This is a genomic window from Streptomyces sp. NBC_00554, assembly GCF_041431135.1.
Classification (GTDB): domain Bacteria; phylum Actinomycetota; class Actinomycetes; order Streptomycetales; family Streptomycetaceae; genus Streptomyces.
Genome location: NZ_CP107799.1, coordinates 2,699,336 through 2,814,678, shown reverse-complemented (window position 1 = coordinate 2,814,678; position 115,343 = coordinate 2,699,336). Strand labels below are relative to the sequence as shown.

Annotated in this window: 93 protein-coding genes, 4 pseudogenes and 1 riboswitch (1 of these 98 cut by a window edge); of the genes and pseudogenes, 62 read left to right on the top strand and 35 right to left on the bottom strand. The window is 69.7% G+C overall.

Annotation, left to right across the window (positions count from 1 at the left end; all coding sequences use genetic code 11):
• From rlmN to OG266_RS12120, 5 genes are all read left to right on the top strand, one after another.
• Positions 1 to 390, top strand: the final stretch of a protein-coding gene (gene rlmN / locus OG266_RS12140; RefSeq protein ID WP_266474585.1) for a 23S rRNA (adenine(2503)-C(2))-methyltransferase RlmN. 717 nt of this gene lie to the left of the window's left edge; only the last 390 of its 1,107 coding nucleotides appear in the window; its start codon lies off the left edge, out of view; it ends in the stop codon at positions 388 to 390.
• Between the two features lie 34 nt (positions 391 to 424).
• Positions 425 to 543: riboswitch (TPP riboswitch) on the top strand.
• Positions 544 to 622: 79 nt separating this feature from the next.
• A complete protein-coding gene (locus tag OG266_RS12135) occupies positions 623 to 1,702 on the top strand; it encodes a thiamine ABC transporter substrate binding subunit (RefSeq protein ID WP_371545451.1) in 1,080 nt (359 codons plus the stop codon).
• On the top strand, positions 1,678 to 3,354 hold the full coding sequence (locus OG266_RS12130; protein ID WP_371545448.1) for an ABC transporter permease: 1,677 nt from the start codon (positions 1,678 to 1,680) through the stop codon (positions 3,352 to 3,354). The genes OG266_RS12135 and OG266_RS12130 overlap by 25 nt, the downstream gene beginning before the upstream one ends.
• Positions 3,355 to 4,374 carry an ABC transporter ATP-binding protein gene (locus OG266_RS12125; protein WP_371545445.1) on the top strand — a complete coding sequence of 340 codons (1,020 nt, stop codon included), beginning with the start codon at positions 3,355 to 3,357 and terminating at the stop codon, positions 4,372 to 4,374.
• 61 nt (positions 4,375 to 4,435) lie between these two features.
• Entirely contained in the window at positions 4,436 to 5,245 is an 810-nt protein-coding gene (locus OG266_RS12120; protein WP_371545442.1) for a maleylpyruvate isomerase family mycothiol-dependent enzyme, read from the top strand.
• A 76-nt stretch (positions 5,246 to 5,321) separates the two neighbouring features.
• On the opposite strand, the gene OG266_RS12115 is transcribed toward OG266_RS12120, so the two are convergent.
• The 7 genes from OG266_RS12115 to OG266_RS12085 form a co-directional block, all read right to left on the bottom strand.
• On the bottom strand, positions 5,322 to 5,975 hold the full coding sequence (locus OG266_RS12115) for an LAETG motif-containing sortase-dependent surface protein (protein ID WP_266474578.1): 654 nt from the start codon (positions 5,973 to 5,975) through the stop codon (positions 5,322 to 5,324).
• 187 nt (positions 5,976 to 6,162) lie between these two features.
• The gene (locus OG266_RS12110) at positions 6,163 to 7,278 is read right to left on the bottom strand and encodes an LOG family protein (protein WP_371545438.1); all 1,116 of its coding nucleotides are present in this window, start codon (positions 7,276 to 7,278) and stop codon (positions 6,163 to 6,165) included.
• An 81-nt stretch (positions 7,279 to 7,359) separates the two neighbouring features.
• Positions 7,360 to 7,767 (bottom strand): VOC family protein, encoded by a 408-nt coding sequence (locus tag OG266_RS12105; protein WP_266474576.1) that lies wholly within the window; start codon positions 7,765 to 7,767, stop codon positions 7,360 to 7,362.
• A gap of 132 nt (positions 7,768 to 7,899) precedes the next feature.
• Positions 7,900 to 9,453 (bottom strand): hypothetical protein, encoded by a 1,554-nt coding sequence (locus OG266_RS12100; protein ID WP_371545435.1) that lies wholly within the window; start codon positions 9,451 to 9,453, stop codon positions 7,900 to 7,902.
• On the bottom strand, positions 9,435 to 10,172 hold the full coding sequence (locus OG266_RS12095; RefSeq protein ID WP_266474574.1) for an ABC transporter ATP-binding protein: 738 nt from the start codon (positions 10,170 to 10,172) through the stop codon (positions 9,435 to 9,437). The genes OG266_RS12100 and OG266_RS12095 overlap by 19 nt, the downstream gene beginning before the upstream one ends.
• Before the next feature lie 198 nt (positions 10,173 to 10,370).
• On the bottom strand, positions 10,371 to 11,753 hold the full coding sequence (locus OG266_RS12090; protein ID WP_266474573.1) for an aspartate aminotransferase family protein: 1,383 nt from the start codon (positions 11,751 to 11,753) through the stop codon (positions 10,371 to 10,373).
• On the bottom strand, positions 11,738 to 12,253 hold the full coding sequence (locus OG266_RS12085; RefSeq protein ID WP_266474572.1) for an Lrp/AsnC family transcriptional regulator: 516 nt from the start codon (positions 12,251 to 12,253) through the stop codon (positions 11,738 to 11,740). Before OG266_RS12085 ends, OG266_RS12090 begins: the two co-directional genes overlap by 16 nt.
• 182 nt (positions 12,254 to 12,435) lie before the next feature.
• Here OG266_RS12085 and OG266_RS12080 point away from each other — a divergent pair, with 182 nt between their 5' ends.
• On the top strand, positions 12,436 to 13,875 hold the full coding sequence (locus OG266_RS12080; RefSeq protein ID WP_371545431.1) for a gamma-aminobutyraldehyde dehydrogenase: 1,440 nt from the start codon (positions 12,436 to 12,438) through the stop codon (positions 13,873 to 13,875).
• A 113-nt stretch (positions 13,876 to 13,988) separates the two neighbouring features.
• On the opposite strand, the gene OG266_RS12075 is transcribed toward OG266_RS12080, so the two are convergent.
• Positions 13,989 to 14,543: a hypothetical protein gene (locus OG266_RS12075; RefSeq protein WP_371545428.1), complete on the bottom strand. Its 555-nt coding sequence runs from the start codon at positions 14,541 to 14,543 to the stop codon at positions 13,989 to 13,991.
• Between the two features lie 124 nt (positions 14,544 to 14,667).
• On the opposite strand from OG266_RS12075, the gene OG266_RS12070 reads away from it, so the two are divergent.
• The 4 genes and pseudogenes from OG266_RS12070 to OG266_RS12055 all read left to right on the top strand — a co-directional run.
• Positions 14,668 to 15,324 (top strand): response regulator transcription factor, encoded by a 657-nt coding sequence (locus OG266_RS12070; RefSeq protein WP_326720405.1) that lies wholly within the window; start codon positions 14,668 to 14,670, stop codon positions 15,322 to 15,324.
• Positions 15,325 to 15,353: 29 nt separating this feature from the next.
• Complete coding sequence (locus tag OG266_RS12065) at positions 15,354 to 16,631, top strand: sensor histidine kinase (protein WP_371545425.1); 1,278 nt, start codon at positions 15,354 to 15,356, stop codon at positions 16,629 to 16,631.
• 246 nt (positions 16,632 to 16,877) lie between these two features.
• Positions 16,878 to 18,068 (top strand): PotD/PotF family extracellular solute-binding protein, encoded by a 1,191-nt coding sequence (locus OG266_RS12060; protein WP_371545422.1) that lies wholly within the window; start codon positions 16,878 to 16,880, stop codon positions 18,066 to 18,068.
• A 125-nt stretch (positions 18,069 to 18,193) separates the two neighbouring features.
• Positions 18,194 to 18,376, top strand: a pseudogene (locus OG266_RS12055) (VOC family protein); the annotation flags it as partial.
• Here OG266_RS12055 and OG266_RS12050 read toward each other — a convergent pair.
• Positions 18,328 to 19,275, bottom strand: coding sequence for an SDR family NAD(P)-dependent oxidoreductase (locus OG266_RS12050; protein ID WP_371545421.1), 948 nt, complete (start codon positions 19,273 to 19,275; stop codon positions 18,328 to 18,330). The pseudogene OG266_RS12055 and the gene OG266_RS12050 overlap by 49 nt on opposite strands.
• 109 nt (positions 19,276 to 19,384) lie before the next feature.
• Here OG266_RS12050 and OG266_RS12045 point away from each other — a divergent pair, with 109 nt between their 5' ends.
• Together OG266_RS12045 and OG266_RS12040 are read left to right on the top strand one after the other, a co-directional pair.
• A complete protein-coding gene (locus OG266_RS12045) occupies positions 19,385 to 20,050 on the top strand; it encodes a TetR/AcrR family transcriptional regulator (RefSeq protein ID WP_371545419.1) in 666 nt (221 codons plus the stop codon).
• A 236-nt stretch (positions 20,051 to 20,286) separates the two neighbouring features.
• Positions 20,287 to 21,204, top strand: a complete 918-nt coding sequence (locus OG266_RS12040) for an endo-beta-N-acetylglucosaminidase H (protein WP_323178374.1) — start codon at positions 20,287 to 20,289, stop codon at positions 21,202 to 21,204.
• Positions 21,205 to 21,451: 247 nt separating this feature from the next.
• Here the strand turns inward: OG266_RS12040 and OG266_RS12035 are convergent, their stop codons facing one another.
• The 3 genes and pseudogenes from OG266_RS12035 to OG266_RS12025 form a co-directional block, all read right to left on the bottom strand.
• On the bottom strand, positions 21,452 to 22,141 hold the full coding sequence (locus OG266_RS12035) for a hypothetical protein (RefSeq protein WP_266474560.1): 690 nt from the start codon (positions 22,139 to 22,141) through the stop codon (positions 21,452 to 21,454).
• Positions 22,142 to 22,340: 199 nt separating this feature from the next.
• Positions 22,341 to 22,937 (bottom strand): CE1759 family FMN reductase, encoded by a 597-nt coding sequence (locus tag OG266_RS12030; protein WP_371545415.1) that lies wholly within the window; start codon positions 22,935 to 22,937, stop codon positions 22,341 to 22,343.
• Positions 22,934 to 23,470: pseudogene (locus OG266_RS12025) on the bottom strand (LLM class flavin-dependent oxidoreductase); the annotation flags it as partial. The pseudogene OG266_RS12025 and the gene OG266_RS12030, both read right to left, overlap by 4 nt.
• Between OG266_RS12025 and OG266_RS12020 the strand changes: the two are divergent.
• Positions 23,447 to 23,713, top strand: a pseudogene (locus OG266_RS12020) (alkene reductase); the annotation flags it as partial. The pseudogenes OG266_RS12025 and OG266_RS12020 sit on opposite strands and share 24 nt — an antisense overlap.
• A 154-nt stretch (positions 23,714 to 23,867) precedes the next feature.
• Here the strand turns inward: OG266_RS12020 and OG266_RS12015 are convergent.
• Positions 23,868 to 24,317 (bottom strand): MarR family winged helix-turn-helix transcriptional regulator, encoded by a 450-nt coding sequence (locus OG266_RS12015; RefSeq protein WP_371545412.1) that lies wholly within the window; start codon positions 24,315 to 24,317, stop codon positions 23,868 to 23,870.
• A gap of 80 nt (positions 24,318 to 24,397) precedes the next feature.
• Between OG266_RS12015 and OG266_RS12010 the strand changes: the two genes are divergently transcribed.
• The gene (locus tag OG266_RS12010; protein ID WP_371545409.1) at positions 24,398 to 25,465 is read left to right on the top strand and encodes an ABC transporter permease; all 1,068 of its coding nucleotides are present in this window, start codon (positions 24,398 to 24,400) and stop codon (positions 25,463 to 25,465) included.
• 136 nt (positions 25,466 to 25,601) lie between these two features.
• Positions 25,602 to 27,014 carry a dihydrolipoyl dehydrogenase gene (gene lpdA / locus OG266_RS12005; protein WP_371552755.1) on the top strand — a complete coding sequence of 471 codons (1,413 nt, stop codon included), beginning with the start codon at positions 25,602 to 25,604 and terminating at the stop codon, positions 27,012 to 27,014.
• A 77-nt stretch (positions 27,015 to 27,091) separates the two neighbouring features.
• Here the strand turns inward: lpdA and OG266_RS12000 are convergent, their stop codons facing one another.
• The 6 genes from OG266_RS12000 to OG266_RS11975 form a co-directional block, all read right to left on the bottom strand.
• On the bottom strand, positions 27,092 to 29,818 hold the full coding sequence (locus OG266_RS12000) for a hypothetical protein (protein WP_371552753.1): 2,727 nt from the start codon (positions 29,816 to 29,818) through the stop codon (positions 27,092 to 27,094).
• 281 nt (positions 29,819 to 30,099) lie between these two features.
• Positions 30,100 to 30,618 (bottom strand): FMN-binding protein, encoded by a 519-nt coding sequence (locus OG266_RS11995; protein ID WP_266474551.1) that lies wholly within the window; start codon positions 30,616 to 30,618, stop codon positions 30,100 to 30,102.
• Positions 30,619 to 30,662: 44 nt separating this feature from the next.
• Positions 30,663 to 32,102: a ferric reductase-like transmembrane domain-containing protein gene (locus OG266_RS11990; RefSeq protein WP_371545406.1), complete on the bottom strand. Its 1,440-nt coding sequence runs from the start codon at positions 32,100 to 32,102 to the stop codon at positions 30,663 to 30,665.
• The gene (locus OG266_RS11985) at positions 32,099 to 32,917 is read right to left on the bottom strand and encodes an FAD:protein FMN transferase (RefSeq protein ID WP_371545403.1); all 819 of its coding nucleotides are present in this window, start codon (positions 32,915 to 32,917) and stop codon (positions 32,099 to 32,101) included. Before OG266_RS11985 ends, OG266_RS11990 begins: the two co-directional genes overlap by 4 nt.
• A 95-nt stretch (positions 32,918 to 33,012) precedes the next feature.
• Positions 33,013 to 34,533 (bottom strand): sensor histidine kinase, encoded by a 1,521-nt coding sequence (locus OG266_RS11980; protein ID WP_371545400.1) that lies wholly within the window; start codon positions 34,531 to 34,533, stop codon positions 33,013 to 33,015.
• Positions 34,530 to 35,282, bottom strand: coding sequence for a response regulator transcription factor (locus OG266_RS11975; RefSeq protein WP_371545397.1), 753 nt, complete (start codon positions 35,280 to 35,282; stop codon positions 34,530 to 34,532). Before OG266_RS11975 ends, OG266_RS11980 begins: the two co-directional genes overlap by 4 nt.
• Before the next feature lie 248 nt (positions 35,283 to 35,530).
• Between OG266_RS11975 and OG266_RS11970 the strand changes: the two genes are divergently transcribed.
• From OG266_RS11970 to OG266_RS11950, 5 genes are all read left to right on the top strand, one after another.
• Positions 35,531 to 37,555, top strand: coding sequence for an ArnT family glycosyltransferase (locus OG266_RS11970; protein WP_371545394.1), 2,025 nt, complete (start codon positions 35,531 to 35,533; stop codon positions 37,553 to 37,555).
• A gap of 128 nt (positions 37,556 to 37,683) precedes the next feature.
• The gene (locus tag OG266_RS11965) at positions 37,684 to 38,046 is read left to right on the top strand and encodes a sortase-dependent protein (protein WP_371545391.1); all 363 of its coding nucleotides are present in this window, start codon (positions 37,684 to 37,686) and stop codon (positions 38,044 to 38,046) included.
• Positions 38,043 to 38,681 carry a class F sortase gene (locus OG266_RS11960; RefSeq protein ID WP_371545389.1) on the top strand — a complete coding sequence of 213 codons (639 nt, stop codon included), beginning with the start codon at positions 38,043 to 38,045 and terminating at the stop codon, positions 38,679 to 38,681. Before OG266_RS11965 ends, OG266_RS11960 begins: the two co-directional genes overlap by 4 nt.
• Positions 38,682 to 38,799: 118 nt before the next feature.
• The gene (locus OG266_RS11955; protein ID WP_371545386.1) at positions 38,800 to 39,291 is read left to right on the top strand and encodes an RNA polymerase sigma factor; all 492 of its coding nucleotides are present in this window, start codon (positions 38,800 to 38,802) and stop codon (positions 39,289 to 39,291) included.
• On the top strand, positions 39,275 to 39,790 hold the full coding sequence (locus tag OG266_RS11950) for a hypothetical protein (protein WP_371545384.1): 516 nt from the start codon (positions 39,275 to 39,277) through the stop codon (positions 39,788 to 39,790). Before OG266_RS11955 ends, OG266_RS11950 begins: the two co-directional genes overlap by 17 nt.
• On the opposite strand, the gene OG266_RS11945 is transcribed toward OG266_RS11950, so the two are convergent.
• Positions 39,791 to 40,486 (bottom strand): IclR family transcriptional regulator, encoded by a 696-nt coding sequence (locus tag OG266_RS11945; protein WP_371545381.1) that lies wholly within the window; start codon positions 40,484 to 40,486, stop codon positions 39,791 to 39,793.
• 129 nt (positions 40,487 to 40,615) lie between these two features.
• Here OG266_RS11945 and OG266_RS11940 point away from each other — a divergent pair, with 129 nt between their 5' ends.
• Positions 40,616 to 41,266, top strand: coding sequence for a nitroreductase family protein (locus OG266_RS11940; protein WP_266474535.1), 651 nt, complete (start codon positions 40,616 to 40,618; stop codon positions 41,264 to 41,266).
• A 57-nt stretch (positions 41,267 to 41,323) separates the two neighbouring features.
• Positions 41,324 to 41,851 carry a hypothetical protein gene (locus OG266_RS11935; protein WP_371545378.1) on the top strand — a complete coding sequence of 176 codons (528 nt, stop codon included), beginning with the start codon at positions 41,324 to 41,326 and terminating at the stop codon, positions 41,849 to 41,851.
• Here the strand turns inward: OG266_RS11935 and OG266_RS11930 are convergent.
• On the bottom strand, positions 41,841 to 42,992 hold the full coding sequence (locus OG266_RS11930) for a serine hydrolase domain-containing protein (RefSeq protein ID WP_371545374.1): 1,152 nt from the start codon (positions 42,990 to 42,992) through the stop codon (positions 41,841 to 41,843). The two genes, OG266_RS11935 and OG266_RS11930, sit on opposite strands and share 11 nt — an antisense overlap.
• 262 nt (positions 42,993 to 43,254) lie before the next feature.
• On the opposite strand from OG266_RS11930, the gene OG266_RS11925 reads away from it, so the two are divergent.
• Together OG266_RS11925 and OG266_RS11920 are read left to right on the top strand one after the other, a co-directional pair.
• Positions 43,255 to 44,538, top strand: coding sequence for an alginate lyase family protein (locus tag OG266_RS11925; RefSeq protein WP_371545371.1), 1,284 nt, complete (start codon positions 43,255 to 43,257; stop codon positions 44,536 to 44,538).
• Complete coding sequence (locus OG266_RS11920) at positions 44,535 to 46,187, top strand: RNA polymerase sigma factor (protein ID WP_371545368.1); 1,653 nt, start codon at positions 44,535 to 44,537, stop codon at positions 46,185 to 46,187. Before OG266_RS11925 ends, OG266_RS11920 begins: the two co-directional genes overlap by 4 nt.
• Before the next feature lie 255 nt (positions 46,188 to 46,442).
• On the opposite strand, the gene OG266_RS11915 is transcribed toward OG266_RS11920, so the two are convergent.
• Together OG266_RS11915 and OG266_RS11910 are read right to left on the bottom strand one after the other, a co-directional pair.
• A complete protein-coding gene (locus tag OG266_RS11915; RefSeq protein WP_371545365.1) occupies positions 46,443 to 47,126 on the bottom strand; it encodes a glycerophosphodiester phosphodiesterase in 684 nt (227 codons plus the stop codon).
• Between the two features lie 20 nt (positions 47,127 to 47,146).
• Positions 47,147 to 48,238 carry an adenosine deaminase gene (locus OG266_RS11910; protein ID WP_371545362.1) on the bottom strand — a complete coding sequence of 364 codons (1,092 nt, stop codon included), beginning with the start codon at positions 48,236 to 48,238 and terminating at the stop codon, positions 47,147 to 47,149.
• A gap of 125 nt (positions 48,239 to 48,363) precedes the next feature.
• On the opposite strand from OG266_RS11910, the gene OG266_RS11905 reads away from it, so the two are divergent.
• Positions 48,364 to 49,428 carry a DUF4190 domain-containing protein gene (locus tag OG266_RS11905; RefSeq protein ID WP_371545359.1) on the top strand — a complete coding sequence of 355 codons (1,065 nt, stop codon included), beginning with the start codon at positions 48,364 to 48,366 and terminating at the stop codon, positions 49,426 to 49,428.
• Here OG266_RS11905 and OG266_RS11900 read toward each other — a convergent pair.
• On the bottom strand, positions 49,425 to 50,012 hold the full coding sequence (locus OG266_RS11900) for an NADAR family protein (protein WP_371545356.1): 588 nt from the start codon (positions 50,010 to 50,012) through the stop codon (positions 49,425 to 49,427). The two genes, OG266_RS11905 and OG266_RS11900, sit on opposite strands and share 4 nt — an antisense overlap.
• 207 nt (positions 50,013 to 50,219) lie before the next feature.
• On the opposite strand from OG266_RS11900, the gene OG266_RS11895 reads away from it, so the two are divergent.
• The 8 genes from OG266_RS11895 (at position 50,220) to OG266_RS11860 (ending at position 60,133) form a co-directional block, all read left to right on the top strand.
• Positions 50,220 to 51,746, top strand: a complete 1,527-nt coding sequence (locus tag OG266_RS11895; protein WP_371545354.1) for a gamma-aminobutyraldehyde dehydrogenase — start codon at positions 50,220 to 50,222, stop codon at positions 51,744 to 51,746.
• A 240-nt stretch (positions 51,747 to 51,986) separates the two neighbouring features.
• Positions 51,987 to 53,234 carry a PotD/PotF family extracellular solute-binding protein gene (locus OG266_RS11890; RefSeq protein WP_266474525.1) on the top strand — a complete coding sequence of 416 codons (1,248 nt, stop codon included), beginning with the start codon at positions 51,987 to 51,989 and terminating at the stop codon, positions 53,232 to 53,234.
• 5 nt (positions 53,235 to 53,239) lie between these two features.
• Positions 53,240 to 54,391, top strand: a complete 1,152-nt coding sequence (locus OG266_RS11885; RefSeq protein WP_326726013.1) for an ABC transporter ATP-binding protein — start codon at positions 53,240 to 53,242, stop codon at positions 54,389 to 54,391.
• The gene (locus OG266_RS11880; protein ID WP_371545351.1) at positions 54,391 to 55,317 is read left to right on the top strand and encodes an ABC transporter permease; all 927 of its coding nucleotides are present in this window, start codon (positions 54,391 to 54,393) and stop codon (positions 55,315 to 55,317) included. The genes OG266_RS11885 and OG266_RS11880 overlap by 1 nt, the downstream gene beginning before the upstream one ends.
• The gene (locus OG266_RS11875) at positions 55,318 to 56,118 is read left to right on the top strand and encodes an ABC transporter permease (protein ID WP_266474523.1); all 801 of its coding nucleotides are present in this window, start codon (positions 55,318 to 55,320) and stop codon (positions 56,116 to 56,118) included. It abuts the gene before it with no gap.
• 29 nt (positions 56,119 to 56,147) lie between these two features.
• Positions 56,148 to 57,566 (top strand): NAD(P)/FAD-dependent oxidoreductase, encoded by a 1,419-nt coding sequence (locus OG266_RS11870; protein WP_371545348.1) that lies wholly within the window; start codon positions 56,148 to 56,150, stop codon positions 57,564 to 57,566.
• Positions 57,567 to 57,726: 160 nt separating this feature from the next.
• The gene (locus OG266_RS11865) at positions 57,727 to 58,185 is read left to right on the top strand and encodes a hypothetical protein (RefSeq protein WP_266474521.1); all 459 of its coding nucleotides are present in this window, start codon (positions 57,727 to 57,729) and stop codon (positions 58,183 to 58,185) included.
• A 223-nt stretch (positions 58,186 to 58,408) separates the two neighbouring features.
• Entirely contained in the window at positions 58,409 to 60,133 is a 1,725-nt protein-coding gene (locus OG266_RS11860) for a chitinase (RefSeq protein WP_371552751.1), read from the top strand.
• A gap of 54 nt (positions 60,134 to 60,187) precedes the next feature.
• On the opposite strand, the gene OG266_RS11855 is transcribed toward OG266_RS11860, so the two are convergent.
• Both OG266_RS11855 and OG266_RS11850 read right to left on the bottom strand, forming a co-directional pair.
• Positions 60,188 to 61,951: a DUF262 domain-containing protein gene (locus tag OG266_RS11855; protein WP_371545345.1), complete on the bottom strand. Its 1,764-nt coding sequence runs from the start codon at positions 61,949 to 61,951 to the stop codon at positions 60,188 to 60,190.
• A 110-nt stretch (positions 61,952 to 62,061) separates the two neighbouring features.
• Positions 62,062 to 62,787, bottom strand: a complete 726-nt coding sequence (locus OG266_RS11850) for a phosphatase PAP2 family protein (RefSeq protein ID WP_371545343.1) — start codon at positions 62,785 to 62,787, stop codon at positions 62,062 to 62,064.
• Here OG266_RS11850 and OG266_RS11845 point away from each other — a divergent pair.
• A complete protein-coding gene (locus OG266_RS11845) occupies positions 62,786 to 64,243 on the top strand; it encodes a recombinase family protein (protein ID WP_371545340.1) in 1,458 nt (485 codons plus the stop codon). The two genes, OG266_RS11850 and OG266_RS11845, sit on opposite strands and share 2 nt — an antisense overlap.
• A gap of 105 nt (positions 64,244 to 64,348) precedes the next feature.
• On the opposite strand, the pseudogene OG266_RS11840 reads toward OG266_RS11845, so the two are convergent.
• Positions 64,349 to 64,543: pseudogene (locus tag OG266_RS11840) on the bottom strand (phosphoesterase); the annotation flags it as partial.
• A gap of 169 nt (positions 64,544 to 64,712) precedes the next feature.
• On the bottom strand, positions 64,713 to 66,047 hold the full coding sequence (gene gabT, locus OG266_RS11835; protein WP_266474517.1) for a 4-aminobutyrate--2-oxoglutarate transaminase: 1,335 nt from the start codon (positions 66,045 to 66,047) through the stop codon (positions 64,713 to 64,715).
• A gap of 300 nt (positions 66,048 to 66,347) precedes the next feature.
• On the opposite strand from gabT, the gene OG266_RS11830 reads away from it, so the two are divergent.
• From OG266_RS11830 to OG266_RS11820, 3 genes are all read left to right on the top strand, one after another.
• Complete coding sequence (locus OG266_RS11830; RefSeq protein ID WP_371545337.1) at positions 66,348 to 68,474, top strand: ATP-binding protein; 2,127 nt, start codon at positions 66,348 to 66,350, stop codon at positions 68,472 to 68,474.
• Between the two features lie 179 nt (positions 68,475 to 68,653).
• The gene (locus tag OG266_RS11825) at positions 68,654 to 70,312 is read left to right on the top strand and encodes a PucR family transcriptional regulator (RefSeq protein ID WP_371545335.1); all 1,659 of its coding nucleotides are present in this window, start codon (positions 68,654 to 68,656) and stop codon (positions 70,310 to 70,312) included.
• Positions 70,313 to 70,564: 252 nt separating this feature from the next.
• Positions 70,565 to 72,010 carry an aldehyde dehydrogenase family protein gene (locus OG266_RS11820; protein ID WP_371545332.1) on the top strand — a complete coding sequence of 482 codons (1,446 nt, stop codon included), beginning with the start codon at positions 70,565 to 70,567 and terminating at the stop codon, positions 72,008 to 72,010.
• A gap of 220 nt (positions 72,011 to 72,230) precedes the next feature.
• Here OG266_RS11820 and OG266_RS11815 read toward each other — a convergent pair whose 3' ends face one another.
• Positions 72,231 to 75,083 carry a glycoside hydrolase family 3 C-terminal domain-containing protein gene (locus OG266_RS11815; protein ID WP_371545329.1) on the bottom strand — a complete coding sequence of 951 codons (2,853 nt, stop codon included), beginning with the start codon at positions 75,081 to 75,083 and terminating at the stop codon, positions 72,231 to 72,233.
• A gap of 371 nt (positions 75,084 to 75,454) precedes the next feature.
• Here OG266_RS11815 and OG266_RS11810 point away from each other — a divergent pair, with 371 nt between their 5' ends.
• From OG266_RS11810 to OG266_RS11780, 7 genes are all read left to right on the top strand, one after another.
• Entirely contained in the window at positions 75,455 to 77,137 is a 1,683-nt protein-coding gene (locus OG266_RS11810) for an extracellular solute-binding protein (protein WP_371545326.1), read from the top strand.
• A gap of 4 nt (positions 77,138 to 77,141) precedes the next feature.
• Positions 77,142 to 78,251, top strand: coding sequence for an ABC transporter permease (locus OG266_RS11805; RefSeq protein ID WP_371545325.1), 1,110 nt, complete (start codon positions 77,142 to 77,144; stop codon positions 78,249 to 78,251).
• A 5-nt stretch (positions 78,252 to 78,256) separates the two neighbouring features.
• Positions 78,257 to 79,213, top strand: coding sequence for a carbohydrate ABC transporter permease (locus tag OG266_RS11800; protein ID WP_371545321.1), 957 nt, complete (start codon positions 78,257 to 78,259; stop codon positions 79,211 to 79,213).
• A 220-nt stretch (positions 79,214 to 79,433) separates the two neighbouring features.
• Positions 79,434 to 81,644 carry a WD40/YVTN/BNR-like repeat-containing protein gene (locus OG266_RS11795; RefSeq protein ID WP_371545318.1) on the top strand — a complete coding sequence of 737 codons (2,211 nt, stop codon included), beginning with the start codon at positions 79,434 to 79,436 and terminating at the stop codon, positions 81,642 to 81,644.
• Positions 81,644 to 83,611: a beta-galactosidase gene (locus OG266_RS11790; protein WP_371545315.1), complete on the top strand. Its 1,968-nt coding sequence runs from the start codon at positions 81,644 to 81,646 to the stop codon at positions 83,609 to 83,611. The genes OG266_RS11795 and OG266_RS11790 overlap by 1 nt, the downstream gene beginning before the upstream one ends.
• Positions 83,608 to 85,839, top strand: a complete 2,232-nt coding sequence (locus tag OG266_RS11785; RefSeq protein WP_371545313.1) for a glycoside hydrolase N-terminal domain-containing protein — start codon at positions 83,608 to 83,610, stop codon at positions 85,837 to 85,839. The genes OG266_RS11790 and OG266_RS11785 overlap by 4 nt, the downstream gene beginning before the upstream one ends.
• Before the next feature lie 35 nt (positions 85,840 to 85,874).
• Positions 85,875 to 86,588: a hypothetical protein gene (locus OG266_RS11780; protein WP_266474500.1), complete on the top strand. Its 714-nt coding sequence runs from the start codon at positions 85,875 to 85,877 to the stop codon at positions 86,586 to 86,588.
• A 53-nt stretch (positions 86,589 to 86,641) separates the two neighbouring features.
• Here OG266_RS11780 and OG266_RS11775 read toward each other — a convergent pair whose 3' ends face one another.
• Together OG266_RS11775 and OG266_RS11770 are read right to left on the bottom strand one after the other, a co-directional pair.
• Positions 86,642 to 88,693, bottom strand: coding sequence for a TIM-barrel domain-containing protein (locus tag OG266_RS11775; RefSeq protein WP_371545310.1), 2,052 nt, complete (start codon positions 88,691 to 88,693; stop codon positions 86,642 to 86,644).
• 229 nt (positions 88,694 to 88,922) lie between these two features.
• Positions 88,923 to 89,936, bottom strand: coding sequence for a LacI family DNA-binding transcriptional regulator (locus OG266_RS11770; RefSeq protein ID WP_371545308.1), 1,014 nt, complete (start codon positions 89,934 to 89,936; stop codon positions 88,923 to 88,925).
• Positions 89,937 to 90,147: 211 nt separating this feature from the next.
• On the opposite strand from OG266_RS11770, the gene OG266_RS11765 reads away from it, so the two are divergent.
• From OG266_RS11765 to secA, 3 genes are all read left to right on the top strand, one after another.
• Positions 90,148 to 90,954, top strand: a complete 807-nt coding sequence (locus OG266_RS11765; protein ID WP_371545306.1) for an endo-1,4-beta-glucanase — start codon at positions 90,148 to 90,150, stop codon at positions 90,952 to 90,954.
• A 235-nt stretch (positions 90,955 to 91,189) separates the two neighbouring features.
• Positions 91,190 to 93,121, top strand: coding sequence for an acyl-CoA dehydrogenase family protein (locus OG266_RS11760; RefSeq protein WP_266474494.1), 1,932 nt, complete (start codon positions 91,190 to 91,192; stop codon positions 93,119 to 93,121).
• A 173-nt stretch (positions 93,122 to 93,294) separates the two neighbouring features.
• Complete coding sequence (gene secA / locus OG266_RS11755; protein WP_371545303.1) at positions 93,295 to 96,033, top strand: preprotein translocase subunit SecA; 2,739 nt, start codon at positions 93,295 to 93,297, stop codon at positions 96,031 to 96,033.
• A gap of 7 nt (positions 96,034 to 96,040) precedes the next feature.
• Here the strand turns inward: secA and OG266_RS11750 are convergent, their stop codons facing one another.
• Positions 96,041 to 96,490, bottom strand: coding sequence for a lamin tail domain-containing protein (locus OG266_RS11750; protein WP_329545211.1), 450 nt, complete (start codon positions 96,488 to 96,490; stop codon positions 96,041 to 96,043).
• Between the two features lie 186 nt (positions 96,491 to 96,676).
• Here OG266_RS11750 and dxr point away from each other — a divergent pair, with 186 nt between their 5' ends.
• The 11 genes from dxr to OG266_RS11695 all read left to right on the top strand — a co-directional run bounded on the left by dxr (position 96,677) and on the right by OG266_RS11695 (position 107,826).
• Positions 96,677 to 97,951: a 1-deoxy-D-xylulose-5-phosphate reductoisomerase gene (gene dxr, locus OG266_RS11745; RefSeq protein WP_371545301.1), complete on the top strand. Its 1,275-nt coding sequence runs from the start codon at positions 96,677 to 96,679 to the stop codon at positions 97,949 to 97,951.
• Positions 97,948 to 99,252, top strand: a complete 1,305-nt coding sequence (locus OG266_RS11740; RefSeq protein ID WP_371545298.1) for an RIP metalloprotease — start codon at positions 97,948 to 97,950, stop codon at positions 99,250 to 99,252. Before dxr ends, OG266_RS11740 begins: the two co-directional genes overlap by 4 nt.
• A 162-nt stretch (positions 99,253 to 99,414) precedes the next feature.
• A complete protein-coding gene (gene ispG, locus OG266_RS11735) occupies positions 99,415 to 100,572 on the top strand; it encodes a flavodoxin-dependent (E)-4-hydroxy-3-methylbut-2-enyl-diphosphate synthase (RefSeq protein ID WP_266474485.1) in 1,158 nt (385 codons plus the stop codon).
• A gap of 366 nt (positions 100,573 to 100,938) precedes the next feature.
• A complete protein-coding gene (locus OG266_RS11730) occupies positions 100,939 to 101,787 on the top strand; it encodes a GNAT family N-acetyltransferase (RefSeq protein ID WP_329545208.1) in 849 nt (282 codons plus the stop codon).
• Positions 101,788 to 101,856: 69 nt separating this feature from the next.
• Entirely contained in the window at positions 101,857 to 102,426 is a 570-nt protein-coding gene (locus OG266_RS11725; protein ID WP_371545294.1) for a GNAT family N-acetyltransferase, read from the top strand.
• 80 nt (positions 102,427 to 102,506) lie between these two features.
• Entirely contained in the window at positions 102,507 to 104,198 is a 1,692-nt protein-coding gene (locus OG266_RS11720) for a proline--tRNA ligase (protein ID WP_371545291.1), read from the top strand.
• 144 nt (positions 104,199 to 104,342) lie between these two features.
• A complete protein-coding gene (locus OG266_RS11715; RefSeq protein ID WP_371545288.1) occupies positions 104,343 to 104,669 on the top strand; it encodes a hypothetical protein in 327 nt (108 codons plus the stop codon).
• Positions 104,666 to 105,763, top strand: coding sequence for an FAD:protein FMN transferase (locus OG266_RS11710; protein WP_371545285.1), 1,098 nt, complete (start codon positions 104,666 to 104,668; stop codon positions 105,761 to 105,763). The genes OG266_RS11715 and OG266_RS11710 overlap by 4 nt, the downstream gene beginning before the upstream one ends.
• Entirely contained in the window at positions 105,760 to 106,395 is a 636-nt protein-coding gene (locus OG266_RS11705) for a ferric reductase-like transmembrane domain-containing protein (protein ID WP_371545282.1), read from the top strand. The genes OG266_RS11710 and OG266_RS11705 overlap by 4 nt, the downstream gene beginning before the upstream one ends.
• Positions 106,392 to 107,609 carry an NADH-ubiquinone oxidoreductase-F iron-sulfur binding region domain-containing protein gene (locus tag OG266_RS11700; RefSeq protein WP_371545279.1) on the top strand — a complete coding sequence of 406 codons (1,218 nt, stop codon included), beginning with the start codon at positions 106,392 to 106,394 and terminating at the stop codon, positions 107,607 to 107,609. The genes OG266_RS11705 and OG266_RS11700 overlap by 4 nt, the downstream gene beginning before the upstream one ends.
• A gap of 1 nt (position 107,610) precedes the next feature.
• The gene (locus OG266_RS11695; RefSeq protein WP_371545276.1) at positions 107,611 to 107,826 is read left to right on the top strand and encodes a ferredoxin; all 216 of its coding nucleotides are present in this window, start codon (positions 107,611 to 107,613) and stop codon (positions 107,824 to 107,826) included.
• Here OG266_RS11695 and OG266_RS11690 read toward each other — a convergent pair.
• From OG266_RS11690 to OG266_RS11680, 3 genes are all read right to left on the bottom strand, one after another.
• Entirely contained in the window at positions 107,823 to 108,752 is a 930-nt protein-coding gene (locus tag OG266_RS11690; protein WP_371545274.1) for an aminoglycoside phosphotransferase family protein, read from the bottom strand. The two genes, OG266_RS11695 and OG266_RS11690, sit on opposite strands and share 4 nt — an antisense overlap.
• A gap of 26 nt (positions 108,753 to 108,778) precedes the next feature.
• Entirely contained in the window at positions 108,779 to 109,219 is a 441-nt protein-coding gene (locus OG266_RS11685; RefSeq protein WP_371552749.1) for a ferritin-like domain-containing protein, read from the bottom strand.
• 65 nt (positions 109,220 to 109,284) lie between these two features.
• The gene (locus OG266_RS11680) at positions 109,285 to 109,839 is read right to left on the bottom strand and encodes a hypothetical protein (RefSeq protein ID WP_371545272.1); all 555 of its coding nucleotides are present in this window, start codon (positions 109,837 to 109,839) and stop codon (positions 109,285 to 109,287) included.
• A 254-nt stretch (positions 109,840 to 110,093) separates the two neighbouring features.
• Between OG266_RS11680 and rimP the strand changes: the two genes are divergently transcribed.
• The 4 genes from rimP to infB all read left to right on the top strand — a co-directional run bounded on the left by rimP (position 110,094) and on the right by infB (position 115,342).
• Entirely contained in the window at positions 110,094 to 110,636 is a 543-nt protein-coding gene (gene rimP / locus OG266_RS11675) for a ribosome maturation factor RimP (protein WP_371545270.1), read from the top strand.
• A gap of 2 nt (positions 110,637 to 110,638) precedes the next feature.
• Complete coding sequence (gene nusA / locus OG266_RS11670; protein ID WP_266474466.1) at positions 110,639 to 111,637, top strand: transcription termination factor NusA; 999 nt, start codon at positions 110,639 to 110,641, stop codon at positions 111,635 to 111,637.
• Positions 111,638 to 111,739: 102 nt separating this feature from the next.
• Positions 111,740 to 112,018 (top strand): YlxR family protein, encoded by a 279-nt coding sequence (locus OG266_RS11665; protein ID WP_266474465.1) that lies wholly within the window; start codon positions 111,740 to 111,742, stop codon positions 112,016 to 112,018.
• Between the two features lie 147 nt (positions 112,019 to 112,165).
• Positions 112,166 to 115,342, top strand: coding sequence for a translation initiation factor IF-2 (infB, locus tag OG266_RS11660; RefSeq protein ID WP_371545267.1), 3,177 nt, complete (start codon positions 112,166 to 112,168; stop codon positions 115,340 to 115,342).
• Position 115,343: the final 1 nt, after the last annotated feature.

The window sequence follows — 115,343 nt, the reverse complement described above, 5'->3', positions numbered from 1 at the left end:
ATTTCTCTCCACGCGCCGGACGACGAGCTGCGCGACACCCTCGTACCCGTGAACACGCGGTGGCAGGTGCGGGAGGTGCTGGACGCCGGCTGGGAGTACGCGGCCAAGTCGGGGCGCCGGCTCTCCATCGAGTACGCGCTGATCAGGGACATCAACGACCAGGCGTGGCGTGGTGACCGGCTCGGGCGGATGCTCAAGGGCAAGCCCGTGCATGTCAATCTCATCCCGCTGAACCCGACCCCGGGTTCGAAGTGGACCGCCTCGCGGCCCGAGGACGAGAAGGCGTTCGTCGAGGCGATCGCGGCCCACGGGGTGCCGGTCACCGTCCGGGACACCCGTGGTCAGGAGATCGACGGGGCCTGCGGTCAGCTCGCGGCCACCGAGCGGTAACCTGGCTGGGAACAACCGCACAATCCACATCTTCATATTCCGACAGGGGAGCGCCACAGCGCTGAGAGTGCGGTAGCCGGGTCACCGGTGGGCCGCAGACCCTCAGAACCTTGCCCAGGTCATTCTGGGTAGGAAGTTCGGTCAATACTCAAGCTGTTGCGCCCTGCCCGGGAACTCTCAGGGGTTCCCGGGCAGGGCCGCGTCTCTTCCTGGTCATCCCAGGAGGAAATCAGTGAGCAAGAAGAGGACGATCACGGCCGTCGTTGTCGGCCTGGGGCTGGTCACGCTGTCCGCGTGCGGCTCGTCCGGCAGCGGGAGCAGTGACGCTGACTCCAAGACCGTCACCCTCGTCAGTCATGACTCCTTCACCTACTCCAAGGACGTGCTGAGCGCCTTCGAGAAGGAGTCCGGGTACACCGTCAAGGTCCTCAAGGACGGCGACGCCGGGCAGGCCGTCAACAAGGCGATCCTCACCAAGGACAATCCGCAGGGCGACGTCTTCTTCGGCGTCGACAACACCCTGCTGTCCCGCGCGCTCGACAACGGGCTGTTCCAGTCGTACGAGGCCAAGGGCTCGGACCTGATCCTCCCGGAGTACCGGGTCGACGAGGACAAGCACCGGGTCACGCCCATCGACTCGGGTGACATCTGCGTCAACTACGACAAGGCCTACTTCAGCGAGCACAAGCTGACGCCGCCGCAGTCCTTCGACGACCTGATCAAGCCCGAGTACAAGAACCTCCTCGTCACCGAGAACGCCTCCACGTCCTCGCCCGGCCTCGGCTTCCTGCTCGGGACCGCCGCGAAGTACGGCGACGACGGCTGGCAGGACTACTGGACGAAGCTCAAGGCCAACGGCGTCAAGGTCGTCGACGGCTGGGAGCAGGCGTACAACGAGGAGTTCTCCGGCTCGGCCGGGGGCAAGAAGGCCAAGGCGGACCGGCCGCTCGTCGTCTCGTACGCCTCCTCGCCGCCCGCCGAGGTCATCTACGCCGACCCGAAGCCGACGACCGCGCCGACCGGCGTCGCGACCGGCACCTGCTTCCGGCAGGTCGAGTACGCGGGGCTGCTGAGCAACGCGAAGAACACCAAGGGCGGCGAGGCGCTCATCGACTTCCTGATCACGAAGCAGTTCCAGGACGACATGCCGCTGAACATGTTCGTGTACCCGGTGGTGGAGGGCGCGAAGGTGCCGGCCGAGTTCACGGAGTTCGGTCCGCAGGCCAAGGACCCCGAGACCATGGCCCCCGCCAAGATCGCCGACAACCGTGACCAGTGGGTCAAGTCGTGGACCTCGCTCGTACTGAAGTAACGCCCCGGGCGCGTAAGAAGTCCCGTCGGGGAGACGCGGCGCGGTTCGGGCTCATGGCCCTGCCCGTCGCGTTCTTCGGCGTCTTCTTCGCCTACCCGGTCGCGGCGATCGTGGCCCGTGGTCTCAAGGTCGACGGGGTCTGGCAGTTCGGGCGGATCTGGGATGTGCTCGCGCAGTCCGACATCCGGCACGTCCTGTGGTTCACCACTTGGCAGGCGCTCGCGTCGACGGCGCTCACGCTGCTGATCGCGCTCCCCGGCGCGTATGTCTTCGCGCGCTTCGATTTCAGGGGCAAGCAGGTTCTGCGGGCGGTGGTGACCGTGCCGTTCGTGCTGCCGACGGTCGTCGTCGGTACGGCGTTCCTTGCGCTGGTCGGCCGGGGCGGGCTTCTGGACGAGCTGTGGGGCGTACGACTGGACACGACGGTCTGGGCGATCCTGCTCGCGCATGTCTTCTTCAACTACGCGGTCGTCGTCCGCACGGTCGGCGGGCTGTGGTCGCAGCTCGACCCGCGTCAGGAGGAGGCCGCGCGGATGCTCGGCGCCTCCCGACTCGCGGCCTGGCGCAAGGTGACGCTGCCGGCCCTGAGCCCGGCCGTGGCCGCCGCCGCGCTGATGGTCTTCCTCTTCACCTTCACCTCCTTCGGTGTCGTGCAGATCCTCGGCGGTCCCACCTTCTCGACCCTCGAAGTCGAGATCTACCGGCAGACCTCGGAGATCTTCGACCTCTCCACGGCGGCGGTGCTGACGATCATCCAGTTCGTGGCGGTGGGCGCGATCCTCGCCGTGCACGCCCGGACCGTACGGCGTCGGGAGACCGCTCTGCGTCTGGTGTCCCCGGAGGTGACCGCACGCAGGCCGCGCGGGGTCGGGCAGTGGGCGCTGCTCGCCGGTGTGCTCGCGAGCATCGCCGTGCTGCTCGTGCTGCCGCTCGGCGTGCTGGTCCAACGGTCCCTGGACGCGCCCGACTTCGGGTACTACAGGGCACTGACCTCCGACGACAGCGGCATCTTCCTAGTTGCGCCGATCGAGGCGATCGGCAACTCGCTGCAGTACGCGCTCGCCGCCACCGCCATCGCCGTACTCATCGGCGGTCTGGCGGCCGCCGCCCTCACCCTGCGTGCGGGCCGGCTCGTGCGCGGCTTCGACGCGCTGCTGATGCTGCCGCTGGGTGTGTCGGCGGTGACCGTCGGGTTCGGGTTCCTGATCGCGCTCGACGAACCGCCGCTGAATCTCAGGAGCAGTTGGATCCTGGTGCCGCTCGCGCAGGCGCTGGTCGGTGTCCCCTTCGTCGTACGGACGATGCTGCCCGTGCTGCGGGCGGTGGACGGGCGGTTGCGGGAGGCGGCGGCGGTGCTCGGGGCGTCGCCGTGGCGGGTGTGGCGCGAGGTCGATCTGCCGATGGTGCGGCGGGCGCTGCTGGTGGCGGCCGGGTTCGCCTTCGCGGTGTCGCTTGGTGAGTTCGGGGCGACCGTCTTCATCGCGCGGCCCGACAACCCGACGCTGCCGGTCGCCGTGGCCCGGCTGCTCGGGCGTGCGGGTGACCTCAACTACGGCCAGGCGATGGCCCTTTCGACGATCTTGATGGTGGTGTGCGCGGTGTCGCTGCTGCTGTTGGAGCGGGTACGGACCGACCGGACCGGGGAGTTCTAGATGCTGCTGAGCCTTGAGACCGCGACCGTGCGCTTCGGCGGGCGGGCGGTGCTCGACGCCGTCGACCTCGCGGTCGCCGAGCACGAGATCGTGTGTGTGCTGGGGCCGAGCGGCAGCGGCAAGTCGACGCTGCTGAGGGCGGTGGCCGGGCTCCAGGCGCTCGAAGCAGGCCGGGTGCTCCTCGACGGCCGTGACCAGGCGGGGGTGCCCGCACACAAGCGGGGCGTCGGCCTGATGTTCCAGGACCACCAGCTCTTCCCGCAGCGGGACGTGGGCGGCAATGTCGCCTTCGGGCTGCGGATGCATGGGTCGAGCAAGGGCGAACAGGCGGTGCGGGTACGGGAGTTGCTGGAGCTCGTCGGGTTGCCGGGCGCCGGACACCGGGCCGTCGCCGCGCTCTCCGGTGGTGAGCAGCAGCGGGTCGCGCTGGCCCGTGCCCTGGCTCCGCGCCCCCGTCTGCTGATGCTCGACGAGCCGCTCGGGCAGCTCGACCGCTCGCTGCGTGAACGTCTCGTCGTCGAACTCCGGGAGCTTTTCGGCGAGTTGGGTACGACCGTGCTCGCCGTCACGCACGACCAGGGTGAGGCCTTCGCGCTCGCCGACCGGGTCGTGGTGATGCGTGACGGACGAATCGCCCAGTCCGGTACGCCACTTGAGGTCTGGCAGCACCCCGCTGACGAGTTCGTGGCGCGCTTCCTCGGCTTCGACAACGTGGTGGACGCGAGGGTGAGCGGGGAGCTCGCCGACACTCCGTGGGGGAAGGTTCCGGTGCCGGAGGACACCCCCCAGGGGCCGGGCACGCTGCTCGTGCGGCCCGCGGGCGTACGGCTGGTGGACGCGGCGGAGGGGCTGCGCTGCACCGTTGCCGCACGCACCTTCCGGGGCACCCATGTCGCCGTACAGCTGCAGCCGGAGGACGCGCCCCGGCTCGAAGCGGCGTGCACGCTCAGGGACGCGCCGGAGCCCGGCGACCGGGTCGGGGTCGAGTTCGACGCGGCTGAGATCGTCGTCCTGGGCTGACGTCCCGGCGCCGCCGAAATTGCCGTACTCGAGGAGCCACCCGCCGCATAGGGTGCGGCTCATGACGCTACTCGGACCGCTCGGGCATGACCGCTACTGCGATGCGATCGAGACGCAGGTGCGGCAGTTGAGGGACGTGGTGACCTCGGACGGTGTCGTGCTGTCCGCGACCGTGCCGACCTGCCCTGACTGGTCGCTGGAGCAGCTCGTACGGCACACGGGCGGTGCATTGCGCTGGGCCGAGCTCCTGGTCCGTACGAGGGCGCAGGAGAACGTCCCAGAGGGGGCTGTGCCTTTGGCCGGGGGCCCGGAGGCCGAGAGTGATGCCGCCGCCCTGGACGCCTGGCTTGCGGAGACCGGCGAGATGCTCGTCCGCACGCTGCGGGAGGCGGGGCCCGACACGCGTGTGTGGGCGTGGGCCGGGGTGCACGACTCCGGTTTCTGGGCGCGCCGGATGACGCACGAGCTGGTGATCCACCGTGCCGACGCGACGCTGGCCGCCGGGCTGCCGTACGAGGTCGACCCGGATGTGGCCGCCGACGCGATCGACGAATGGCTGGGGATCGTGGAGTACGTGCAGCGGACGGAGCCGCACGACGCGGCGGCGGAGTTGCGCGGCTCCGGTCGCAGCATTCACCTCCACGCCACCGACACCGCCCCCGAACTGAACGCCGAGTGGGTCGTCGAGCTCACCGAGAAGGGGGTCGTCTGGCGCCGGGGTCACGAGAAGGCGACCGTTGCGCTGCGGGGCCCGCTGACCGACGTACTGCTGGGCTTCTACCGCCGACTGCCGCTGGACGGCGGGAAGTTGGAGGTGCTGGGGGAGCGGGAGCTGCTGGAATTCTGGCTGGAGCGGGCGACGTTCGAGTAGCCGCTCACCCGCCCGGCACGCGTGTGGCCCGCCCCCTCCGAGAGGGGACGGGCCACACGTTCGTACGGTGTACGGATCAGGCCTTCGTGGCGCCACGGCGGCGCATACCGAAGAACACCGCTCCGCCGCCGACCAGGACGAACGCACCGGCGACGCCGGCGATCACCGGGGTGTTGGAGTTCGCACCGGTCTCGGCGAGGTTGGACTCACCGGCCGCGGGGGACGGGGCGTTGCTGCCCGTCGTCGCGGGGGTGGTGCTCTCGGCGGGCGACGGGGTCGCCGAGTCCGAGGGCTCGTCGGACGGGGAAGGCGTGTCCGACGGCTCCGGGGTCTCCGAGGCCGGAGGAGTCTCCGTGGTCGTGCAGGCCTCGGCCGGCGCGACCAGGTTCGGCTCGATGTCCTCGTCGACAGAGTTGTTCGCGGCCTTGATGTGGACGCGGTACTCGGCCTTGGGGAGCCAGTCCTCCGAGAACGAGACGGTGGCGCCCTCGCGGGTGCCGACCACCGTCTCCTCGCCGACGAGCTTCGCGTCGGCGCCGTTCGACTCGAGGTAGACCGACACGGTGGCCTTGACGCCCGAGGGGTCCACGTCGGTGACGGTGATGATGCCCTTCCCGTTGTCGTCGCACTCGGCGACGGCGGAGAAGTCCTTAATGTTGCAGGCCATTGCGTTGCCGGCGACACCGAGCGCGAGCGCGGCCGTCGCTGAAGCAACACCGAGGATTCGCACAGAACGTGCGGTACGGCGAGATATGGACACGATTGCCCTTCACGGGATGCGCAACTGCGGGGGGTTAGAGGGGCGTTCTGTTGTTCTGCTGCGACAACTTCGCCCCCAGTAGCCTCACTGGTTTATAAGCGCCAGCTAAGTGCTGTCAATGCATATGCCCTGCCAAGGCGTTGCCTTTACCTTGTCGTTAACCGCCGAGACGTTTGAGGGCGTCCGGAGCCTCCTCGATACGGTCAACAAGGGCGATTCGGGACTCCATCGCGCGCTCGCGGGCGAGCGACTGGAGGAGGGGCCAGGTGGGGTGCTTTTCGGTCCAGTGGGCGCGGTCCACGAGCACCATGGGGGTCGGCTCGCCCCGGGACTCGTAGTAGTTCGGGGTCGCGTTGTCGAAGATCTCCTGTACGGTCCCGGCGGCGCCCGGCAGGAAGACCACGCCCGCGTTCGAGCGGGCCAGCAGGCCGTCCTCGCGGGTCGCGTTGGCGAAGTACTTGGCGATGTGTGCGGCGAAGGCGTTCGGCGGCTCATGGCCGTAGAACCAGGTGGGGATGCCGACCGAGGGGCCACCGGAGGGCCAGCGCTCGCGTACGTCGAAGGCGGCGCGCGCCCAGTCGGTGATCGAGGGGGTGAACGACGGGGCCCGCGCGAGGAGTTCGAGTGCCTCGGCGAGCATCTCGTCGTCGAAGGGCGCCGCGTACGCGCCCAGGTTCGCCGCCTCCATCGCGCCGGGGCCGCCGCCGGTGGCGACCGTGTAACCGGCGCGCGCCAGCTCACGGCCGAGGCGAGCCGCCCCCTCGTACGCCTGGGTGCCGCGCGCCATCGCATGGCCGCCCATCACGCCCACCACCCGCGCGCCGACGAGGAGTTCGTCGAGCGCGTCCGAGACCGAGTCGTCGTGGATCGAGCGCAGCATCGACGCGAATATGTCGCCGTCGGCCTTGGTCTGCTGGAACCAGGCGTACGCGCGGGCGTCCGGCGTCTCCTCGTAGCCCGCCTCGAGCCTCTCGAAGAGCTCGTCGGGGGAGTGGAGCAGGCCCCGGTACGGGTCGAAGGGCAGCCCCGGGACGGGCGGGAAGACCAGCGCGCCCGCGGCGCGCACCTTCGCCGCCGCGTCGGGGTCCATCGCGCAGCCGAGGAAGACGGCGCCCGCGGTGTCCAAGGACAGCAGCTCCGTCGTACGGTCCGTCAGATCGATTGCCTGGACACGGAACTGGGCGAGCGAACCGTGCTTCGAGACGATCTCGTCGAACTCGGCGAGGGACTCGATCTCACGGTCGTGGGAAGCGTGGAAGGGGGTCGGCTGCACGCCGCCATGTTAGGCATCGCCCCGTCGCCGGGCACGCAGACCCCCGTGCTGCGTGCCGGACCTGGTACGACGTGACGAGGTTCAGCCCTGGACCGCCGCCGGGTCCATCCACATGACCTCCCAGGTGTGGCCGTCCGGGTCGTCGAAGGCGCGGCCGTACATGAAGCCGTGGTCCTGGGTCTCGCCCGAGGCCGAGCCGCCCGCCGCGATCGCGCCGTCGACGAGCTCGTCGACCTTCTCGCGGCTCTCGGCGCTCAGACACAGCAGTACCTCGCTGGTCTTGGTGGAGTCCGCGATCTGCTTCTTCGTGAAGTCGGCGTAGCGCTGCTTGCTCAGCATCATCGCGACGATCGTGTCGCTGATCACCACGCAGGCGCAGTCGTCGGTCGAGAACTGCGGGTTGATCGTGTAGCCGATCTCCGTGAAGAACTTCTTCGAGGTGTCGACGTCGTTCACGGCGAGGTTCACGAAGATCATCTGCTGGTACATGTCCAGGTCTCCCATCGGTGCGGTACGGCGCTGCGGTGTCGTTCGCAGGGATAGACCGGGGGTCCGCGCGGAACTCATCGCTCGGCGCGAAGTTTTTCTCCGCGGCCGGTCGGTGGACCGGCCCGCGGACGTTCAGCGGACCAGGGGAAGCGCGGCGAGTTCGGTGACCGCCCAGGTCAACGGGCCGAACGCGGCGAGCAGCGCGCCGACGCGCAGGGCCGCGGCGCTCCGGAGCATGGTGGCGGGCGCCCCCATCCGCAGCAGCGCCGCCGTGGTGTCCGCGCGCGCCTGTCTGGCCTCGACGGCGGCCGTCGCCAGGGTCAGGACGGTGCACCCCGCGACCACCAGCACGCCGAGGGTGGTCAGCGGTCCGAAGTCGGGGCGCGCGCCCGTGTACAGCGTCGCCATGGCGTACCCGCCCGACGCCACCGCGCACACCACGCCGAGCGGCTGCCCGATGCGCCGCGCCTCCGCCTGCAGCACACGCCCGGCGAGCAGCCGCAGCGCGCCCGGCCGTACGGCCTGGAGCAGCCGCCCGCAGGCGTACGTGATCGCCGGCCCGGCCAGCGCCAGGCCGACCGCGGTCATCGCCCAGCCGACCATCACCCCGACGGGGCCGCCCGCGAAACCGCCGGGCAGCGCGAGACCGGGGGCGGGACCCGAACGGCTCGCGTACGTCTCCACGGCGAGGCCCGCCGCGAGCACTGCGGCGCCCCAGGGGAGGCCGCCGGGGGCGGTCTGCGGGACGGGAGGGAGTTCGGGGAGGGACAGGTCGTGGGTCGCGGCGCTCTGGTGACCCAGGTGAGCGGATCGGCCGGAGCCGTGGGGCACCTCGGGTGCGTGCGGGCCGTCTCCGTCGTACGGGCTCAAGTCGCCGTTGGCGGCGGCGTCTTCGAACGCGGCCGCGACGGTCCCGGGGGCGAGAGGAGTGTCGTAGTCGCCTCCGGTGCCGGGGGCGCGGGAGCTGTCGTACGCGCCTCCGCTCGCGTGGCGTTCGTACGCCCCCGCGCCTTCCTCCGCGCTGGAGCTGTCGTGCGCGCCGGTCGCGCCCGGCGTGCGGAGCGTCGCGCGGGCGCCATCCGCGTGCCGGGGCGTGCGCCGGGCGCCGCGCGCCGGGGCGCTGCCCACCGCGCCGGCGCGCGCGGCGAGCCACGCGATCCCGCGGCCCGCGGTCGCGCCCTGCGGACGCAGTACCACCGCGCTCGCCACCGAAGCCGCCAGCGGCACCAGTGTCAGCAGGGTCAGCGCGGCCGGCAGCGGGAGGGGCCGGTCCGCGGCGAGGAACTCCGCTGCCGCGCCGTCGAAGGGCATCCCCGTCAGGTCGCCGCGCAGGTGGAGGAAGAAGAGCAGGGCGAGCATGGAGCCGAGGGTGGTGGACAGGGCCGTGGTGACCGCCGAGATGGCCATCAGGCGGCCCGGGCCGAGGCCGATCGCCGCGAGGCCCGGGCGCGGCCGGGTGCCGGGGTCGGTGCGGGCGACCGCGACCGCGAAGTACACCGTGGCGGCCACCGGAGCGACGCACCAGGTCAGGCGGAGCACCGAGGCGGCCGAGGCGTCCGGATGCGCCATCGCGTACCCCAGGGTGCACAGCAGCAGGAAGCCGGTGCCCGCCGACGCGGCGGTGACCAGGAGCCGGCGCAGCTGGACGAGGGGGTGGGCCCCGCGGGCTAGACGGAGAGCGAGCACGCGGCCCGGCCTTCCGTCTCGGTGACCGGGGGCAGATGGACGGTGTTCACGCGCCGTCCGTCGAGCAGCGAGACCGTGCGGTCGGCGAGCGCAGCGGTGTCCGCGTCGTGCGTGGCCAGGACCACCGTGATGCCGTGCGAGCGGGCCGCCGTCGTGAGCGTACGCAGCACATGGGCGCGGTCGGCGCGGTGCAGCGGGGCGGTCGGCTCGTCGGCGAAGAGCACGGTGGGCGAGGGGACGAGCGCGCGGGCGACGGCGACGCGCTGGCGCTCGGCCTGGAGCAGGGCGTGCGGGCGCTTGCGGGCGCAGCCGCCGATGTCGAGGCGTTCCAGCCACTCCAGGGCGGCGGTCTTGGCGGCCCGGCGCCCGCAGCCGCGGAGCATCAGGGGCAGCGCGGCGTTCTCCCAGGCGTTCAGCTCGGGGACGAGGACCGGCGCCGGGTCGATCCAGCCGAAGCGGTCGCGGCGCAGCCGTTCGCGGGTGAGCGGGCCCATGGTGTGCACGGGGGTGCTGTTGAACCAGACCTCGCCCTGTTCCGGCAGCAGCTGGCCCGACAGGCACCGCAGCAAGGTCGTCTTGCCGCTGCCGCGCGGGCCGCCGACGGCGAGGATCTCGCCCTCCCGGACGCCGAGCGAGACACCGCTGAGCGCGGGCGAGCCGTTGTGCTTGACGTGCAGGGCGCGTGCCCAGAGCACGTCGTTGTCCGGCGGGGCCACCATCGCGTACACCTCGGTTCAGATCTGATTTGCGCTGCCTAGTCCCCCGGACGGGGGAACGAAGGCAGGGCCGATCGGTCACTGGGCACGCTAGGTATTCGGCGGCGGGAGGCCGGACAGCACACGGCCCCGGGCCGCCGTTTCTCACTCGAACGGACGGCACCGGGGCCGAAGTTGATCAGCTGATCAGTTGTGCGGCGTTTACAGCTTGGTCCACGCCTCCGTCAGCACCTGACGGATGATCCCCTCGATCTCGTCGAAGGTCGACTGGTCGGAGATCAGCGGCGGCGACAGCTGGATGACCGGGTCACCGCGGTCGTCCGCGCGGCAGTAGAGGCCGTACTCGAAGAGCTTCTTGGAGACGAAGCCGTAGAGCACGCGCTCCGACTCCTCGTCGGTGAAGGTCTCCTTGGTGGCCTTGTCCTTCACGAGCTCGATGCCGTAGAAGAAGCCGTTGCCGCGGACATCGCCGACGATCGGCAGGTCGTGCAGCTTCTGCAGGGTCTGCAGGAAGTTCGCCTCGTTGTCCAGCACGTGCTGGTTGAGGCCCTCGCGCTCGAAGATGTCGAGGTTGGTGAGTGCCACGGCCGCGGAGACCGGGTGGCCGCCGAAGGTGTAGCCGTGCAGGAAGGTGTTGTCGCCCTTGTAGAACGGCTCGGCGATGCGGTCCGAGACGATGGTGGCACCGATCGGGGAGTAGCCCGAGGTCATGCCCTTGGCGCAGGTGATGATGTCCGGGATGTAGTCGAACTTGTCGCAGGCGAACATCGTGCCGAGGCGGCCGAAGGCGCAGATGACCTCGTCGGAGACGAGCAGTACGTCGTACTTGTCGCAGATCTCGCGCACGCGCTGGAAGTAGCCGGGGGGCGGCGGGAAGCAGCCGCCCGCGTTCTGCACCGGCTCGAGGAAGACCGCGGCGACGGTCTCCGGGCCCTCGAAGAGGATCTCCTGCTCGATCTGGTCGGCGGCCCAGCGGCCGAAGGCGACCGGGTCGTCGCCGTGGATCGAGGCGCGGTAGATGTTGGTGTTCGGCACCTTGTGCGCGCCCGGGACGAGCGGCTCGAAGGGGGCCTTCAGGGCCGGCAGACCGGTGATGGACAGGGCGCCCTGCGGGGTGCCGTGGTAGGCGACCGCGCGCGAGATGACCTTGTACTTCGTGTGGTTGCCGGTGAGCTTGTGGTACTGCTTCGCCAGCTTCCACGCGGTCTCGACGGCCTCGCCGCCGCCCGTGGAGAAGAACACCTTGTTCAGGTCGCCCGGCGCGTAGTGCGCGAGGCGCTCGGCGAGCTCGACGGCCTTGGGGTGGGCGTAGGACCAGATCGGGAAGAAGGCCAGCTGCTGCGCCTGCTTGAACGCCGTCTCCGCGAGTTCCGTGCGGCCGTGGCCCGCCTGGACCACGAACAGGCCCGCGAGACCGTCGAGGTAGCGCTTGCCCTTGTCGTCGTAGATGTAGGTGCCCTCACCACGCACGATGGTGGGAACGGGCGCGTTCTCGTACGAGGACATGCGGGTGAAGTGCATCCACAGGTGGTCGTACGCGGTCTTGCTGAGGTCCTTGGTGCTCACGGCTATCGGGTTCCCCACATGTAGGTCTGTTTCTTGAGCTTCAGGTAGACGAAGCTCTCGGTGGAGCGCACGCCGGGTAGGGCCCGGATGCGTTTGTTGATGACTTCCAGCAGGTGGTCGTCGTCCTCGCAGACGACTTCTACGAGGAGGTCGAACGAGCCCGCGGTCATCACCACGTACTCGACTTCCGGCATCGCGGTCAGGGCGTCGGCCACAGGCTCCAGATCACCCTCCACGTTGATGCCCACCATCGCCTGCCTGCGGAAACCCACGGTGAGCGGGTCCGTGACGGCGACGATCTGCATCACGCCCTGGTCGAGGAGCTTCTGAACGCGCTGGCGCACGGCCGCCTCGGAGAGGCCGACGGCCTTGCCGATAGCGGCGTACGGGCGGCGTCCGTCCTGCTGGAGCTGCTCGATGATGGCGAGGGAGACGGTGTCCAACGAGGGACTGCCGTTCCTGGACTCGCGGGAGTCCCTGGGGTCTGCGCTTCGACTGGCCACGGCTTCACTGTGCACGACGTCTCGACAGTTCCGCAAGGCCGCTGCGATGAAATTCGTTGTTTACGGGTACGTGTCTTGCGGATTTCGCAGTTCTGGCGGCGTCAGGGGTGTTGAAAACGTGGGTGCACGGATTAGTGTGGGTGTCTCAGCGAATGGACACCTGAAGCCGATGAACATCTGAACTTGGAGGGCCGGCAGTGAGCACCGAGCTGCGTCGTCTGCGCAACTACATCGATGGTGAGTTCCGGGACGCCGCCGACGGGCGGACCACCGAGGTCGTCAACCCCGTGACCGGTGAGGCGTACGCGACGGCGCCGCTGTCCGGTCAGGCGGACGTGGACGCCGCGATGGCGGCCGCCGCCGCGGCCTTCCCGGCCTGGCGCGACCAGACCCCCTCCGAGCGTCAGCGGGCGCTCCTCAAGATCGCGGACGCGTTCGAGGAGCGGGCCGAGGAGCTGATCGCGGCCGAGGTGGAGAACACCGGCAAGCCGATCGGGCTCACCCGGTCCGAGGAAATCCCGCCGATGGTCGACCAGATCCGCTTCTTCGCGGGCGCCGCCCGGATGCTGGAGGGGCGCAGCGCCGGCGAGTACATGGAGGGTCTGACCTCCATCGTGCGCCGCGAGCCCATCGGTGTCTGCGCGCAGGTCGCGCCGTGGAACTACCCGATGATGATGGCGGTGTGGAAGTTCGCCCCCGCGCTCGCGGCCGGCAACACCGTTGTGCTGAAGCCGTCGGACACGACGCCCGCCTCCACCGTCCTGATCGCCGAGATCATCGGCTCCATCGTCCCCAAGGGCGTCTTCAACGTCATCTGCGGGGACCGTGACACCGGCCGCGCGATGGTCGAGCACCCGACTCCGGCGATGGCCTCCATCACCGGTTCCGTGCGGGCCGGCATCTCGGTCGCCGAATCGGCGTCCAAGGATGTCAAGCGGGTCCACCTGGAACTGGGCGGCAAGGCGCCGGTCGTCGTCTTCGAGGACACCGACATCGCCAAGGCCGTCGAGGACATCTCGGTCGCGGGCTTCTTCAACGCGGGCCAGGACTGTACGGCCGCCACCCGCGTGCTCGTCCAGGAGGGCATCCACGACGAGTTCGTGGCCGCGCTCGCCAAGGCAGCCGCCGACACGAAGACCGGGCAGCCGGACGACGAGGACGTGCTGTACGGCCCGCTGAACAACCCGAACCAGCTCAAGCAGGTCTCCGGGTTCATCGAGCGGCTTCCCGCCCACGCCAAGGTCGAGGCGGGCGGCCACCGGGTCGGCGAGGTCGGCTACTTCTACGCGCCGACCGTCGTGTCGGGCCTGAAGCAGGACGACGAGATCATCCAGAACGAGGTCTTCGGCCCGGTCATCACCGTCCAGTCCTTCACGGACGAGGCGCAGGCCATCGAGTGGGCCAACGGCGTGGACTACGCCCTCGCCTCCTCGGTGTGGACCAAGGACCACTCGCGCGCGATGCGCCTGTCGAAGTTCCTCGACTTCGGCTGCGTGTGGATCAACACCCACATCCCGCTGGTCGCCGAGATGCCGCACGGCGGCTTCAAGAAGTCCGGCTATGGCAAGGACCTTTCGGCGTACGGGTTCGACGACTACACGCGTATCAAGCACGTGATGACGTCGCTGGACGCGTAGCCCGTTGGGCGTTCGTACGGCGTAACCGGTACGGCGTCCATACGGCATGAAACGCGCGGCCCCGGACGGGAGTTGATCCCGTCCGGGGCCGCGGTTTTCCCCCTCCGCGATGGTCAGGCGGTCTGCGCGCCGGTGAGGCTCTCGGGTTCCGTGTGCAGGGAGGGGCCCTCGCTAGGGGCGCCGCCCTCGACCTTGCCCGGCTTCCCGGGCAGCGGCGGCAGGGCCGGTGCGTCGGTGAAGGACAGGCCGGCCTTCTTCAGGATCGGTGCGCAGGCCTTGAGGGCGTCCTCGTAGGCGTCCGAGGTCGGGTCGAAGCCCTTGCCGGCGAGCATCCTCACGTTCAGGCGGACTTTGCCCCGCTCGTCCTTGGACGCGTGGAAGTCCGGGAAGTACTTCTGTCCCTGTTCCTTCATGCACGCGGCGAACTTCGGGTTGGCGTCGTTGACGTCGTCGGGTGCGTTCCCGGTTGGTGTGTAGGCCACGCCGAGGCCGACTCCCTCGGGAGCGGCGCCGGGCTTGACGTGCTTCGCGTGCCCGGGGGTGGTCTGTGTCTGATGGGGGCCGGTCGCCGTGGCCGCCGACGCGGTGACGGTGCCGAGTGCGGCGGCGGACAGCAGGGCGCAGGCGACGAAGGCGTATCGGTGCCGGATGGGCAGCAGGGTGCGCATGGAGGTGTCGGTCCTTCCGGTGGACGGCTGATGCGGTCTGAACTCAGCTCACCGCAGCGGCGGTTACGGCACGGGAACGGCCGGGCTTATCGCCCTGTAACCGGCCGACGGCCACACTGACCGCATGCGTGTGCTGGTGGTCGAGGACCACGAAGAACTCGCCGAGACCGTCGCCGGGGGCCTGCGCCGCGAGGGGATGGCGGTCGACCTCGCGTTCGACGGTCCTACGGCGCTGGAGCGCGCCCAGGTCAACGGCTACGACGTAGTCGTACTCGACCGCGATCTGCCCGGCATCCACGGCGACCAGGTGTGCCGGACGCTGGCGGAGGAGGGCAGTCGGGCGCGGGTGCTGATGCTGACGGCGGCAGGAACGGTCGCCGACCGGGTCGCGGGCCTCGGCCTCGGGGCCGACGACTACCTTCCCAAGCCGTTCGCGTTCACCGAACTCGTGGCGCGCATACGGGCGTTGGCGCGCCGTGCGCAGCCCGCGCTGCCGCCGGTCCTGGTCCGCGGTGAACTGCGGCTCGACCCGGCGCGACGGCAGGCGACCCGCGGGGGCACCGGACTCGCGCTCAGTCCGAAGGAGTTCGCCGTGCTGGAGATGCTGCTGAGCGCTCAGGGTGCCGTCGTCTCGACGGAGGAACTCCTGGAGCGGGCTTGGGACGAGGCGGCCGATCCGTTCAGCCAGACCGTGAAGGTCACGGTGAGCCGGCTGCGGCGGAAGCTGGGGGAGCCGGGGGTCATCGAGACGGTCGAGCGGGCGGGGTACCGGATCCGATGAAGGTGACTGCCGGCGGGATTCCCGACCGAGTGCGAGCGACTGTCGGCGGGATTCCCGGCCGGGTGCGTTCCGTGTTCTCCGGTGGCCTGCGCGGGCCGCGCAGCATCCGGTGGCGGCTCACCCTGCTCTACAGCGCGCTGTTCGCGGTGGCCGGCGCGGCCCTGCTGGCCTTCACCTACGTACTCGTGGCCACCACCGAGCCGTCGTTCGCGGGGAGCGCGTCCGGACAGCCGTCGCTGGACGAGGTCGGTGAGCCCGCGGGCCCCGCCGCCCCGCCGAAGGTCGCCGCGTACGTCGCGGAACGTCTCTCGCTGTTGCGTGCCGAGCAACTGCACCAGTTCCTCGTCGAGTCGGGGGTCGCGCTCGCGGTGATGACCGTGGTCTCCGTGGCCCTGGGATGGCTGATGGCCGGACGGGTGCTCGCTCCGCTCCGTACGATGACGACCGCCGCCCGCCGCATCTCGGCCGACAACCTGCACGAGCGGCTCGCCGCGCCCGGCCCCGACGACGAGCTGAAAGCCATGGCCGACACCTTCGACGCCGTACTGGGCCGTGTGGAGGGCGCGTTCGAGGCGCAGAAGCAGTTCGTCGCCAACGCCTCGCACGAGCTGCGCACTCCGCTCACCCTTCAGCAGGCGATCGTGGATGTCGCGCTCGCCGATCCGGACGCGTCCGTGGAGAGCCTGCGGGCCGCGTGTCTGCGGGTGCGGGCCGCGGGGCAGGAACAGGAGCGGCTGATCGACGCGCTACTGACGCTGGCGCGCAGTCAACGGGGGCTCCAGCGACGGGAGTTCGTGGATCTGGCGGTGATCGTCCGGGCGCGGGTACCGGAGGGCGGGCCGCGAGTGGTGGCCGAGCTCGCCCCCGCGCCCGTGCTCGGGGATCCGCAGCTGATCGAGCGCCTCGTGGTCAACCTCGCCGACAACGCCGTACGGCACAACCACCCGGAGGGCGAGGAGAGTTGGGTCCGCCTGTGGACCGGGATGGACGGCGGGCGGCCCGTCCTGCGGATCGCCAACAGTGGTCCGGTGATCCCGCCGGACCAAGTGGCCTGGCTCTTCCAGCCGTTCCGCCGCCTCGGAGCCGAGCGGGTGCGCAAGCGCGACGGCCTGGGCCTTGGCCTGTCCATCGTCGAGGCGGTCGCCATCGCGCACGGTGGCACGGTCGAGGCGTGGCCGCGCGCCGAGGGCGGGTTGAGCGTGCGGGTCGGGTTTCCGCCGAGTGTGTCCACTTGGCCACCGCCTGCGGCCGTGCCCATCGGGCCCTCGGGTCTTGCCGCGACCGCTGGGGAGCGCCGTACGGGCTGAGTGGCGCGGCGGAGGCGGCTGGGGGAGCGCCGTACGGGCTGAGCACGCGGCGGAGGCGGCTGGGAAGGCCGTACGGCCTGAGTGACGCAGCGGAGGTGGCCATGGATCGCGGGCACGGGCCGAGTGACGCAGCCGCGTCGGCTGTGCAACACCGTACGAAGTGATCGACAGGGTGTCGGGTCGGTGCGCGAGTGCTCGACGCAGCGTCCATTGTCCCGGTCGAGGCGGCGGCGGCATGCTGCTCGGGTGCCCGTGAATCGGAAGACCTCGTCCTTGTCCCGCCGGTCCCTGCTGCGTGCCGTGGGCGGTGGGGCGGCGCTGGGCGCCCTGGCGGGGTGCGGGGTGCCCGCCGCGTACGTGTCGCCGGGTGACCGGGCCGGTGCCGACCTCTCCGCCAGCGACAAGCGGCTGACCTGGGCGAACTGGCCGCTCTACATCGACACCGACGACGAGGACACCACCAAGCGGCCCACGCTGGACGCCTTCGAGAAGAGCACCGGGATCTCGGTCGACTACATCGAGGAGATCAACGACAACGACGAGTTCTTCGGCAAGATCAGCCCGTCGCTGATGAACCACCAGCAGACCGGCCGCGACCTGATCGTCATCAGTGACTGGATGTGCGCGCGGTTCGTCCGCCTCGGCTGGGTCCAGGAGATGGACCGGGCCAAGCAGCCGAACGTCACCAAGTACCTTGACCCGCTGCTGCGTTCGCCCGCCTTCGACCCCGGGCGCAAGTCCAGCGTGCCGTGGCAGTCGGGGATCACCGGCATCGCGTACAACCGCCGCAAGGTCGGCCGCGAGATCAGCCACGTCTCCGACCTGTGGGCGGACGACCTCAAGGGCCGGGTCACGCTGCTCTCCGGCTTGGACGAGGCGTTCGCGCTGCTGATGCAGGGCAACGGCGTCGACATCACCAAGTGGACGGCGGACGACTTCCACGAGGTCTGCGACCAGGTCGAGAAGTACGTGCACAGCGGCCAGATCCGCCGCTTCACCGGCAACGACTACATCAAGGACCTCTCCAGCGGCGACGTCCTGGCCTGCCAGGCTTACTCCGGCGACGTGATCCAGCTCCAGGCCGACGACCCCGACATCCGCTTCGTCGTCCCCGAAGAGGGCGCCGAGCTGTGGGCCGAGTCCCTGATGATCCCCAACCTGGCCCGCCACAAGGCCAACGCGGAGAAGCTCGTCGACTACTACTACCAGCCGGAGGTGGCCGCCGAACTGGCCGCCTGGGTCAATTACGTCTGCCCCGTCCCCGCCGCCCAGGACATCCTCGCCTCCTCCAAGGACGAGGACACCGCCGCCCTCGCCGAGGACCCGCTGATCTTCCCGGACACCGCGATGCGCAAGCGGCTCGCGATCGCCCGCGACATCAAGTCCACGGAACGTACGGAGTTCGCGAAGCGGTGGAACGCGATCGCGGGGTTGTAGCGGGGGCGGGCTCGCCTTGTGACGAGGATTTTTAGTTGGCACAAAAGAGGGATAGCCGGCACCAAGATCGCTGCTGCTTCTCAGAGGTGACGGCGCATCACCTCAATGCAGGCTGCTCGGGCGGCCCCGAGGGCGTACGTCCTGGGATCTTCTTTCAGCAGGTATCCGAGGGCAGGACTGCCAACAATCGCCTGCGCCTGGACGTACGCGCCGCACCCGGCCTGCGCCGCGACGAGCCAGCGCCTCCTGCCGGCGCAAGCTACATCGTGGTGGCCGATCCGGAGGGAACCGAGTTCTGCTCGGACTGAACGATGGGGAACTTCACCCCGGTGAGGTCTTCGGAGACGGCCCACAGCCGCTGCTGGACGGCTGCCTCGTACGACTGCGGGCTGGAGGTGACCAGCCGGGGGTGGCCCTTGATCTCGTTGCGTCCGCCGGGGCCGTAGTACTGGCCGCCGAGCGCGGCGGGGTCGGTGGCGGCGCGCAGGGTCGGCAGCGCGCCCATCGCCGGCGTCTGGGTGATCAGCGGCGCGAGCCAGGTGAGCGGAAGCCGGAGGGCCGCGGGGGTGTTGCGGGCGAGCTCGGTGCTGGAGATGCCGGGGTGCGCGGCCAACGCGACGGTGGTGCCGTGCGTGGCGAGCCGGCGCTGCAGCTCGTACGTGAACATCAGGTTGGCCAGCTTGGACTGACCATAGGCGGCGACCCGGCTGTACGACCGCTCCCACTGCAGGTCGTCGAAGTGGATCGCGGCCCGGATGCGGTGGCCGGTGCTGCTGACCGTCACCACGCGCGAGCCGGGCACCGACAGCATCAGGTCCAGCAGCAGCCCGGTGAGCGCGAAGTGGCCGAGGTGGTTGGTGCCGAACTGCATCTCGAAGCCGTCCCGGGTGGTCTGCTTCGGGGTGTACATCACGCCGGCGTTGTTGATCAGCAGGTCGATCCGGTCGAGCCGGGATCGCAGCGCCGCCGCCGCGGTCCGGACGGAGTCGAGCGAGGTCAGGTCCAGCGCCTGCACGGTCACGTCGCCGGTCATGCGGGCCGCGGCCTGCTCGCCCTTCTCGACGTTGCGCACGGCGAGCACCACGGACGCCCCGCGCTCGGCGAGCGCCTTGGCGGTCTCGTACCCCAGTCCGGTGTTGGCCCCGGTCACCACGGCCACCCGCCCGCGCTGGTCCGGAATATTCGCCGTCGTCCACTTCTCGTTCATGTCAGGCTCCCGACTGTCTAACGTACCGAAGGTATCTTGTGTTGGCGACGTTAAAGTACTTTCGGTACGTTGTCAACGTACCGCAGGTACGTAAGTTAGGCTGGTGATCGTGACTTTCCAGCGGGCGCGAACCGAAGAGCAGCGGGAGATCCGCCGACGGGCGATCCTTGACGAGGCGTCGGCGATGCTCGACGAGATGCCCGTGGCCGCGGTCACCCTGAACGAACTCAGCCGCCGGGTAGGCCTGGCGAAGCCGAACGTGCTGCGCTACTTCGAGTCCCGCGAGGCGGTGCTGCTGGAACTGCTGGACCGCTTCCTGCAGGAGTGGCTGACGGATCTGGCGGGCGAGTTGGCCGCCGGCGTCGATGAAGATCTGCCCATGGCCGAGCGGGCGGCAGCGGTGGCCGAGGTCCTCAGCCGCTCACTCTCCGGCCGAGTGGTGCTGTGCGACCTCTTCGGCGCACAGGGCAGCGTCCTGGAACACAACGTCTCCGTCGAGGTCGTAGCACGCTACAAGCGCGCCTCCCTTGACCGCCTGACAACCATGACCGCCCTGATCCAGAAGTACCTGCCGGAGCTGGGCGAGAACGCGACACTGTTCAGCCTGCAAACCGTGGTCATGGCCGGCGCGCTGTCGGCGTACAGCACACCCCCGCCCAGCCTGCAGGCGGCCTACCAGGCCGAACCCGACCTGGCCCGCTTCCACTTCGAGCTGAAGGACTCCTTGAAGCTGGCCCTGACCGCAACCCTCCTGGGCGTGCTACCCCGCCGCTGACCACTTGCTCCAGTGCTGCGGATCCGCGGCGTGCATGCCTGGTTCGTCCGCGCCGGCGTAGCGTTCCAGTAACTCCCTTGCCCGGATTCAGAGTTGCGGCGCGACGTACTTGGGAGTCGTGAAGAGTTCTCGCATGGTTCTGGGGATTCGGTCACGGGAACGGAAAGATCGGGGGGCTCACACGGTGCTCGCGAACAGGTCGGGCGCCGCTCCATGCGATGGGAGACCGATCGACGATGTTCACTCCGATACGGAGCAGAGTACGGACGGCCGCGCTCGCGCTCTCGGCCGTCATGGCCCTCGCCTTCGGCGCGACCGCCACGACCGGCGCGGCAGCGGCACCCGCTGCCGCGAAACAAGGACCGACCTCGGTGGCGTACGTCGAGGTGAACAACAACAGCATGCTGAACGTCGGCAAGTACACCCTCAGCAACGGCGGCGGCAACGTCTTCGACGTCGCCGTGATCTTCGCCGCGAACATCAACTACAACACGAGCACGAAGGCCGCGACCCTGTACTTCAACGAGAACGTGCAACGCGTCCTCGACAACGCCGCCACGCAGATACGGCCGTTGCAGCAGAAGGGCATCAAGGTCGTCCTCTCGGTGCTCGGCAACCACCAGGGCGCGGGCTTCGCCAACTTCCCGTCCCAGCAAGCGGCTTCGACGTTCGCGAAACAACTGTCGGACACCGTGGCCAAGTACGGCCTCGACGGCATCGACTTCGACGACGAGTACGCCGAGTACGGCAACAACGGCACCGGCCAGCCCAACGCCAGCTCGTTCGTGTACCTGGTGTCGGCACTGCGCGCCAACATGCCGGGCAAGATCATCAGCCTCTACAACATCGGACCCTCCGCGTCGCGCCTGTCCTACGGCGGCGTCGACATCACGTCCAAGTTCGACTACGCCTGGAACCCGTACTACGGCACCTGGCAGGTCCCCGGCATCGCACTGCCCAAGTCGAAGCTGTCGCCGGCGGCCGTCCAGATCGGCGGGACCTCGCAGAGCACGGCCGCCAGCCTCGCCCGCCGCACGGTCAGTGAGGGGTACGGCGTCTATCTGACGTACAACCTCGACGGCGCCAATCGCAGCGCTGATGTCTCCGCGTTCACCAGGGAGCTGTACGGCAGTGACGCCCGCTATACGCCGTAGGCCGGCCGCGCTCCCCGGCGTCCGGTGCCCCCTCGGGGCTTGCTGCATCCCGTAGCACCGCGCCGCGTGCAGGCCACGCTTTCGACAACGATGTCGGAGGCGTGGCCTGCACAGGTGCCGTGACCTGCGCTGTACCAAAGTGCCAACTATCTCTCTGATTCTGTGCTTCCGGCCGCTGAAGCCAGTTGGCATCAGCGCAGGTCACGAACATCGCCCGATGCCAACTGGCAATCTTCGTCGCACCTGTTCACAGGTCTGTGGGACGCCTTGCGCAGTAGGTCGGACCGCCCAACCCGGCGATGTCCAGGAATGATTCCTCCGACACCTGAATGTCGTCCGCACGTGGGCAGTTGCCGTACAGGTCCAGGTCGCCGACGATCTTGAGGTCGGGCAACTTCTCCCCCTCGCAGGGGACTTCCTCGTACTGGTCGACCGGGCCCTCGGTCCAAAGGCAGTCACCGACGCGGATCTCCATACCGCCTCCGCCCGCGTCGCCGGGGTGCGGGGCCTTGAGGTTGCGTACGCAGGCGTAACCCACACCGGTCACGTACTGGGCGTAGTCGCGTGAGCCGGCGAGCTCCGGTCCGCTCGCGTCGCTGATGCCCAGCACGTCGTCCGTGGGGTCGGGGCAGTCGATGTAGGTGTCCTGGGTCGTCTTCTCCTTGGCGCGCTTGATGACCTTGCCGACGGCGTCGGAGTCGTCGCAGGCCATCTCCTCGGCCCGACCCGGCGCGTTGTCCGTCACCCATCCGTAGCAGTCGCCCTTGGCCATCAGCACGGTGTCGCTGTCGCTGTACGGCGACTCGGGCGGACTGCTCGACGGGGCCCCGGTCTCGGTCTCGATCCCGGTCGCGGCCGGGGTCGACACGGCGGGCGGCGCCGACGATCCACCTGCTCCGTCGCCGCCGTCCGAGCAGCCGCCGGCGGACACCAGCACGCCCAATAAGACGGCAGCTCGTATCCCGCGCCCGTACCGCATATCAAGGCCCCCCTGCCGCCGCGTTGCGGCCAGCATGGGACGTCCACACCGGTCCCGCAAGCCCCCGCACCCCACCCCGGAACCATTCAACTCCCTTTGTGCGTAGGTGCATTGAGGTCACGGATCGCCGCCGTGTCCTGGGCCGGGGCCGACGGCATCAGACGGGTCGCAGGGCGTCCAGTTGCTGTGCGAACGGTACGACGGCGGTGTCGTCGGGCGTTCGGACGGCAGGGCCTGCCTGGTAGCGCAGCAGGCCGGCCAGTTCGCCGGCCGCGCGGTCGATCCGGCGGGGGAGGGTGTCGGTGAGGGGGTCGCCGTTGCCGCCCCAGTCCTCGGAGGCCGCGTACACCGCTGTGGGTACGACGACCGCGCGCAGGTAGGCGAGGAGCGGACGCAGTGCGTGCTCGAGGGCGAGCGAGTGGCGGGCCGTGCCGCCGGTGGCCGCGGCCAGGACGGGCTTGCCCGTGAGGGCGTCGTTGTCGATGACGTCGAAGAACGACTTGAAGAGTCCGCTGTACGAGGCCGAGAAGACCGGCGTCACGGCGATCAGACCGTCCGCCGAGGCGACCCCCTCGATGGCTGCCGCCAGGGCGGCCGAGGGGAAGCCGGTGACCAGGTTGTTGGCGATGTCGGCTGCCAGGTCGCGCAGTTCGACGATCTGGACCTCGACGTCCCGCCCCGCGTCGGCCAGTTGCCCGCGAGTGGCCTCGGTGAGGCGGTCGAGGCGCAGTGGCTGAACCGTGTCCGCGTTCACTTCGCCGTCTCCTCGGAGCGCGCGGCGAGCAGGGACGCGTGGGTGGGGGCCTCCGCGACATCGCTGGGGCGTACAGAGGCGAACTCCTTGCGCAGCGTGGGGAGGACCTCCTCGCCGAGCAGGTCGAGCTGTTCGAGGACGGTCTTCAACGGCAGCCCTGCCATGTCGATGTTGAACAACTGGCGCTGGTAGTCGCCGAAGTGCTCGCGGAAGGACAGCGTCTTGTCGATGACCTCCTGCGGGCTGCCGACGGTGAGAGAGGTCTGCGCCATGTACTGCTCCATCGACGGGCCGCCGCCGTAGACGGGGGAGTTGTCGAAGTAGGGGCGGTACTCGCGCACCGCGTCCTGGGAGTTCTTGCGCACGAAGACATGGCCGCCCGCTCCGACTATGGCCTGCGCCTGGGTGCCGTGGCCGTAGTGGGCGTAGCGCTCGCGGTAGAGGTTGATCAGCTCGGTGAAGTGGTTCATGGGCCCGAAGAGGTTGTTCACGAAGAAGCCGTCGCCGTAGTACGCGGCCTGACCCTCCAGCTGCGCAAGCAGTGGCAGGGTGCGTTCATCCTGAACCCCTTCACCCACCCGAACCCCACCGGCCTGGACGCGCTGAGCCTGGTCGAGGACGGCATCACTGACGCGGTGGCGTTCGGCGCGCTCTTCATCGCCAACCCGGACCTGCCGCAGCGGCTCCAGCAGGGCGGCCCGTTCGCCAAGCCCGACCCCGCGACCTTCTACGGCGGCGACGAGCGCGGTTACACCGACTACCCGACTCTGGGCTAGCCGGTCGCGCACCGGGCCGGGAGTGCGATCCGGGCCGTTCGGTGCCATGACCTGAAGGCTTCGAGGCGGTACGGCCAGGATGTTGCCGTACCGCCTCGGGCCGCCGTACGGGGCGGGCCGGGAGGCTGCCCTTGTCCTCAGGTCCGCAGACACCTCATGGCGTGTTGTCGTCCAGGGCTGAGGGATTCAGCGACGCCAGCAGCTTCAGCAGTACTGAGTGCGCCAACTCCTGCTCCGTCGGCGTCAGCACCTGAAGGGCTTCGGCGTGGGTGGCGCCCACCGCTTCTCCGGCCTCCGCCGCGAGCCGCTGTCCGGCCTCCGTGGCGTGCAGTCGCTGCGTGCGTCTGTCGCCGGGGGCGGTCCGGCGCTCGAGCAGCCCCCGCTCGACCAGTCCGTTGACCGCGGTTCCCATGGACTGCGGGGTGATCGCCGCCCTGCGTGCCGCGGTCGCACTGGAGACACCCGGATCGAGGATGGCCTGCATCAGGGCGCTGTTCTGGGCGAGGGTCAGCTGGAACGGGCGCAGGGTGCGCTCGATCCGGGCCGCCATGATCTGGCCGATCTGCCAGGCCACATAGCCGGTGCGCCGGTCGGGATGGTTCACGTGCTGGACCTCTTTTGTAAGGCACCTGATTATGCTGTACGAATATTATCAGTTGCCTTCTAATCTAGGAACCTGCTCCGATGTCTCAGCAAGTCGCCTCCCGGGCCGCCCGACAGCCGCACAAGCACGCCCTGGACGTGGCCCATCCGCCTCCCGGCCCCGGAAATCTGCGTGCCGTCCTGCTCCCCGTGGCGGTCGTCCTGCTGATCGGCACCGTGTTCGTCAGCGTCTACCTCGCCGCTTTCCACGCGCCGCGCCCCCATCAGCTCCACGTGGGCACGACGGAGATCGGTACGCAGCAGGAACACCTGCGCCAGGACCTCGCGCGCGTTGTCCCGGGCGGCTTCACCCTGGAGACCTACCCCGACGAATCCACCGCCCGGCAGGCCGTCCAGGACAGGTCCGTGTACGCGGCCTACCTCGGCGAGGGGAAACTGCTCTACGGCAGCGCCAACGGAGCTGCCGTCACTGCGACCGTGACCACCGCTTTCGGCTCCGCGGCTCACGCGGAGCACCATGAACTCTCGGTCGAGGACGTGGCCCCGGCCGCGGCGGGGGACACCCGGGGTCTCTCCGTCTTCTACGCCGCCTTCGGTCTGGTGCTGGCCGGATACCTCTTCGGCATGACGACGTACCAGCTCGCTCCCCGGCTCCAGTACCGCTGGCGCATGGCCAGCCTGGCCCTGTTCGGAGTCGTCGGCGGAGTCCTGGTCACCGCCATCGCCGGAAGCGTCGGCTTCGGTGCGCTGCCCGGCCCGTTCCTGCCACTCGCCGTCGTCGTCGCGCTGATGGGCGCCGCGGTCGCCGCCACGACCATGGTGCTGCTGCGGCTGTTCGGCTCCGCGGGCGTCAGTCTCGCCTCGATACTCCTGCTGATCCTCGGCAACAGCAGCAGCGGCGGGATCATGCCGGCGGCCTACCTTCCCGCCTGGCTGCGCCCACTGTCCGAGATCCTGCCCGTCGGGGTGGGCGTCCGCGCGATGCAGGGGCTGTCCCGCTTCCAGGACGACGGCTTGGTCCGCGCCCTGGTGATCCTCCCGGTGTGGGTGCTCGGCGCCGCCCTGGTGCTCTATCTGAAGGATGTGTTCCGGCGCGGGGCTCCGGCCGGGGCGCGGAAGCGGGAAGTGCCGCAACCCGCGGCGAGCTGACGAGCCGCCTTCAACGACGGTCGGCAAGATCCACAAGAAGCGGTTGCGGGAGCCCGTCCGGCGCACGGATGATCCCGTTGAGGCCGGTTAGGCGTACGTGATGCCCGAGGCCGCCCAGTTGAGAAGGGAACTCTCCATGGTCGAGCAGGACGAACGATTCGATGTCGTGGTCCTCGGAGCCGGCCCCGGCGGCTACGTCGCCGCCGTCCGCGCCGCCCAGCTGGGCAAACGTGTCGCCGTCGTCGAGGAGAAGTACTGGGGCGGTGTCTGCCTGAACGTGGGCTGCATCCCCACCAAGGCCCTGCTGCGCAACGCCGAGCTGGCGCACATCTTCACCCGCGAGGCGAAGACCTTCGGCATCAAGGTCGACGGGGAGGTCTCCTTCGACTACGGCGAGGCGTTCCGCCGTAGCCGCCGGGTCGCGGACGGCCGGGTCAAGGGCGTCCACTACCTGATGAAGAAGAACAAGATCACGGAGATCGACGGCCGCGGCACGTTCCTCGACCCGCACACGCTCCAGGTGGCCGGCTACGACGGCGAGACCCGCACGATCGGGTTCGAGCACTGCATCATCGCCACCGGCGCCACCCCGAAACTGCTGCCCGGCACCCGCCGCACCTCGCGCGTGGTGACGTACGAGGAGCAGATCCTCGCCGACGATCTGCCGCAGTCGATCGTCATCGCGGGCGCCGGCGCCATCGGCATCGAGTTCGCCTACGTACTGCACAACTACGGCGTGAAGGTCACGATCGTCGAGTTCCTGGACCGCGTCGCCCCACTGGAAGACGCCGAGGTCTCCGCCGAACTGGCCAAGCAGTACCGCAAGTTGGGCATCGACGTGCTCACCTCCACCCGCGTCGAGTCCATCGACGAGTCCGGGCCGCAGGTCCGCGTCACCGTCACCGGCAAGGACGGCACCCAGCAGGTCCTGGAGGCCGACAAGGTGCTCCAGGCGATCGGCTTCGCGCCGAACGTCACCGGATACGGCCTGGAGAAGACCGGCGTGACCGTCACCGAGCGCGGTGCGATCGACGTCGACGGCCGTTGCCGTACCTCTGTCCCGCACATCTACGCCATCGGCGACGTCACCGCCAAGCTGATGCTCGCGCACGCCGCCGAGTCGATGGGCGTGATCGCCGCCGAGACCCTCTCCGACGCGGAGACCATGGAGCTGGACTACGCGATGATTCCGCGCGCCACCTACTGCCAGCCGCAGATCGCCAGCTTCGGCTACACCGAGGCCCAGGCCCGCGAGCGGGGCTACGACGTCAAGGTGGCGAAGTTCCCGTTCACCGCGAACGGCAAGTCGCACGGCCTCGGGGACACCACCGGCTTCGTGAAGCTGATCAGCGACGCGAAGTACGGCGAGCTCATCGGCGGCCACCTCATCGGCCCCGACGTCACCGAGCTGCTGCCCGAACTGACCCTGGCCCAGCAGTGGGACCTGACCGTTCACGAGGTCGCCCGCAACGTGCACGCCCACCCGACGCTGGGCGAGGCGGTGAAGGAGGCGGTGCACGGCCTGGCCGGACACATGATCAACATGTGAGGCCGAATAGCCGAATCGCAGTCGTGAACACGTAGGGGGCATGGACCACCAGGTCCATGCCCCCTACGCACGGTGACTTACGACCCGTCCACCACCGTGCCCGTCAGCACAGGGTGGCCGGGAAGCGGCTCGAGGTCGTAGTCGGTCAGCGCGAGGCGCACCGACTCGGCCGGCTCGGTCAGCTGGTCCTTCACCGTCGGCACGATGAAGTCGACGCTGGTGGACCCGGCCGGGATGTTCATCCACGCCCACACGTTCGCCTGGGAGAGGGCGCGCTCCGGGTCGGGGAGCTCACCGGCGTAGTCCAACAGCCACTGCGGGTCCACGTCCTTGGTGGACAGCTCGGCGCCCTCGGTGACCGGAAGGATGCGGACTGGCTGCCAGATGTCCGCATCGGCGGGCTCGGACAGGGAGATCCGCCAGGTCAGCGTGTCACCCTCAACTCCTTGGTCCTTGACCGGAGTCATGGTGACCGAGGGCTCGGGGTCGTCGTTCAGGGCGGTGACCCCGCCCCGGTACGAGCCGATGACGGCGCCGCGCACTGCCTTCGCGATGACGTCGTACTGCTCGTCGTAGCCGAAGCGCGTGTCGCCCTTCACCTCCACGGGCACGTCGATGGGGGTGCTGCCGGGCCGTACCGTGACCAGCTTGTCCGTGGCCTCACCGGTGTCCGGGTCGAGGACGGAGAAGCGGACCTTGCCGCTGCCGTGCCCGGAGACCTGGACCGGGACGTGGTAGGTGATCGTGCCCGAGTCGCCCTCCTTGGCGGTGAGCCGGCCGATGTCGACGCGCGGCAGCGCCGGGGCCTTGACGGCCGGGGTGCCGGGGGCCCAGCCCCAGGCGTCCATCAGCCAGGCCTGTCCGGACGATGAACGCGGAGTCAGCTCAAGGGACTTGACGTGCTTGAGGTCGAGTCCCGCGCGGGTGGCCGCAGTCAGCGGGACACGCACCTCGCGCGCCCAGTAGGAGGCGGTGCGCACGCTGCCCGGCAGCCCGTCGACCTTGACCTGGCCGAGCTTGGCCCGGCGGCCGGAGGAGTCGGTGACGGTCACGTCCAGCTTGGTGCCGGTCGAGTTCGGCGGCACGAACACCCGCAGCGCCAGGCTCTTGGCGCCGGAGAGGGAGACCGGAGCGGGAGGGGTGACCTTGGTCGCCGCGCCCGGTGCCGACCACTTCAGCGCGACCGCGCTGCGGCCGGCCTCCTTCTCCTTCCACCACCACGCGAAGTGCGGCGACGAACCCTCGGTCTCCGGGGCCAGGCAGGCCACGGCAGGGTCGGGGTCGATCGCCGAACACAGCCTGCCGCCGGTCACCTTGACCGGGGCGTCAGGCAGGAAGCCGCCGGTGCGGCGGGCGCCGACCGCGTGGGTCAGCACGCGGGCCGGGTCGGCGGAGGGGGCGCGCCTGCCCGTGCCGTCGAGCAGCGGGCGTACCCGGTCGTCGCCGGCGATGTACAGCCGGGCCCCGGCGGCGATGTAGGTGGCGCCCGCCTGGTGCTGCTGGTCTGCGGTCAGCCGGGTGGGGGCGCCAGTGGAGCACACCGGGTCGGGCTGCTCCTCCGAGTCCTCCCAGAAGTCGTCCCAGGAGGGTGCCACGGACTGGCCGGGCGTCCACTCGCTGTTGAAGAAGTTGTGGTTGGCGCCGACCACGTAGACGGCGCTGTGCAGGGCGGTTCCCTTGCTGACCCCGCGCGTTCCGTCGACGTACACCTCGCCCTGGAGGTCGGAGACGTCACCGTCGCAGCCGGGCAGGATCGTCGTGGACGGCACGTCGGCGACCGGGTTCTGGCCGAAGATCGTCGGTCCGATGAGGACGGTCCCGCGGATCTTCCAGCGCACCGGGCCCTTGTAGCCGTCCTGCGCGGCGGGCGGCGGGTACAGGCTGTCCATGGCTGCCCGGTTGACGCCCTCGCCGCCGCGCGAGTGGCCGACGAGCAGGACGCGGGACAGGTCGGCCCTGGCCGCGTCGGGCACGGTCGCCGGGGCGGTGCCCGGGTGGGCGGCCCAGCCGGCCCACTTGGCGAGGTGCTGCCGTACCAGCGAGGAGCGTGCCTGCGCACCGGCGTCCTCGGCGTCCGCGTCCTGGCCGTTGATGCCGTTCGCCGAGATCGACACCGTCATGTAGCCCTGGGAGGCCAGCAGCTTCTGGTCCTTCAGATAGCCCTTGTGGCTGGGGATCGGCTGGGTGTCGGCAGAGCAGGGCCAGTCAATGGTTATGTCGTTCTCGGTGCCGCCCGGCTTGAAGCAGGTGGGGTGGCGGCCGTGCAGGAACAGTGCGAGGGGTCGCTTGCCGGTGGCGCCCTTGGGCGCGACGACGACGGCCTGCATCTCGACCGGCTGGGGGAAGCCGGGCAGCTTCACCGGGTCGAGGTCGTACTCACCGGTGACGGTGCCGTACGAGCCCGGCTTGCCCGGGTCCACCGAGTTCGCCGGGAGTCGGGCCGGGGGTTGCACAGCGGCCAGGGAGTTCTTCGGCTTCTTGCTCGTGCTGTCGGCTGACGCGTCCAACCGGCGTCCGCCTGCCAGGACTTGGAGGTCCTTGAGCTCAGTGGCCCGGTTGAGGGCGAGCCGGAACGTGCGGCCGTCCTTGGCCTGCTTCGGTACGCCGAGCAGCCGGCCGTCCGCGTGGAACTCGACCCGGGCGTCGCCCACGGGCACGGCCCTGTCCGACCGCCAGACCAACTCACGCGCGACGCCCTCCCCGGCGACGTGCCAGCCCGGCGGCAGCGCGCCGTCGGCGTTCGCCGTCAACGGCTTCGGCTGGGACGGCTGTTGGGCCTGGGCCAGTCCCGGTAAGCCCGCCATGGCCGCGAGCACGGCCACGGCGGTGACACCTATTCGCCGGGTTCGGTTCAAGAGGTCCCCTCCTCACACTTCGAGCACGGGCGTCCCATCGGTACCGGGAGCCCCTCACGCCTCGAAGGAAGCGAAACGGGGCCTGTGGGTTGCCTGTGCCGGGGAAGTGTGGGCGCGCGGGGCAGGGTTCGGGTCAGCGGGGACCGCCCGCGCGGGGCAGGAATCGGGCCACCGGGGATCGCCCGCGCGGGGCACGAATCGAGTCACCGGGAACCGCCTGCGCGAGGGTCTCATTCGAATCCGCCGCCACCTCCGAATCCGCCGCCGTGCCCGTGCTCCTCGGATTCGGTGGGCGCGGTGGTCGGTGCGGTGGAGCCGTCGGCGGCTGTGAAACCGGCCTTGTCGAGGGCGGATTGGAGGGAGGCGGCGTAGCTCTGGCTGGTGATGGTCGCGCCGCTGACCGAGTCGATCGCGGCGCTCTGCTTGGTCAGTGCGCTCTCCCGCAGGGTCGGCACGGCGCCGTTGCTGATCTGCACGGACTGCGGTTCATTGCCGGGGATCTGGAGCGGCTCGACGTCCGTGATCTTCCCGGCCTCGATGGTGACCCGAACCTGGGTGTTGCCGAACTGGGTGCTGATGGCGGCGCCGGTGGCGGTGGTGGTGGAGCCGCTCTTCGAGACGGTCGCGTCCTGACTCGCCGTCGACGAAGAGGATGACGCGACGGTCGGGGTGACCTCGCGGGGCTCGAACATCAGCACGCCTGTGGTGCCGATGACGGTCGTGACCAGAATGATCGGGGCGCGTCGCATGGGGTTCTCCAGGGGTGGTCGAGGGGCCCCGGTCTGTCACCGGGTCAGAACGCGAAGTCCTCGTGGTGGATGTGGCGGGCGGGCACCCCGGCGTCGCGGGCGGCGGCGATGACCGTACGGGTGAACTCGTCGGGGCCGCAGACGAAGACGTCCCGGCCCGCGATGTCGGGGACGAGGGTGTGCAGGGACGGTGCGTCCAGCCGGACGGTCTCCCGCGGTCCGGTCAACGCGTGCAGCCGGCCCCGGCGTTTGCCCACCAGACGCTCGAACTCGTCCAGGTGGGCGATGTCTTCGGAGCGCCTGCCGCGCAGCAGGACGACGACGTGGGTGTCCCGGGGCAGGTCGTCGAGGAGGGCGCGGATGGGAGTCGTACCCACACCCGCGCCGACGAGCAGGACGTTTCGGGACTGCCTCGCGTCAGCGGTGAAAACGCCGTAGGGGCCCTCGAACGCCACCCTGGTGCCCGGGGCGAGCCGGGACAGGGCGGTGCTGTGGTCGCCCAACTCCTTGACCGTGATGCGGAGATGACCCGCCTCGGGGGCGGCCGACAGCGAGTAGGGGTGAGCCTGCCACCACAGCTCACGGCGCAGGAAGCGCCACATCATGAACTGTCCGCCGGCCGTGGGCAGCCGCTCCAGATGCCGCCCGCTGAGCACGATGGACCAGGTGTCCGGCCCCGCGGAGGACACCTTGGCGACGCGCAGGTCGTGCCGGACCGATCGCCACAGCGGGAGCCCCACCCGGAAGACGAGCACGACGGTCAGAGCACCCACCCACAACGAGGTCCACCAGGCGGTGGCCAGGGAGTGCCCCACGAACGGTGCACCGGTGTCGACCTGGTGGACGAACGAGAGGCCCAGACCCAGGTACGTGTAGAGGTGGACGGCCCACCAGGTCTCGTACTTCATCCGGCTCCGTGCCCGCCGGTAGGAGGTGACCCCGGCGGCCAGCAGCAGGGCGCTGCCGACGGTCGCCGACAGGATGCCCGAGTAGGTCCACAGCAGTTGGCCGATCTCCGCCAGGATCCCCGTCTTCGCGGCGCGCGCGTATCCGACGGTGATCAGCACGGCGTGGGCAAGGAGCAGGTACAGACCCCAGGGAGCGATGCGCCGGTGCCAGACGATCAACCGGTCCTGGCCCAGGGCGCGTTCCAGCGGAGGGATGCGTGCCGAGAGCAGCACCGTGATGACCATCGCGTATCCGCTGAGCATCCCGGTGACGCGGCCGAGTGCGGTGGCGACACCGCCCGGAGCGTGCAGCGCGCTGACGGTCTGGGCGCCGACGCCCAGCGCGAGTGAGATGCCGAGGCCGAGACCGGTGGCCGCGGCCAGCGCGTCCACGACGAGCGGGCGGCGCCGGGCGGGCAGCCTGCGGCGTACCCGCCCGGTGCGCCGCGACGACGGAGGAACGGAGGGCGGGGGCCAGTCGCGCGGGCGGACGGGAGGCTTGGGAGGGGGCTGCTGGGAGAGGTGGGGCGCGGTCATCGTGGCTCCTCCGCACGATCGGCCAGGGGGAAGCCCGGAGTGAGAAGCACGCGTTCGTCGTCCAGGACCGTCATGGCCTCGTATCCGTCGAGGGTCAGCGTCCAGTCGGCGGCCTTGCGTCCCATCGCGAAGGCGGCGGTCGCGTACGCGTCCGCGGTGCCCAGGTCGGGGCCGCAGACGGTGACGGACAACAGCCCGGTGGGATGACTGCGGGTGTGCGGGTCGACGATGTGCTGGCCGCGCTCGTACGTGCCCGAGGTCGCCACCGCGAGGCTCCCCGCGTGCACCACCCCGGCCAGGGCGCGGCGGTCGCCGGGGTGCTGGATCCCGATCCGCCAGGGCAGACCGTCCTGCCGGCTGCCCCGGCTCACGACGTCGCCGCCGGCCGTCAGACAGAAGTCGGTGAGGTCTCGGGCCTCCAACGCGTCCGCGGCCCGCTGCACCGACCAGCCCTTCACCAGGGCGGACGGATCCAGGGACCCGGTCGCCCATGCGTCGAAGTACCCGGCTGTGTCCAGGCGGAGTTCCTCGCATCTCTCGAGCACCCACGCCACCTCGGCGCTCGCGTGACCGGGCGTCAACTCGCCGCGGACGATCCGGGAGATGGCACTGTCCGGCCGGTAGGTGCTGAAGAGGGCGTCGACTTCATGCAGCCAGCGCACCACGCTGCGCGTAGCCGATACGGCCTCCTTCCTGGCGCAGTTGCGCAGGTCGATGGAGACCACGGTGCCCATGACGTGCTCCACGTGGACATGCCGGGCACGCAGGTCTTGCTGAGGAGCGGTGCGGTGGTGGCCGCCTTGAAGGCTGCTCATGGGGCTCCTTGCTGACGGTGGTCTGGGCTCACCTTCCCGAGCGGACCTCTCAGTTCCCTCTCAGGTCAGGGCGGATACCGGTTCTCCGGCCGGTTTTAAAGGGGAATCTCAGGCAGCAGCACGGTGAACACCGTCGAACCCGGTGTGCTCTCGAAGGTCAGAGTGCCCTCGTGGGCCGCCACGACCGCTGCCGCGATGGACAGGCCGAGACCGGCTCCGGCACCGCCGGTCCCAGTGCCGGTCCCGGTCCCGGGGTGACGGCGGTCGGCGCGGGTGAAGCGCTCGAAGAGCGTCTGCCGGAGCTCGGGTGGAACTCCGGGGCCGTCGTCCGTGACGGACAAGAGGCACCGGCCCGGCCCGCGTTGCGCCAGGCGGACCGTCACCAGGGTGCCGACGGGGGTGTGCAGGCGGGCGTTGGCCAGCAGATTCGTCAGTACCTGCGCCAGGCGGTGGGAGTCTCCGGTGACGGTGACCGGCGTCTCGGGCAGGTCCAGGGCCCAGCTGTGGCCGGGGCTCGCCGCTCGGGCGTCGTCCGTGCAGTCGATGACCAGGCGGGTCACGTCGACCGGTTCACGCTGCAGGGGGCGACCGGCGTCGAGGCGGGCGAGCAGCAGCAGGTCGTCGACCATGGCAGTCATACGTGCCGCTTCGGCGGCCACGCGGTCGAGGGCCCGCTCGACCTTGTCGGGGACCGGGCCGGGGTGGCGCAGGGCGAGTTCGGCGTGGCCGCGGATCGAAGCGACCGGAGTGCGCAGTTCGTGGCTGGCGTCGGCGGCGAAACTGCGCAGCCGCTCCTCACTGGTGTGGCGCTTGGCCAGGGCCTCCTGGACATGGCCGAGCATGCGGTCGAGGGCAGCGGCCACCTGGCCGGCCTCGCTGTGCGGGTCGCCTGCGGCTGTCGGACCCGGCAGGGTGACCGCGCCGCTGTCCAGGTTCAGGGTGGCGACGGCAGCCGCGGTGTCCGTCACCCGGCGAAGAGGGCGCAGTGAGCGGCGTACCCACAGGGCACCGGTGAATCCGGTGATCACCAACGCTCCGCCGAAGACCACGGCGGAGACGATGGTCAGGCGATGCACCGTCTCCTGGAGCGGCGCCAACGGCAGGCCGCTGACCAGGATGTCGTCGTCCTTTCCCACGCAGGCGTAGACGCGGTAGTCGCCGAGGGCCGAGAAGGTGACGGTGTGCGCGCTTCCGTCGGTCGGGACGGCGTTGAGAGTCGCTTCGTCGGCGGCGTCGAGGGTGACGGCGGTGCGCCGGTCGGTCTGGACGACGGCGGCCTCACTGATCTTCGCGTCGGTCAGTCGTGCGCCGAAGGTGCCGATCGCCTGCCCACGTGTGTCGGCGCGACTGTCGGTCTCCGTGTCTCCGTGCTCGTCGTCCGCGACCGTCTCCTGCTCGGTGTCCGCGGGTTGCTGCAGCGAGGAGGGGAAGAGGCAGCCGGAGTCGGCGAGTTGATGGTCTATCTGGCTGGTGAGGTAACTGCGCAGGGCGAACACGCTCGTCAGACCGACGGTGGCGCAGCTCAGTGCGAGCAGGGCGACCAGGCCCCAGGTGAGCTTGGCGCGCAGGGTGCGGGGGCGCAGCCGGTCCAGCCGGGAGCGCTTCGCCGGGTTCATGAGGTGGTGGGTTTGAGGACGTAGCCGACGCCGCGCACGGTATGGATCATGGGTGGCCGGCCGGCGTCCACCTTCTTGCGCAGATACGAGATGTACAGCTCGACGACGTGTGCGTGGTGGCCGTAGTCGTAGGACCAGATCCGCTCGAGGATCAGCGTCTTGCTGAGCACCTGGCGTGGATGGTGCATCAGCAGCCGCAGCAGCGCGTACTCGGTGGGGGACAGGGCGATGACCTCACCGTCCCGGGTGACCTCGTGGGCGTCCTCGTCGAGTACCAGACCGCCGACGGTCAGCGCGTTCTCTCCCTCACTCCGGCGGGTCATTCCCGCCCGCCGCAGCAGGCCGTGCAGCCGGGCGGTGACCTCGTCCAGGCTGAACGGCTTGGTGACGTAGTCGTCGCCGCCCGCTCGGATCCCGGCGACCCGGTCCTCGACCGCGTCCCGCGCGGTGAGGAACAGCACGCAGACCAGGGGGAGTTCGGCACGGATCTCGCGCAGCACCGTGAATCCGTCGGCGTCCGGGAGCATCACGTCGAGGATCACCGCGTCCGGCCGGAACTCGGCCGTGGCCCGCACCGCCGACGCCCGGTCCGCGGCGGAGCGTGCGTCGTAGCCCTCGTAGGCCAGCGCGCCGCACAGCACCTCGATGAGGTCCGGCTCGTCGTCGACCACGAGCACCCGGACACGGGTGCCGTCGGGGCGGACCAGCGGCGGCGCCGTGGCGGCGGGGTCGGCAGGGTTTGGGGTCACCGTGACATCACACCGCCCGATTGTGAGATTCAGCTGAGATGTAGATGCCCGGGGCGTGAGGCGCGGAGCCGCCGGAGACGCGCTCTCCCTACTGGTCAGCAGTACTCCACGGCTTTGGAAGGGCGTGCCCGGGCAACGCGCCCCGGTCCGAGCGCTGAGAGCGGGCTGAGAGGTCCCCCGTGCAGGGTGACAGCGGTCTTCCCCAGGCCTCGGCCACAGCCCTTGCGCGATCATCCACTAGGAGAGACATGACCACGCTCAACCCCTCTGTCCTTGAGGGACCGTTGCCACCTCAGACGGCCGGGGAGGCCGACCGCGCGGCCGGTCCCGCATGGGAACGGCCCGCCTTCTGGGCGCTGTTGACCATCGCGGCGGTGGCCTTCTTCTGGAATCTGGGCGCATCGGGCTACGCGAACGAGTTCTACGCGGCGGCCGCTCAAGCGGGCGGCGAGAGCTGGAAGGCCGCCTTCTTCGGGGCATCGGACGCGGGGAACTCCATCACCGTCGACAAGCCACCGGTCGCGCTGTGGCCCATGGACGTCTCCGTGCGCCTCTTCGGACTCGGGTCCTGGCAGATCCTCGCCCCCGAGGCGCTGATGGGTGTCGCCACCGTCGGCGTGCTGTACGCGGCCGTGCGGCGACTGTACGGACCGGCCGCCGGACTGCTGGCCGGCGCGCTGCTGGCCCTGACTCCGGTCGCGGCTCTGATGTTCCGCTTCAACAATCCCGACGCGCTGCTGACCCTGCTCATGGTGTGCGCGCTGTACTGCTTCCAGCGCGCTCTGGAGGGGCACCGGGCCGTCCGCTGGATGGTGCTCACCGGGGTCTGCTTCGGGTTCGGCTTCCTGGTCAAGACCCTGCAGGCGTGGCTGATCCTGCCGGCTCTGACGCTGGTCTACCTGGTCTGCGCGGCACTTCCGCTGACCAGGCGGATCGGCCATGTCCTGCTGGCCGGAGCCGCGATCGTGGTCAGCAGCGGATGGTGGGTGGCCCTCGTCGAACTGTGGCCCGCCGACTCCCGCCCGTACGTGGGCGGTTCCACCGACAACAGCTTCCTCGACCTGACCCTCGGCTACAACGGGCTGGGGCGCATCACCGGCGACGAGGGCAACAAAGGTGGTGGAGGCGGCTCCACGTCGGGCAGCATCCCCGGCGGGAGCGGAGGGGGAGGTGTCGGCAACGGAGGCGAGGCCGGCGGTATCACCCGCATGTTCGACAGTGCGCTGGGCAGCCAGATCTCCTGGCTGCTGCCCGCGGCACTGATCCTTCTGGTGGCCGCGCTGGTCGTCACCCGCAGGGCCGCCAGGACCGACCTGCACCGTGCGGCTTTCCTGGCCTGGGGCGGCGCCTTGGCATGCACCGCGGTGATCTTCAGCTTCATGTCCGGGACCTTCCACGAGTACTACACCATCGCGCTGGCTCCCTACATCGCCGCCCTTGTCGCCATGGGCACGGTCCTCCTCCGGCGTCTTCGGGGCCGCGCCGCGGCGGCGGCCTTGGCGGTGACGGTCGCGGTGACGGCGGTGTGGGCGTTCGTTCTGCTCGGACGGGCGGACGGCTGGTCCTCCCAACTGCGCTGGCCGGTGCTCGTCGTAGGAGTGCTGGCGGCAGCGGGGATGTCGCTCGCGCGGCTCCTTCCGCGGCGCCTGGCTCTCGGCGCGACGGCGCTCGCACTGGCAGCCGTACTGGCCGGACCCGCCTCCTACACGTGGGCCACGGTCACCACCGCACACACCGGTCAGACCCCTCTCGCCGGCCCCGCCTCGGTGTCCGACGCACAGGGACACGGCGGGCCCACCGGAGGAACCCAGAACGGCCGGCAGGCCGGGACCGGCGCCGCGTCCGCTCCCTCCGCACAGGACGCCGCACAGGCCGGTACGACGAAGGGCGGCAACAGCAAGCTCGGAAGCACCGACGCGGTCACACCCCAGCTGCGAGCCCTGCTGGTCAAGGACGCCGAGGCCTACACCTGGGTCGCCGCGACCGTCGCCTCCGACAACCAGACCTGGCTGCAACTCGCCACCGGCGAACCGGTCATGCCCATCGGCGGCTTCAGCGGTGGAGACCCGGCACCGACACTGGCCCGGTTCAAGCAGTACGTCGCCGACGGGAAGATCCACTACTTCGTGACCCAGGGCGACCAGGAGGGCGGCTTCGCGCGCGACGGCGCCGACACCACCGGATCACAGATCTCCTCCTGGGTGACAACGACCTTCACTCCGCAGACCGTTGGCTCGACAACGGTGTACGACCTCACCGCCGCCACGAGCTGACCGCTTCTCGTCCGCCCGGCTTTGCCATCTCTTTACAACGTGATCCGCCGCTGCATCGTCTCTCCTCCCGATCCGTAACCCAGCCCGCCGGGCAAGAGCGCGGGCGGACCGACGAAAGAGAGCGATTCATGCGCCGAACTGTCCTCAGCGCCCTGGCACTCGGGTGCACCGCCGTGCTGGCGAGCGCGATGCCCGCGTTCGCCGACGGTGCGTCTCCGAGCCCGGTTCCCACCCGCGTGTCCGAGAGCGCGTCCCCGTCCCAGGCTCCGAGCGCGGAGCCGACCAGGGCTCCGAGCGCCGAACCGACCACGGCGCCCGCCCCGGGCGAGGTCTCCCGGGTACCGGAGGGTGCGCCCGACACCGGTGTGGCGCCGGCCTCGGCGCAGTCCGGAACCGACGGTGCGCTGATCGGCGGGGGAGCGGCCGCGGTGTTCGCCGCGGGCGGCGTGGCGTTCTATGTCGTACGGCGCCGGCAGGCGACCGGGGCATGACCTCGCTCTCCAGGCGCGCCTTCACCACCGCGGCGGTGGCCTCGCTGCTCGTGAGCTGCGGTGGCGGCGGTGGCGGCGGTGGCGGCGGGCAGGCCGGGGGACAGCCCTCGACCGCATCCCCCGGCACGAGCACGCCACCGTCCTCGGGGCCCTCCGCGAAGGAGACGCACGCTCTCGCGCGGTCGACCCCGGTCAGGCTGCAGATCCCGGCCATCGAGGTCGACACCCCGGTCATGCGGCTGGGCCTGGCCTCGGACGGCACCGTGCAGGTCCCCCCGATCACTGCGCACGACCAGGCGGGCTGGTACCGGCACTCGCCGACGCCGGGGCAGACCGGCCCGTCGGTGATCCTCGGCCATGTCACGGTCGGCGCCTACGGGGACGGGGTCTTCCGTCACCTCGCGGGGCTGCATCGGGGCGACAGGATCGTGGCGCGCCTGGAGAACGGCACGGAGGCGGTGTTCGGCGTCACCTCCGTACGGACGGTCGCCAAGGCGGACTTCCCGACGGACGACGTCTACGGGGACGTGGGCCGCCCGGAGCTGCGGCTCGTCACCTGCGGCGGGACTCTCACCGACGACGGCTACCCCGACAACGTGATCGTCTTCGCCGCGCTGAGCGAGGCCGCTCCCTGACCCGCCACACGTAACCCCCCAATCCGACACCGGGATCCTGGGCCGATGGAACGTACGCCGACGGCCTGGGATCCTTCCCCACGGTGCCGTACGGGTGCCACCACGACCATGGAGAACGTTGAAACGGTCCCGCGAGAGGGCAGCGTCCGAGCTGTTCGCCGCCCTCTACCCGCGCCTCGCCGGCTGGTGCCGTCGACTGGTCGACGACGACGAGACGGCCCACGAGATCGCCTCCGAGGCGTTCACCCGGCTCTGGGCCCGCTGGACGTCGGTGGAGGAGCCCCGCGGTTTCCTCTACGTCACCGCGGCCAACCTCGTCCGGGACCACTGGCGCAAGATCGAGCGCGAACGAAAAGCCATGCACCGTGCGACGGTCGAAGCCGCCGTCCACCCGGAGACCGAACAGGCCGATCCGTCGGTACGCCTGCTAGTGCAGTCCCTGCCGGAACGACTGCGCGTCCCGATCCTGCTGCACTACTACGCTGACATGCCGATCCGGGAGGTATCCGTGCTGACCGGGCGCAAGGAAGGAACCATCAAGGCCGACCTCCACGCGGCCCGAGAACTGCTTCGTGCCCATCTGAGGAGAAGCCTTGATCACACACTCTGACCAGGGTCCGGACTTCGACCCCGACGACCCCCTCGCCGTTATCCTGCGGCCCGCCTCCGACTACCTCGGCCCACCCCCCGGCCGCTACGAGGCGATCCGCCGCGGCGCCGCCCGCCGCCGCCTGCTCCGCGCCGCGGCCGGGGTCGGCCTGTCGTGCGCCGTCGCCGCCATCGTCACGCTGCCCATCGTCCTGGCGACACCGGAGACGCCGGTGTCCCCGACGGTGCCGCTCGCTCCGCCGCCCGCGAGCAGTCCGCCGGCCACGCCCTCTCCTCCGGCTCCTCCGGCCACGACCGCTCCTTCGACCGTTCCCACGCCCTCGGCGACCCCCGACCCCGTCGACTCCCGCCCCACCGAAGGTTCCCGGACAGGCAGCTCCCGCTCCCCGAGCAGCACGCAAGCCCCCAGCGCGGCGTCTGCGACACCGACTTTGCAACCCGCCGAGGTGTCGACGGTTCCGAGCACGGGCGACGCCACACGGGCGGCTTCGCAGGGCTGACTACGGTCGCGCCGTCGCACGCGGTGGCGCGTCGAGAGCCCGGCCGATGGCGGCCGCTGCCTCGCGTACGGCGGGGGCGAGCCGGAGCCGCGGGGTGCCGGTTCCGGTGGTCACCGTGACGGCGGCGACCGTGAGGCCGGCGCGTGACACCGGGGCGGCCAGGGAGAGTTCACCGAGCCGGTACTCCTCGTGGCCCTCGGCCAGGCCGGTCTCGCGGATTCGGGTCAGCTGGGCGCCGAGGGCGCCTGGTGCGGTCAGGGTGTACGGGGTGTGGCGTACGGCAGTGGCAGGTCGGCCGTGCCCGTGTGCCAGCAGGATCTTTCCCGCCGCCGTCGCGTGCAGCGGCAGCCGTTCGCCGGTCACCAGGCACAGAGCGGTGCCGTCCGCCGGGACAGCGACGTCCGCGTGGCCGCCCGTACGGGCCGTCAGCGCGCGCAGCGCCGGAAGCGCCGCGTCGAGGAGCCCGCGCGGACAGGGGGCCGCGGCGCCCAGCGCCCGGATGCGCGTACCGAGTCGGTACGAGCCGTCGGTGGCGCGCTCCAGGCCGCCCCAGGCGACCAGTTCGCGGACCATGCGCAGCGCGGTCGGCAGCGGCAGCCCGGTGCGGCGGGCGATGTCGGTCAGCCGCAGGGTGTCCGGTGCGCCCTCGAACGCGTCCAGCACCGAGAAGACCCGCCCCGCGACGCTCTCACCCACGACGTTCACTCATGGCCGCGTACCGCCTTTCGTTCGTCATGTCTCGGTCGTCCGGCCTTGATCCTCACGCTTTTACTCAGTGAAAGCGGTGCGTTGCCGGTTCACCTCGCCGCCCGCGATGGTCAACACATGACTCTCGACCTCTCTTCCGACGAGCTGCTCTCCACCACCCGCGCGGTACGCCACCGCCTCGACCTCACTCGCCCGGTGCCTCGTCAACTCCTCGAAGAATGCGTGGACTTGGCCGTCCAGGCGCCCACCGGACGCAACCGTCAGCGCTGGCATTTCGTGATCGTCACGGACGAGGAGCGGCGGGCCGAGCTCGCCGAGGTGTGGCGCGCGGGTGTGGCCACTCCCGGCGTCTCCGACCCTGTCCCGACCCGCGACGTACGGCGGGCCAATGTCGTCCCGGGGGTCATGGACCGTGTCTTCTCCGGCGCGACGCATCTCTACGAGCACCTCCACGAGGTCCCGGCACTCGTGATCCCCTGCGTCGAGGGCCGCACGGACGACGCGCCGGTCGTCCGCCAGGCCGGCACCTGGGGCTCGATACTCCCGGCCGTGTGGAGCTTCATGCTGGCGGCCCGCGCCCGTGGCCTCGGCACCTGCTGGACGACCGGCAACCTCGTCCACGAGAAGGAGGCCGCCCGCATCCTCGGCATCCCCTACGGCGAGGTCATGCAGGCCGCCCTCATCCCGGTCGCGTACACCCTCGGCACCGGCTTCCGCCCGGCCCGCCGGGTGCCCCGTGAGGAGGTGCTGCACTGGGACGCGTGGTGAGCCATGACCCGAGGGGGCAGTTTTGAACGTGTTCAACTCGGGGCGTACGCTGCTGCCATGAGCGACAGAGCCGCCCTTCTGAAGGGCATCCGCGCGTGGTTGGTCCTCTTCGTCGTCTGCCTGGTGCTCAGTGGCGCCACGGCCTTCCCCCTGGTGCACGAACTGCGCTGGACCGAGGACGTGTTGAGGGCGCTGTCCGTGCCCGAGCACCTGCCCGCCCTGATGGACTGGATCGAACGGGTGCGCCAAGGACTCGAAGCCACCGACGCGGAGTACCCCTTCGTGCTGTACGGCACGGACTGGCTGGCGTTCGCGCACCTCGTCATCGCGGTCGCCTTCTACGGGCCCTACCGCGATCCCGTGCGCAACATCTGGGTCATCGAGTTCGGCATGATCGCCTGCGCCGGGATCATCCCCCTCGCGCTGATCTGCGGGCCGATCCGCTCAATCCCCTTCTGGTGGACCGTCATCGACATGTCCTTCGGGGTGTTCGGAATCATCCCGCTGTACGTCGTACGGCAGAGGATCAAGCGGCTGGAGGCGCTCACCCCGGCGCCCCCGGCCGCGGCGGCCGTCACAGCGTGAACGTCGCCCGTACGATGCGCTCGGCGACCGGATTCATGCCCTGGCCCTTCGCATCGGTCGAGTTGACGGAGTAGACGAGGGTCCGGGACAGGTCGCGGGTGGCGCCGATGAACGTGTTGTAGCCCCAGCGGCCGCCCGTCTTCAGCCACAACTCCGTGCCGTCCGAGGTGACATACCGCTCGAGACCCGCGCTCATCGTGGCGTCCGGCACGCCCGCCGGAACCGTGAACATCTCCTTCAACTGCCGCTGCGGCACCACCTGTCCACGGAAGAGCGCCTTCAGGAACCGCTCCAGATCGGCCGTCGTGGAGATCATGGCCCCCGCCGCCCCGGCGTCCGTGGCACCCCACACCGTGACATCGCGCAACTCCGTCGTCCCGTCCGCGCGCTCCACGGCCTGGTAGCCGTGATTGTGCGGCCCCCTGATCTCCGGGTCGGTGCCCGGAAGGTACGTGTTCCGCATCCCCAGCGGGCCGAAGATCCGGCGGGCCGCCTCCTGCTCGTACGAGTGCCCGGTGACCCGCTCGATCAGCACCTCGAGGACGGTGTACCCGATGTTGAGGTAGTGCTGCGCGGTGCCCGGCGTGAACTCGGGCTTCTTCGCGGTGGCCGAGGCGACCATCTCGCGGGCCGTGTGGATGTCGAAGCGGTGTGCGTACACCTCCTCGAAGGTGTCGCCCGGGAAGTCGGGGACCGGAATTCCGCTGGTGTGGTTGAGGAGTTGGCGCACGGTGACCTTCTTGTACGCCGCCGGGATCAGGTCCGGCAGATAGTGCCGGGCGGGCCGGCCGAGGTCCACGTCGCCCTCCGCCACGAGCTGGAGCACGACCGCAGCCGTGACCACCTTCGTCGTCGAACCGGCCCGGAACAGTCCGTTCGGGTCCGCCGCCCGGCCGTTTTCGAGATCGTGCACCCCGGCGCTCCCGCGCCAGCTCCCGTCGGTGCCGCCGACCCGTACGAGCGCGGCCGTCGCGTCGGAGTCGGGCAGCCCGGCGAGTGCGGCGGTCAGGGCAGCCGCGTCCGGGCCGTTGGTGGACGGTGCGACCACGGGTGAGGACGCTAAGGCGGGGGTGGCCAGCGGGCCCGCCGCCAGGCCCAGGACGAGGGCGGCGGCGACGGCGGTGACGGTGCGTGTGCGCATGGGCTGCTCCTGGTGGGCGGGGGTGTTTGCGATCATCCTGCGGCCGTACGCGCCCACACGGATCCTCACCAGGAAGGGCCCCGCCCCTGGCATCGACCCCGAGTAACTCCCGTACTACGTAGGGGTGTTGTCAGGGATTACCCCTAGGCGGGAAGCGGCGTCGAAAGTTTCGGAAGAGAGATCCCAAGAGAAAAACTGTTATCGCGGAGGGCGTCGCTCCGTCTCCTGTGTGTCAGACCACCCCTCCGCCCGGGAGCACCGCATGCCTGCGCACAAGCGCCAGAACACGAACGAGCCGAAGCGCGAGAACAAGCACCGCCTGACCCGCCGGGGCGTCCTGCGCATCGGCGGCGGTCTCGCCGCCACCGCGGCCGTCGGCGGCGGCGCGGCGATCGTGATGTCCGGCAGCGACAACGCCGACGCGGCGCCGACAACGACGGCGAAGGTGTTCACCCACCCGGGCATGCTGCACGCCTACGGCGAGCTCAACCGCGCGAAGGTCAGGGTGGCGGCGAAGTCCCAGCCCTGGCTCGCCGGTTGGGAGCGACTCACCGCCAACAACCACTCCCAGAGCACCTGGAGGCCCAACCCGCGCGCCACGATCGTCCGCGGCGGTACAGGCCAGAATTACGCGACCCTCTACAACGACATCCACGCCGCCTACCAGAACGCCCTGCGCTGGAAGATCGCCGGCACCAAGGCCAACGGCGACACCGCCCGCGACATCCTCAACGCCTGGTCGGCCACGCTGACCACGGTGACCGGGAACGCCGACCGCTTTCTGGCCGCCGGGATCTACGGCTACCAGTTCGCCAACGCCGCCGAACTCATGTGCGGCTACGACGGGTTCGACCTCTCCCGCTTCCAGAAGATGCTGCTCAACGTCTTCTACCCCCTCAACAACCAGTTCCTGACCGGCCACAACGACGCCTGCATCACCAACTACTGGGCCAACTGGGACCTGTGCAACATGAACTCGATCCTGGCCATCGGCATCCTGTGCGACGACCGAGCCAAGTACGACCAGGCGGTGGACTACTTCAAGAACGGCGCGGGGAACGGGTCGATCAAGAACGCCGTCCCGTTCGTGTACGAGTCGCAGGGCCTCGCCCAGTGGCAGGAGTCGGGCCGCGACCAGGGGCACACCATGATGGGCATGGGGCAGATGGGCGCCTTCTGTGAGATGGCCTGGTCCCAGGGCGACGACCTCTACGGCTACGACGACAACCGGTTCATGAAGGCCGCCCAGTACGTCGCCAAGTACAACCTCGGCCAGGAGGTCCCCTTCACGAAGTACTCCTGGCGCAGCGGCCAGGGCGTCGGAAAATACAACGAGCAGACGGTGATCGCCGCCCAGGACCGTGACCAACTCCGCCCGGTCTGGGACGTTCTGCACTACCACTACGCCCGGCGCCGCCGCCTCTCCGTCCCCTTCATCACCACCATGGCTGAGAAAGTACGAGCGGAAGGCGGCGGCGGTCAGTACGGGCCCAACAGCGGCGGCTACGACCAGCTCGGCTTCGGGACGCTGCTCTACGCCAAGTGACAACAAGCGGAGAAGGGTCGTACGTGGACGGGCGGCAGTGGCGCTCCACCATCTCGGCCGCGCAGGCCGGTGACCGGCGCGCCCTCGACGAACTGGTGGCGGGCTGGCTGCCCCTCGTCTACAACATCGTCGGACGCGCCCTGAACGGCCACGCGGACGTCGACGACGTCGTGCAGGAGACGATGCTGCGCGCCGTCGACAACCTCGGCTCGCTGCGCGACCCGGACAGCTTCCGGTCCTGGCTGGTCGCCATCGCGATGCGGCAGATACGCGACCGGGCGCGCCGCCGCACCTCCGAGCCGCCGGCCGACGGCTCGGGCGTGCAGGCCGCCGACTTCGCCGAACTCACCGTGCTGCGGCTCCAGTTGGAGGGGCAGCGGCGCGAGGTCGCGGAGGCGGTGCGCTGGCTCGACGACGAGGACCGCCAGTTGCTCTCGCTGTGGTGGCTGGAGGTCGCGGGCGAACTCACCCGGCGGGAGCTGGCGTCGGCGGTCGGCATCAGCCGGCAGCACGCCGCCGTCCGCGTCCAGCGCATGAAGGAACGCCTGGAGGCGGCGCGCGGCATCGTCCGGGCGCTCGACTCGGCCTGCCCGGATCTCGGTTCGGTGACCACCCGTTGGGACGGCCGGCCCGACTCGGTGTGGCGCAAACGCCTTGCCCGGCATGTCCGGGGCTGTGCGTACTGCTCAGGGCGTCCGAGCGAGTCGGTCGTACCCGCCGAGCGGCTGCTCGTCGGGATCGCGCTGGTCCCGGTGCCGGTCGCCTTCACGCTCTCCCTCGCGCTGGGCGGTGGCAAGACGGCGGCCGCCGCCACGACCGTCGGGTGGTCCGCCAAGGTCCTCAGCGCGCTCACCAAACCCGCCGTCGCGGTCACAGCGGGCGCGACCATCGCGGCGGGTGGCGCGTACGTCGTGACGCAGACGCCGGACCGGCCGCCTCCGCGAGCCGTCGCCTCTCCGACGGCGGCGAGCACGGCCCGGCCGCCGAGCCCTTCTCCCTCTCCGAGCCGCGTCGAGCTGTACGGCACGGTCGTCGACGCCGTGGACAGCGCGCCCTCCGCGACCGCGCCGCCCGGGGCGCTGCCCCGCCGGGCCGAGCAGGGCATCACGGCGACGGGCGCTCCCGCCACCGGGCTGACCCACAACGGTGAGACCGTCACCCTCAGCGGGGTGGGGTACTTCCGGGTCCGCTGGCAGATACGGCCCGGGGCACGCCGGGGCGACCTGGTGATGCCGACCTGGACCGGCCTCGACGGCAGGCTCTTTCACGTCGCCTCGGGTGGGGGGCACCGCATGGACGACGTTCAGTCCGGCTCGGTGGACGGCACGACCTGGATGGGCGGACCGTCCGCCGGCCCGGCAGTCCTTCCCTCCGGCGCCCAACAGATGTGGCAGAACGAGTACTTCTGGCTCGACGGCACCGTCACCCTCCACCAGAACGAAGGCTCCGCCGACTACAACCTCTTCGTCCAGACCTCGACCTGGGACAAGGTCACGGAGGACATCCGCACCGGTCCCGCCCAGGCCGCGATCCGCTACGGCCTGGTCCGCGACACCGGCGACGACACGACTCCGGTACCCCAGTACCTGACCCGATCGACCCCAGCCGACCAGGCAACGGTCCGCCAGATATCACGGGTCACTCCCTGAACTCCTGCGCTGAGGGGAGGCTTCTTTCGCCCCCTCCGCCCCTACCCGTCCCGTACCTGGGGGCTGCCGCCCCCAGACCCCCGCTTTCGGCCTGAACGGCCTCGTCCTCAAACGCCGGACGGGGTAAAGACTTCTAGCGCCGGCCGGGGAAAGTTTCAGCCCCTCCGGCGTTTGAGGAGCGGGGGTTTGGGGGCGGAGCCCCCAAGTGAACGGGAATGGGTAGGGGCGGAGGGGGCGAAAAAACCCCACCGTCCCCTACACCTTGCGCAGGGCGCACAACGTATCGATGCGGTTCGTCGTGATCGAGTCGACGCCGACGTCGAGCAGCCGACGCATGGAGCGGCGGGTGTCCGGGGTCCAGACGGACAGCAGGTATCCGTCGCGGTGGACACGGGCCGCGAGGTCACGGTCGATCAGACTGAAGCGGTAGTTGAGCCACCGGGGCCGCACCGCGTCGAGGAGAGCCGGCCGGGGCGGCGCAAGCGTCGTCCAGGTCATCGCGATCTCCGCAGCGGAGTCCGCCGCACGCACGGCAAGCATGGCCGAGGCCCCCGCGCAGTAGTACACCCGCTCCTCCGCCCCGCAGTCACGGATGACACCGACGATCCGGCGCACGGCCGCGCCATCGGGCGCCCCCGGCAGATCGACCATGAACCGGCCGTCCCCGGCCGAGGCCAGCGCGTCCACGAGCGTCGGCACCCCACCACCCGTGAGCCCGCGCACCTCGTCGCAGGAGAGCGAGCCGAGCGGCCGGTCCTGCTCCCACAGCCGCTTCAGCGTCTCGTCGTGCAGCAGGACGGGCACGCCGTCACGGGTGAGCCGTACGTCGATCTCGACCGCGTCCGCGCCCATTTGGAACGCGGAACGCAGCGAGTCGATCGTGTTCTCGCGGACGCGGTAGGGGTCGCCGCGATGGCCCACGGCAGTCACTGTGCGCATGGCCCCATTGTGGCGTTCGGTCAGGGCGCGAGCCAGGTCGAGGCGTAGGTGTCGATCTCCTGGGCGAGCTTCGCCTTGCGGGCCGGGTCGTGGAACGACGCCTCGACGGCGTTCTTGGCGAGCGCGGCGAGACCGAGTTCGTCGAGGTCGAGGAGGCGGGCGGCGACCGCGTACTCGTTGTTGAGGTCGGTGCCGAACATCGGCGGGTCGTCGGAGTTGATGGTCACCAGGACCCCGGCCCGGGTGAACTCCTTGATGGGGTGCTCGTCGAGGGTGCGGACCGCGCGGGTGGCGATGTTGGAGGTCGGGCAGACCTCCAGGGCGATGCGGTGCTCGGCGAGGTGCGCGAGCAGCTTCGGATCCTGGACGGAGCTGGTGCCGTGTCCGATGCGCTCGGCGCGCAGGTCGTTCAGCGCGTCCCAGACCGTCTCCGGTCCCGTCGTCTCGCCCGCGTGCGGCACCGAGTGCAGACCGGCCGCGATCGCGCGGTCGAAGTACGGCTTGAACTGCGGTCGCGGTACGCCGATCTCGGGCCCGCCGAGCCCGAAGGAGACCAGCCCCTCCGGACGCAGCCGGTCGTCGGTCGCGAGCCGTACCGTCTCCTCGGCGGCTTCGAGCCCCGCCTCTCCGGGAATGTCGAAGCACCAGCGCAGTACGACACCGAGCTCGGCCTCCGCCGCCTTGCGGGCGTCCTCGATGGCGTCCATGAAGGCGCGCTCGTCGATGCCCCGGCGGGTGGAGGAGAACGGGGTGATGGTCAGCTCGGCGTAACGGACCTGCTGCCGGGCCATGTCCCGCGCCACCTCGTACGTCAGCAGCCGTACGTCCTCCGGGGTGCGGATGAGGTCGACGACGGACAGATACACCTCGATGAAGTGGGCGAAGTCCGTGAAGGTGAAGTAGTCCGCGAGGGCCTCGGGGTCGGTCGGCACCTTGGAGTCGGGGTGGCGGGCGGCCAGCGTGGAGACGATACGGGGGGAGGCTGAGCCGACGTGGTGCACGTGCAGTTCGGCCTTGGGAAGTCCGGCGATGAAAGCGTGCAGATCGCGGGCGTCATCGCGTGGGGTGTGGTGGTCGGTCAAGGGTTCCTCCCCGGAACGGCGCCCCTGCAACGCGGTCGGCGGGACGCGGGTGATCGGCTGATCGGTGACTCAGGGATCATCGTAGGCGGGCGGCCGACGCCACCCAGGCTCGGGCCGTAGCATGACGGAACGTACGACAGAGGGGGACCCTACGCATGTCCGAGGACGCGCAGACGCCGAGAGCACCGCAGGACGCAAACGCGTGGGCTTCGCAGGGGGAGGAGACCCCGCCGTCACGGTCGGACGAGGTATCCCCTGAGGACCACGCACCGGTTTCCGCACCCGAGGACGCCGCTCCCGCCTCGTCGGTCCGTCTGAGCAAGCCGTCGGAGCCGACCCCGCCGCGCTCCGACTCGACACCGCCGCCGGACCACGCACCGGGTTCCGCCCCTGAGGACGCCGCTCCCCCCTCGTCGGTCCCGTTGAGCAAGCCGTCGGAGCCGACCCCGCCGCCGAACCACGCACCGGTTTCCGCCCCTGAGGACGCCGCGCCCGCCCCGAAGGTCCCGTTGGACAAGCCCGCCGCCGACCCGCGGCCCCAGCCAGACCCCTGGGCCTCGCCCGAGGAAACCGCATCCTCCCGTGCGAGCGGCGCCACGCACGGTCCCGCGCACGACCAGTCGACGGGCGTGCCGACCCCCGGTGGGGGCACACCCGGCACCGGCGTCCCCAACCCCCCGTCCTGGGACAACCACAACCCCTTCGCACCCCCCGCCGGCCACACCCCCTACCCCCAGCCCGCCCCCGGACAGCCCGTTCCTCCGCCGCCCATCGCCCCCGGGGGCCCGGGCCAGCCCCCGTACGGGTACGCCTACCCGGCGTACGGGCCCCAGCACGTCCCCTACCCGGGCGCCCCCGGCTATGGCGGCTGGCCCGCGATGCCGCTCCCGCCCAGCAACGGCATGGGTATAGCCGCACTGATTCTCGGTATCGCCTCGGCGGCCCTGTTCTGCATGTGGCCGCTGACCATCGTGATGGGGATCCTCGGTGTGGTCTTCGGTGTGATCGGCCGCCGCAAGGCGGGCCGGGGCCAGGCGACGAACGGGGGCCAGGCGCTGGCCGGGATCATCTGCGGAGCGGTCGGCATCGTCCTGGCCATCGCACTGGTCGTGTTCTTCGCCTTCGTCGTGGACGACTCCAGTTCCGAAACCGACTCGGGCACCGACGGCGACGGCTTCTCCACCTCACTCGTCGTGGAGCACCCGGACCAGCTCCGCTAGCGGACCGGGGTTCCGCCAGGCACCTCGGATGCCTGGCGGAGCCGCCCCCGCGCCTCCATCAGCGCGAACCCGAGCAGATTCGCCCCCCGCCACTGCTCGGGATTCCCCGCACGCTCGTCGTCCGCCGCGAGTCCGATCCCCCAGACCCGGTCCATGGGGCTGGCCTCGACCAGCACCCGCTCACCCGTGCCCAGCAGAAACTCCCGCAGCCCGGGATGCGCGGCGAACTTGTGGACGCTGCCCTCGACCACGATCCCGAACCGCTCGCGCTCCCATATGGCGTCGTCGAAGCCGCGCACGAGCCGCCCCGCCTTCTTGGCGAGCGCGGGGTTGCGCGCCTCGACAGCGAGCCGCTCCGCCTTGGCGTCCCCGAAGAGCCGCGCTTTCCGCGCCATCATCCAGTGCTCCGCCGTCGCATACACCACGCCGTCCACGGTGAACGGCGACGGCCACCACTGGCTCAGGCAGCTCGCACCCACCTGACCGTCCGCCCGCGGCCGGTGTCCCCAGAAGTGCAGGTACTTCACCCTCGCCCCGGAACGGACCTGGCTGACCAGCGCGTCCCGTGAATTGATCTTCCCCATGCACGCGAGTCTGGCATCCACCACTGACAATCCGTCCTGCCTTTTCCAAGAGGACTCGACACCTGGTCGACAGATTCCGTCGCGTAACCAAAAGGCAACAACGGAATCACTTGTTGGAGTCCCTTTGCTCTGTCAGGATCGGCACTCAAATCGAGCTGGAGCTACGCCGACCCCCGCCAGACGGGGAGGGCGGCGGAGGAGAGCGACATGCACAATCCGGGCCATCGCTTCCAGGCGCAGGACCGCTTCGCGGACGGCGCGCAGTACATCGCGGGCCGACTGACCAAGGGCACCTCCGGCCGTACGTTCGCGGTCGTCGACCCGTCCACGGGCGAGGAGGTCTACACGTACGAGCTCGCGGGCACCGCCGATGTGGACGCGGCTGTCGCGGCCGCCCGGGCGGCGTTCCCCGGCTGGTCCGGCGCCACCCCCGGTGAGCGCTCCGACGCGCTGCACCGCTTCGCCGCCGTGCTCGCCGACCGCGCCGACGAGCTCGCCCGTGCCGAGTCCCTGCAGTGCGGCAAGCCGCTCAAGCTCACCCGGGAGTTCGACGTCCCGGGGACCATCGACAACACCGCGTTCTTCGCGGGCGCGGCCCGCCACCTGCAGGGCCAGTCCGCGGGCGAGTACTCCGGCGACCACACCTCCTACGTACGCCGTGAACCCATCGGTGTCGTCGGTTCCATCGCGCCCTGGAACTACCCCCTCCAGATGGCCGCCTGGAAGATCCTCCCGGCGATCGCGGCCGGCAACACGATCGTCCTGAAGCCCGCCGAGCTCACCCCGCTCACCTCCCTCCTCTTCGCCGAGGCGGCCACGGCGGCCGGGATCCCCGACGGCGTCATCAACATCATCACGGGGGCCGGCAAGGACGCCGGTGAGCACCTCGTCGGTCACCCCGACGTGGCCATGACCTCCTTCACGGGGTCCACCGCCGTCGGCAAGCGGGTCGCGGAGATCGCCACCTCGACCGTCAAGCGGCTCCACCTGGAGCTGGGCGGCAAGGCGCCCTTCGTGGTCTTCGACGACGCGGATCTCGACGCCGCGGTCAACGGCGCGGTCGCCGGCTCGCTCATCAACACCGGTCAGGACTGCACGGCCGCCACGCGCGCGTACGTGCAAAGGCCTCTCTACGAAGCGTTCGTATCCAAAACGGCCGACCTCATGGCGAGTGTCCGCGTGGGTGACCCCTTCGCGCCGGACACCGACCTCGGCCCGCTGATCTCGCACGCTCAGCGGGACCGCGTCGCCGGATTCGTCGACCGGGCGCGCTCCTACGCGCGCGTGGTCACCGGCGGAACCGTCCCGCAGGGGGACCTCAAGAGCGGCGCCTACTACACGCCCACCCTGGTCGCAGACGCCGCTCAGGACAGCGAGATCGTGCAGTCCGAGATCTTCGGCCCTGTACTCGTCGTGCTGCCCTTCGACACCGACGACGAGGGCATCACGCTGGCCAACGACACGCCGTACGGACTCGCCGCCTCCGCCTGGAGCCGTGACGTCTACCGGGCGAACCGCGCGACCCGCGAGATCAAGGCGGGCTGCGTCTGGATCAACGACCACATTCCGATCATCAGCGAGATGCCGCACGGGGGCTACAAGGCCTCCGGATTCGGCAAGGACATGTCCGCGTACTCGTTCGAGGAGTACACACAGATCAAGCACGTCATGTTCGACAACACTGGGGTTGCCGAGAAGGACTGGCACCGCACGATCTTCGGGGACCGGAGCTGAGCAGCCTCGGGGGAGTGCAGCACGCTCCCACGCCGCCCGGCACGCACTCTCGCCGCCCCGGGCAAAGACCCAAGTACATCCAGTACGAGGGCCTTCGCCCGGCACGCCGAGAGCACGCACCGAACGACGCGGGAACGCACCACACTCCCCCGAGGCCGCTCTGCCGATTCACTTCGGCCAGCGCCGAGGCAGACCAGGCCGCGACCACGGCCGAGATCCTTCCGAAAGGGCACCAGGAGCATGGAGCAGTACGAGCCCGAACGCCTGTCCCCGGTCCAACTGGCCGCCATGCGGCGCAGTCTCAGGAACGGCAGGGCCTCCATCGGCCGACGTTCGCTGCTGCGCGCCTCGGCGGGCGGTGCGCTGACCATCGGCGGACTCGGGGCGCTCAGCGCCTGCGGGATCCCCGCGGCCGGCAAGACCCAGGGCGGCGTCTCCGCCGACGACCTCTCGGCCAAGGAGAAGACGATCAACTTCTCCAACTGGACCGAGTACATGGACGTCGACGAGAGCGAGAAGCACCACCCCACGCTGGACGCCTTCACCGAGCGCACCGGCATCACGGTCAAGTACACCGAGGACATCAACGACAACGCCGAGTTCTTCGGCAAGATCAAACCGCAGCTCGCCGCGGGCCAGGACACCGGCCGCGACATCATCGTCCTCACCGACTGGCTGGCGGGCCGGCTGATCAACCTCGGGTGGGTCCAGAAACTGGACCCGGCCAACCTGCCGCACGCCTACACCAATCTGGCGCAGCAGTTCCGCAACCCCGACTGGGACCCCGGCCGCGCCTACTCCTACCCCTGGCAGGGCATCTCGACCGTCATCGCCTACAACAAGAAGGCGCTCGACGGCATCGAGGTGAAGTCGGTCTCCGACATGCTCGACAACCCCAAGCTCAAGGGGCGCATCGGCTTCCTGACGGAGATGCGCGACAGCATCGGCATGACGCTGCTCGACATGGGCAAGGACCCGGCCAAATTCACGGACGACGACTACGACGCGGCGATCGCCCGTCTCCAGAAGGCCGTCGACAAGGGCCAGATCCGCCGCTTCACCGGCAACGACTACACGTCCGACATCACCAGCGGCAACTTCGCGGCCTGTATCGCCTGGGCCGGTGACGTCGTACAGCTCAAGGCGGACAGCCCGGACGTCGACTTCATCATCCCGGACAGCGGCTACATCACCTCGACCGACAACATGCTGATCCCCAACAAGGCGCGCCACAAGACGAACGCCGAGCGGCTCATGGACTACTACTACGAGCCCGAGCCGGCCGCCCAGCTCGCCGCCTACATCAACTACGTCTGCCCGGTCGACGGAGTGAAGCCCTATCTCGAGAAGATCGACAAGGACGCGGCGAACAACCCGCTGATCATTCCCGACCAGGCCATGGCCGCCAAGTCTCACGCCTTCCGCTTGCTCAGCAGCAAGGAAGAGACGGCCTACGAAGAGAAGTTCGCGAAGCTCACAGGGGCGTGACCATGATGACGACAGACAACAGCGGCGACGTCCGCCTCTCCGGGATCAGCAAGACGTACGGCGCCTTCACCGCCGTACACCCGCTCGACCTGACCGTTCCGCAGGGATCGTTCTTCGCCCTCCTCGGGGCATCGGGCTGCGGCAAGACCACCACCCTCCGCATGATCGCCGGCCTGGAGGAGCCCACTTCGGGAACCGTGCACCTGGGGGAGCAGGACGTGACGAACCTGCCGCCCTACAAGCGGCCGGTGAACACCGTCTTCCAGTCCTACGCCCTCTTCCCGCACCTCGACATCTTCGAGAACGTCGCCTTCGGCCTGCGCCGGCGCGGCATCAAGTCGGTGAAGAAGCAGGTCGAGGACATGCTCGAGCTCGTACAGCTCGGTGAGCAGGCCCGCAAGAAGCCCCACCAGCTCTCCGGCGGCCAGCAGCAGCGCGTCGCCGTGGCCCGCGCGCTGATCAACACCCCCAAGGTGCTGCTCCTCGACGAGCCGCTCGGCGCCCTCGACCTCAAGCTGCGCCGCCAGATGCAGCTGGAGCTCAAGCGCATCCAGACCGAGGTCGGCATCACCTTCGTGCACGTCACGCACGACCAGGAGGAGGCCATGACCATGGCCGACACCGTCGCCGTGATGAACGCGGGCCGCGTCGAACAGCTCGGCTCGCCCGCCGACCTCTACGAGAACCCGAACACCACGTTCGTCGCCAACTTCCTCGGCACCTCCAACCTCATCGAGGCCGAGGTCGACTCCAAGAGCGGCGACGAGATCGTCCTCAAGGCGGGCGGCGGCAAGCTCCTGCTGCCCGCGGCGCGATGTTCCGCGCCCACGACGACCGGCGGCAAGGTCCTGGTCGGCGTCCGCCCGGAGAAGATCTCGCTCACGCACGCCGACGACGCGGGCGACATCCCGGCGGGCCGCAACCGGATCACCGGCAAGATCGCCGACTCCAGCTTCATCGGCGTATCCACGCAGTACGTCATCGACAGCGCCGTCTGCCCGGAGTTCGAGGTCTACGCCCAGAACATCGACCGCGACTCCCGGCTCCGCCCCGGCACCGACGTCGTCCTGCACTGGAACCCGGCGCACACCTTCGGCCTGGACGCCGCGCAGGACATCGACGCGGGCGTCGAGACGGTGGACGAGGAGGCCGCCTGATGGCCACCGCCACCGAGGCGCCACCCCTGGCGCCGCAACCGGCCGCCGGCAAACCGCCCCGCAAGCGCGGCCGCCTCACCCCGTACTGGCTGCTGCTGCCCGGCATACTCTGGCTGCTGATCTTCTTCGCACTGCCGATGGTCTACCAGGCCTCCACGTCCGTGCAGACGGGCTCCCTGGAGGAGGGCTACAAGGTCACCTGGCACTTCGCGACCTACTGGGACGCGCTGGCGGACTACTGGCCGCAGTTCCTGCGCTCGGTGCTCTACGCGGGCTCCGCGACGATCCTGTGCCTGATCCTCGGCTACCCGCTCGCCTATCTGATCGCCTTCCGCGCGGGCCGCTGGCGCAATGTCGTCCTCATCCTGGTCATCGCGCCGTTCTTCACCAGCTTCCTGATCCGCACGCTCGCCTGGAAGACGATCCTCGCGGACAGCGGCCCGGTCGTCAGCACCCTCAACTCGCTGCACGTCCTGGACGTCACCAGCTGGCTCGGCATGACCTCCGGCGACCGTGTCCTGGCCACGCCTCTCGCGGTGGTCTGCGGTCTCACGTACAACTTCCTGCCGTTCATGATCCTGCCGCTCTACACCTCCCTCGAACGCATCGACGGACGCCTCCACGAGGCGGCGGGCGACCTGTACGCGAAGCCGTTCACGACCTTCAGGAAGGTCACCTTCCCGCTGTCGATGCCCGGTGTCGTCTCCGGGACGCTGCTGACCTTCATCCCGGCCAGCGGTGACTACGTGAACGCCGACCTGCTCGGCTCCACGGACACCCGGATGGTCGGAAACGTCATCCAGACCCAGTTCCTGAGGATTCTCGACTATCCGACGGCAGCGGCACTTTCCTTCATTCTCATGGCCGCGATCCTCGTCATGGTCACCCTCTACATTCGCAAGTCCGGGACGGAGGATCTGGTTTAAATGGCCTTCGTACGCTGGCTCAAGCACCATCTCGTCGTCATCGCGGGACTGGTGACACTCGGATATCTGCTCCTTCCGAACGTCATCGTCACGGTGTTCTCCTTCAACAAACCGAAGGGGCGCTTCAATTACGAGTGGCAGAACTTCTCCACGGACGCCTGGACCGACCCGTGCGGCGTCGCCGGCATGTGCGGCTCGCTCTCGCTCAGCCTCCAGATCGCCGTGTGGGCGACCCTCGGTGCCACCGTCCTCGGCACCATGATCGCCTTCGCGCTGGTCCGCTACCGCTTCCGCGCACGCGGCGCCATCAACTCGCTGATCTTCCTGCCGATGGCGATGCCCGAGGTCGTGATGGCCGCCTCACTGCTCACCCTCTTCCTCAACATGGGTGCACAGTTGGGTTTCTGGACGATCCTGATCGCCCACATCATGTTCTGCCTCAGCTTCGTCGTGACGGCCGTCAAAGCACGCGTCATGTCGATGGACCCGCGCCTGGAGCAGGCGGCACAGGACCTGTACGCCGGTCCCCTGCAGACCTTCATCCGGGTCACCCTGCCCATCGCGGCCCCCGGAATCGCCGCGGGCGCGCTGCTCGCCTTCGCGCTCTCCTTCGACGATTTCATCATCACCAATTTCAACGCGGGATCGACCGTCACCTTCCCCATGTTCGTCTGGGGCTCCGCGCAGCGCGGAACACCCGTTCAGATCAATGTCATCGGTACGGCCATGTTCATCGTCGCCGTACTGTTCGTCCTGGCCGGAATGGTGATCGGCAACCGCCGCAACAAGCAAAAGGCGTAATCGCAAGATTCCTGTAGGGAGTTGAAATCATGGCCCCAAGCGCCATGACCCGCTGGACCAAGTCTCTTTCCGACGCACAGCCGGTGTCCTACTGGCTGGACGACCCGGGCAAACCCCACCCCGAACCCGCCCTCACCACCACCGAGACCTGCGACCTGCTCGTCGTCGGCGGCGGCTACAGCGGACTGTGGACCGCGCTCCTCGCCAAGGAGCGCGACCCGCGGCGCGAGGTGGTCCTGGTGGAAGGCCGTGAGGTGGGCTGGGCCGCCTCCGGCCGCAACGGCGGCTTCTGCGCCGCGTCCCTCACCCACGGTCTGGCCAACGGTCTCACCCGCTGGCCGGACGAGATCAGGAAGCTGGAGGAACTGGGCGCCCGCAACCTCGACGAGATCGAGGCGGCCGTCGCCCGCTACTCCATCGACTGCGACTTCGAGCGCAGCGGCGAGATCGACGTCGCGACCGAGCCGCACCAGGCGGCCGAACTGCGCGAGTGGCACGAGGAGTTGCGGCGCGAGGGCCTCGCGGACGGCACCGAGTTCCTGGACGCCGACGCGGTACGGGAACAAGTCGACTCACCGACATTCCTGGCCGGCCTCCACGACCGCCGGGGCGTCGCCATGCTCCACCCCGCCAAGCTCGCCTGGGGCCTCAAGCGCGCCTGCGTGGAGCTCGGCGTCCGCGTGTACGAGCACACACCCGCGCTCGCCCTGAAGCCGTACGGCGCGGGCATGGCCGTACGCACCCCGTACGGCTCGGTCCGCGCCCGTCGCGTGGCGCTCGGCACGAACATCTTCCCGAACCTGGTCAAGCGGGTGCGCGCGTACACGGTCCCCGTCTACGACTACGCGATGATGACCGAGCCGCTGACCACCGACCAGTTGGCGTCCATCGGCTGGAAGAACCGCCAGGGCCTCGGTGATTCGGCGAACCAGTTCCACTACTTCCGGCTGTCAGCCGACAACCGGATCCTGTGGGGCGGTTACGACGCGATCTACCCGTACGGCGGCCGGATGCGCGCCGAGTACGACGACCGCCCGGAGACGTACGCCAAGCTCGCGGGCCACTTCTTCACCTGCTTCCCGCAGTTGGAGGGCGTCCGCTTCACGCACGCCTGGGGCGGCGCGATCGACACCTGCTCGCGCTTCTCGGCCTTCTTCGGCACGGCACACCAGGGCAAGGTCGCGTACGCGGCGGGCTACACCGGGCTCGGTGTGGGCGCCACCCGGTTCGGCGCGGACGTGATGCTCGACCTGCTCGCGGGGGAGCGTACGGAACGCACCGAGCTGGAGATGGTCCGCAGGAAGCCGCTGCCGTTCCCGCCCGAGCCCTTCGCCTGGACGGGCATCGCGCTCACCAAGTGGTCACTGGCGCGGGCGGATTCGCACGGCGGGCGGCGCAATCTGTGGCTGAAGACCATGGACAGGCTGGGGCTCGGCTTCGACAGCTGAGGGGTGCCCGGCGCCCCACGGATCCACGGCGTACGCCCAGCTCAGCCACTGTGACCCGGCTCACTATCAACAATTATTCAGAACCCGCGTAATGCCCGGCCCGAACCTCCCTCTCTCCTGTGACGCGACCAGCGTCGACACGAGAAAGGGAGGTTCCGCCATGACAGGGGCTAAGACGGCGGTCGACTGGCTGGCATCCGTAGCTCCGGATCCCGAGGCCTGCCGCTGGGAATGGGAACGCAATCCACTGGGGATCGCGCTGCTGCCGGCGGGCAAGGCCTGGGACGTACTCATCCTGCCGGGCGAACTCGGCTACCCCACACTCGACGTGCTGACCCGGGTGATCGACCAACTGGGTCCCGTGCTCGTCGATTTCGGGGACGCCCGGATGGGTTTCTTCGTGCCCGCGGGCACCGCGGCCCGCTGGCTCGGCACGGGGGTGCGCACAGCGGGCCGCGGTACGTGGATCGTGGTGCCGTATCCGGGAAGGACGACCGGCGGCGGAGTCCGCTGGCTGATCCCCCCGGACGGTTCCGGCACGCTCACCGACCCGGCACTGCTCGAACTGGCCATGCACGAGGCGGCGGCGGGTATCGCCGGAAACGAGGGCGGCCGATAGCCGTGACGGGGCCGGACCCCGGTAGCTGGCGCAGAACCCGACAAGAGGTCCTGAGGTTCCTGAGGTCTTGACAACAGGATTGGTCTGGACCAAATTGGGCGCGCTCCACCCTCCAATTCCCCCATGCCCGGAGGCAGTCGTGGATCGCACCCGACGCAACAGATCAGTCACGCGTCACAGACTTCTCGCCGTGTGCACGGCCACCGTCCTGGCCGTTCCCGGCATGACCGCGCTCTCGTCGGCCGCCCGTGCGGCCGACGCGGACCTCGCCAGGAACGGCGGCTTCGAGTCGGGCCTGGACAACTGGACCTGCACAGCGGGCGCCACCGTCAACTCACCCGTACGGAGCGGCAGTTCCGCGCTGCAGGCGACCCCGGCCGGCAGCGACTACGCGCAGTGCTCCCAGGCGGTCACCGTCCAGCCCAACTCCCAGTACACGCTCGCCGGTTACGTCCGCGGCAGCTACGTCTACCTCGGCGCGAGCGGCACCGGCACCACCGACGTCTCCACCTGGACCCAGTCCGCGCCCGCCTGGCAGCAGCTCACCACGAGCTTCCGCACCGGCCCGTCCACCACCAGGGTCACGATCTACACGCACGGCTGGTACGGCACTGGTGCCTACAACGTCGACGACATCTCCCTCATCGGACCAGCCGTCGACCCGGGCCAGCCCCCGGCCGCACCCACCGGCCTGACGGCCGGCGCGGTCACCTCGTCGAGTGTCGCCCTGTCCTGGTCCCCGGTGACCGGCGCCACCGGATACGCCGTCTACCGAAACGGAGTGAAGGTCCAGACGGCGACCGGGACTTCGACCACGGTCAGCGGACTCACGGCCTCGACGGCGTACTCCTTCCAGGTCGCGGCGGTGAACGACGCGGGCGAGTCGCCGAAGTCGGCGACGGTGACCGCGACGACGAGCGCCGGCGGCGGAGGCTCGACCGGACACGCCCTCGTCGGCTACCTCCACGCGAGCTTTGCGAACGGCGCCGGCTACACCCGCATGGCCGACGTCCCCGACAGCTGGGACATCATCGACCTGGCCTTCGGCGAACCCACCTCCACCACCTCCGGCGACATCCGCTTCAACCGCTGCCCGGTCACCGAGTGCCCGACCGTGGAGAGCGACGCCGAGTTCAAGGCGGCCATCAAGGCCAAGCAGGCGGCCGGCAAGAAGGTCGTGATCTCCATCGGCGGCCAGAACGGCCAGGTACAGCTGACGACGACGGCCGCACGCGACGCCTTCGTCACCTCCGTGTCGAAGATCATCGACACCTACGGGCTGGACGGCCTGGACATCGACTTCGAGGGCCACTCACTCTCGCTGGACGCGAGCGACACCAACTTCAAGAGCCCGACCACACCAGTGATCGTGAACCTCATCTCGGCCCTGAAGACCCTCAAGGCCAAGTACGGCGCCGGCTTCGTGCTGACGATGGCCCCGGAGACCTTCTTCGTCCAGCTCGGCTACCAGTACTACGGCACCGGCCCATGGGGCGGCCAGGACCCGCGCGCCGGCGCGTACCTCCCCGTCATCTACGCGATGCGCGACGACCTGACGGTCCTGCACGTCCAGGACTACAACTCCGGCTCGATCATGGGCCTCGACAACCAGTACCACTCCATGGGCGGCGCCGACTTCCACATCGCCATGACCGACATGCTCCTCACGGGCTTCCCGGTCGCCGGAAACGCGAGCAACGTCTTCCCGGCCCTGCGCCCCGACCAGATAGCCATCGGCATGCCGGCATCGACGAACGCCGGCAACGGCTACGTCTCGCCGACGGAGGTCAACAAGGCCCTCGACTGCCTCACCAAGAAGACCAACTGCGGCACGTACACCACCCACGGCACCTGGCCGGGCCTCCGCGGCCTGATGACGTGGTCGATCAACTGGGACCGCTACTCGAGCTGGGAGTTCCAGAAGAACTTCGACGGCTACTTCGGCTGAGAGCGCGGTCTGCCGGGTTGCCTGAGTGAATGGATCTTGGGCAACCCGCGAGGACTATCGATTGAACCGCTTTGCCGCGGACAGAGCCTCGGAGGTGGTCATCTTCCGTAGACCATCCCCGTCCCGGATGTAATATTCGCCGTCAAAGCCGGATAGATCTCTCTGGGCAGGTATACGTGCCACCACGTAAGAGCGTCCAGAGTACGAGATTGTATCGATGTTGGCCAGAATATCTCCCTTTAGCGGCTCCTCTATTGGTGAGGACTGGACCGCACGAATGATGTGGCGAACATAGGCAGCCATGTCGATGGCGAGCACCTTGCATTCTCGGTCGATACCGAATAGTACCTGGCGTGCGAGTCGTATCGGGGAAACCGCGTCGAGTTGCTCGATACGCTTAGCGGCGGCGTCATTGTCCGCCACGCCGAAGATTATGTAGCCATCCGCCTCTGGCCCCGTATTTGCGATGGCTGACATAATTCTAGGTAGTTTCTTGAGGAGATCATTGTTGATTGTTCGCTTTTCGTCAAGGGAGACAATTCCCTGCTTGAACTCATACCTGGCACTCTCGATTGGTGCCCGCCTGATCAGGTTTGGGAACTCAATCTCCATTGCTGGGCCGTGCGTTAACGTGCCTCGCGGCGAGTTGGTGAAGAATTTCTCAACCAAGCCTCGCACGACGTCTATGTTTGCTTGTCGCTGAGCTTCTGTAGTTGTGTTTCTGCTCGGAGTGAGTTTAGCGGTCACCTTGGATATTGCGGTGAAAGCCCCGCGAGGGTCAGAGAGCTGCATTGCTCTTCTGATCATTAGATCGAAGAACGCCATGAATACTGCATAGAATGGCGTCTTGGCTGCACTCCATCCGCTGGAGCTGACGTGTGACCTGAAGGCTCCGACCACGCCCGGCTTCGTGGAATCCACCATGGTCTTCATGGCGCCCAGTACAACCTTTACGTCTTCGGCCAGTTTGTCGGTGCCGTATGTTGCGAGATCTGCGGTCAGCGACTTACTCTCGGTTGTTTCCAGATCAAAGTATTTATCTAGCACGTCGGAGCTGACGCTGAATGTATTGCCGCGCACTGCGGAAATGCAGATATCTGCCAGAAGTTGTTCGTCTTCGCTCTGCTGAAGCTGTTTTGTGCTCAGAATTCCGAGACTACACCAGAAGGTTTCCTCCGCAGTGATTCCGTACCCTAAACGCTCGCGGGCTGAGTCGATGGAGACAACCGGCATCTTCGTCAAGGGGAGAACATCGGGTGAACCATCGTATCGAAACTCGGAAGCTAGGCGCCTGATGAGCCGGACGAACTCGCTCACGACTCCGGCCTGCCGCTTTTCCTGCGCACTCAACTGGCGCCCTCCGGAATTTATTCTCCGGAATACCTCAGTAACCTGGGTTTCTTCTTTTGAGCTGAAGATCGTGACAGCGAGTTGGTAGTCGAGGAGGTCTGCGCACTGGGACGCCTTGATTAGTGATGGCTTTCCCGGCTCGCGGACAAAGGCTCCAGAGTCCGCAAGCTGTCGAGCTCTTGAGAACTCGGAAAGGTCAAAGAATTGCGAGGCGAAACTGCCGTTGATGATGCCGTAGCGCTGCTCGATGAAGCCGAATATGGCATCCAAGCGCTGCATTCCATCAATTATCTCGTACGTTTGGTCGGAAGTTTCCGCGAGAAGAAAAAGGGGGATCGGGAATCCGCGAAGAATACTGTCGATTAGGTGCGCCTTTTCGTCAACCCCCCATACCAATTTTCTCTGATAGTTTCGATTTACCGCAAGCTTTTCGCTGCGGTAGAGGTTGTATGCTTCCTGGATCGACATTCCGCGGGGTGTGATTGACATGATTCCTCGCGATTCAGCGGTTGGGGATTCGAGTAATTATTTTCTCGTGCTTTCGGTGGGTAATAATAAAAATGAGTGATTTTGTTCGTTTATGTTTGAGTGAGGTGCTCAACTGTCGGGGACGGTCGCGTGAATTGGCTGCTGCTTCGGTTGAGGAACATGGCTAGCCCCGTCAGTAGTGCTCCACAAAGACACCAGCTCGCCACCACGTCCAGTGGCCAGTGGAAGCCGCGCCTGAGCAGGCCGAAGGCCACCGCGAGATTGAGGACGATGCAGGTGATGATCAGTACGCGGCGTGCGCCGCTGCTGCGCAGCCAGGGCAGCATGACCAGGGTCGCGGCGCCGTACGCGATGGCGGCGGTCGCCGTGTGACCCGAGGGATAGAAGCCCGTGCCCGGGCCCATGACCGGTGGGCCCGGCCGGGCAACAAGTTCTTTCATCGGCACGATCAGTGCAGGTACGGCCGCCATCAATACTGCCGCGGCGACGGAGGGCAGCCACCAGCGATCGCTGCTGGCTTGCCGGGCGCGCCGGGCGACGTACGCGAGCACGACGGCGAGGACGGGAACGGCGACCGCGAGGCCGCCGAGGTCGGCGAGGAGTTCGTAGATCCGGGCCGGGTGTACGAGATGGCCACTGAGGCGTTCGTCCGCGCGAGCGAGGGGGCCGTGGGCCGCGACCTGCCAGGTGATCAGCGCGAGAAGGAGGGCCGGGAGGCCGAAGAGGAGGGAGAAGCTCGGCCACCCCGGAACAGGGGGGGTAATGTCTTGCTGGGTAGGCAAGTTCTTGAGGTGCCGGTCCGGGGAGTTAGACATGGGAACCAGCCTGACAGCAGCGGCCCGACTGATTGCACGTGAGTACCTGCGCGTCTCGGTCAAGGGCGACCGCTCCATCCCGGAGCAGCACGACGAGAACGTGAAAGCGGCCGCCCGCGAGGAGATCTTGCTGGGTACCCCGTATCAGGACAGGGGCAGTGCCTCGCGGTACGCCACCAGAGCCCGCGACGACTTCAACCGGCTGCTGGACGATCTGAGAAGCGATCAGTTCGACGCTGATCTCCTGTGGCTCTGGGAGTCGTCGCGCGGCTCCCGCAGGGTGGGGGAATGGGTCACGCTCATCGAGCTGTGTGAGGATCGGGCGGTACGGATCTACGTCACGACCCATGGTCGGATGTACGACCCGTCCAACCCGCGCGACCGCCGCTCCCTGCTGGAAGACGCAGTGGACAGTGAGTACGAATCGTCCAAGATCAGCAGCCGCACGCTTCGCGGGCTCGATGCCAACGCCCGCGACGGAAAGCCCCACGGGATCTGTCCGTTCGGGTACCAGCGGGACTACGAGATCGTCGACGGCAGGAGCCAGCCGGTCCGCCAGTACGCCCACCCCGTCGAAGGCCCGCTGATCGTCTCCCTGTTCACGCGGGTGAGGGCCGGTCATGCCTTCAACGCCATCGCGCAGGACTGGAGAGAACTTGGGGTCGTCGGCCGCAGGGGTAAGCCGATTTCGGCCGCGACCATGCGAGACCTGGCGCTGAACGTCGCGTACATCGGTCTGCGATCGGTCAAGGGTGTCAACGTCGAGGCCTCGTGGGACCGGCTGGTGAGCGACGAGTTGTTCTATGCAGTGCAAGGGATCCTGTCCGACCCGTCCCGGGTCAGGGGCCGTCCCGGCGCCACACAGTACGAACTCACGGGCGCGGTCACCTGCGGTGAGTGTTCCGGTCCGATCACTGTCCGGTACCGCGACGGACGAGACGGGCCCGCCGCGTACGTGTGCAAGCGGGGCCACTTCCGCATCGACAAGGAAGAGGTCGACGCGGTCGTGATCGGCAGTGCCAAGAACCCGGGAGTGATCCTTCGGTACCTCGCACGCCCCGACGCCTACCGAGACGTCACCGCCGACGCGTCCGGGGGCGCGGCTGCGCAGGTCCGGGACGAACTCGCCAAGGCTCGCGCCGAACTCAGGGAAACCGAGGAGGCGGAGCCGGAATCGATGGCCGAGGAGCGCCGGTTCGCCCGTCGGGCCGAGCGGCTGGAGGACAAGATCCGTGGGCTGGAAGCCAAGGCTCGGGATCTGGCCGCGCCCACGGCGCTCGGCGCGCTGTTCGAGCCGGGAGGTGATGTCGCCGCGCGCTGGGCTGCGGCGCACGTATCCGTACGGCGAGCCATCGCGGGTCTGCTGCTCACGCCGGAGTTGATCGGCGCGGTCACCATCACGCGGGCCGCGGCCACCGTTCCGGCGGCGGACCGGCTGAACTGGCGCCGGGATTGAAGTGTGTAGAAAGCAGAAGGACCCGGAAACAGGGGGGGTAGTTTCCGGGCCCTTCTACGGCGGTCCGCTCCGGTTACCTCGCGCTACCTACTTTGAGGTAGTGCAGGTAGTTCCGATACGGCCGTCCGGATCGGATCGTCGCGCGCCCCGGGGGGTTTGGGGCGGGCGACTGTCCGATCGGTGAGGAGATCCGGAGCCGGAAGCTCCGGGTGTGTGCGCGAGGGCACGACCAGGGCGAAGCTGGGGAGGCCTCGACCCGGTGTCACCCACAGTCCCCTGTGGGCGGGGTGTATCTCTCATCTGGGTAGAACCTACGACAGGGGATGCGGGTCCGACAGACGGAATCGCGTCCCGTCATGCACCTCGCACACGTTCTTCACACGGCCTGACGCCCGCCGCCGCACCGCTCGAACGAAGCGGAATCCGGTGCGAGGGGCAGCCGGATTCCGCTGGTGGTGCTCGTGGGGCGTCAGATACGGGCGAAGGCCTGCTCGATGATGTCGAGGCCCTCGCTCAGGAGGTCCTCACCGATGACCAGCGGGGGCAGGAAGCGGAGGACGTTGCCGTAGGTGCCACAGGTCAGGACCAGCAGGCCCTCCTGGTGGCAGGCCTTGGCGAGCGCGCCGGCCGCCTCGGCGTTCGGCTCCTTGGTGTCGCGGTCCTTGACCAGCTCGATGGCGATCATGGCGCCGCGGCCCCGGATGTCGCCGATGATGTCGAACTTCTCGGCCATCGCGCCGAGGCGGGCCTTCATGACCGCCTCGATGTTCTTCGCCTTGGCGTTGAGGTCGAGCTCCTTCATCGTCTCGATCGCGCCGAGGGCGCCGGCGCAGGCAACCGGGTTGCCGCCGTAGGTGCCGCCCAGGCCGCCCGCGTGCGCGGCGTCCATGATCTCGGCGCGCCCGGTGACGGCGGCGAGCGGGAGACCGCCCGCGATGCCCTTGGCGGTGGTGATCAGGTCCGGGACGATGCCCTCGTCCTCGCAGGCGAACCACTGGCCGGTCCGGCAGAAGCCGGACTGGATCTCGTCCGCGACGAAGACGATGCCGTTGTCCTTGGCGAACTGGCTGATGGCCGGGAGGAAGCCCTTCGCGGGCTCGATGAAGCCGCCCTCGCCGAGCAGCGGCTCGATGATGATCGCGGCGACGTTCTCGGCACCGATCTGCTTGTTGATCATGTCGATGGCCTGGGCGGACGCCTCGGCACCGGCGTTCTCCGGGCCGGTCAGCCAGCGGTAGCCGTAGGCCACGGGTACGCGGTAGACCTCGGGGGCGAACGGGCCGAAGCCGTGCTTGTACGGCATGTTCTTGGCGGTCAGCGCCATCGTGAGGTTCGTACGGCCGTGGTAGCCGTGGTCGAAGACGACGACGGCCTGCCGCTTGGTGTACGCACGGGCGATCTTGACCGCGTTCTCGACGGCCTCGGCGCCGCTGTTGAACAGAGCGGACTTCTTGGCGTGGTCACCCGGCGTGAGCTCGGCCAGCGCCTCGGCGACGGCCACGTACCCCTCGTACGGCGTGACCATGAAACAGGTGTGGGTGAAGTCCTGGAGCTGGGCGGAGGCCCGGCGTACGACGGCCTCGGCGCTGGCGCCGACGCTGGTCACGGCGATGCCGGAGCCGAAGTCGATCAGGCGGTTCCCGTCGACGTCCTCGATGATGCCGCCGCCGGCGCGCGTGGTGAACACGGGGAGCACCGAGCCCACACCGGCCGCGACCGCGGCGAGGCGTCGGGCCTGCAGCTCCTGCGACTTCGGGCCGGGGATGGCGGTGACGACGCGGCGCTCCTGCGGAAGTGCGGTCATGAGGGGCTCCCTGATGATCTTGCGAACCGGACGGTCCCCGGCGAACGGGGCGCGCCGGGCGGGGGTGTTTTCGGACGCTTCACTGCTTTCTTCGCAGGCTAGGGCCGGGGGAGGGGGGTGGGCATGCTCCACGAGGGAGATGTTCAGGGTGTCGGTTGTCCGCGGTGGACATAGTGGGCCTGGAGTCGAGTGAGGGTGCGTCCCCGCAGATCCGGCCGTGTAAGCGGTGAACTCCCTCCGTGGGGGCACTAGATTGACTCGCGGACGACGTACGGAGCGGCTGGTCAGGGGGCAAAGGCGATGGACAGCGACGGGACGCGGGACGCGCGGGGTACGCACGCCAATCCTGTGCCGCGTCCGGCGGGGCCGCCGGACGTGCCGGCGACGCCACCGAGGCCCGCGCGGGCGCCGGGGATGCCGCCGGGGCCCGACGGGTCCGGCTTCCTGACGTGGGTCCGGGCGCCCAGGCCGGAGGCGGCGCCCGGGGTGTGGCGGTTCGGGCACCGGCCGCGGCCGGACGAGGAGCCGGAGCAGATTCCGGCGCGGCAGCTGCTGAGCGGCGCCGTGATCGCGTTTCTGTGCGGGTGGCTGATCTGGTCGCTGCTCTGGAACGGGTATCTGGGCGGCTGGTGGGTCATCCCGCTCGACCTGTTCACCCCTGATTCCTGGCGCCAGAGCGACGACCGCGTCGGGAACGCGTTCCTCTGGTACGGCTACTACACGCTGATCGCCCTCGCGATCATGTTCGGCGTCGGCCGGCTGGGCCGCTGGGGCGAGGTCTGGCGGCGCTACGGGCTGCCCGCGTGGCGCCGCGCCGCTCCTGTGAGCGAGCGGCCGCCCGCGCCCGAGGAAGACCCCGCCCAGTGGAACCAGCTCCGCGCCGCCGGTGCGGCCGACGCCGCCGACCGGCTCGCCGCCGAGGCCCGCTCCGGGCTGATGCGCGATGTCGACCACGCCCGGATCGACCGCGCCTGGCAGGGCGTACGCAGCGGGCGGCACAGTCTCGCCACCTTCACCGGAGCGGTCCTGAAGGACGGGTCCGCCGCCTGTCTGCATCCCTCCGGTGACCGCGACCTGCCAGGACGGCACGCGCTCCACGACCTCGTGACCGGACAGGTGCGGCTGGGCACGACCGCCGACGACGCGCGCAATCCGTACGCCTACCGCGGCACCGGTCTCGGCCTCGGCCCCGACCTCCTCGGCACCTCGCTGCTCGCCGTCGGTCCCCCCGGATCCGGCAAGACCGGTGGCATCGTGTGGCCGCTCGCCGAGTCGCTGTGCCTGCACGCGCTCGCCGGGCGGGCCGCCGTGGTCGTGGTCGGCGCCGCGGGTGCCGGGCTCGGGGCCGCCGACGCCTACGACGTCGTCGTACGGATCGGGAATGCCGAGTCCGTGTACGACCTCGACCTGTACGGCGGGACCACCGACCCCGACGAAGCCGCCGCCGTACTGGCGGAGGCGCTCGTCGGGGACCTGGCTGATCCGCATCCCGGGGGCGACAGCCGCCGGTCGACCACCGTCCTCGCCCAGCTCCTCGGACCCTTCCGGGCCGTCCACGACCGCTTCCCATCCGTGCCCGAGCTGCGGCAGCTCCTCGACGGTGCGCCCGGTCCGCTCGGGGCGTTGCGCAAGGCCCTCGAGGACGCGGGGAAGGAATCGCTGCTGCGTGAACTCGACGCGCGGGAGCGGCAGTTGGGTCACCCCGGTGATGTGGGAGGTGTGCTCGCGGACCGCGTCGCGCTGCTCGACCGGCCCGCGTTCGCGGGGTTCTTCGACACGTCGGGGCAGTCGCGGCCCTTCTCGCTGCGGGCGCTCGACCATCCCGTACGGGTGCGGATCGATCTGCCCGCGCGCGGGCACGCCGACGCCTCGCGGATCCTCGCGCGGCTGGTGCTCGCGCAGTTCACGGCGAGCGTCGCGGTACGGGAGGACCGGTCGTTGTTCGCCTGCCTGGTGCTCGACGATGCGACCGGCGTCGTCACACCCGAGGCCGTACGGGGGATTCAGCGGCTGCGGTCCGGCAACGCGGGCGCCGTGCTGACGCTTCGGACGCTCGACGACGTGCCGCGGGCGCTCAGGACCCCGCTCCTCGGCGCCGTCGGGTGCCGGCTGGCGCTCTCCGGGCTCACGCCCTGGGACGGGCAGGACTTCGCCGAGGTCTGGGGCAAGGAGTGGATCGAGGCGCGCGACGTCACCGACCGGCAGATCATCGCGGAGACTCCGGCGGGGAAGGCGCTGCACATGGTGCGGCGGGTGATCACCGGGCACGCGCCGACCGCCCGGGCCGTCACCGTCCGGCAGGTCGAGCGGGAGCGGTGGTCGGCGTCCGAGCTGGCGCACGGGGTGCCGCCGGGGCACGCGGTGCTGTCGCTCACGAGCGTGCGGGGCGAGCACGCGCCGCCGTTGCTCGTGGATCTACGAGGCTGAGGCCGGCGGATCTACGCGGCGGCCGCTCGTGGATCTACGCGGCTGACCTGTACGTCTGGACATAAGGTCACGGACGTACCGTACGGTGAGGCAGAATCGACATAGGTCGTTCATACGTCGCGGCCAAAAGATCACACCTCCAGTGACCGTCGAAGATCCTGTGAAGACCTGAAGGCCCCATGCCCCCCACGCTCGCCTCGCTCGTCCACCACTCCGCGCTCAAGCTCACCGTGCGCGCGGGCGAGGAACGGCTGGACGTGCCCGTCCGCTGGGCGCATGCCAGCGAGCTCGCCGACCCCGTGCCGTACATGGAGGGCGGGGAACTGCTCCTGATCACCGCGCTCAAGCTGGACGCGGAGGATCCCGAGGTCATGCGGCGCTATGTGAAGCGGCTGGCCGGAGCGGGTGTGGTCGGTCTCGGCTTCGCCGTCGGGGTCCACTACGAGGAGATCCCGAAGGCGCTCGTCGACGCGGCGGAGGAAGAGGGGTTGCCGCTCCTCGAAGTGCCCCGGCGCACACCGTTCCTCGCCATCAGCAAGGCCGTGTCCGCCGCCATCGCCGCCGATCAGTACCGGGCCGTGACCGCCGGATTCGCCGCGCAGCGCGAGCTGACCAAGCAGGCGCTGAACGACGGGCCCGAGGGGCTGCTGGCCTCGCTCGCCGGGCAGGTCGACGGATGGGCGGCGCTGTACGACGCGTCCGGTGCCGTCGTGGCCACCGCGCCGGAGTGGGCCGGGCGACGGGCCGCGCGGCTCACACCGGACGTGGAGCGGCTGCGGGACAGGCCCGCGCCCGCGAGTTCGGTGGTCGGCGGCGAGGACCGGGTGGAGCTGCACTCACTGGGTACCGGGCGGCGGCCCCGAGCCGCGCTCGCCGTGGGGACGGCCGCCGCCCTCGGGACCGCCGAGCGGTACGCCGTGCACTCGGCGATCGCCCTGCTGACGCTCACCACCGAGCGCTCGCGCTCGCTGCAGGCGGCGGAGCAGCGGATCGGGGCCGCGGTACTGCGCATGCTTCTCGCCGGGGAGCCCGATCACGCCCGGGCCGTCGCCGGGGATCTGCTCGGCGCGCTCCTTGACGCGCCATTCCGGCTGATCCTCGCCGAGTCGGCGTCCGCGTCGGCCGCGCGGGCCCATGCCGGCGGCCACGCGCGCGTGGCGGACGCCCCGGTCTCCTCGGCCGCCGTCGCGGTGCCCGACACCGGGGGCGATCCGCTCGGCGTGCTCGCCGAGGTCGTTGAGTCCGCCGCCGCCCGCTCCGGCGAAGCCGTGCTCGTCGTGCCCGACGGGGAGCGGCTCGTGGTGCTCGCCGTGGATGGGGGTGCGGCCGTCGCCGCCTGCGGGGAGCACGCGGTGGCGCTGGAGGCCGCGCGGGCGTCGGTGCGGGAGCAGTCCGGCGGTGACGACACCGAGCTGGTGGTCGGGCTGTCGGCCCCCGTCGGGCCGATCGCCGTCGGCGCCGCCTACAAGCAGGCCGAGCAGGCGCTGTCCGTGGCCCGGCGGCGGGGGCGGTTCCTCGTCGAGCACGAGGAGCTGGCCGCGGGGTCCGTGCTGCCGCTGCTCGCTGATGACGCGGTGCGGGCGTTCGCGGACGGGTTGCTGCGGGCGCTGCACGAGCATGACGCGACCGGGCGGGGGGATCTGGTCGCCTCGCTTCGGGCGTGGCTGTCCCGGCACGGGCAGTGGGATGCGGCGGCCGCCGATCTGGGGGTGCATCGGCATACGCTCCGGTACCGGATGCGGAGGGTCGAGGAGATCCTTGGGCGGTCGCTGGATGATGCGGATGTGCGGATGGAGCTTTGGCTGGCGTTGAAGGCGACGGCTGCGGCGGGGGAGTAGGGGTGTTTTCGCCCCCTCCGCCCCTACCCGTCCCTCGCGGTCTGGGGGCTCCGCCCCCAGACCCCCGTATCGGCCTGAACGGCCTCGTCCTCAAACGCCGGACGGGCTGAAAGATCTCCCACGACCTTGCCAAAGCGGCGCACCCCCCACCCCGACTACTACGACTCGGACAAACGACCCCCGGTCGTCCCACCCCTACCGTTGATGATGAAAGCCACGTCACCCACCAACCTCGGAAGGGCCGGGACTCACATGACTTCCACCTACGCCTTCTGGCTCGCCGGCCGCCAGGCCACCGGTGAGACCACGTTCGACGTCACCTCGCCGTGGGACGGCCGGCTCGTCGGCCAGGTCAGCGTGCCGACGGAGGCGCAGGTCGAGGAGGCCGTGGCCGCCGCGTACGCCGTACGGGACGAGTTCGCCGCGACCCCGGCGCACGTCAGGGCCGCCGCCCTCGACCACGTGTCGAAGCGCCTCGTCGAGCGCACCGAGGAGATCGCGCAGCTGATCTCCGCCGAGAACGGCAAGCCGATCAAGTGGGCCCGCGGCGAGGTGGGCCGCGCGGTGTCGGTGTTCCGGTTCGCGGCCGAGGAGGCCCGCCGGTTCAACGGAGGCGAGGCGCAGCGGCTCGACACGGACCTCGGCGGTCAGGGCCGGCTCGCGCTGACCCGGCGCTTCCCGAAGGGCGTCGTGCTGGGCATCGCGCCGTTCAACTTCCCGCTCAACCTGTGCGCCCACAAGATCGCCCCGGCCATCGCCGCCGGCGCGCCGATCATCCTGAAGCCGGCGCCCGCGACGCCCCTGTCGGGCCTGATCATCGGTGACCTGCTGGCGGAGACCGAGCTGCCCGCCGGTTCGTGGAGCATCCTGCCGGTGTCCAACGAGCGGATGCCCGCGCTGGTGCAGGACGAGCGGCTGCCGGTCATCTCCTTCACCGGTTCCGAAAAGGTCGGTTACGCGATCATGGACAGCGTGCCGCGCAAGCACTGCACGCTGGAGCTCGGCGGCAACGGCGCGGCTGTCGTCCTCGCCGACTGGGCGAGTGACGAGGACCTGGACTGGGCCGCCACCCGTATCGCCGCCTTCTCCAACTACCAGGGCGGCCAGTCCTGCATCTCCGTGCAGCGGGTGATCGCGGACGCCTCCGTGTACGACCGGCTGCTGCCGCGCATCGTCGCAGCCGTCGAGGCGCAGGTCACCGGGGACCCGTCGGACGACAAGACCGATGTGGGCCCGCTGGTCAGCGAGGACGCCGCCAAGCGCGTCGAGGCGTGGGTGGACGAGGCCGCCGCGGCCGGTGCCCGTGTGCTCACCGGCGGAAAGCGTGACGGTGCCGCGTACGCGCCGACCGTGCTCGCCGACGTACCGGCGGACACCACCATCTCTTGCGAGGAGGTCTTCGGGCCGGTCCTCACCGTGCGGAAGGTGGAGGGGGAGGCGGCCGCCTTCGCCGCCGTCAACGACTCCAAGTACGGACTGCAGGCCGGTGTGTTCACGCACGACCTCCAGGCCGCGTTCCGCGCTCACCGTGCGCTGGAGGTGGGCGGCGTCGTGATCGGTGACGTGCCGTCCTACCGTGCCGACCAGATGCCGTACGGCGGTGTGAAGCAGTCCGGTGTGGGCCGCGAGGGCGTGAAGTTCGCGATGGACGACTACACCTACGAGCGGGTGCTCGTGCTGACGGGTATCGCCCTCTGACATCGGCGCTTGCGAGGCGATGGCCGGAGCCCGCTGTGCGGGGGCTCCGGCCATCGCCGTCCCACCGCTGGACCGGCTCAACCGAACCACTGGCTCAACCGAACCACGAGCTCATCAGAACCACTAGCTCATGGGAACCATTTTCATATAGAGTCCCGATGAAGGGCCCGGCACCGATGCCTTCCGGTGCCGGGCCCTGTTTGTCGGCCTGTCCGGACCCTCAGCCGGAGAAGCCGACATGCGCGAGCCGCAAGGGGCCGCGCAGCCTGAGGTGTACGTCGTGCACATCGGCGGCGGCGAAATCGGCGCCGAGAGTGGTGTAGTCGTACGGACCCTTCGTCGCGCTCAGGGTCACCACGGCGATCAACGGGCCGCCGTTCAGGGAGAGTTCTACGACTCCCTCGCCCGCCACCTCGACGGTGGCTTCCCGGACGCCGTCCCCGAAGTCGCAGTCGCGGAAGACGAGTTCGCACGTCACGCCGTCCACCGGCGTCACCGCGTCGCCCATCACCTTCGTACGGTCGACGATCGCGGCGTTCCGCTGCTCGTCGAAGTCGGCAGCGTCGAGGCCCAGTTCACGTACCGGGCGGGGCGTGGCGGGCTCACCGTCGAGTTCGACGGTCGTGCGGAGCCGGATGTCCTCGCTGGAGGCGCCGACGAGCAGTTCGTACGCGCCCGGCTCCAGGCGCGGGCGGCTGTGTGCGACGTCCCAGAACTCCAGGGCGGAGAGCGGGAGTTCGAAGGTCAAAGTCGTCGTGGCGCCGGGGGTGAGGTGGACGCGGCGGTGCGCGGCCAGCTCGCGGCGGGGGCGCGGTACGGATGCCTGAACGGCGCGGGTGTAGAGCTGGGCGACCTCGTCGGCGGCCACCGAGCTGGTGTTGGTGACATTGAAGGCGACCTGCAACTTGCCTGCCAGCGGGGTGACTTCGAGGTCGGTGTACGCGAACCGTCCGTACGACAGTCCATGCCCGAACGGGAACAACGGCGTGCCCTCGAAGTACAGATACGTCTGGCGGCCGCCGATCACGTCGTAGTCGAGGAGGTCGGGCAGATCCTCGTCACAGGCGTACCAGGTCTGCGGGAGGCGGCCCGCGGGGGAGACGTCTCCGGCGAGGACGCGGGACAGGGCGGTGCCCGCCGCCTGGCCGCCGTGGGCGGTCCACAGGACGGCCGGGAGGTCCGCGTGGTCCACCGCGTACGGGTACGCGGAGACCAGCGCCAGGGCCGTGTCCGGGTTCGCCGCGCGGGCCGCACGGAGCAGGCGTTCCTGGTGCGCGGGGAGGCGCAGGGTCGTACGGTCCTCCGTCTCGCGCCCGTTGATGTGCGGGTCGTTTCCGGCGACGACCAGGACGACATCGGCGGCGGCCGCCGCCCGCGCCACCGCGTCCTCGCCGCGCTCGGTGAACTCCATCCCGAAAATTTCCGCACCGGATGCGTCTTCGGCGGCAACCTTCACGCCGTCGGCGGCGACAGAGACGTACCTACCCGTCCCGACGTGCTTCAGGAGGTGGCCGTTCGCATGCGTTTCGGAGGGTTCGAGGCGGAATGTCTCCTGGACGACCCAGCCTCCGGGCTGGTCCGCCGACGCCCGTACGAAGCCGTCCTCGGCGACCGAGAGATAGCGGCCGTCGGGGGCGCGCAGCGTCAGGATTCCCTCGCCCCAGTCGATCAGCGCGAGTTCGGTACCGGCCGCGTCGGTGGTGAGCGGGGGGAGGTCCGTGCGGCCCGCGAGGAGCGCCGGGTCCAGGGCGCCCTCGGCGCCGCGCACTTCGTCGGCCGCGTCCGCCGTCAGGGGCACCGACAGGTACGTACCCGCCGAGGTCCGCAGGCGTACGCGGTCCACGCCCTCCGCGAAGTCGACGCGCTCGGCGCCGAAACGCTCGTACAGGCCCTCCAGCGGTGTCGAGCGGTGGATGAGGGTGCCGCTGTACCAGTCGAGCTTGCACTCGTCGGCGAGGAGGCCGACGACGGCGATGCGCACGCCGGGGGCCAGCGGCAGGAGGCCGTCGTTCTTGAGCAGCACGATCGCCTGCTCCGCCGCCTCCTGGGCGAGGGCGCGGTGGGCCGGTGTGTCGAAGGACTTGGTGTCCATGTACGGGTCGAGCCGGGGGTCGAACTCGCCAAGCCGGAACCGGACCGAGAGCTGGCGGCGGACCGCCGTGTCGATGTCGTCCTCGCTCAACAGGCCCTGGGCGAGGGCACCCTGAATACGCGCGACGATCTTCGAGCTGTCCGTGCCGTGGTCCGTGAAGCTGTCCACCCCGGCGACGATCGCGGCCGCGGTCGACTCCTCGTGGGTGTCGAAGTAGTGCTCGGAATCGACCAGGTTGGAGGGCGCGCCCGCGTCCGAGCAGACCAGCAGGTCCTGGTCCGTCCAGGTGCGCAGGTGCTCGCGCAGATACGGCGAGACGTGGTTGGGGCGGCCGTTGACCAGGTTGTACGCGGGCATCACGCCGGCCACCGCGCCCGCCTCGACCGTCTCGCGGAAGGCGCGCAGGTCGTACTCGTGCAGGACGCGCGGGCGGACCGAGGAGGACGAAGTGTCCCTGTCCGTCTCGTTGTTGTGGGCCAGCCAGTGCTTGAGCACCGGGGCCGTACGCCAGTACGCCGGGTGGTCGCCGCGCAGACCGCGGGTGTACGCCGTCGCGATCGCGGAGGTCAGCTTCGGATCCTCCGAGTAGCCCTCCTCGTTGCGGCCCCACAGGGGGTGGCGGAGCAGGTTGACCGTGGGGGACCAGACGTTGAGGCCGACGCGGTCGTCGCGGGCGCGCATGGCGCGGGTCTCGGCCGAGACGGCCTCGCCGACCCGGCGTACGAGCTCGTCGTTCCAGGTCGCGCCGAGCCCCACGGCCTGCGGGAACACCGTCGCCGGGCCCATCCAGGCCACGCCGTGCAGCGCCTCCTGCCCGGTGCGGAAGGCTCCGACACCGAGCCGCTCGACGGCCGGTGCGAACTGGTGCAGGAATGCGATCCGTTCGTCGAGCGTGAGCCGTGCCAGCAGGTCGTCGATGCGCTTCGCGAACGGCAGCTGCGGATCACGGAAAGGGGGCGTAGGCGGCGTTTGTGCGGTCACGTGGTGATCCCTTTGCGATGGAGCGACGGGGCGCTTTCGAAGCGCTTCGATGCTCATTCGACCGAGGGGTGGGTGTCAAGACACCCAGACGCAACAACTCCGTTTCCTCGTCGGCACATCAAGCGCCATAAGGGACCGGTCCAGTACTCCATATCGGGTGCATACCTCCGAGGAATCTTGGAATCGACTCTTGTGCACCCCCACGGGTTCACTTAACCTCACAGCAACATCGAAGCGCTTCGACTGATGGGACCGCCGCCCGGGGTGCGCAGTCCTCCGAGGACCGCTTCAGCTCAGCCAGTTCCACTCAAGACACCGCAGCCGACGGCCCTACCGCCGGGTGTCCTGGTGCGCCATGAAGGGTTGACGCAATGACGCCGAACTCCGCCACCTCCGCTCCGAGCCGGAGAAGCTTCCTCGCCTCCACGGCGGTCGCCGCCGCCGCGGTGGCGGGTGGGATGCCGCTGCTGACCGCCTGCGGCGGCTCCGACGGCGGCTCCAAGGACGGCACGACCTCGGGCAAGGACGCGCAGAAGATCCTTCCCACCTTCGTGGCGCAGAACGTGGTGACGCCGGACATTCCGTCGAAGAACGGCTCCTCCCTCGGATTCACCAGCAAGCTCGTCCTCGACGATCTGAAGACCTCGGTGCCCGAGAAGCTCGGCAAGGGCAGCACCATCAAGATCATGTCGCCGTTCTGGGGCTCGCCGCCGAAGAGCGACAACCCCTACTACAAGGCGATGAACGAGAAGATCGGCGTCGACGTCGTCTGGCAGAACCAGGACGGCAACACCTACGACGAGAAGCTGGGCGCGGTCCTCGCCTCCAGCGACATGCCGGACGTCGTGGTCATCCCCGGCTGGAACATGGGCGGCAAGATACCCAGCGCCATCATCAACAAGATGGCGGACCTCGGCCCGTACCTCTCCGGCGACAAGGTCAAGGAGTACCCGAACCTCGCGGCGATCCCGACCGATGCCTGGCAGCGCTCCATCTTCGGCGGCAAGCTGCGCGGACTGCCGATGCCCAGCTCGTACGACCCCAACATCGTGCCGTTCTACCGCAAGGACATCTTCGACGAGAAGGGGTACGAACTCCCCACCTCGGCCGACGAGTTCCTGGCCCTGGCCAAGGAGATCACCAACGCCAAGGCCAAGGTGTGGGCCTGCGACGACATGAAGTGGACCGCCTTCAACAGCTTCGGTGTGCTGTCCGGCAGCGAGAAGCCGCTCGGCTGGAACCTCGTCGACGGCAAGCTGATCTACCGCGTCGAGACCGACGAGTACCTCGAAGCGCTGGAGTGGACGCGGAAGTTGTACGCGGCGGGAGTCGTCCACCCGGACGCCAAGGCGCAGAACCAGGGCGACTCGGGTCTGCGCTTCACCTCGGGCGAGACCCTGATCTTCAACAACGACATCTCGACCTGGTGGGGCAAGACCGCCGAACAGGCCACCCAGAACCCGGACTTCCGCATCGGCGGCATGGACATCTTCGGCCACGACGGCGGGGACCCGACGCTGTGGGCCGGATCGCCCGCCGGCATCTTCGCCTTCGTCAACAAGAAGGCGTCGAAGGCCGTGATCCACGACATCCTGGCCGCCGCGAACGTCACCGCAGCCCCGTACGGCACCGAGGAGTACATGCTCACCAACTACGGGGTCGAGGGCACGCACTACACCGTCAAGGACGGCACACCCACCAAGAACGACAAGGGCAACCAGGAGGTCGCGAACGCCTTCGTGATGCTCGCCAGCCCCGCCTCGACCATCGCGCATCCCGACTTCCCGGACGTCGGGAAGGCGCAGGTCGAGTGGCAGCAGCGGATGGGTGCCTTCACCAAGAAGTCCTCCTTCTACGGCCTCCAGATCATCGAGCCGGCGCGCTACACGAACCTTTCCAACGACTTCGAGCAGCTGGAGGACGACATCGTCCGCGGCCGCAAGAAGATCAGCGACATGCAGCAGGCGGTCTCGGACTGGAAGAGCCAGGGCGGCGACGGACTGCGGGACTGGTACAAGAAGCTGCTGGACGACAGCGGATCCGCGCAGGGGTGACGAAGTGGCACACAGCACCACTCCGGGCGCCGCCGCGGGCGCAGTGCCTTCTTCGGTGACGGATACGACGGATACGGATGACGGCCCCGCGCCGTCGTCCGCCGCGCGAAGCATGGCCAAGGGCGCCGAGTCTGCAGTCGTCGCCACGGCCTCGAAGGCTTCGAAAGCATCCAAGGCCTCGAAAAAAGGCGGCACCTTCAGGACCCGCCTCAAACGGGACCGCACACTGATCCTGATGACGCTGCCGGCGATCCTGCTGGTCCTGCTCTTCAACTACATACCGATCCTGGGCAACGTCGTCGCCTTCCAGGAGTACGACCCGTACATCAGCGACAACGGATTCATCGCCGTCTTCGAGAGCCCCTGGGTCGGCTTCGAGCAGTTCACGCGGCTCTTCGAGGACTCGGCGTTCTGGGACGCCGTCCAGAACACCCTCGTACTGTTCTCCCTCCAACTGGTGCTCTTCTTCCCCATCCCGATCCTGCTCGCGCTGCTCATCAACAGCGTGATCAGGCCCCGGGTGCGGGCGGTGTCGCAGGCGATCCTCTACCTGCCGCACTTCTTCTCCTGGGTGCTGGTCATCACCGTCTTCCAGCAGATCTTCGGCGGCGCCGGCATCATCGCGCAGACCCTGCGGCAGCACGGGTACGAGGGCTTCGACCTGATGACCGACCCGGGGATCTTCAAGTTCCTGGTGACGTCCGAGGGCGTCTGGAAGGACGCGGGCTGGGGCATCATCGTCTTCCTCGCCGCGCTGGCCTCCGTGAGCCCCGACCTGTACGAGGCCTCGGCGATGGACGGGGCCGGGCGGTGGCGCCGGATGTGGCACGTCACGCTGCCCGCGCTGCGCCCGGTGATCGCCCTGCTCCTGGTGCTGCGCGTCGGCGACGCGCTCACGGTCGGCTTCGAACAGATCCTGCTGCAACGGGACGCGGTCGGGCCGGGCGCGGCGGAGGTCCTCGACACCTATGTGTGGTGGAACGGCGTCCGCAACCAGGACTTCAGTTACGCCGCAGCGGCGGGCCTGATCAAGGGCGTGGTCAGTCTCGGCCTTGTCCTCGCGGCGAACAAGGTGGCCCATCTCATGGGCGAGCAGGGGGTGTACAAGAAGTGAGTGCCGTGACCGCGGAGTCCTCCGCGACCTCCGTCTCCGAAGAACGGCCGCCGCAGGCCCCCGGCCGCTGGGCGGCCCCGCCGAGGCCCGTCTGGGAGGAGGAGCCGAGCAAGGCCGGGCTCGCGGGCAAGGGCATCGTCCTGGCCGGCGCCTGCCTCGGCGTCCTGTTCCCGCTGTGGATCGTCGTCGTCACCAGCCTGTCCTCGAAGAAGGTGATCACCGAAGCCGGAGGCCTGGTGGTGATCCCCAAGGGCATCACCTTCATCGCCTACCAGGAGCTGCTGAGCGGCGGCCAGGTCACCCGCGCCACGCTCGTCAGCCTGGGTGTCACGCTCGTCGGCACACTGTTCTCGATGGCGGTGTCCATCCTCGCGGCGTACGGGCTCTCCCGCATCGGCACGATCGGACACCGCTGGTTCCTGATGACCCTGCTGGCGACGATGTTCTTCGGCGCCGGCCTCATCCCCACGTATCTGCTGGTGCAGGCGCTGGGGCTGACGGACTCGTATCTCGCGCTGATCCTGCCGAGCGCGATCAGCGTCTTCAACATCCTGGTGCTGCGCGGGTTCTTCATGGGCATCTCGCCGGAGCTCACCGACAGCGCGCGGATCGACGGCGCGGGGGACTGGCGGATCCTCTGGACGATCGTGATGCCGCTCTCCCGCGCGGTCATCGCGGTGATCACGCTCTTCTACGCCGTCGGGTACTGGAGCGCCTGGTTCAACGCGTCGATCTATCTGAGCGACCAGGACATGATGCCGCTGCAGAACGTCATGATCCAGCTCGTGCAGAAGCAGGAGCCCCCGGTCGGCATGGGCCAGGCCATCAAGACGGGCCAACTGTCGGCGCTCGCCGTGCAGATGGCGGTCATGGTGTTGGCGCTGCTGCCCGTCGCCTTCCTCTCGCCCTTCGTCCAGCGCCACTTCAAGAAGGGCATGCTCACCGGAGCGGTGAAGGGCTGACTTGCGTCAGCCGTCCATCTCCGGCCCCCTGTCCGCCGCTGCGGTCGACCTGCCCCTGATCGGCGGTCGGCCGTGGCGGCACCCAACGGGTTCGCTCCGCGGAGTTCGCCGTGTCACTCCGGTCGCTTGTTCCCCGCGGGCTGTTCGTGGCTGGTCGCGCAGTTCCCCGCGCCCCTGAAGGGTCGCTCTCCTCACCCCCTCTTCCCTAACGAGGTATGTCATGCGCACGCCCCGCCTGAGCAGACGAGCCGTTCTTGCCGGAACCGCTGTCGCGGCCGCGCTCACCGCCGTTCCCGCGCTCGGGAACCGCGCCCATGCCGCCGAAGGCGCCGCGTACCGCTGGCGCAACGCCGTCATCGGCGGGACCGGTTTCATCACCGGCGTCCTCTTCCACCCCGCCGTACGCGGACTCGCCTACGCCCGCACCGACATCGGCGGCGCCTACCGCTGGGACGACGGGGCCGGGCGCTGGACCCCGCTCACCGACCACCTCGGCTGGGACGACTGGAACCTCCTCGGTGTGGAGGCGCTCGCGGTCGACCCGGGGCACCCCGACCGGCTCTACGCCGCGCTCGGCACGTACGCCCAGGCGTGGGCGGGCAACGGCGCTGTCCTGCGTTCCGAGGACCGCGGTGCCACCTGGACCCGGACCGACCTGGGCGTGAAGCTCGGCGCCAACGAGGACGGCCGGGGCGCCGGGGAGCGCCTCCTCGTTGACCCGCGCGACAGCGACGTCCTGTGGCTGGGGACGCGGCACGACGGGTTGCTCAAGTCGAGCGACCGGGGCGCCACTTGGGCCCCCGTCACCGGCTTCCCGGCGACCGCGAACGCGTCCGGGCAGGGCGTCGTCTTCCTCGTCGCGGCAGGGCGCGCCGTCTACGCCGGCTGGGGCGACGGCGACGGCACCTCGGGCACGGCGAACCTGTACCGCACGACCGACGGCACCACCTGGCAGGCCGTACCCGGGCAGCCCTCCGGCACCTCCGCCAAGGTCCCGGTCCGCGCCGCGTACGACGCGCACACCCGCGAGCTGTACGTGACGTACGCCAACGCCCCCGGCCCCAACGGCCAGTCCGACGGCAGCGTGCACAAGCTGCGCACCACGACCGGCAAGTGGACCGACGTGACGCCGGTGAAGCCCGGTGGCACCACGTCCGACGGGTCGGCGGACACCTTCGGCTACGGCGGGGTCGCCGTCGACGCCTGCCGCGCCGGCACCGTCGTCGTCTCCACCAACAACCGCTGGGCGGACGTCGACACCCTGTTCCGGACCACGGACGGCGGCCGTACCTGGACGTCCCTCAAGGACGCTGCCGTGTTCGACGTATCGGAGACTCCTTTCCTCAACTGGGGAGGTGACAAGCCGAAGTTCGGCTGGTGGATCCAGGCGCTGGCCGTGGACCCGTACGACTCGAAGCGCATCGTGTACGGGACCGGCGCGACCCTCTACGGCACCCGTGACCTCAAGCGCTGGGCTCCGCAGATCCGCGGTCTGGAGGAGACGGCCGTGCGCCAGCTGATCTCGCCCCCGGCCGGGGAGGCGCACCTGATCAGCGGACTCGGGGACATCGGCGTGATGTACCACGAGCGGCTCACGGCGTCTCCGTCGCGCGGCATGGCGACGAACCCCGTGTTCGGGTCGGCGACGGGACTCGCGCAGGCCGCGGCCAAGCCGTCGTACGTCGTCCGGACGGGCTGGGGCGACAACGGCAACGGCGCGTACTCGAACGACGGCGGGCAGACCTGGGCGCCCTTCGCGGCCCAGCCCGACATCGCCAAGAGTGCACCGGGGCCGATCGCCACCAACGCCGACGGCAGCGCACTGCTGTGGTCCTTCGTGCACTGGGACGGCACGAAGTACGCAGCTCACCGCTCGACGGACAACGGCACGACCTGGTCCGAGGTCTCCTCCTTCCCGAAGGGCGCCACGCCGGTCGCCGACCCGGCCGACCCGACGCTCTTCTACGCGTACGACACCGACACAGGAACGCTATACGTCAGCACTGACAGTGGCCTTTCGTTCACTGCCCGTGCATCCGGTCTCCCCTCCGGGGACAGCCAGTTCAAGCTGGTCGCGGCACCCGGGCGCACTGGTGACCTGTGGGTTTCGGTCAAGTGGAACGGCCTCTACCGGTCCACCGACGGTGGCGCCGGCTTCGCCAAGGTCGCCAGCTGCTGGGCCTCATACACCCTCGGCTTCGGCAAGGCGGCCGACGGCGCCGACTACCCGGCGATCTATCAGGTCGGTTCGACCGAGGCCATCACCGCCGTCTACCGCTCCGACGACGAGGCGAAGAGCTGGGTGCGGATCAACGACGACGCCCACCAGTGGGGGTGGATCGGCGAGGTCGTCGTCGGCGACCCACGCGTGTACGGCCGCGTATACCTCGCCACCAACGGGCGCGGAATCCAGTACGGGGAGCCCGTCTGATGCCGAACCTCGACGACGTGATCCGCGGCCGCATCCTCTTCGGCGGCGACTACAACCCCGAGCAGTGGCCCGAGGAGACCTGGCACGAGGACGTACGCCTCATGAAGGAGGCCGGCGTCAACTCCGTCACTCTCGGCGTCTTCTCCTGGGCGAAACTTGAACCCCGGCCCGGGGCTCGGGAGTTCGGCTGGCTCGACCGGCTGATGGACCTGATGCACGAGAACGGCATCGGTGTCGTCCTCGCGACCCCCACCTCCTCGCCCCCGCCGTGGATGGGCCGCCTGCACCCCGAGACGCTGCCCCGGGACGAGGAAGGGCGCACCGAATGGTGGGGCGGCCGCCAGCACTTCTCGCACTCCAGCGCCACCTACCGCCGCTACGCCGCCGCCATCACCGAGGACCTGGCCGCCCGCTACGGAAGCCACCCCGCCCTCACGATGTGGCACATCAACAACGAGTACTGCACCTTCGACTACGGCGACGAGGCGGCAGCCACCTTCCGCCGCTGGCTCCAGGACAAGTACGGCACCGTCGAGGCCCTCAACGAGGCCTGGGGAACGGCCTTCTGGAGCCAGGGCTACGACGGCTGGCACGAGGTGCTTCCGCCGCGCCACGCCCACTACATGAAGAACCCGACGCACGTTCTCGACTTCAAGCGCTACACCTCCGACATGCTCCTGGAGTGCTACGCCGCCGAGCGGGACATCGTCCGCCGCCACACCCCGCACATCCCTGTGACCAGCAACTTCATGCCGATGTGGGTGGGCCAGGACGCGTGGAAGTGGGCCGCCGAGGAAGACATCGTCTCCGTCGACATCTATCCCGACCCGCGCGACCCCTTCGGCGCCCAGAGTGCCGCGCTGGTCCAGGACATGACGCGTTCCCAGGCCGCGGGCGGCCCCTGGGTACTCATGGAACAGGCCGCAGGGCCGGTCAACTGGCGCGGGGTGAACCACCCCAAGCCGCGCGGCCTCAATCGTCTCTGGTCCCTCCAGGCCGTGGCGCGCGGCGCCGACGCCGTCTGCTACTTCCAGTGGCGGCAGTCCCGGCAGGGCGCGGAGAAGTTCCACTCGGGGATGGTCAGTCACGCGGGGGAGCGCGGGCGCACCTTCCAGGAGGTCAAGCAGATCGGCGCCGAACTCGCCCTCATCAGCGACGAGGTGACGGGCAGTCACATCAAGGCGGACATCGTGATCCTGCACGACTGGAACTCCTGGTGGGCCGGCGCCCAGGATGGCCGTCTCTCCACCGAGGTCGACTACCCCCAGGTCGTACGAGCTTGGCACCGAGCCCTCTGGGAGGCCCACCTCACCACCGCCTTCGCCCACCCCGAGCACGACCTCTCCGCGTACAAGCTCGTCGTCGTACCGCAGCTGTATCTGCTCACGAACGCGGCGATCGACAACCTCCTCGCGTATGTACGAGGAGGGGGCACCCTCGTCTGCGGCTTCCTCACCGGAGTCGCCGACGAGGACGACCGGGTGCGCCCGGGCGGCATGGACGAGCGGCTGCGCGAGCTGTTCGGCATCCGCACCCTGCACGAGTGGTGGCCGCTGGACGCGGGGGAGACCGTCGAGTGCGAGGGCTTCCGGGGGACGCTGTGGTCCGAGGAGATCGAGGCCGAGGACGGCGTGACCGAGGCCGTCTACAAGGGCGGCGAGCTGGACGGGCTGCCGGCGGTACTCCGCAAGGGCGGTGCGCGGTACCTCTCCACGCTCCCCGAACCCGCCGCGCTGCGGGACCTGTTGGCGGACGCGGCGGACAGCGTGGGAGTCCGCCCGGTGCTTGAGGGGGTCCCCGCAGGCGTTGAGGCCGTACGCCGCGGTGAGCTGCTCTTCCTGCTCAACCACGGGCGCGACGAGGTGACCGTCGAGGTGCCCGGCACCCACCGCGACCTGCTCACCAGTGGCTCCGTGACCGGCTCCGTACGCCTGGAACGCTATGGAGCGGCGGTGCTCGCGCCATGACCGCGCTTCCAGCGGACCGGGAGCCAGGGCCGGTTCACGGCACCTGGGAACCCGCGCCCGCCGCCCGCTGGGAGGACGCCTTCCTGAGCGGCAACGGCACACACGGCGCCATGGTGTTCGGTGATCCGAACGACGACCGGGTCATCGTCAACCATCACGCCCTGGTCCGCCCCAACGGCAGCGCGGACGCCCGCCCGCCCGCTCTCGCCGGCCAACTCTCCGACGTGCAGGACCGGTTGCTGGCCGGGGACGTCACCGCCGGGGAGGACTTCACCGACGGGCGGCCGCTGCTGTGGGTGCAGCCCTTCCACCCCGCCTTCCAGGTCCGGCTGCGCCGCCCGGCGGTCCAGCGGCGCGCGTACCGGCGCGACGCCGACTTCACCACCGGCGTCGTCAGCGCCGACTGCGGTGACCGGCGCAGCGAGGTCTTCGTCTCCCGCGCCGACGACGTCGTCGTCCAGTACGTGACCGCCGCCGACCTCACTGTCGAGGTGGCCCTCGATCACCGACTGCCCGGCGCGCCAGGCAACTTGGCGGTGGGGCACAGCTCGGTTCTCACCCCCGAGGGCGCGCTCCTCACGCTGCGCGCCCGCTACCCGGGCAGCGACCTGGCATACACGGGGGTCACCCTCGCCGTGGTCACCGGCGGTCGAACCCGGACCGCCCTCCCTGGTCTACGCGTCGAGGGCGCTCGCTCGTTGCTCCTGCTCACGCGCGTACGACGGCACACCGGGGAGCTGGACGCGCTCGCCGAGGCGCACGAGCTGCGCGCCCTGCTGCCCGACTCCGGCGACGACGTGGACGCGTACCCCCACCTCCTCGCCCGACACACCGCCCTCCACCGCCCTGCCTACCTCCGCACCACCCTCGACCTCGGCGCCGACGACACCGAACGCGCCCTCCCCGGCTCGGAGTTGCTCCGCCGCCCCAAGAGCCCAGCTCTCCTGGAACGCCTCTTCGCGGCCGGCCGCCACCACCTTTTCTCCGCCGCCGGAACGCTCCCGCCACGCCTGACCGGCCTGTGGACCGGCGACTGGGACACCGCCTGGTCCGGGGCGTTCACCACCGACGCCAACCTCAACCTGCAGACTGCCTCCGCCGCAGCGGCAGCGCTGCCGGAGGTGACCGAGGCCCACGCCGCCCTGGTGCACGGCCAGTTGGCCGACTGGCGCGAGAACGCCCGGACGATCTTCGGCACCCGCGGAGTCGTCGCCCCCGCACACACCGACGGCGAGTCCGGGCACATCTACCACCTCAGCCGCGAATACCCGCTGCATGTGTGGACCGCCGGCGCCGACTGGCTCCTGAAACCCCTCGTGGACCACGACGAGACCCGCGGCGCACGCGACCCGCGACTGGCCGACGCGCTCGCCGAAGTGGCGTACTTCTACGAGGACTTCCTCACCCGGACCGACAAGCACGGCCACCTCGTGATCGTCCCCTCGTACTCCCCGGAGAACCGCCCCGCCAACGCGAGCTGGGTCACCCTCAACTCCGCCATGGACCTCTCCGCGGCCCGCCACGCCCTGCGTACGGCCGCCGACTACCACCCGGGACCCGAGGCCGAACGCTGGCGCGCGCTCGCCGACCGGCTGCCGCCGCACCGCGTCAACGCCGAGGGCGCGCTCGCCGAATGGGCCTGGCCAGGGCTCGACGACACCTACGACCACCGGCATCTCAGCCACCTCTACGGCGTCTGGCCGCTCGACGAGATCAACCCGTACGACACCCCCGAGCTGGCCACGGCGGCCCATCGCGCCCTCGAACTGCGCGGCGCCGAGAACGACTCCGCGCACGGCCACCTCCACCACGCCCTGGTGGCGGCCCGGCTTCGCGACGCCGACCGGGTGGCGGGAGCCCTCGGCAACGTCCTGGCAGGCGACTTCTTCCACGTCTCCCTGATGAGCGGCCACTACCCCAGCCGCCACGTCTACAACGCCGACGCGGCCCACACGCTCCCCGCGGTCCTCATCGAGATGCTCATCCAGTCCACGCCCGAGCGCCTGGTCCTCTTCCCGGCGCTCCCCACGGCCTGCCCGACCGGCCAACTGCGCGGTGTCCGCACCCGGTTCGGCGCCGAGGTCGACCTGACGTGGAGCCCCGGGGAGCGCACGGCCGTCATCCGTCCCGCCCGCACCCTGCGCATCGATCTCAGGACTTCCTCCGGAGCGCGACCGCTCTCCCTGCGCGCCGGAGAAGACTGCGTCCTCAGCCTGGGGCCGCAGTAGCAGCCGCAATCCCCCCACCCATGGAAGGGACACCCATGGCACGTCGCACACTGAACAGGATCGCCAAGGCCCTCACGGCCCCCGCACTCGCGCTCGGCGTCACCGTAGGCGTCGCCGCCGCCCCCGCCCAGGCCGCCGTCTGGAGCTCCTGCGACCAGTGGGGCAACACCTCACTGAACGGCTACACGCTCTACAACAACATCTGGGGCTCCGGAGCCGGTTCCCAGTGCATCTGGGCCAACTCCGGTACCAACTGGGGAGTCTGGGCCAACCACCCCAACACCGGCGGCATCAAGTCGTACCCCAACTCCAAGAAGGTGATCAACAAGACGATCACCTCGCTGGGTTCGCTCTCCAGCAGCTATAACGTCACGGTCCCGTCCTCCGGCGCGTACAACACCTCGTACGACATCTGGGACACCGACTACGACTACGAGATCATGCTCTGGGTCAACTACAACGGAGCCGTCGGCCCCCTCGGCACCTCGCAGGGCAACGTCACGCTGGGCGGCCATACCTGGACCGTCTACAAGGGCAACAACGGCGCGAACGAGGTCTTCTCGTTCCTGCGCACCTCGGACTCGTCCTCCGGCACCGTGCAGATCCTGCCGATCCTCAAGTGGATCAAGGACACCAAGGGCTGGTTCGGCAACGAGACCATCGGCGACGTCCAGTTCGGGTACGAGGTCACCTCCTCGTCCGGCGGTCTGGACTTCACCACCAACAACCTGACGGTCAGCAGCAGTTGATCCACGCATGAGTGTGCGGCCGGCCCCTGGAGGGACCGGCCGCACACGTCTGTTCACTCCGCGACAGGCAGCCGCGCCCCGTCCCGCAGGAACAGCGGGATACGGTCCAGTGGGGCGTCGACGGTGACGGCCGCGCCCCCGTCGTACGTCTCACCGGTCCACGCGTCCGTCCAGCGCGCGCCCGCCGGGAGGTAGGCCGTACGGGCCGTCGCGCCCGCCGTGAGCACAGGCGCGACCAGGAGGTCGGGGCCGAAGAGGTACGCGTCGTCCACCGACCAGGCGGCCTGGTCGTCCGGGAACTCCAGGAACAGCGGGCGCATCACCGGCAGCCCCTCCTCGTGGGCCTCCCGCATGACGTCCAGGACGTACGGCTTCAGGCGCTCGCGCAGGCGCAGGTACTTCTCCAGGATGGCGCCGGCCTCCTCGCCGTACGACCAGACCTCGTTGGGGCCGCCGGTCATGTCCGGGCCCAGCGGCATGCCCGGGTCGCGGAAGCCGTGCAGGCGCATCAGCGGGGACAGGGCGCCGAACTGGAACCAGCGGACCATGACCTCGCGGAACGCCGGGTCGTCCGGGTCGCCGCCGTGGAAGCCGCCGATGTCGGTGTTCCACCAAGGGATGCCGGACAGGGCCGTGTTGAGGCCGGCCGCGATCTGGCGGCGCAGGGTCGCGAAGTCCGTGCCGATGTCGCCGGACCACAGGGCGGCGCCGTAGCGCTGACTGCCCGCCCACGCCGAGCGGTTGAGGGAGACGATCTCGGTCTCACCGGCGGCGAGCAGACCCTCGTAGAAGGTGCGGGCGTTCTCCCGGGGGTAGAGGTTGCCCACCTCCAGGCCCGGTCCCGCGTAGTAGCGCAGGTTCTCCGAGAAGCCCGGCTTCAGCTCCGGCTCGCAGGCATCCAGCCAGAAGGCCGTGATGCCGTACGGATCAAGGTAGTTGTCCTTCATGCGTGACCACAGGAAGTCCCGCGCCTCCGGGTTCGTCGCGTCGTAGAAGGCGACCTGGACGGTGGAGGCGACCTCCTTGTCGGGCCAGTCGGCGTGCGCCATCGGGCCGTACTGAGTGCCGATGAAGTAGCCGCGCTGCTCCATGAGCTGGTGGTTCTCGGAGAGCGGTGACACCGACGGCCAGACGGACACGACCAGTTTGACGCCCAGCGCGTCGAGCTCCTCCCGCATCGCCGCCGGGTCGGGCCACTCGGTGAGGTCGAACTTCCAGTCACCGAGGTGGGTCCAGTGGAAGAAGTCGCAGACGATGACCGAGAGGGGCAGGCCCCGGCGCTTGTACTCCCTTGCCACGCCGAGGAGTTCGTCCTGTGTGCGGTAGCGCAGCTTGCACTGCCAGAATCCTGCCGCCCACTCCGGCAGCATCGGCGTACGGCCGGTCACCGCGCTGTAGCGGCGCTGGGCGTCGGCCGGATTGCCCGCCGTGATCCAGTAGTCGAGCTGGCGCGCCGAGTCGGCCACCCAGCGGGTGCCGTTGCCCGCCAGCTCGACACGGCCGATGGCGGGGGAGTTCCACAGGAGGGTGTAGCCGCGGCTGGAGGTGAGCACCGGGATGGTCACCTCGGCGTTCCGCTGCACCAGGTCAAGGACCGCGCCCTTCTGGTCGAACAGCCCGTGCTGGTGCTGCCCGAGCCCGTACAGCTTCTCGCCCTCGTACGCGGCGAACCGCTGCTCCAGGCGATGGTGACCGTTGCCGGTCGGCGTGTAGAGGCGCGAACCCGGCCACCAGAAGTGGGCGCGCTCCTCGGCCAGCAGTTCCGTGCCGTCGTCGGAGCGGACGAAGCTGATGAGTCCCTCGGCGGACATGAGCACGGTCAGCGCGCCGACCGTCAACCGCCCTTCTCCGGACTCGATCTTGACCGTGCTCTCGGTGGCCGGCGGCTCGTCGAGCAACGCGCCCGGGAGGCCCTCGATGACCGGTCCGCCGAGCCGCGCGCGGACGCGGACGGCGTCCGGACCCCAGGGCTCGACGCGTACGGTCTCGGTGCGGCCGCTCCACTCCAGCGCGCCGTCCCGCTCGCGGAACGTGCCGACGGTCGGGGAGGACTGGGCGAGGCTGACCGCCCCCTGCAGGGGCTGGTTCTCGGCAGGCTGATTCACGTGGGGTGCTCCTGAAGGAAGGAGTGGAGAGAAGGACCCGGCGCGGCTCTGGCGGCCGGGACAGAAAGAGGTGCCCCAACACCCGTGAGACGTAGGGAAGTTGGGTGCGGTGGTCGATTCAGGAAATGGCCGGCACCGAACCGGCGTTGGTCGGTTCAGGAAAAGGCCGGCACCGGACCGGCATTGGTCGGTTGAGGAAGCGGCCGGTACCGGACCGGCACGGGTCGGTTCAGGGGGTGGCCGGCGCCGGGCCCGTGCTCGCCCGGACCGTCAACTCCGGTGCGATCAGCACGACTTCGTCCTTGCCGTGCCCGTCGAGCTTGGCGACCAGATGCTCCACGGCGTACCGGCCCATCTCCTGCGCGGGGATGGCGACCGAGGTCAGCCGTACCGAGGCCTGGGTGGCGACCTGGTCCGGGCAGATCGCGATCACCGACACGTCCTCGGGGACGGCGCGGCCCTGCTGGCGCAGCAGTGCGAGCAGCGGCTCGACCGCCGACTCGTTCTGCACGACGAAGCCCGTGGTGCCGGGACGCTCGTCGAAGACCCGGGCGAGCGTCAGGGCCATCGCGTCGTACCCGCCCTCGCAGGGGCGGTGCAGCACGCGCAGGCCCAACTCCCGTGACCGGGAACGGAGTCCGTCGAGCGTGCGCTCGGCGAAGCCCGTGTGCCGTTCGTAGACCCCGGGCGCCTCGCCGATGACAGCGATGTCACGGTGACCGAGGAGCGCGAGGTGCTCGGCGCACAGCGCGCCCGTCGCGCCGAAGTCGAGGTCGACGCAGGTCAGTCCGGAGGTGTCGGCGGGCAGTCCGATGAGTACGGACGGCTGGTCCGTCTCGCGGAGCAACGGCATCCGCTCGTCGTCGAGTTCGACATCCATCAGGATCATCGCGTCGGCGAGCCCGCTGCCGGTGACCCGGCGCACCGCGTCGGGACCCTCCTCGCCGGTGAGCAGCAGCACGTCGTACCCGTGCGTGCGGGCGTTGGTCGCCACCGCGATGGCGATCTCCATCATCACCGGCACGTACATGTCGGTGCGGAGCGGGATCATCAGCGCGATGATGTTGGACCGGTTGCTCGCCAGGGCGCGGGCCCCCGCGTTCGGGTGGTAGCCCAGCTCCTGGATGCTCTGCTCGACCCGTTGCCGGGTGCCCACGGAGATGGACCGCTTGCCGCTGAGGACATAGCTCACCGTGCTCGCCGAGACTCCGGCGTGCTGGGCGACCTCGGCGAGGGTGACCATCCAGCTCTCCAAGCATTGTGTGAAGCGCTTCGACAGTGCGCGTTGCGGACAAGGGCGAGTGAGGGTGGCTCGACAGTAGCTCGATGGATGTTGGGTGTCCATAGGTTGTCGAAGCGCTTCGACAATGTTTCCCGCACCTGCACGGCAACCTTCCGGCCGGGCGGCGGCCACTGAGTGGGCGTACACAGACCGTCCCCCGGAAGGACCCCCGATGCAACACCGCAGACCACGTCTGTCCAAGAAGGCGAAGGCGCTGCTCGCGAGCTCGGTGGCGATCGCCGTCGCCGCAGGCGTCACTGTCGCCCAGGCGGGCGAGGACAGCAAGAAGTGCGGCGCCTTCGACACCGTCACGATGGGCAAGTACTACGTCAACAACAACCTCTGGGGTCAGGACGACGGCACCGGCACCCAGTGCGTCTGGGACACCTCCCGGTCCGGCGACACCATCGGCTGGGGCACGGAGTACACCTGGGCCAGCAAGACCGGCAAGGAGAACAACGTCAAGTCGTACGCCGGCACCGTGCTCGGCTGGCACTGGGGCTGGAAGACCGACAAGGCGGCCACCGAGCTGCCCGTCCGGGTCGGCGACCGCAAGCCTGTCAGGACCAGCTGGGAGTTCTCGGTCAGCTCGAACCCCGGCACCATGAACGTCGCCTACGACCTGTGGCTGCACTCCAAGAGCACCGCGGACTGGCAGGACCAGCCCACCGACGAGGTCATGATCTGGCTCAACCGCCAGGGCGGCGCGGGCCCCCTCGGCACCAAGTACGGCAGCGTCAGCCTCGGCGGCGCGATGTGGGACATCTACCAGGGCGACATCGGCTGGAAGGTGTTCTCCTTCGTCCGCCGCACCAACACCACCAAGGCCACCCTCGACCTCGACGCCTTCACCCAGGCCCTGGTCCGCCGCAAGCTGCTCAGCAACGACAAGTACGTCTCCGGAATCGAGTCGGGCACCGAGGTCTTCCGCGGCTCCGGACGGCTCGACACGAAGGCGTACTCGGTCGACATCGGCTGACCCCCCAGGGGGCGCGCGTTGGGCCGAACGCTGCGCGAGGACTGGTGGGGTCACCCGGAATCGGGTACATACGATCGAGTAGCACCGATCAGTAACGTACGCCCCAAGATCAGCGAAATGATCGACGAAAGGGGCGTACGGGATCGGCGCAGGAGTCCGTACAAGATCGGCGCACGAACCGCAGTTCCCGATTCAGTCCCCGATTCTGTTCCCGATTCGCGGCGAGGTGACCCTCATGTCCGCAACACCCCACCAGCCAACCGTCACCGAACGGGAGGCCCGCCAGGTCGCCGAGGCAGCGCGCGAACAGGACTGGCGCAGGCCCAGCTTCGCCAAGGAGCTGTTCCTCGGCCGCTTCCGGCTCGACCTGATCCACCCGCACCCCCTGCCGGCCGACGAGGACGCGCAGCGCGGCGAGGAGTTCCTCGCCAAGCTGCGCGACTTCTGCGAGACGAAGATCGATGCCGCGCTCATCGAGCGCGAGGCGCTGATCCCCGACGAGGTCATCAACGGCCTCAAGGAGCTCGGCGCCTTCGGCATGAAGATCGACACGAAGTACGGCGGTCTGGGCCTCACCCAGGTCTACTACAACAAGTCGCTCGCCCTGGTCGGCTCCGCGAACCCGGCGCTCGGCGCCCTGCTCTCCGCGCACCAGTCGATCGGCGTACCGCAGCCGCTGAAGCTCTTCGGCACCCAGGAGCAGAAGGAGACCTTCCTGCCGCGCTGCGCCCGCACCGACATCTCGGCGTTCCTGCTGACCGAGCCGGACGTCGGCTCCGACCCGGCGCGCCTGGCGACCAGTGCGGTACCGGACGGCGACGACTACATCCTCGACGGAGTGAAGCTCTGGACGACCAACGGCGTCGTCGCGGACCTCCTCGTCGTCATGGCGCGGGTGCCGAAGTCTGAGGGCCACAAGGGCGGCATCACGGCCTTCGTGGTCGAGGCGGCCTCGGAGGGCGTCACCGTCGAGAACCGCAACGCCTTCATGGGCCTGCGCGGCCTGGAGAACGGCGTCACGCGCTTCCACCAGGTCCGGGTGCCCGCCGCGAACCGCATCGGCCCGGAGGGCTCGGGCCTGAAGATCGCGCTCACCACCCTGAACACCGGCAGGCTCTCCCTGCCCGCGATGTGCGTGGGCGCCGGGAAGTGGTGTCTGAAGATCGCCCGCGAGTGGTCGGCGGCGCGCGAGCAGTGGGGCAAGCCGGTGGCCTTCCACGAGGCGGTCGGCGCGAAGATCTCCTTCATCGCGGCGACGACCTTCGCGCTGGAGGCCGTCCTCGACCTGTCCTCCCAGATGGCCGACGAGGACCGCAACGACATCCGCATCGAGGCCGCCCTCGCCAAGCTGTACGGCTCCGAGATGGCCTGTCTGATGGCCGACGAACTGGTCCAGATCCGCGGCGGCCGCGGCTTCGAGACGGCCGATTCACTGGCGGCGCGAGGGGAGCGGGCGGTACCGGCCGAGCAGGTCCTGCGCGACCTCCGCATCAACCGCATCTTCGAGGGCTCCACGGAGATCATGCATCTGCTGATCGCCCGCGAGGCCGTCGACGCCCACCTCTCGGTCGCCGGTGACCTCATCGACCCCGACAAGTCCCTCTCCGACAAGGCGAAGGCGGGCGCCAACGCCGGTGTCTTCTACGCCAAGTGGCTGCCGAAGCTGGTCGCGGGACAGGGCCAACTCCCGCGCGCGTACGCAGAGTTCAACCAGGAGGTCGACCTCTCCCCGCATCTCCGCTACGTCGAACGCAGCGCCCGCAAGCTCGCCCGCTCCACCTTCTACGCCATGTCCCGCTGGCAGGGCCGCATGGAGACCAAGCAGGGCTTCCTGGGCCGGATCGTCGACATCGGCGCCGAGCTCTTCGCGATGAGCGCGGCCTGCGTGCGCGCCGAACTCCTGCGCACCACAGGGGAGCACGGCCGCGAGGCCTACCAACTCGCCGACGCCTTCTGCCGCCAGTCCCGCATCCGCGTCGACGAACTCTTCGGCCGGCTGTGGACCAACACCGACGACCTCGACCGCAAGGTGGTCAAGGGCGTCCTGTCGGGCACGTACGAGTGGCTGGAGCAGGGCATCATCGACCCGTCGGGCGAGGGTCCCTGGATCGCCGACGCGACACCCGGGGAGAGCAAGAAGAAAAACCTCCACCGACCCATTCGCTGACCTTTTCCCCAGGAGCGCACAGCAGCCCCGTCCGTCATTCCACCGCTTGCCGCACCGTAACTGTGCGCCAACAATGAAATGAGTGGAATGGCGAACGGGCGTCCGCATTCTCCAGTGGGCCCACCACTGGACAGGGATGCTCATGGACGCCGCTCAGTTGTGGGGGAATTCCCATGCCAGCCAAGGGCCTTGACGCCATCACCGGCAGGATCATGCGGGCCGGCGAGGGCAGGATGCTGCGCCGTCTGGAGCGCATCGCCCAACAGGTCGGTTCCTTGGAGGAGGACTTCAAGGAACTGACCGACGAGGAACTCCAGGCGCTCACACCGGAGTTCAAGGACCGGTATGCCGACGGCGAGAGCCTCGACGACCTGTTGCCGGAGGCGTTCGCGGCCATGCGCGAGGCCGCGCGGCGCACCCTCGGCATGCGGCACTTCGACGTCCAGATCATGGGCGGCGCGGCGCTCCACCTCGGCAACATCGCCGAGATGCAGACAGGTGAGGGCAAGACCCTGGTCGGCACGCTTCCCGTGTACCTGAACGCCTTGACCGGCAAGGGAGTTCACCTCGTCACGGTCAACGACTACCTGGCCGAGCGCGACGCCGAGTGGATGGGCCGCGCGTACCGCTTCCTCGGCCTGACCGTCGGTGTCATCAAGTCGCAGTCGACACCGGCCGAGCGTCGCGCCCAGTACGCCTGCGACATCACGTACGGCACCAACACCGAGTTCGGCTTCGACTACCTGCGCGACAACATGGCCTGGTCGAGGGACGAACTCGTCCAGCGCGGCCACCACTTCGCGATCGTCGACGAGGCCGACTCGATCCTCATCGACGAGGCCCGCACCCCGCTGATCATCTCAGGACCGGCCGACCAGCCCACGCACTGGTACGAGTCCTTCGCCAAGTTCGCCCTGCGGATGACGGGCGTCCTGGTGCAGGAGGAGCAGTTCACTACGCCGACGGACAAGGACCGCCTCGCCGAGCTGCGGACCCAGTACGACTACGAGTACGACCCCAAGAAGCGCACCGTGTCGATCCTGGACCGCGGAGTGGAGTACCTCCAGGACCAGTTGGGCATCGACAGCCTCTACGAGTCCGACCACACCCCGCTCATCGGGCACCTCAGCAACGCCCTCAAGGCCAAGGAGCACTTCAAGAAGGACAAGGACTACGTCCTCGTGGACGGCGAGGTCCTGATCGTCGACGAGCACACCGGGCGCATCCTCGCGGGCCGCCGCTACAACGAGGGGCTGCACCAGGCCATCGAGGCCAAGGAAGGCGTGACGATCAAGGACGAGAACCAGACGCTCGCCACGATCACCCTGCAGAACTTCTTCCGCCTGTACGAGAAGCTCGCCGGCATGACCGGCACCGCCATGACCGAGGCGGCCGAGTTCCACCAGATCTACAAGCTGCAGGTCGTCCCGATCCCCACCAACCGGCCGATGGTCCGCGTCGACGACCCCGACCAGATCTACCGCACCGAGGAGGCGAAGTACGCCGCGATCCTCGCCGACATCGCCGAGAAGCACGAGGCGGGCCAGCCCGTCCTGGTGGGCACCACCTCGGTCGAGAAGTCCGAGGAGCTCTCCGCGCGGCTGCGCAGGAAGGGCATCCGGCACGAGGTCCTCAACGCCAAGAACCACCAGCGCGAGGCGCAGATCGTCGCGCAGGCCGGACGCAAGGGCGCGGTCACCGTGGCCACCAACATGGCGGGCCGCGGCACCGACATCATGCTCGGCGGCAACCCGGAGGCCATGGCGCTCGCCGAGTCCGGCGAGGACACGGACCCCGAGGACCAGCAGAGGGTCCTGGACCGCATCACCTCCTCGGCCGCCACCGAACACGAGGAGGTCAAGGAGCTGGGCGGCCTCTACGTCCTCGGGACCGAACGCCACGAGTCCCGCCGTATCGACAACCAGCTGCGCGGCCGCTCGGGCCGGCAGGGCGACCCGGGAGCCTCCCGCTTCTACCTCTCGCTCCAGGACGACCTGATGCGGCTGTTCCGCGCCAACGTGGTCGACCGAGTGATGTCCATGGCGAACGTCCCCGACGACGTACCCATCGAGAACAAGATGGTCACCCGCGCCATCGCCTCCGCCCAGGCCCAGCTGGAGCAACAGCACTTCGAGTCCCGCAAGGACGTCCTGAAGTTCGACGAGGTCCTCAACAGGCAGCGCACCCTCATCTACGCCGAACGCCGCCGGGTCCTCGCGGGGGAGGACCTGCGCGAACAGATCCTGCACTTCATGGACGACACCGTCCGCGCGTACGTCGGGCAGGAGACGAGCGAGGGCTTCGCCGAGGAATGGGACCTGGAGCGGCTGTGGAGCGCCTTCAAACAGCTCTACCCCGTGCGGATCACCATCGAGGACCTGGAGGACGCGGCGGGCGACCGCGCGAACCTCACCGCCGACGACCTGCTCGACTCGGTCACGGAGGACATCCACGCCCGCTACGAGGACCGCGAGGCCGAGCTCGGTGCCGAGGCCCTGCGCGACCTGGAACGCCTGGTCGTCCTCTCCGTCCTCGACCGAAAATGGCGCGAGCACCTCTACGAGATGGACTACCTCCGCGACGGCATCGGCCTGCGCTGGACGCTGGGCCGGGAGCCCATCGTCGAGTACGAGCGCGAGGGCTTCGACATGTACGGCGCGATGACCGAGGCCATCAAGGAGGAGTCCGTCGGCTATGTGTTCAACCTCGACGCCACGGCTCCGGCCGCCGAGACCAGGCGTGGGCCGACCGACGGACTTCACTTCACCGCGCCCACGCTGGACACGGCCGAGGGAGTCGTCGAGGGTTCCTTCGCCCCGGCCGACGCCGCTCGCGAACCCACGGAAGGGGCGCCCGCGCGGAGCGGCGCCCGGCCCGCGAAGTCGAAGGCCAGGCGCCGCCGCAGGCGGTGAGGGCGGGTCAGCAGTACTTGCTGCTGGGATCCCGAGTCGTCCACGAGCACGAGTCGACCTTGCTGCCGTTCGCCTTGGTGAGCGTGGCGGTGTCGCTCGTGTTGTTCCACACGTACCAGCTGCGGTTCTGGTACCTGTGCGCCGAGGTGGCCGTGCCCTTGCCGGTGTGCACGATGACGGTCTTGCCCGCCCCGATCTTGACGTTGGGGAAGGTGAACCTGTGGTTCGCGATGTCCTTCAGGATCCAGCCGTTGACCGAGATCGCCGCGGAGCTGGTGTTCTTGAGCTGCACCCACTCGCCGTTGAGGCTGGCGTTCGAGCCCCTGTCCGAGCCCGGACTGTCGAAGTAGGCGCGGTGGATGGTGATGCCGCCGGCGGCCTGAGCCGGAGTGCTGAGAAACGTGCCCGTCAGTGCCACGGCGCCCGCGAGAGCGGGCAGGGCAGCGCGTATCCGCATGAGAATCCCCCCAAGGTGTTCTCCACCGGTCGGTCGTCCACCGACCGGTGGTGCAGTGCTATCACACGATCTTCACGCTGGTTTCACAAAGGGTGATTTCCGTTCCTCCAGGACGCAGGGGTGCTAATGGGACCGGAAGAGGGGCGCACTGTCCTGTGCGGGACGCATTGCGGCCACAATGGGGGAATGAGCGACAGTCCAGCCCCCCTCGCTGATCCGCATCTTGTCTTCGACCCCGTGGACGGAGTCCGGGATGTCGTGATCCTCGGATCCACCGGCTCGATCGGCACCCAGGCCATCGACCTCGTGCTGCGCAACCCCGACCGGTTCCGGGTCACCGCGCTCTCCGCCGCCGGCGGACGGGTCGGACTGCTCGCCGAGCAGGCGCACCGGCTGCGCGTCGAGGCGGTCGGCGTCGCGCGCGAGGACGTCGTGCCGGCGCTGAAGGAGGCGCTCGCCGCGCGCTACGCCCCTGGTGAGGCCCTTCCCGAGATCCTCGCCGGGCCGACCGCGGCCAGTCAGCTGGCCGCCTCCGCCTGCCACACCGTGCTGAACGGAATCACCGGCTCCATCGGCCTCGCGCCCACCCTCGCCGCCCTGGAGGCGGGCCGCACCCTCGCGCTCGCCAACAAGGAGTCGCTCATCGTCGGCGGCCCGCTGGTGAAGGCGCTGGCCAAGCCGGGCCAGATCATCCCGGTCGACTCCGAGCACGCCGCCCTGTTCCAGGCCCTCGCCTCGGGCACCCGGGCAGACGTACGCAAACTCGTCGTGACCGCTTCCGGGGGCCCCTTCCGGGGACGTACGAAATCCGAACTGGCCGACGTCACCCCCGAGGCCGCCCTCGCCCATCCCACCTGGGCCATGGGACCGGTCATCACCATCAACTCCGCGACCCTGGTCAACAAGGGGCTCGAAGTCATCGAGGCGCACCTCCTCTACGACATTCCCTTCGAGCGGATTGAGGTGGTCGTGCACCCGCAGTCGTATGTCCACTCGATGGTTGAGTTCACGGACGGATCGACGATCGCCCAGGCGACGCCCCCCGACATGCGCGGGCCCATCGCCATCGGGCTCGGCTGGCCCGAGCGCGTGCCCGACGCGGCGCCCGCCTTCGACTGGACCAAGGCGTCGAGCTGGGAGTTCTACCCGCTCGACACCGAGGCGTTCCCGTCGGTGGCCCTCGCCCGGCACGTCGGGCAGCTCGCGGGTACGGCCCCGGCGGTGTTCAATGCCGCCAACGAGGAGTGCGTGGACGCGTTCCTGAACGGCGGGCTGGCGTTCAACGGGATCATGGAGACTGTCACACGAGTGGTCGAGGAACACGGCACACCGGATACGGGAACTTCCCTGACGGTCGCGGACGTCCTCGAAGCGGAGACCTGGGCGCGCGCCCGGGCCCGTGAACTGACGGCACAGACGAAACAGACGCCACAGGCGACAACCGCGGAGGCTCGTGCATGACGACCTTGATGATGATCCTCGGCATAGTCGTCTTCGTGGTCGGCCTGCTCATCTCGATCGCGTGGCACGAGCTGGGACATCTGTCGACGGCCAAGCTCTTCGGCATCCGCGTGCCGCAGTACATGGTCGGCTTCGGCCCGACCATCTGGTCGCGCAGGAAGGGCGACACCGAGTACGGCATCAAGGCGGTCCCGCTCGGCGGCTACATCCGCATGATCGGCATGTTCCCGCCAGGGCCGGACGGCAGGATCGAGGCCCGCTCGACCTCCCCCTTCCGCGGCATGATCGAAGACGCCAGGTCGGCCGCCTTCGAGGAGCTCAAGCCCGGCGACGAGAGCCGCCTCTTCTACACGCGCAAGCCGTGGAAGCGCGTGATCGTGATGTTCGCGGGCCCCTTCATGAACCTCATCCTGGCCGTCGCGATCTTCCTCGGCGTGATGATGACGTTCGGCATCCAGACCCAGACCACCACGGTCGGCAAGGTCTCCGACTGCGTCATCCAGGGGAGCGAGAACCGGACGAAGTGCGAGAGCGGTGACCAGGCCGCGCCCGCCAAGGCCGCCGGACTGCAGGGCGGCGACAAGATCGTCGCGTTCAACGGCAAGGCCGTCGAGGACTGGTCGACCCTCCAGACCGACATCCGCGACAACCCCGGCAAGACCGTCACCCTCACCGTCGACCGCAAGGGCGAGCAGGTCGACCTCACCGCCCACCTGATCGAGAACCAGGTCAGCAAGACCGACGGCAACGGCGGCTATGTCGAGGGCCAGTACGTGTCTGCCGGCTTCCTCGGCTTCACGCCTGCCTCCGGCATCGTCGAGCAGTCCTTCGGGCAGTCCGTGGACCGCATGGGCGACATGATGCAGAACGGCGTCGAGTCGTTGATCGCCCTGCCGAGCAAGGTTCCCGCCCTGTGGGACGCGGCCTTCGGCGACGGCCCGCGCGAGGACGACTCCCCGATGGGCGTGGTCGGCGCGGCCCGCATCGGCGGCGACGTGTTCACCCTCGACATCCCGGCCTCCCAGCAGGTCGCGATGATGCTGTTCCTGGTGGCCGGCTTCAACCTCTCGCTGTTCCTCTTCAACATGCTCCCGCTGCTCCCGCTCGACGGCGGGCACATCGCGGGCGCGCTGTGGGAGTCGCTGCGCCGGAACCTGGCGAGGGTGCTGAGGCGGCCCGACCCGGGCCCGTTCGACGTGGCCAAGCTGATGCCCGTCGCCTATGTGGTGGCCAGCATCTTCATCTGCTTCACGATTCTGGTGCTGATCGCCGACGTGGTTAACCCGGTGAGAATCTCCTAGTAAGCCAGTGTTCGCGGCGGCCGGGCAGACTGACTGCCCGGCCGCCCACTGATGAGTGCGTTTACGAGCGGGATGTGCTCGGGCCTGCGCCCGTGCCGTAATCTCGAAGCCTGGAGCCCACGATTCCGGGACCTTGATCCACAACTTGGGGTTGCACAGCAGATGACTGCGATTTCTCTCGGCATGCCGTCCGTTCCGACCAAGCTGGCCGAGCGCCGCAAGACGCGGCAGATCCAGGTCGGAAGCGTGGCCGTGGGCGGAGACGCACCTGTCTCGGTGCAGTCGATGACGACGACACGTACGTCGGACATCGGCGCCACGCTTCAGCAGATCGCCGAGCTGACCGCCTCCGGCTGCCAGATCGTACGAGTCGCCTGCCCGACCCAGGACGACGCCGACGCCCTCGCGGTCATCGCCAAGAAGTCCCAGATCCCGGTCATCGCGGACATCCACTTCCAGCCGAAGTACGTCTTCGCGGCGATCAACGCCGGCTGCGCGGCGGTGCGTGTGAACCCCGGCAACATCAAGCAGTTCGACGACCAGGTCAAGGAGATCGCGCGGGCCGCGAAGGACACCGGCACCCCGATCCGGATCGGCGTCAACGCGGGCTCGCTCGACAGGCGACTGCTCCAGAAGTACGGCAAGGCGACGCCCGAGGCGCTCGTCGAGTCCGCCCTGTGGGAGGCGTCCCTCTTCGAGGAGCACGACTTCCGGGACATCAAGATCTCGGTCAAGCACAACGACCCGGTGGTCATGGTCAACGCCTACCGGCAGCTCTCGGCCGCCTGCGACTACCCCCTCCACCTCGGTGTCACGGAGGCCGGTCCCGCCTTCCAGGGCACGATCAAGTCGGCGGTGGCCTTCGGCGCGCTGCTGAGCGAGGGCATCGGCGACACGATCCGCGTCTCCCTGTCGGCCCCGCCCGTCGAGGAGATCAAGGTCGGCATGCAGATCCTGGAGTCGCTGAACCTCAAGCAGCGCCGACTGGAGATCGTCTCCTGCCCGTCCTGCGGGCGTGCCCAGGTCGACGTCTACAAGCTCGCCGAGGAAGTCACCGCCGGCCTCGACGGCATGGAGGTCCCGCTGCGCGTCGCCGTCATGGGCTGCGTCGTCAACGGCCCGGGTGAGGCCCGCGAGGCCGACCTCGGCGTCGCCTCCGGCAACGGCAAGGGCCAGATCTTCGTCAAGGGCGAGGTCATCAAGACGGTCCCCGAGTCGAAGATCGTGGAGACCCTCATCGAAGAGGCACTCAAGCTTGCGGAGCAGATGGAGGCGGACGGGGTCGCTTCTGGCGAGCCGTCGGTGTCGGTGGCGGGCTGAGTTTTCTCGCCCCCTCCGCCCCTGCCCGTCCCTTGTTCCTGGGGCTCCGCCCCAGACCCCGCTCCTCAAACGCCGGAGGGGCTGAAATTTTCCCCGGCCGGAGCTGAAATCATTCGCCCTGGCAGGCAGATCCTTCGCCCCTGCGGCAGATCTTTCAGTCCCGGCCGGGGGAGATCTTTCAGCCCGTCCGGCGTTTGAGGACGAGCGCGTCAGCGCGACAGGGGGGTCTGGGGGCGCAGCCCCCAGGTACGGGACGGGCAGGGGCGGAGGGGGCGAAAACCTCCCCACCCCAACCGGGCGGCGCCGCTCAATCTCGCCAGGTACAGTGCGGAGATCAGCAGACCGCGTATGGTGAGGCCCCCGCACGTGTTGACCCAGACCACCACCAGGGTCCTCGAACCGAGTGACCTGGACGCCGCGCTCGCCGTCCTCGACCGCGAGCCGGTCACGAACGCTTTCGTGGCTTCCAGGGTCCAGGTCGCCGGCCTCGACCCCTGGCGCCTCGGCGGCGAGATGTGGGGCTGGTACGAGGACGGCATGCTCCGGTCCCTCTGCTACGCCGGCGCCAACCTGGTCCCGATCTGCGCCACCCCCCGAGCCATCCGCGGCTTCGCGGACCGCGCCCGCAGGGCAGGCCGCCGCTGCTCCTCGATCGTCGGCCCCGCCGAGGCCACCGCCCAGCTGTGGCGACTCCTCGAACCGAGCTGGGGCCCCGCCCGCGAGGTCCGCACACACCAGCCCCTGATGGTCACCGACCGGCTCCCCACCGACATCACCCCGGATCCGTACGTCCGCCGCATCCGCAAGGACGAGATGGAAACGATCATGCCGGCGTGCGTGGCGATGTTCACCGAGGAGGTCGGCGTCTCGCCGCTCGCCGGTGACGGCGGGCTGCTCTACCAGGCACGCGTGGCCGAACTCGTCGGCTCCGGACGCTCGTTCGCCCGCCTCGACCAGAACGGCAAGGTCGTCTTCAAGGCCGAGATCGGCGCCGCCACCACGCAGGCCTGCCAGATCCAGGGCGTCTGGATCGCCCCCGAGTACCGGGGGCAGGGCCTGGCTGCCCCAGGCATGGCGGCGGTCCTGCGCTACGCACTCGCGGACGTGGCACCCCTCGTCAGTCTCTACGTCAACGACTTCAACACGGCCGCCCGGGCGACGTACCGCAGAGTCGGCTTCCAAGAGGTCGGCGCTTTCATGAGCGTCCTTTTCTAGCCGTGCCCCACAGGGGCGCGGGGCCGTCCCCCGCACCATCCGGCGAAGCGCCCGGGTAGTCTCCCCGGCATGCTGCGCTTCCCCGGTCAGGGCCCCCGCACCCCCGACGACGTGGTCATCGGCCCGCTGGATCTCGCCGCCCGTGTCGACGAGGCGCTCGCCGTGCAGGCCCTCGCCTTCGGGCTCGGCGCCGACGAGATCGCCGTACGCCGCCAGATCGTGCTGCGGCACCTGAGCTACCCGGGAGCCCGCGCGCTGGGCGCCACCACCGTCGACGGACGGCTCGTCGGCTTCGTCTACGGCATGCCGAACGACCGTACGCACTGGTGGTCCACCGTCGTCGAGCCGTATCTGCGCGCCCGCGGCCACGACGGCTGGCTCGACGAATCCTTCGTGATCACCGAACTGCACGTCCACCCGCGCTACCAGAACCGGGGCGTCGGCCGCGCCCTGATCACCGCCATCACGGACGACGTCGCCGAACCCCGCTCGATCCTCTCCGCCATCGACACGGACAGCCCGGCCCGCGGCCTGTACCGCTCGCTGGGATACGAGGATCTGGCCAGGCAGGTTCTGTTCCCGAGTGCGCCGAAGCCGTACGCCGTGATGGGTGCCCCGCTGCCCCTCAGGCACCGCTGACGGAGAAACGGATTTCCGGGGACGGTGGGCCCCCGGCTAACCTCCTTGCCATCACCCTTGAGCAGCAGGAGTCAAGAATCATGGCCCAGGTCCAGCGCATGTCCCGTTTGATGGTCAAGACACTGCGTGACGACCCGGCGGACGCGGAGACGCTCAGTCACAAGCTGCTGGTCCGCGCCGGCTATGTGCGCCGTACCGCCGCGGGTATCTGGTCCTGGCTGCCGCTGGGCAAGAAGGTCCTCGACAACGTCTCCCGGGTCGTCCGGGAGGAGATGGACGCCATCGGCGCGCAGGAGGTACTCCTCCCCGCCCTGCTGCCCAAGGAGCCGTACGAGGCCTCCGGCCGCTGGGAGGAGTACGGCGACCTGCTCTTCCGCCTCAAGGACCGCAAGGGCTCCGAGTACCTGCTCGGTCCGACCCACGAGGAGATCTTCACCCTCCTGGTGAAGGACCAGGCGTCGTCGTACAAGGACCTGCCGGTCATGCTCTACCAGATCCAGACGAAGTACCGGGACGAGGCCCGCCCGCGCTCCGGCGTGCTGCGCGGCCGCGAGTTCCAGATGAAGGACTCCTACTCCTTCGACACCACGGACGAGGGCCTCGCGGAGTCGTACGCCCTCCACCGCGCCGCGTACCAGAAGATCTTCGCGCGCCTCGGCCTCGACTACCGCATCGTCTCAGCCGTCTCGGGTGCGATGGGCGGCTCGGCTTCGGAGGAATTCCTGGCCCCGGCGGCCGCGGGCGAGGACACCTTCGTGGACTGCCCCGCCTGCGACTACGCGGCGAACACGGAGGCCGTCACCTTCAGGCTGACGCCCGTCACCGAGGAGCACGGACCGGTCGAGGAGCTGGACACCCCCGACACCCCGACCATCGAGACCCTGGCCGCCCACCTCGGCGTCCCGGCCTCCGCGACCCTCAAGAACCTCCTGGTCAAGGTCGACGGTGAGATCGTCGCCGTCGGCGTCCCCGGCGACCGCGAGGTCGACCTCGGCAAGCTGGGCGAGCACCTCGCGCCGGCCGTCGTGGAACTGGTGACGGCCGAGGACTTCGAGGGCCGCGACGATCTCGTACGCGGTTACGTGGGCCCGCAGGGCCTGGAGAAGGTCCGCTACATCGCCGACCCGCGGGTGGCCCCCGGCACGGCCTGGATCACCGGCGCGAACAAGGCCGACACCCACGCGAAGAACGTCGTCGCCGGCCGTGACTTCGAGGTCGACGACTACTTCGATGTCGTCGTGGTCCAGGAGGGCGACCCCTGCCCGTCCTGCGGCACCGGCCTCAAGCTGGACCGCGCCATCGAGATCGGCCACATCTTCCAGCTCGGCCGCAAGTACGCCGACACCTTCCAGCTCGACGTCCTCGGCCAGCAGGGCAAGCCCGTGCGCGTGACGATGGGTTCGTACGGCATCGGCGTCTCCCGTGCGGTCGCGGCACTCGCCGAGCAGTCGGCGGACGGGCAGGGCCTGTGCTGGCCCAAGGAGGTCGCTCCGGCCGACGTGCATGTCGTCGCGGCGGGCAAGGCGCTCCAGACCGAACTGGCCCTCGACGTCTCCGAGAAGCTCGGCGCCGCGGGCGTACGTGTCCTGGTCGACGACCGGGCCGGCGTCTCGCCCGGCGTGAAGTTCACGGACGCCGAACTCATCGGCGTACCGCAGATCCTGGTCGCCGGACGGCGCTCGGCCGAGGGCGTCGTGGAGCTCAAGGACCGCCGTACCGGCGAGCGCGAGGAGCTGACGGTGGACGAGGCGATCGCCCGCCTGACGGCGTAACCGGCACAACAGCGGTGCTTGAAGTCTGAAATTAAATGCGTCTCTCAGAGACTTCTTCCGGGGTGTATGGATTCCTCACAGACTTCTCTCAGGCTGCTCCCCGACCGTAGGACGTGACAGAGCGTCATTCGGAGGGGAGCAGCCATGACAGGCAGCGAGCGGGGGGCCGCCGCGGCGGTCCGCAGAGGGACACGACGTACGGCGGCCGCGGCAGCGGCGGTGACACTGGCCGCGGCGGCCGGGATGTTCGCCCTGATCGGCACGATGCAGGCGGACGCGAACACGGACACGGCGGCGACCGGCACCACGGATTCCTCGTCGAGCTCGTCCTCGGACACTTCGTCTTCATCCACGTCGGACTCGTCTTCCTCGTCTTCTTCCTCCTCGGACTCGACCCTCCAGTCGCCGTCCGACAACCCCACGTCCTCCGGTAGCGGCGACTCGGCCGACTCCACATCGGGGGCGTCATGACCGCCGCCGCCGACTGGCGCGCCCTCGGCACGAGCGTCCGTCTGGTCACCACCGATCCGGCTCTGCTGGACTCGTGCAACCTGCTGCTCGCCCGGCACCTCGCCGAGGTCGACGCCACCTGCAGCCGTTTCCGCCAGGACTCGGAGCTGGCCGCGCTCGACGGCACCGACGGCCGTCCGGTCAAGGTCAGCCCGCTGCTCGAGGAGGCCTTGGCCGTCGCGCTGCGCGCCGCCGAGGCGACGGACGGCGCCGTCGATCCGACGGTCGGGTCGGCGATGAACGCCCTCGGCTACGACCGCGACTTCCAACTGATCCAGGAGGACGGCCGCCCCGTCCGGCTCACCGTGCGCCCGGTCCCGGGCTGGCGCCTGGTGACGCTGGACCGTACGACCGGCACGGTCACCGTCCCGGCCGGCGTCCGTCTCGATCTGGGCGCCACCGCGAAGGCCTGGGCCGCCGACAGGGCCGCGACGATGCTCGCGGAGGCGGCGGGCTGCGGAGTCCTGGTGAGCCTGGGCGGCGACACGGCCGTCGCGGGCCGCCCTCCGCACGGCGGCTGGCGCATCCGCGTCCAGGACGCCACGGGCCCGGTCGAAGAGATCCCCGCCCGTGGCTCGTCCGACATGGTCTCCATCCGAGGCGGCGGCCTCGCGACCTCCGGCACCACGGCCCGCCGCTGGCGCCGAGGCGCCCAGGAACTCCACCACATCATCGACCCGTACACCGGCCTGCCCGCCCAGACCCCCTGGCGCACCGTCTCCGTAGCGGCGGCGACCTGCGCGGACGCCAACGCGGCCAGCACGGCGGCCCTGGTGAAGGGCGCGGGCGCGGAACGCTGGCTGACCCGACTCGCCCTACCGGCAAGGCTGGTGGCGAACGACGGCACGGTACTCACGACACCGGGCTGGCCCACGTCACGAAGGGGCACGCCCACTTCTCAGCAGGGGCCGGCATCTCCAGCCCGTCCGGCGTTTGAGGACGAGGCCGTCAGGCCGATACGGGGGTCTGGGGGCGGAGCCCCCAGGAACGGGACGGGAAGGGGCGGAGGGGGCGAAACACCCTCGACCGCAACCACCACCAGGGCCGCAGCATGACCGACTCCGCAATCCTCTGGTACGCCAACAGAGCCACAGGCGCGGTCTGCCTCGTCCTGTTCACCCTCGTAGTCCTGCTGGGCATCACCGTACGGCTGAGAGGCAGACTCCCCGGACTCCCAAGGTTCGGCACGGTCTCCCTCCACCGCACCCTCTCCCTCTCCGCCACAGCCTTCCTCGCCCTGCACATCACGGCCGCGATAGTGGACGGCTACGTCAACATCACCGTCCTCGACGTCCTCGTCCCCTTCGTCTCCGACTACCAGCCCCTCTGGCTGGGCCTGGGCACGGTAGCCCTGGACCTGATGCTCGCGGTGCTGGTGACCAGCCTGCTGCGGGCCAGGATCGGCCTCCGCACCTGGCGCACCGTCCACTGGCTGGCGTACGCCTCCTGGCCGGTCGCCCTCGTCCACGGCATCGGCATCGGCACGGACAACGGCGCCACCTGGATGCTGTGGCTGACCGTCTCCTGCGTGGCCGCCGTACTCACGGCCTTCGGCATCCGCGTGGCCCAAGCGACCCGCGCGTCGAGGCGCACCCCGGCCGCCCTCCTCCACACAGCCGAACACACAGCCGAACGCACGGCCGAACACGCAGCCCGACTCCGCACGACGGCGGGACCTCGATCATGACCATGACCTTCACGGACATCTACATGCCACCCCGTCTGCTCGCCCCCGGCGGCGCCCCGGCCGGCCACACCACACACCAGCAGCGCTACGGCCCCGTGTCGTACGGCAACCCGGCGCACCTGCTGCGCACCCTCGCCGAGTCCGGCCTCACGGGTCGCGGCGGCGCCGCCTTCCCCACGTACCGGAAACTGGTCGCCGTCGCCGAGGCGGGCCGCCGCACCGGCCGCGCCCCGGTCGTCGTGGGGAACGGCGCCGAGGGCGAGCCCGCCAGCCACAAGGACAAGACGCTGCTGCGGCTCTCGCCGCATCTCGTCCTGGACGGGCTCCAGTTGGCGGCCGAGGCGGTCGGTGCGGGGGAGGCGTACCTTGCCGTCGAGGACGGCGCGACCCCCCTGGAAACGGCACTCACCGAGCGCCACGACCCGCTGCCCGTGCGGATCGTACGAGTCCCGAAGCGCTTCCTCTCCGGTCAGTCATCGGCCCTCGCCCAGTACATCTCCGGGCAGGCCGCACTGCCCCGCGACCAGCACCCTCCGGTCCGCGAACAGGGTGTACGCCGGGCCCCGACCCTCGTCCAGAACGTCGAGACCCTCGCGCACCTCGCCCTGATCGCCCGCTACGGCGCCGACTGGTTCCGTTCGCAGGGCACGCCGACCGAGCCGGGCAGCGCCCTGTGCACGGTGTACGCGCCGGGCCGGGAGGTACGGGTCGTGGAGGCGCCGTTCGGGATACCGCTGCACCGGCTGCTCCCGCTGGACGGCGTCGGCGCGGTGCTCCTCGGCGGCTACCACGGCACCTGGCTCACGGCCGCCGAGGCCGCGACCCGCACCCTGACCGCCGCCGACCTGGGAGCGGGTGTCCTCATCGCGCTGCCCGCCGACCGCTGCGGCCTCGCCGACACGGCCGACGTGCTGCGCTACCTCGCGCTCGAATCGGCCGGACAGTGCGGACCCTGCCTCAACGGCCTGCCCCGGATCGCCGCCGCGTTCCGCACGCTGGCCGCACCCGGCCCGCAGGGCACCAGCCGCCGGGACGTCGCCCGCTGGGCCGGACTCGTCGAGGGCCGCGGCGCCTGCCACCACCCCGACGGCACGGTCCGCCTGGTCCGCAGCGCGTTCACCACCTTCGCCGCCGAACTCGACGCGCACGCCGCGGGCCACTGCACGGCGTCCGACCGCCGGCCCCTGCTGCCCGTCCCCGAGAACCGGAGCTGACATGGAAGCCGACCTGGAACTCGCCGTCGACTGGACCGCCTGCCAGGCGCACGGCCTGTGCGCGGAGCTGCTCCCCGAGCACATCACGCTCGACGAGTGGGGCTACCCCCTGTTCCGTCGGGGCCCGCTCCCTGGGAGAACCCTGAAACGTGCCCGGAGAGCCGCGGCCGACTGCCCGGTCCTGGCCCTCAAACTCACCTCGGCACAAGGGAGTTAGAGCCAGCCCGCGAACTCCAGGAGCAGCTCCGCGTCCTGCGGACGCCCGACCCGCCGGGCCCGTACGCCCGACTCGACCGCCCGGAACAGGGTCCAGCCCCGCAGCCGCTCCTGGTCCACGTCCAGCGACTCGGCGAGCCGCTTCACCCGCCGACGCGTGGTCGAGGACCCCGAAGGCGACGCGATCAGATCCTCCACCCGGTCGCGGACCAGCCGGGCCAGATCGAAGGCACACTCGCCGACCACCGGGTCGGGGCCCACGGCCAGCCAGGGCATGCGCTCACCGGCGAGGACCTTGCTCTGCCGGAAGGTGCCGTGCAGCAGCCGTTCCTCGGGCGGGCCGGCCAGGAGCTCCTCGCGGGCCCCGAGCGCCGCGTCCACCAGGGCGGCGACCTCCGCGTCGGCACCCGCCGACGCCCGCATCGCCTCGGCCTGCCGCCCGGTCCGCTCGGCGACGGTCTCGAAGGCGTGCCCGGCGGGCGGCTCGACCCACAGCCGCCGCAGCGTCCCGGCCGCCTCCAGCAGGGCCTTCGCCTCGGGCAGCGAGCGCACGGAGACGTCGGGGTGCAGGCGCTCGAGCAGCAGTACGCCCTGTGCGTCATCCGGGTTGAGGAGCTGGACCGCGCCCCGGCCGTCCCAGTGGGCGAGCGCGGCCCGCTCGCTCTCCGGACGGGCTCGCCCGGGCGCCAGCTTCAGCACGGCGGGCGTCCCGTCGGCCTGCCTGACCAGGACCACCAGACTGCTGCGCCCGCCGGGCGCCTGCACCCGCTCCACCGTCAACTCGCGTAGATCAACAGCCTGTTGAGCCAGCGTCGGCAGCTTGTCCAGCCAGTCGCCGGTCCCACCTGTCCCCTCGGCACCGTCGGCCCCGTTGTGCTGCGTCTCGCCGAGCGCCCGAACGAGGCGTTGCGGCGGTTCGAAAGCCATGCGCGAGTGGTTCCTTCCAGCTGGCGTTAGGCCGGTGAGGGCGCCGACGCGGACGGGGTGGCGGCCCGCTCGGCGAGCCCAGGGAAGGCTACGCTCTCGCCGCGCCACCGCACGGCCCGTACCGCCGCCTCGCGCAGCGCCTCGGCGGCCGTACGCCGCTGGCCGCCCGTGGAAGCCCGTACGAGATCGGAGTACACCCCGGCAACCCGCTCCTCCAGTTCGGCCGCGAACCGCACGGCCGTGGCCGAGTCCTTCACCTGGAACGGCAGTGCGTACGCCGCCGCCGAGGCCTCGGGCTTTCCGCCCAGGTCCCGCACGGCCCGCGCCAGCTCGTCCCGCCGCGCCCGGTGGGCGTCGTAGGCCGCCCGGGCCTCGGTCCTGCGCGCATCGTCGATCTTGCCGCCGACGACGCCGTACCCGTAGACGACGGCGTGCTCGGCGCCCAGCGCGGCCTGCAGCGCCTTCAGCTCCGCTGCCTTCGCCCTCTTGGCGTCCTCGGTGTCGTCGCCGCTCCTGGATTCCCTGGTGCCGGTCACTTCGTCCCCTCCGTCAACAAGTAGGCGTGTGCCGCCCCGGCCGCCGCCACTGACGCCAGCAGCCTGGCCAGCTCTCCCGGCACGTCCAGCAGGGCCTTCGTGCGCTGGTCGGCCAGGGTGCGCTCGGCCGACGCGAGCTCCTTGAGAGCGTCCTTCTCGGTGGCCGGCACGGTGGCCGACGGGGCGGGGGTGGCGCCGGCGGCCACCGCCGATTCCGATGCCGACGCGGACGGTGACGGCGATCCCGATGCCCGGCTTCCGCTGTCGAAGGCGGCCGTATGCCGTACGACCTCCGCGCGCAGCGGGCGCAGGCGCTCCGCCAGTGACGGGTACGCGGTGATCACGGCCGCGTACCGCTCCGCGAGTGCCCGGCTGTCGAGGGCGGCACGCGCGCGTGCCCGGTCGGCGGCCGAGGGGCCCCCACCGGAGGTCTCGGTGGTGGACGGCTCGGAGGTGGAACAGCCCGCGAGCGCGAAGGCGCCCGCGGCCGACGCGAGCAGGGTCCTTCGGCGCGGGCCCGAGGGGGTGCGCGACGGCAGGGTGAACGGCACGGGAGACGTCCTCGGAAGGCTCGTACGAAAGGGAGGGCTGCACGCCCGTGATCACGGTACCCGCGCCCCGGCCGATCGGTGGCCAGCGGCTCTCGCACAGTGCTCGTCCGGCCGGTTGTTCCGCGCCCTGTGCCCCCGCCCTCCGCCGTCCGGCCGCGTCACGATGGACGGCAACACCCCCGGCGACCGGATACCCTTTGACCTGACACGCGAGACCTACCCACAACAGCACACGCGGCCGAGGAGTCACCCGGATGAGCACCACCCAGAGCGAGAGGCTGCGAGAACTGCTGGAACCTCTCGTCAGCTCTCAGGGACTCGATCTCGAAGAGGTCGAGGTGGACTCGGTGGGACGCAAGCGTGTGCTGCGTGTCGTCGTCGACTCGGACACGGGTGCCGACCTGGACCAGATCGCCGATGTGAGCCGTGCGCTCTCGGCGAAGCTCGACGAGACGGACGCGATGGGCGAGGGCGAGTACACCCTCGAGGTCGGAACCCCCGGTGCCGAGCGCGAGCTCAAGGAGCACCGTCACTACGTACGTGCCACGGACCGCCTGGTGAAGTTCCAGCTGAGCGACGACTCGGAGCTGATCGCCCGGATCCTCACCGTCGACGACTCCGGAGTCGACGTCGAAGTGCCCGGCGTGAAGGGGCGCAAGCCCACCGCCAAGAGGCTCGCCTTCGAGGACATCACCAAGGCGCGCGTCCAGGTCGAGTTCAACCGCAAGAGCAAGCCCGACGACCAGCACGAGCAAGACGAGCAAGAAGCGCTCGAAGAGAACGCAGAGGAGGCGTAGCCGTGGACATCGACATGAGTGCCCTGCGGGGTTTGGTACGGGAGAAGGAGATCTCCTTCGACCTGCTGGTCGAGGCGATCGAGTCGGCCCTCCTCATCGCCTACCACCGCACCGAGGGAAGCCGCCGGCACGCGCGCGTGAAGCTCGACCGGGAGACCGGTCATGTGACCGTGTGGGCGAAGGAGGACCCCGAGGACCTGGAGGAGGGGCAGGAGGCGCGCGAGTTCGACGACACCCCGTCGGGTTTCGGCCGCATCGCAGCGACCACCGCCAAGCAGGTCATCCTGCAGCGCCTGCGGGACGCCGAGGACGACGCGACGCTCGGCGAGTACGCGGGCCGCGAGGGCGACATCGTCACCGGTGTCGTGCAGCAGGGCCGCGACCCCAAGAACGTCCTGGTCGACATCGGCAAGCTGGAGGCCATCCTGCCGGTGCAGGAGCAGGTCCCCGGTGAGACCTACACGCACGGCCTGCGCCTGCGCTCGTACGTCGTCCGGGTCGCCAAGGGCGTCCGCGGTCCGTCCGTGACGCTCTCCCGCACACACCCCAACCTGGTGAAGAAGCTGTTCGCCCTCGAGGTGCCGGAGATCGCCGACGGGTCCGTCGAGATCGCCGCCATCGCGCGCGAGGCGGGCCACCGTACGAAGATCGCCGTCCGCTCCACTCGGTCCGGGCTGAATCCCAAGGGCGCCTGCATCGGCCCCATGGGCAGCCGGGTGCGCAACGTGATGGCCGAGCTGAACGGCGAGAAGATCGACATCGTCGACTGGGCGGACGACCCGGCCGAGATGGTGGCGAACGCGCTGTCCCCGGCCCGCGTCTCCAAGGTCGAGGTCGTCGACCTCGCGGCCCGCTCCGCGCGCGTGACCGTCCCCGACTACCAGCTGTCGCTGGCGATCGGCAAGGAGGGCCAGAATGCCCGTCTTGCGGCCCGCCTGACCGGCTGGCGGATCGACATCCGTCCGGACACCGAACAGGCGGGCGACCAGGCCGGGGAATAGGCCCGGGAATAGATCCAAGCCGCAGGTGGCTTAGATCACGACAACAACCGTTCGATTCTTGCCCCAAAGGGGTGAGGTCGGTACGGGGAGGTAGACTTAAGAGTGTCTGGCCGGACGCGAGCCCGCGCATGCCCTGAACGCACCTGTGTGGGGTGTCGGGAGCGAGCGGCCAAGAAGGATCTGCTGCGCATCGTGGCGGTCGAGGGTGAATGTGTCCCCGATCATCGCGGTACGCTGCCCGGCCGGGGCTCGTACGTACACCCCGTCCTGGCCTGTCTCGACCTGGCGGTCCGCCGCCGGGCGTTCCCACGGGCGCTGCGTGCCCCGGGATCGCTCGACATGAAGGCGTTGCGCCACTACGTCGAGCAGGTAACACCGTAAGACGTGTCGTACGGAACCCCCGTGCGGCCCTGGTACCCCGCGAGTTGGAAGTAGGTCGAGATTGCGATGAGCACTCGATGAGCACGCGATGAGTACGCCCATGAAGTAGCGACGGTCCGGACGCAACCCGGACCTAAAAGGAGCGAAGTGGCTAAGGTCCGGGTATACGAACTCGCTAAGGAGTTCGGGGTTGAGAGCAAGGTCGTCATGGCCAAGCTCCAGGAACTCGGTGAGTTCGTCCGTTCAGCGTCCTCGACGATCGAGGCGCCCGTAGTACGCAAACTGACAGATGCCCTCCAGCAGGGCAACGGCGGCGGCAAGCCGGCGCCGCGCAAGGCCGCGCCCGCCAAGCCGGGTGCGCCTTCTCCCGCGCAGGCCGCCCGTCCGGCCGCCCCGCGCCCGCCGGCTCCCAAGCCGGCCGTGGCCGAGAAGCCCGCGGAGGCCGCACCGGTCACCCCGGTCATTCCGTCCACTCCCGCCTCGGGCCCGCGTCCGGGTCCCAAGCCCGCGCCGAAGCCCGCTCCGGCGGCTCCGGCTCCGGTCGCAGCCGAGTTCACGGCGCCCCCGTCGGCTCCCGCGGCTCCGGCCGCCGGTGCTCGTCCGGCTGCTGCCCGTCCCGGCGCTCCGAAGCCTGCCGGTGCTCGTCCGGCCGGTCCCGGCCAGGGTGGTCAGGGCCGTACCGACCGTCCCGAGCGCACGGACCGTCCCGAGCGTGGCGACCGCCCCGACCGTCAGGGCGCTCCGCGTCCGGGTGGCCAGGGCGCACGTCCCGGTGCTCGTCCGGCCGGTCCCCGTCCGGGCAACAACCCGTTCACCTCTGGTGGCTCCACCGGTATGGCGCGCCCCCAGGCGCCCCGTCCGGGTGGTGCCCCGCGTCCGGGTGGCGCAGGCGCCCCCGGCAGCCCGCGTCCGCAGGGCGCGGGTCAGGACCGTGGTGACCGCGGTCCCCGTCCCCAGGGCGGTCCCGGCGGCGCTCCGCGTCCGCAGGGCGGTCCGGGTGGTGCTCGTCCGTCTCCGGGCGGCATGCCTCGTCCGCAGGGTGGCGCTCCGCGTCCCGGCGGCGGCCCCGGTGGTAACCGTCCGAACCCCGGCATGATGCCGCAGCGTCCCGCTGCCGGCAGCCCGCGTCCGGGCGGCGGTGGCCCCGGTGGCGGCCGTGGTCCCGGTGGCGGTGGCGGTCGTCCCGGCGGTGCCGGTGGCGGTCGTCCCGGTGGCGGCGGCGGCTTCGCCGGTCGTCCGGCCGGTCCCGGTGGCGGTGGCGGCGGTTTCGCCGGTCGTCCCGGTGGTCCGGGTGGCGGCGGTGGCGGTTTCGCCGGTCGTCCCGGTGGTCCCGGTGGCGGTGGCGGCGGTCGTCCCGGCTTCGGCGGTCGTCCCGGTGGTCCGGGTGGCCGTGGTGGCACACAGGGCGCCTTCGGTCGTCCCGGTGGTCCCGCGCGTCGTGGTCGCAAGTCGAAGCGGCAGAGGCGCCAGGAGTACGAGGCCATGCAGGCCCCGTCGGTCGGCGGCGTCATGCTGCCTCGCGGCAACGGACAGTCCGTCCGCCTGTCGCGCGGTGCCTCGCTCACCGACTTCGCCGAGAAGATCGGCGCCAACCCGGCGTCGCTCGTCGGCGTGATGATGAACCTCGGCGAGATGGTCACTGCCACGCAGTCCGTCTCCGACGAGACGCTGAAGCTCCTCGCGGACGAGATGAACTTCGTCCTCGAGATCGTCAGCCCCGAGGAGGAGGACCGCGAGCTGCTCGAGTCCTTCGACATCGAGTTCGGCGAGGACGAGGGCGACGAGGACGACCTCGTGGTCCGTCCGCCGGTCGTGACCGTCATGGGTCACGTCGACCACGGTAAGACCCGCCTTCTCGACACCATCCGCAAGACGAACGTCGTTGCGGGCGAGGCCGGCGGTATCACGCAGCACATCGGTGCGTACCAGGTCGCGACCGAGGTCAACGGCGAAGAGCGCAGGATCACCTTCATCGACACCCCGGGTCACGAGGCGTTCACCGCCATGCGTGCACGTGGTGCCAAGTCGACCGACATCGCGATCCTCGTGGTGGCGGCCAACGACGGTGTGATGCCTCAGACGATCGAGGCGTTGAACCACGCCAAGGCGGCCGACGTGCCGATCGTGGTCGCGGTCAACAAGATCGACGTCGAGGGCGCCGACCCGACCAAGGTACGCGGTCAGCTCACCGAGTTCGGTCTGGTGGCCGAGGAGTACGGCGGCGACACGATGTTCGTCGACATCTCCGCCAAGCAGGGCCTCAACATCGAGAGCCTGCTGGAGGCCGTGGTCCTCACCGCGGACGCCTCGCTCGACCTGCGGGCCAACCCGGAGCAGGACGCGCAGGGTATTGCGATCGAGTCCCACCTCGACCGTGGCCGTGGTGCCGTTTCGACGGTCCTGGTCCAGCGCGGCACGCTGCGCATCGGCGACACGATGGTGGTCGGCGACGCGTACGGCCGTGTCCGGGCGATGCTCGACGACAACGGCAACAACGTCGAGGAAGCGGGTCCGTCGACCCCCGTCCTGGTCCTGGGTCTCACCAACGTCCCGGGCGCCGGCGACAACTTCCTGGTTGTCGACGAGGACCGCACGGCGCGTCAGATCGCCGAGAAGCGCGCGGCGCGTGAGCGCAACGCCAACTTCGCCCGCCGGGGTGTCCGGTTCTCCCTGGAGAACCTGGACGAGGCCCTCAAGGCCGGTCTGGTGCAGGAACTCAACCTCATCATCAAGGGCGACGCGTCCGGTTCGGTGGAGGCTCTCGAGTCCTCGCTGCTCCAGCTCGACGTCGGCGACGAGGTCGACATCCGCGTCCTGCACCGCGGTGTGGGTGCGGTCACCGAGTCGGACATCAACCTGGCGACCGGCTCCGACGCGATCGTCATCGGCTTCAACGTCCGCGCTGCGGGCCGCGCGGCTCAGATGGCGGAGCGCGAGGGCGTCGACGTCCGGTACTACTCGGTGATCTACCAGGCCATCGAGGAGATCGAGGCGGCCCTCAAGGGCATGCTCAAGCCGGAGTACGAGGAGGTCGAGCTCGGCACGGCGGAGATCCGCGAGGTCTTCAAGTCGTCCAAGCTCGGCAACATCGCCGGTGTCCTGGTCCGCTCGGGCGAGGTCAAGCGCAACACCAAGGCGCGCCTCATCCGCGACGGCAAGGTCATCGCGGAGAGCCTCAACATCTCCGGGCTGCGTCGCTTCAAGGACGACGTCACCGAGATCCGCGAAGGGTTCGAGGGTGGTATCAACCTCGGCAACTTCAACGACATCAAGGTCGACGACGTCATCGCGACGTACGAGATGCGCGAGAAGCCGCGCTCGTAAA

Coding starts and splice junctions, on each gene's coding strand:
- OG266_RS12125 (WP_371545445.1), top strand. CDS start 3,355: ATGCTGCTGAGCCTTGAGACCGCGACCGTGCGCTTCGGCGGGCGGGCG.
- OG266_RS12120 (WP_371545442.1), top strand. CDS start 4,436: ATGACGCTACTCGGACCGCTCGGGCATGACCGCTACTGCGATGCGATC.
- OG266_RS12105 (WP_266474576.1), bottom strand. CDS start 7,767: ATGTACCAGCAGATGATCTTCGTGAACCTCGCCGTGAACGACGTCGAC.
- OG266_RS12095 (WP_266474574.1), bottom strand. CDS start 10,172: ATGGTGGCCCCGCCGGACAACGACGTGCTCTGGGCACGCGCCCTGCAC.
- OG266_RS12075 (WP_371545428.1), bottom strand. CDS start 14,543: ATGCGCACCCTGCTGCCCATCCGGCACCGATACGCCTTCGTCGCCTGC.
- OG266_RS12070 (WP_326720405.1), top strand. CDS start 14,668: ATGCGTGTGCTGGTGGTCGAGGACCACGAAGAACTCGCCGAGACCGTC.
- OG266_RS12050 (WP_371545421.1), bottom strand. CDS start 19,275: ATGAACGAGAAGTGGACGACGGCGAATATTCCGGACCAGCGCGGGCGG.
- OG266_RS12040 (WP_323178374.1), top strand. CDS start 20,287: ATGTTCACTCCGATACGGAGCAGAGTACGGACGGCCGCGCTCGCGCTC.
- OG266_RS12010 (WP_371545409.1), top strand. CDS start 24,398: ATGTCTCAGCAAGTCGCCTCCCGGGCCGCCCGACAGCCGCACAAGCAC.
- lpdA (WP_371552755.1), top strand. CDS start 25,602: ATGGTCGAGCAGGACGAACGATTCGATGTCGTGGTCCTCGGAGCCGGC.
- OG266_RS12000 (WP_371552753.1), bottom strand. CDS start 29,818: ATGGCGGGCTTACCGGGACTGGCCCAGGCCCAACAGCCGTCCCAGCCG.
- OG266_RS11995 (WP_266474551.1), bottom strand. CDS start 30,618: ATGCGACGCGCCCCGATCATTCTGGTCACGACCGTCATCGGCACCACA.
- OG266_RS11990 (WP_371545406.1), bottom strand. CDS start 32,102: ATGACCGCGCCCCACCTCTCCCAGCAGCCCCCTCCCAAGCCTCCCGTC.
- OG266_RS11985 (WP_371545403.1), bottom strand. CDS start 32,917: ATGAGCAGCCTTCAAGGCGGCCACCACCGCACCGCTCCTCAGCAAGAC.
- OG266_RS11980 (WP_371545400.1), bottom strand. CDS start 34,533: ATGAACCCGGCGAAGCGCTCCCGGCTGGACCGGCTGCGCCCCCGCACC.
- OG266_RS11970 (WP_371545394.1), top strand. CDS start 35,531: ATGACCACGCTCAACCCCTCTGTCCTTGAGGGACCGTTGCCACCTCAG.
- OG266_RS11965 (WP_371545391.1), top strand. CDS start 37,684: ATGCGCCGAACTGTCCTCAGCGCCCTGGCACTCGGGTGCACCGCCGTG.
- OG266_RS11960 (WP_371545389.1), top strand. CDS start 38,043: ATGACCTCGCTCTCCAGGCGCGCCTTCACCACCGCGGCGGTGGCCTCG.
- OG266_RS11940 (WP_266474535.1), top strand. CDS start 40,616: ATGACTCTCGACCTCTCTTCCGACGAGCTGCTCTCCACCACCCGCGCG.
- OG266_RS11935 (WP_371545378.1), top strand. CDS start 41,324: ATGAGCGACAGAGCCGCCCTTCTGAAGGGCATCCGCGCGTGGTTGGTC.
- OG266_RS11930 (WP_371545374.1), bottom strand. CDS start 42,992: ATGCGCACACGCACCGTCACCGCCGTCGCCGCCGCCCTCGTCCTGGGC.
- OG266_RS11925 (WP_371545371.1), top strand. CDS start 43,255: ATGCCTGCGCACAAGCGCCAGAACACGAACGAGCCGAAGCGCGAGAAC.
- OG266_RS11915 (WP_371545365.1), bottom strand. CDS start 47,126: ATGCGCACAGTGACTGCCGTGGGCCATCGCGGCGACCCCTACCGCGTC.
- OG266_RS11905 (WP_371545359.1), top strand. CDS start 48,364: ATGTCCGAGGACGCGCAGACGCCGAGAGCACCGCAGGACGCAAACGCG.
- OG266_RS11900 (WP_371545356.1), bottom strand. CDS start 50,012: ATGGGGAAGATCAATTCACGGGACGCGCTGGTCAGCCAGGTCCGTTCC.
- OG266_RS11895 (WP_371545354.1), top strand. CDS start 50,220: ATGCACAATCCGGGCCATCGCTTCCAGGCGCAGGACCGCTTCGCGGAC.
- OG266_RS11890 (WP_266474525.1), top strand. CDS start 51,987: ATGGAGCAGTACGAGCCCGAACGCCTGTCCCCGGTCCAACTGGCCGCC.
- OG266_RS11885 (WP_326726013.1), top strand. CDS start 53,240: ATGACGACAGACAACAGCGGCGACGTCCGCCTCTCCGGGATCAGCAAG.
- OG266_RS11880 (WP_371545351.1), top strand. CDS start 54,391: ATGGCCACCGCCACCGAGGCGCCACCCCTGGCGCCGCAACCGGCCGCC.
- OG266_RS11875 (WP_266474523.1), top strand. CDS start 55,318: ATGGCCTTCGTACGCTGGCTCAAGCACCATCTCGTCGTCATCGCGGGA.
- OG266_RS11870 (WP_371545348.1), top strand. CDS start 56,148: ATGGCCCCAAGCGCCATGACCCGCTGGACCAAGTCTCTTTCCGACGCA.
- OG266_RS11865 (WP_266474521.1), top strand. CDS start 57,727: ATGACAGGGGCTAAGACGGCGGTCGACTGGCTGGCATCCGTAGCTCCG.
- OG266_RS11860 (WP_371552751.1), top strand. CDS start 58,409: ATGACCGCGCTCTCGTCGGCCGCCCGTGCGGCCGACGCGGACCTCGCC.
- OG266_RS11855 (WP_371545345.1), bottom strand. CDS start 61,951: ATGTCGATCCAGGAAGCATACAACCTCTACCGCAGCGAAAAGCTTGCG.
- OG266_RS11845 (WP_371545340.1), top strand. CDS start 62,786: ATGGGAACCAGCCTGACAGCAGCGGCCCGACTGATTGCACGTGAGTAC.
- OG266_RS11850 (WP_371545343.1), bottom strand. CDS start 62,787: ATGTCTAACTCCCCGGACCGGCACCTCAAGAACTTGCCTACCCAGCAA.
- gabT (WP_266474517.1), bottom strand. CDS start 66,047: ATGACCGCACTTCCGCAGGAGCGCCGCGTCGTCACCGCCATCCCCGGC.
- OG266_RS11830 (WP_371545337.1), top strand. CDS start 66,348: ATGGACAGCGACGGGACGCGGGACGCGCGGGGTACGCACGCCAATCCT.
- OG266_RS11825 (WP_371545335.1), top strand. CDS start 68,654: ATGCCCCCCACGCTCGCCTCGCTCGTCCACCACTCCGCGCTCAAGCTC.
- OG266_RS11820 (WP_371545332.1), top strand. CDS start 70,565: ATGACTTCCACCTACGCCTTCTGGCTCGCCGGCCGCCAGGCCACCGGT.
- OG266_RS11810 (WP_371545326.1), top strand. CDS start 75,455: ATGACGCCGAACTCCGCCACCTCCGCTCCGAGCCGGAGAAGCTTCCTC.
- OG266_RS11795 (WP_371545318.1), top strand. CDS start 79,434: ATGCGCACGCCCCGCCTGAGCAGACGAGCCGTTCTTGCCGGAACCGCT.
- OG266_RS11790 (WP_371545315.1), top strand. CDS start 81,644: ATGCCGAACCTCGACGACGTGATCCGCGGCCGCATCCTCTTCGGCGGC.
- OG266_RS11785 (WP_371545313.1), top strand. CDS start 83,608: ATGACCGCGCTTCCAGCGGACCGGGAGCCAGGGCCGGTTCACGGCACC.
- OG266_RS11780 (WP_266474500.1), top strand. CDS start 85,875: ATGGCACGTCGCACACTGAACAGGATCGCCAAGGCCCTCACGGCCCCC.
- OG266_RS11770 (WP_371545308.1), bottom strand. CDS start 89,936: ATGGTCACCCTCGCCGAGGTCGCCCAGCACGCCGGAGTCTCGGCGAGC.
- OG266_RS11765 (WP_371545306.1), top strand. CDS start 90,148: ATGCAACACCGCAGACCACGTCTGTCCAAGAAGGCGAAGGCGCTGCTC.
- OG266_RS11760 (WP_266474494.1), top strand. CDS start 91,190: ATGTCCGCAACACCCCACCAGCCAACCGTCACCGAACGGGAGGCCCGC.
- secA (WP_371545303.1), top strand. CDS start 93,295: ATGCCAGCCAAGGGCCTTGACGCCATCACCGGCAGGATCATGCGGGCC.
- OG266_RS11750 (WP_329545211.1), bottom strand. CDS start 96,490: ATGCGGATACGCGCTGCCCTGCCCGCTCTCGCGGGCGCCGTGGCACTG.
- dxr (WP_371545301.1), top strand. CDS start 96,677: ATGAGCGACAGTCCAGCCCCCCTCGCTGATCCGCATCTTGTCTTCGAC.
- OG266_RS11740 (WP_371545298.1), top strand. CDS start 97,948: ATGACGACCTTGATGATGATCCTCGGCATAGTCGTCTTCGTGGTCGGC.
- ispG (WP_266474485.1), top strand. CDS start 99,415: ATGACTGCGATTTCTCTCGGCATGCCGTCCGTTCCGACCAAGCTGGCC.
- OG266_RS11725 (WP_371545294.1), top strand. CDS start 101,857: ATGCTGCGCTTCCCCGGTCAGGGCCCCCGCACCCCCGACGACGTGGTC.
- OG266_RS11720 (WP_371545291.1), top strand. CDS start 102,507: ATGGCCCAGGTCCAGCGCATGTCCCGTTTGATGGTCAAGACACTGCGT.
- OG266_RS11715 (WP_371545288.1), top strand. CDS start 104,343: ATGACAGGCAGCGAGCGGGGGGCCGCCGCGGCGGTCCGCAGAGGGACA.
- OG266_RS11710 (WP_371545285.1), top strand. CDS start 104,666: ATGACCGCCGCCGCCGACTGGCGCGCCCTCGGCACGAGCGTCCGTCTG.
- OG266_RS11705 (WP_371545282.1), top strand. CDS start 105,760: ATGACCGACTCCGCAATCCTCTGGTACGCCAACAGAGCCACAGGCGCG.
- OG266_RS11700 (WP_371545279.1), top strand. CDS start 106,392: ATGACCATGACCTTCACGGACATCTACATGCCACCCCGTCTGCTCGCC.
- OG266_RS11695 (WP_371545276.1), top strand. CDS start 107,611: ATGGAAGCCGACCTGGAACTCGCCGTCGACTGGACCGCCTGCCAGGCG.
- OG266_RS11690 (WP_371545274.1), bottom strand. CDS start 108,752: ATGGCTTTCGAACCGCCGCAACGCCTCGTTCGGGCGCTCGGCGAGACG.
- rimP (WP_371545270.1), top strand. CDS start 110,094: ATGAGCACCACCCAGAGCGAGAGGCTGCGAGAACTGCTGGAACCTCTC.